We start from the raw sequence: 110,663 nt of genomic DNA, 5'->3' as shown, positions 1-110,663 counted from the left end.
GCAAGGCTCGACGCGCAAGGCCAGCAGACCAGCGGCGACCGCGCCAGCAAGACCATCGCACTGCACACGCGCATTTACGCCGCGACGCGCAAGTTCGATGCGAACACCGCCTGCGTGATCCACACACACAGCACGCATTGCGTCGCGCTCACGCTGAACGAGCCGGGAGACGAACTGCTGCCCGCGCTTACACCGTATTTCGTGATGAAGGTCGGCCATGTACCCGTCATTGCGTACCACCGGCCTGGTGCTCCAGAAGCAGCCGAGCAGGTGGCACAAACCATCGAGCGCTTCGGCACCGCCGGCACGCCGATTCGCGCCGTGATGCTCACGCGCCTCGGCCCCAACGTCTGGCACGACACGCCGGCCGCCGCCATGGCAGTGCTCGAGGAACTCGAAGAAACCGCACGGCTTCAGCAGCTCACGCAGGCCGCACGGCCCGAACCGCTGAACGCCGATCAGATCGATGAACTGCGCCGTACCTTCGGTGCGCGCTGGTAGTACAAACACCCCATGCCCCAATTCGCCGCCAACCTCTCGATGCTCTACCCGGAGCTCGCTTTTCTCGACCGCTTCGACGCCGCCGCGAAAGACGGCTTCAAGGCCGTGGAATATCTCTTCCCCTACGACTTCGCGAAAGACGAAATCCTGGCGCGGCTCAAGCACAACGGCTTGCAGCAGGTGCTGTTCAACGGCCCGCCCGGCGACTGGAACGGCGGCGAGCGCGGCCTGGCCTGCCTCCCTGGGCGCGACGCCGAGTTTCGCGAAGGCATTGCCAAGGCTATCGACTACGCCGTGGCGCTCGACTGCCCCCGCATCCACGTCATGGCCGGCCTCGTGCCCGAAGGCCTGGAGCGCGACGCGCTGCAGCCCGTGTACCTCGACAACCTGCGCTGGGCCGCGGCCGAAGCCGCCAAGGCCGGCCGCGACGTGTTGATCGAGCCGATCAACACGCGCGACATTCCGCGCTTCTTTCTCAACCGGCAAGACCACGCGCACGAGATCGTCGAAACGGTGGGCGCACCCAACCTCAAGGTGCAGATGGACCTGTACCACTGCCAGATCGTCGAAGGCGACGTGGCAATGAAGATCCGCAAATACCTGCCCACCGGCCGCGTCGGCCACATCCAGATCGCCGGCGTGCCCGAGCGCCACGAGCCGGACATCGGCGAACAGAACTACCCGTACCTGTTCGACGTGATCGACGAGGTGTCGGCGCAGTGCGGCTGGCAGGGCTGGGTCGGCTGTGAATACCGGCCGAAGCGCGGTTCGGAGCCGGGCGGCACCTCGGCCGGCCTCGGCTGGCTGCGGGCCTGGGAGCAGCGGCACGCATGAAGCTCGAGGCGCTGCGCATTCCGGCGCCGCTGCGTGCATTCGCGGCGGGCGATGCGCAGTTGTTTGATGTCACGTTGACTGGCGACAGCGTTGCATCCATCGTGCCGAGCGCCCAACAGACGCACGCAAGCGGCACGCTGCTGAGCGCACTGGTCGAGGCGCACGCGCACATCGACAAGAACTACACCGTGCAGGACGTCGGCGCGGCGCAGGGCAACTTGTTCGCCGCCATCGACCGCATGAACAGGCATCGCGACAGCTGGACCGGCGAATCGCTGCGGCTTCGCATGGAGCGTGCGCTGCACGACGCGTGGCAATCGGGCACGCGCGCACTGCGCACGCACCTCGACTGGGTGCAGGCCGAACCGCCGGCCGCGCTGGCTGTGTTCGAGTCGCTGCGCGAGGAGTGGCGCGGCCGCGTCGAACTGCAGTTCGTCTCGCTCACGCCGCTCGACCTGTTCGCCGATCAGGCTGCGGGCGAGCGCATCGCGCGCGAGGTGAAGCGCGCGGGCGGTGTGCTCGGCGCATTCGTCTATCGCAACGAAGGCATCGTCCACAAGCTCGGACGTGTGTTCGACCTCGCGCAGCAACACGGGCTGGGCCTCGACTTCCATGTCGACGAAGGGCTCGACCCCGAGGCCAGCGGCCTGCGCAGCATCGCGCAGCTGGTGCGGGCGCGCGACTTCAGGCACGGCGTGGTCTGCGGCCACGCCTGCTCGCTCTCGGCGCAGGACGACGCGGTTGCCGGAGAAACGCTGGCACTGTGCGTCGGCGCGGGCATTCACCTTGTCGCGCTGCCCACCACCAACCTCTACCTGCAGGGCGCCTGGGACCGCACACCGGTGCAACGCGGCATCACGCGCATCCGCGAGGCGGCGGCACGGGGCTTGCGTGCGAGCCTTGCAACCGACAACGTGCAGGACGCCTTCTATCCCTACGGCAGCTATGACTTGCTGGAGACCTTCGGCCTCGGCGTGCAGATGGCGCACCTGGCGCCGGCCTCCGACTGGCTCGACACCGTCACCGTGAGCCCCGCGAAAGCGCTGGGGCTCGCATGGGACGGGCGCATCGCGCCGGGCTGCCCGGCGGACCTGCTGCTGCTGTCGGCCACAGACGAACACGAACTCATCGGCCCGCGCGGGCGGCAACGCACCGTCATCCGCGCTGGCCAGGTACTGGAGAAAACACAATGAGCACGATGGGCAAGCCAATGGCCAACTACGCCGCCGCCAAGCGCGTCGGCGATTTCGTCTTCATGAGCGGCGTGGTCGCGGTCGACCCGGCCACGCGCCGCGCCGTCGCCGGCTACGACGCGATTCCCGAAGCGGCGCGCACCGCGCTGCAGGGCGTGGGCTATGCCACCGGCCAGATGTCGGTCGACGTGTTCGAGGCGCCCATCGTCGCGCAGAGCTGGTTCGTGCTGGAGCGCATCCGCCAGATCGCCGCCGAGCATGGCGGCACCATGGAAGACGTGGTGAAGCTGGTGCAGTACTTCCGCCACCTGCCGCACTACGCCTTCTACAACCGCGTGCGCGGCTTGTTCTATCCGGGCGAGCCGCCGGTGAGCACGGTGGTGGAGGTGTCGCGCTTCCTGCCGGGGGACGAAGTGCTGGTGGAAGTCGAAGCCACCATGTACCTGCCCCAGCGCTCTTCTACTTGACCCCCGCGCCCTTCAGCAGGAACTCCGTCACCTGCTCGATCAGGTAGCGCCGGTCTTTGCCGTCCTTGTCCTGGCCCTGCTGGGCTGCGTTGCGGTAGTAGGCCGCCTGCGTGGCGTGGTCGGCATAGAACTGCGTCACCGCCCAGATGTGGAACAGCACCAGCATCGGGTCTGCCTTGTCCATCAGGCCCTGGTTCATCCAGTTCTGAATCACGGCTGCAGCCTGGTCGGTGCGCTGCTTGCTCGTGTCCATCATGTTGTTGATGACGGGCGCGCCGCGCATCATCTCGGCCGTGAAGATCCGCGAGCGCAGCGGGTGCTCGAACGAGAACATCATCTTGCGCTGGATCAGGTCGCCCAGCACCTTGCGCGGGCCGAAGGCCTCGTCGCTGAAGCCGAACACCACGATCCAGTCGGTGAGGATGTCCTGCAGCACCTGGCGGTACAACGCTTCCTTGCTCTCGATGTAGTAATGCAGCTGCGCCTTCGAAAGCCCCGCCTTGTCGGCGATGGCCTGCGTGGACGCGCCGGCCAGCCCTTCGCTTGCGAACACCTCGATGGCGGCCTGGTTGATGAGGCCGAGCACCTGCGTGTACTTGCGCGAGCGGCCGCGCGTGGCGGGCGCCTCGGCGTCGCTCTCTTCGTTGACGGAAGCAGGACGCGCGCTCACAGCTGGAGTTCCAGTTCCTGGCCCCTGGCGCGCGAGCAGCACAGCGCAATCTTGTGGCGGCGCTCGCTGCCCGTGAGGCAGAAGTCGCGGTGCTCGGCGTCTTCGCCGTCGCCCTCGACCACGCAGGTGCCGCACAGGCCCTGCTGGCACGACACGGGAATGTCGATGCCGACTTCGTGCAGCGCGTCGACGGCTGTCTGGTCGGCAGCCACCGGCACGGTGATGCCACGCCGGGCGAGCTTCAGCGTGAAGGGCAGGCCGGTGGTGGCGTTGGCGTCGGTCGGTGCGGCGAAGTATTCGGCGTGCAGCGCGTCTTCGGGCCAGTGCGCGGCTGCGTCGCGCACCGCCTTCATGAAGCCGCCGGGGCCGCAGACGTAAAGGTGCGTGCCGGGCGCGCGGTCGGCCAGCAACCCATGCAGGTCGATACGCTGCAAGGCGTCACCCTGGTCGAGGTGCAGCCGCAGGTGCGGCGCCAGCGCGGGTGCGTGCAGCGCATCGGCGAAGGCCAGATGCTCTTCGCTGCGCGCGAACACGCACAGCGTGAACTGCGCGCCGCGCGCCGCAAGCGCCTGCGCCATCGCCAGCAGCGGCGTCATGCCGATGCCACCGGCCAGCAGCAGGTGGTGGGTGGCTTCCTCGCGCAGCGGAAAGGTGTTGCGCGGCGCGCTGATCGGCAGCAGGTCGCCCTCGCGCACGCGCTCGTGCATCGAGGCCGAACCGCCGCGGCTGGCGAGCTCGCGCTTCACGCCGATCACGTAGGAGTTGGCGTCGGAGGGCGCGCGCGCCAGCGAGTACTGCCGCGAGAAGCCGCCGGGCATGTGCACGTCGATGTGCGCGCCCGCCTCGTAGGAAGGCAGCGGCCGGCCCCACGGGTGGGCCAGTTCGAAGGCCAGGATTTCCGGCGTCTGCCGCGAGATGCGTTCGACGCGGACGGTGAGCGTGCGTTCGAGGCTCATGGAGTTGTCTCCCTGTGTCGATGTTTTCTAGATGCTGCCCAGCTTGCGCGACACGCGCTCGATGAAATGGGTCCGGTCGCGTGCGGTCGCTGCGTTCATGTCGTGCAGCTGCAGCCACGTCACCTTGCAGCGCCACGCGAACAGCGCACGCAGCGCGCGCGTGAACAGCCGCCGGCCCGGGTCGCCGATCATCAGCACGAACCAGCGCGGCGAGCCGCCGGTGGTCACCACCGTCAGCCGCCGGATGTGCCGCATGCCCGACTTCGCGAGCTGCCCCTTGCGTTCCGCCGGCAGGAAGGCCACGCCCGGCAGCCACACCCGTTCGAGCCAGCCCTTGAGCATCGACGGCGGCCCGTGGAACCAGGTGGGAAACACGAACACAAGATGCTCGGCCCACAGCAGCGCTTCGACGTGGGGTTTCACGCGTTCGCGGATCAGGTCGGGGTTGTCGAGGTAGGCGATGCGCTCTTCGCGTGTCAGCGTCGGGTCGAAGCCCTCGGCGTACAGGTCGATGGCCTTGACGGGGTGTCGCGGTTCGAGCGCCTCGAGGGCGGTGCGATAGAGCGCGTGGTTGAAGCTGTCAGGGTTCGGATGGCAGTGGACGACTAGCGTTTTCATGGTTGAGGGCCGGTTCGCCCAGGACTTGCGTCGCTGGCGAGACGGGGTCAGAGCCCAAGGAGTGAAAGGCCGCGCGGTGCCTTATGGCAACCCAGGCGCCGGCATCTGACCCCGGCGCAAGCCCCGCGCGACCCACGGGAAAAAATCGGTGTGCTTACTTGCCTGTGAGCTTCTTGCGGACGTCGACGCCGACGCCCTTGTTGACGAACTGCGTGGTCACGACTTTCGAGAGATCGACCTCGCCGGTCTTGTACAGGCCGGCCTTGACCATCTTGTCGTAGAAGTCCTTCACGCGGGCCTCGTCCATCGCGCCGATGCCCTTGGTGAGCGATTCGCCGCTGTCGACGATGCCCATCTTCTTCATCAGCTCGATGGAGCCCTGCGAGGCGGCCACGGGCGAGTCGGGGTTGATCTTGGCGATCATCTCGTTAGCGGCCTTGTTGTCGCCGTAGAGGTAGTTGTTCCAGCCGATGATCGAGGCCTCGACGAACTTGCGCACCGTCTCGGGCTTGGTCTTGATCAGGTCGGCGCGCGTCTCGATGGTGGTCGAGTAGGTCGAGAAGCCGTTGTCTGCCAGCAGCTGCACCACCGGGTCGAAGCCGGCCTGCGCCTTGATCGACAGCGGCTCCGAAATCGCATAGCCCTGTTGAATGGACTTCTTGTCGGCCAGGAAGGGGCCCACGTTGAAGGTGTAGGGCTTGAGCTGCGAATCCTTGAAGCCGTGCTCGGACTTCATCCACTGCCAGAAGCTGAACTGGCCGTCCTTGCCGATGAAGGCCACGGGTGCCTTGGTCATGTCCTTGAAGGTGTCGAAGCCCTGGCCCGGGTGGGCGAACATGGCCTGCGGGTCCTTCTGGAAGAAGGCCGCCACCACCACCGTGGGCACGCCGTTCTTCACGTTGTCGAAGGACTGCAGCAGGTTGCCCGTCATCAGGAAGTCGACCTTGCCGGCCGGCAGCATCGGCCGGTTGTTGACCATCGGGCCGCCCTGCTGGATGTCGACGTCGAGGCCGTACTTCTTGTAGGTGCCGTCCACCAGCGCCTGGTAGAAGCCGCCGTGGCCGGCCTGCGCCTTCCAGTTGGTGGCGAACACCACTTTTTCCTGCGCCTGCGCGGCGAAGGCGGCGGCCGCGAGGGCCAGGCCGAAAGCAAGCGGTCGGAGATTGAAAGCGGGGATGCGCATGGGGACGGACTCCTGTGGAGGTTTTGGAAGGTACGGGATGCGGAGACTAAATCTTTTCAGCGTTCGGTAGCCATCTCTGGCGACCAGCCACGCGTCTTGCCGGGATTCATCAGCCCCATCGGATCGCTGCGCTTCTTGAATTCGATCTGCTGCGTGTCGATGGTCTTCATGCCGCCGTCCTCGATGGTGACGACGTGCGGGTTGAAGATCTGGCAGCCGCCCTGCGACTCGATCTCGCGGATCACTTCGTACTGGTGGGCCTCGCCCTTCCAGCGCACGAGCAGGATGCCGAAGGTGCCGCACTCGCCGTTGGCGCGCGCGAAGTCCTGGTGCTGCAGCACGTCGTCGCCGAAGATCTGCAGATGGCGCTCGACCACGGCCGGGTCGAAGGGCTGGGCGTAGGCCACCTGCAGATAGGTCCAGCCGCGGTCTGCCTTCAGCGCCTGCAGCGTCGTGTGGTTGAACGCGCACTCGTAGGCCGGGGGCAGGCCGTCGGCGAGCAGTTCGGCTTCGGTGCCGGCGACAGAGATCGTGCCGCCCTGCGCGTCGGCGAGCGCACGGAAGTCCGCCATCGAATCCGGCGAGACCATGGCGAACACGGCGTGCCGGTCGACAGGAAATCGGTCGCGCATGGCCGTGTAGTAGGGCGAGAAGCGTGCCTCCACTGTCGAGAGCAGGAAGATGTCGAGCGAAGGCGCCTGCGCCGCAATGCCGAAGTCGAGCGCGCCGCGATACGTCTCGAACAGCACCGTGCAGTGCACCCATTCGACGGCGGGGCTCAGCGCGACTTCCACGTCGAGGATCACGCCGTTGGTGCCATAGGCGTGGTGCACCTGCTGGATCTCGTCGCCGTGCAGTTCGATGATGCGCGGCTCGCGCTCCACCGTCATCACGCGTGCGCGCAGCAGGTTGCCGGGGTCGCGCAGGATGCCGTGGCGGAACGAGCCGATGCCGCCGAAGCCGCCCGCGATGAAGCCGCCGATGGACGCCACGTGCCAGGTCGAGGGCCACATGCGCAGCGCCTGGCCGGTCTCCCGCGCGGCGAGGTCGATGTCGTGCATGCGCGCGCCGGCCTCGACGCGGATGCGTCCGGGCTGGATGTCGAGCACGCGGCACATCTGCGTCACGTCGAGCACGATGCCGCCTTCGAGTGGCACGCACTGGCCGTAGTTGCCGGTGCCGCCGGCACGCACGGTGAGCGGCAGCTTCCATTTTGCGGCCACGGCGGCGGCCTGCCGCACGTCGTCTTCGGTGCTGACCTTGACGACGAGGTCGGCCACGCAGCCCGCGAGCTGCGCGGTGAGGATGGGGCTGTACCAGTAGAAGTCTTTCGACAGCTGCTTGCGCTGGGCCGGCGCGGTGATCAGGTTGAGGCCGCGCAGGTCGGCGCGCACGGCATCCCAGTCGACGGCAGGCACGATGGTCCTAGCGTTCACGGCGCATTTCGCTTTCGTGCCAATGCCCGAGCACCAGCCGCGACAAGGCCGCGAACACGATGAAGATCACGATGCCCAGCAACGACACCAGCAGCAGCGCCGCGAACATCATCGGAATCTCGGTGCGGAAACTCGATTCGAGAATGCGCGATGCAAGACCCGTTTCCTTGCCCGCCGTGCCGGCCGTGAACTCGGCCACCACCGCGCCGATCAGGCTCAGCCCGCCCGCGATTTTCAGGCCCGCCATGAAGTACGGCAGCGCGCTGGGCGCGAGCAGGTAGCGGAAGGTCTGCCACGGCGAGGCCTTGTAGAGCTGGAACAGGTCGCGAAGGTTGCTGTCCGCGCTTTTCAGGCCGATGACGGTGTTCGACAGGATCGGGAAGAAGGCCACGATCCACGCGCACAGCAGCAGCGCCGCCGTGGTGCTCGACACATAGATCAGGATCAGCGGCGCGATCGCGATGATCGGCGTCACCTGCAGGATCACCGCGATCGGGAACAGGCCGATCTCCACCCACTTGAACAGCGCGAATGCAATGGCCAGCAGCACGCCGCCGACGATGGCCGCGGCGAGCGCGAGCAGCGTGAGCTTCACCGTGAACCACAGCGCACTCGACAGCGAATCCCAGTTGTCGAACAGCGTGCGAAGAATGAGCGAGGGCGCGGGCAGGATGTAGTGCGGGATGTTGTTGGCGCGAACCGTCCATTCCCAGATGAGCAGCAGCAGCACGACGATGCCCGCGGGCACGACGATGCGCAGCAGCGACTCGCGCCGGCGCAGCCGGTCTTCGTGCGCGCGCAGCGATGCCTCGGAGGGCGCCGCATCCGCATTGGCATCCACGAGGGCGACGGGCTCAGTGATCGATGTCGAGGCCATGCAGGGCTCCGTGCAGGGATTGCGACACGGCAGTGCAGTGCGCGTTGTAGCGGCTCGATGTGCGGAATTCTTCGCCGCGCGGATAGGGTTCGTCGATGCGGATCTCGTCGATCACGCGGCCCGGGCGCGCCGCCATCACCACGATGCGGTTCGACAGGTACACCGACTCGTACACGCTGTGCGTGACGAACACGACCGAGAAGCGGTGTTCGCGCCAGATGGCCAGCAGGTCGTTGTTGAGCTTGATGCGCGTCATCTCGTCGAGCGCGGCAAAGGGCTCGTCCATCAGCAGCAGCCGCGGGTGCGTGACCAGTGCGCGCGCAATCGACACGCGCATCTTCATGCCGCCCGAGAGCTCGCGCGGGTACACGTCGGCAAAGCGCGAGAGGCCGACCATTTCAAGCACCTGCTGCACCACCGGCGCAGCCGCGTCACGGCTCATGCCCGCGAGCTTGAGTGGCAGCCAGACGTTGTCGAACACCTTGGCCCAGGGCATGAGCGTGGGCTCCTGGAACACGAAGCCCAGGTCGCGGTCGCTCTGCGTCTTTCCGGTGTTGGCACCCGACCAGTGCATGTCGCCCGAACTGAGGCGCGTGAGCCCCGCGATGAGGCGCAGCGCGGTGCTCTTGCCGCAGCCCGAGGGGCCCAGGAAGCTGATGAAGTCGTGCTCGCCGATGTCGAGCGTCATGCCCTGCAGCGCGAGCGTGCCGTTGGCGAAACGCTTGCTGACGTTGCGCAGGGTGACCAGCGGCGGGGTGGATGGCGTGGTGCTTTCCATGATGGCTGCGAGCCTAGCGCCAGGCGGGTTGGTTGGCGAGGCGCGACAGGGGGAAGCGGTCGACCTCGTGCAGCAGCTCGACGAAGCGGCGGCCCACGTGGTCGAGCACCGCCGCGCCCTTTTCGGCGGTGGCGCGCGTGGCGTCGCCGGCTGCGCCCGCGGGGTTGATGTCGTGCATCTGCCAGCCGAGCTTGCCGCTGGGGGTGATCGACAGGAACTTGTTCTCGGCGGCCAGCTGCTCCGTCATGGAGCTGAAGTTCTGGAACTGGTCCTTGCGGACGTAGTCGGGCGTGAGGTGCAGCATGACCGAGCTTTCGAGGTCGCCGGCGTGGATGCCGTGCCTGCCTTCGTGCGCGGTGAACAGGCCTTCGGGCAGGCCCAGCGTGTACCAGTTGGCGGCCACGACCATCATGTCGTGGGCTTCGCGCAGGTCGCGCGCCACGATGTCCATCACGCTCATCTGGCCGCCGTGGCTGTTGTAGAGCACCAGCTTGCGCACGCCTGCCTTGGCAACGCAGGCGCCGATGTCGGTCCACAGCGAGATCAGCGTGTTCGCCGACACGGTGAGCGTGCCCGGGTAGCGCGAGTGCTCGTTGCTCTTGCCATAGGGCACGGTGGGCAGGAACAGCACCGGCAGGTCGTCGGGCAGGTGCGGCAGCGTGGCGCGCACCATGCCGTCGATGGTGGCGGTGTCGGTCGACATCGGCAGGTGGGGGCCGTGCTGCTCGGTCGCGCCCACGGGCAACACGGCGATCAGCCGTTCACGGTCGAGGCGGGAGAACTCTTCACTGGTCAGGTCAGACCAGAAACGGCTGCGCAGTGGGGGCGGATTCATCGTGGTGTACCTCGTGGCGACGAACGGGATGATGGTCTAAATTATCCATGCGGTCAAAAAAGATCGGCTATCCGTGGATACCCGTTGATCTCTCATGACCGAGCTCATGCAAGCTGCATGCCATCAAATTTGCTCGAATGGTCAAAAATTGACCCCGAGCGCCCGCCGCCCGGGGTTCACCAGCGCAGGCGCAGCCCCACTTGCCCCTGCACGCCGGTCTGCTCGGTGATGCCGATGGCGCTGGTGTACGCCAGCCCGCCGTAAACCGCCAGCGTCTTGTTCACTTGGCCGACAACGCCGCCGCCGACTTCGAGCGCGCTCGAGTTACGGCGGTTGACGACCTGATCGGTCGGCCCGAAGTAGATCGCGTTGCTGCCGCTGAAGGTGTGCCACAGGTTGACCTTCAGGTAGGGCTTCCAGACGCCGCCGCCCGCGTCGAAGCGGCCTTCGAGCCGCGCGCCCAGCCGGCCGGTGACGGCGTTGTCGCGCTGGAAGCGCACGGTGGAAAGGCCGTCGTCGAAATCGTCGATCGAGCTGCGCTGCCAGATCAGCTGCGCCTGTGGCTGCAGCGTCACGGTGTCGCTCAGGGCAAACGGATAGCCCGCTTCCAGCGATGCGGTGATCGTCTTGCCGTGCGGCCTGCCGCCGCGGTCGAGCGTGGAAATCGCGTCGGTCTTGAAGCGGGTGGCCATGAGCACGGCGTCGCTGTACCAGCCGCTGTTCGCGATACGGGTCCAGTACGCGCCGAGGCTGTAGCCCTCCACGCTCAGCCGGCCGGCCGCCTCGTTGGTGGCCCCGTCGGCGACGCCGCTCGCGCTGCCGCTGGCGCGCGTGTAGCCACCCAGCACGCCGACGCGGTTGCGTCCGCCGGCGGCGTCGGTGCCCACCAGGAAGTCGTGGCCGAGCTGCAGGCCGTGGACGTTGCCGTCGAACTGCGGATTCGCATCGCCGCGCAGGCGCTGCCGCGTGCTCTCGCCGAACACGCGGCCCCACGAGGCCTGCCGGCCTTCGCTGTCCCCGTCGCCGGCCAGCAATTGCTGGTCACCCTGCCGGTCGTGGAAGCTGCCCAGCTGCGCGAGCCCGAGGCGGCGCACCGCGATCGGCAGGGCGCTGTAGAGCGGGACCTCGGGCCGGTAGAGCTTGACCGGCTCCACCGACATGGCGGCTGGCGGCGCGCCGGGCACCGGCGGCGTTTCGTTGAGGACCGCGAGCGCTTCTGTCAGCGAGCCCACCACGGTGCCGCCGACCAGGTAGCCGTTGTTGCGCAGGTACCAGTTGTCGGGGTTGTTGCCGGCCGCGCCGCCTCGGAACAGCCGGTAGTTGTAGGCGCCGGCCTCGACCGCCTGGGTCAGCGAGAACGCGGTGGGGGCCGTGGTGGCGCCGTTGAGTGCCTGCACCACCAGGATGCCGTCGGCCAGCGTGGGCGCGCCCAGGCCGCCGCGGTTGACCACGCGGATGCCGGTGCTGCCCGATGCCGCGCCGCCGTCGATCACCAGCTTGTCCGAGGGCGAGTTGTCGCCCGCCAGCACGGTGTTGACCTGCATCAGCGCGCCGCTGCCGCCGAAGTAGTTGCCGCGCACGGTGAAGGCCCCGAAGTTCACGCCGTCGTTAGGCCCGGGCAGCAGCGTGCCCTGGTTGGTCACGTTGCCCGCGAAGGTGCCGGTGCCGGCCACCGTTGTGCCGGGGAGCACCGTGATGACGGGGCTCGTCAGTGTCGCGGGGAGGTTGAAGCGGCCGGACTCCACCCGTATCGAGTCGGAGAAATTCGCGTCGGTCAGCCACGACCATTCGGTGCCGCGCATCGTCAGGTTCTGGAAATTGCGGAACGTGTTGTCCACCGTGCCGCTGCCTTCGAGGAAGGTGCTGGCAGTTTTTCCGACGCCGCCGTCGGCGCCGCCACGGATGACCGAGCCGGTCTGCAATATCAGCGTGCCGTTGCCCAGCGCGCCCATGTAGATCGCGTCGGTGTTGGCGGCGCCGCCGTGTCCTTCGATGGTGCCGGCGTTGACCAGCACGTCGTTGCCGTTCTGGCCGCGATAGCCGTAGCCGTTGGCGCTGGACAGCGTGCCACCGGCCCGGTTTTCCACGCGCGAGAAGAAGCTGGAGCCGAGCGTGTTCGCATGCACCGCGTCGGCGCCGCCCGCGGGCGAGTTGGCACCGGTGGTGGTGATGGTGCCGGTGTTCACCAGCAGGTTGGCGACGAGGTTGCCGCCCTGCAGGTAGACGCCCTTGGCCGAGGTGCCGCTGGTATTGATGGTGCCGTTGTTGATCACCGTGTTGCCCGGGCCCAGCATGGAGACGCCGTGCGAGCTGCCGCCCGTGGTGCTGATGCTGCCGTTGTTGGTAATGACCGTGCGCGTGCTGCTGTTCGACGTCACCAGGATGCCGGAGGTGCTGCTGCTCGTCGTGCGGATGGCGCCGTTGTTGGTCAGGGTGTTGTCATTGCCCGTGGCGACCATCGCCGCGCGGGCAGAACCCGAGCCGCCCGAGACGGTGATGGTGCCGTTGTTCGTGATGGTGCTGGCATCGCGCACCAGCAGGACCTGCGTGGCATTGGTGCTGAGCGTGGCGCCGTTGTTCACGGTGATGCCGACGCCGGTGCTGCCCGGCGTGGCGATCACGCTGGCCGAGCCGGTCGTTGCGCCGTCGCAGACCACGGAGGTGTTCGAGCCCGGCGTGGCGGTTGGCGCGCAGGCGGCATAGGCGCCATCGGCGGCCAGCGTGGCGAGCGTTGCCGCAAGGCAGCGAGCAAGAGGGGAAGGGGAAGGAAGGTGACGCGGAATCCGATGCGATCGCGCGATGCTCATGCTTGCTCCTTTGTTCTTGGTTGTCTCTCGTGCACGACCCTGGGCTGGGCGGTCGTTTGGCCATTTGCCAAGACATTTGGCACGATTAACAATCAAGAAACAATCGAGCGAATGTTTGCATGTTGCTGTAGTGAGACGGCGCGGGCGCCGGTGTCTTTCAGGCCGCCACGGTCTGCGTCTTGCGGCGCGGCCACGGAATGAGCAGGCATGCGCCGAGCAGCGTGACAACGCCCACCAGGCCGCAAAACAGGGTCACGGAAAAGCGCGGGACGACGGTGCCCAGCGCGAACGAGACCGAGAAGATGCCCAGGTTGAGCAGGCTCGCGTGGTACGAGTTGATGGTGCCCCGGCAGCGCTCAGCCAAGCATGGCGCCCATCATCGGGCCGGCGAGCACCTCCGCCGAACCGATGAGGAAGAGGCAGCCGAAGAGCGTTGCGATCTGCGAGGTTTTCATGCTCATCGCCGCACCACATAGCGCGTGACCACGGGCGGCGATTCGCCGAGGTGAAAGGCCAGCCGCCGCTCGCGCAATGCCATGTCGCTGGCCGTCGCGCGGTTGAAGCGGCGCAGGTGGTCGGTCCACGACTCGTCGACGATCTGCTCCACGTAGCGCTCCGGCTGCGCGATGTCGTGCAGCAGCTCCCAGCCGATGGCGCCTTGGCTCAAGCGCGCGCGGCGGGTCTGCTGCATCACGAGGTGGAAGGCCGCGGCGCGGGCCGGGTCGATCATGAATTCGACGGTGATGACCACGCGGCCGTCTTCCTGCGGCGCCTCGGTCGGCGGGCCGGCGGCCCAGCCGGCCTGCGCGGGGCTGGTGTCGTCCTCGCCGCTGACGTCGGTCACCCAGCGCAGGGCCATGAGCATCAGCAGCGTGCCGCTGATGGCGGCGACGGAAAGGCTGGCGACCAGCGAGGTGACCGTGGCCACCTGCCCCCAGATTGCCGCGCCGATCGCGCTCGCGCCCATGATCGCCATCTGGTACATCGACATGCCGCGCGCGCGCACCCAGTCGGGCAGTGCGAGCTGGGCCGACACCGACAGCGAATTGGCCACCGTGATCCACGCCATGCCGCCGAAGAACATCGCCGGCACCGCGACCCAAGCGTTGGGCGCGAAAGCCATCACGGCCGTGGCGCCCGACTGCAGCAGCGTGCCGCGCAGCACCAGCTGGTCGCGCCCCAGCGCCTGGCGCAGCCGCGGCAGGAACAGCACCGCGATGATCGCGCCCGCGCCCATGGCGGCCAGCAGCAGCGTGAAGGTGCCCGCGCCGCCGCCCTGGAGGTTGCGCGCCAGCAGCGGCAGCAGCGCCAGCAGTGCGGTCGAGTGAAAGAAGAAGATAGAGATGCGCGTGAGCACCGCGCGCATGCGCTGCGACTGCCGCACGAACTGCACGCCCACGCGCATCGCGCTGATGAGCTTCTCGCGGCCCAGCGGGTTGGGCGTGTGCTCGCGCCGCCAGCGCAGCACCACGAAGCCCGAGGCCACCGACAACACCGCGTTCAGCGCAAAGACCCAGATGCTGCCCGCGCTCGCGATCAGCATGCCGGCTGTGAGCGGGCCGACGATGCGCGAGGCGTTCATCGCGATGCCGTTCAGGCCGAGCGCGGCCGGCAGCTGCGGCCGCGGCACCAGCTCGGGCACGATGGCCGCGAACACCGGCCAGCGCAGCGCCAGGCCGATGCCGTTGGCAAACGTGAGCGCCAGCAGCAGCGGCGCGGTCATGAGGTCGAGCGCCAGCGCGGCGCACAGCACGATGGCGGTGCCGGCCAGCCAGAACTGCGTGGCCACCAGCCAGCGCCGGCGGTCGAGGATGTCGGCCAGCGCGCCGCTGGGCAGGCCCAGCAGGAAAACCGGCAGCGTGGAGGCCGACTGCACCAGCGCCACCCAGATGGGCGAGGTGGTCAGCGAGGTCATCATCCACGCGGCGGCCACGTCGTTCATCCACATGCAGATGTTGGCGACGAGCCATGTGCTCCACAGCATGCGGAACACGGGGAGCTTGAGGGGCTCGAGGGCCGCGAGCTTCGTTGGCTGCGGCCGCGCGGGCGGGATCGGTGTCTCTTCGGGGGATATGGGCGGCATGTGCCGCTATTGTGGCGCGGCCTCTTCTCTCAACCCCTGTCGCTGCGTGCCAGGCGGTGTTCGAGGCGGCGCAGCATCGTCGTGAGCACCAGCGTCATCACCCAGTAGATGACCGAGATCGCGAGGTACGGCTCCCAGTAGCGCGCATAGGCGCCGGCCACGGTGCGCGCGGCATAGGCCAGCTCGGCCAGGCCGATGGCGGAGACCAGCGAGGTGTCCTTCAGCAGCGCGATGGCGTTGTTCCCCAGCGGCGGCAGCATGCGGCGGAAGGCCTGCGGCAGCACCACGTAGCGCATCACCTGCGCGGGCGAAAAGCCGATCGAGCGGCCGGCATCGAACTGCCCGCGCGAGATCGACTGGATGCCCGCGCGGAACACTTCGGAGATGTAGGCGGCCGAGTTGAGCGTGAGCGCCACCACGCCCGAGATGAGCGCGCCGTGCTCCTGCTTGAGCGTGCGCGCGAGTTCGCCGTCGATCAGGATGCCCGAGGTCGGGTGGATGAACACCGGCATCACCGCGAAGTGGATCAGCAGGATCTGCACGAACAGCGGCGTGCCGCGAAAGAAGCTCACGTACACCGTGGCCGGCCAGCGCAGGAAGAAACGCGCCACCCAGGTCCACGGCGCATGGCGCGGGTGCGCCAGGCGTGCGAGCGCAAGGCACAGTCCCCAGCTGGAGCCCAGCAGCACGCAGACCACCGTCATGCGCAGCGTCATCCAGGCGCCCTGCCAGAACAGGTCTTTGTATTCCACCAGGATGTCCCAGCGGAACCATCCGAAAAGCAGCACTGGTTGTTCCATGCTTGCGTCCTCAACTCTCAGTCAACGAAAAACGAAACGGCCGCGTGAGGGCGGCCGTGTTCAGGGAAATGCCGTGCGGCTCAGCGCACGTTCGGGTCCTTGTTGAACCACTTCTTGTAGATCGTCACGTAGCTGCCGTCGGCGCGAATGGCCGCGAGGCCGGCCGTGAGCTTGTCGAGCAGGGGCTTGTCGCCCTTCTTCACGACGATGCCGAAGCCTTCTTCGGGGAAGGACTTGTCGTCCAGCGTCTTCAGCTCGGGGTTCTGCGCCACGCGGTAGGCAATCACGCCGTTGTCGCCCATGGCTGCATCGACGCCGCCGCCGGCCAGCTCGGAAATGATGAGCGGCGTGCTCTCGAAGCGGCGGATGTCGGGGTTGGTCTTGCCGAATTCGCGCGAGGCGATGTCGTCGGCGGTGGAGGCGCTGACCACGGCGATCTTCTTGCCGGCCAGGTCCTTCAGCGAGGCGACCTTGCTGTTCTTCGGCAGCGCGATCAGCTGGCGGGCCGCGAAGTAGGGAGGCGTGAAGTCGTAGCTCTGCTTGCGCTTCTCGTTGATGGTGACGCCCGAGATCACGAGGTCGACGTCGCCGTTGTTCAGCGCGCCGAAGATGCCGGTGAAGGGCGTGTTGACGATCTTGATCTTCAGGCCCTGCTGCTTGGCGATGGCGTTGATGATGTCGATGTCGAAGCCGACGATCTGCTTGTCCTTGTTCTCGAAGGCGAAGGGCGCGTAGGTGGCGCTGGAGGCCACCGTCAGTTCGCGGTTCTGGGCCTGGGCGCCAAGGGCGAGCGTGGCGGCAGCGAGGCCGAGGGCCAGGGCGCGGCGGAGTGGATTCATTCGGGGTCCTTGCTTTTTCGCCGTCCGGCGGGAGGTGGTGGGCGGGGATTTTAGGCTGTCGCTATCGGCCGCCCCCGGGGCGCTCCCCGCAGTGCGGGGCTAACTAAGGTTCTCCGGGAGAGATGAAGGGCATCGGGGAGCGAACGTGGCCTGCTGACTAGTATCCGGAGCTTTCCGGTTCAGGAGCCTTGCATGACGACCTCGCGGCTTGCTTTTCTTCTCTGTGGCATCGGCCTCACATGCAGCGCTGCGAGCGCGCTGGCGGCTGATCCTCCGGCGCCGCGCTTCGATCCGCAGCGCCTGTCGCAGATCGTGAAGACGGTTTCCGGCGACGACTTCGAAGGCCGCGCGCCGGCTACGCCAGCGGAGGCCAAGACGGTCGACTATCTCGTGGCCCAGTTCAAGGCCGCGGGCCTCGCACCCGGCGGCGATCTCGAAGGCGGCCGGCGCGGCTGGACGCAGTCGGTGCCGCTGGTGAAGACCGAGTTCCGCGGTACGCCGCAGATCACGCTGCAGGTGGGCACGCAGCGAGACGCGCTGGCGCAGGGCGAGCAGATCGCGGTGCGCGCGGCGCTCGACGGCTCGACCGCGGTGTCGATCCAGCAGGCGCCGCTGGTCTTCGTGGGCTATGGCGTGAGTGCGCCCGAGCGGCGCTGGGACGACTACAAGGGCGTCGACCTGAAGGGCAAGATCGCCGTGGTGCTGGTGAACGACCCCGACTTCGAGACCGGCAGCGGCGACTTCGGCGGCAAGGCCATGACCTACTACGGCCGCTGGACCTACAAGTTCGAGGAGGCCGCGCGCCGCGGCGCGCTGGGCGTGCTGATCGTCCACGAGACAGCGCCTGCCGCCTACGGCTGGGCCACGGTCAAGAACTCCAACACCGCGACCATGCTCGACATCGAGCGCGAGCAACCCGCGTCGGTGCACCCGAAGCTGGAGGGCTGGATACAGCGCGACGTGGCGGTCGACCTGCTGCGCCGCGCGGGGCTGGACTTCGAGGTGCAGAAGAAGCTCGCGCAGACGCGCGAGTTCCAGCCGCAGCCGCTGAAGGACGCGAGCCTGTCGGCCGAGTACGCGATCGACCGGCAGGTGATCGTCTCGAAGAACGTGGTGGGCCGCGTCGAGGGCCGCAAGCGGCCGGGCGAGACGGTGATCTACAGCGCCCACTGGGACCACCTGGGCGTGGGCGCGCCCGATGCCAGGGGCGACAAGATCTACAACGGCGCGGTCGACAACGGCACGGGGCTGGCCGCGCTGATCGAGATGGGCCGCGCCTTCGCGAGCGCCCCCAGGAAGCCCGAGCGCTCCGTCGTCTTCCTGGCCGTGACGGCCGAGGAGCGCGGCCTGCTCGGCTCCGAGTACTACGGCGCCAAACCGCTGTATCCGCTGGCGCGGACCGTGGCTGTCATCAACATGGATGCGCTCGGCCCGGAAGGCCCGGCGCGCAATTTCAGCACCTCGGGCAGCGCGGCCTCGCAATTGCAGGATCTGCTGGTCGAGCAGGCCAAGGGCTTCGGCCTGGCCTATGCGCCGGACCCGCACCCCGAAGCCGGCTATTTCTTCCGCTCGGACCATTTCTCGTTTGCCAAGCGCGGTGTGCCGGCCTTGTCCTTCGCCTCCGGCAACGACCTGGTGGAAGGCGGCCTCGCGGCCGGCGAAGCGGCCAGCAAGGCCTACACCGCCGAGCGCTACCACCAGCCGGCCGACGAATGGCGCGCCGACTGGTCCTTCACCGGCATGGCGCACGACCTGCCGCTGCTCTATCGCGTGGGCGAGACGCTGGCCAACAGCCGCCGCTGGCCGGAGTGGGGGCAGGGGTCGGAATTCCGCGCGATCCGCGAGGCCAGCCGAGGGGAGCGGCGCTGACCTAGGACGCGCGCGTCCGAGCGGAACCGCCGAGATGGCCCAGCGGCAGCGCGCTGCTGGCCTTCACCTCGCCCAGCGAGAAGCTGGTGTGCAGGTCCTTCACGTTCGGCAGGTTCATCAGGTGCTGGCGCGCGAAGGCCGAGAAGCTGTCGAGGTCCTGCGCCACCACCTGCAGCTCGAAGGTGCCGGTGCCGCTGATGTAGTGGCAGGCGATCACGTCGGGCAGCTTGCGGATCGCGTCTTCCAGCCGGCGGGTGGCCTCGTGGGTGACGCGCTCGGTATCGACCCGCACGAAGGCGAGCACGCCCAGGCCGATCTTGTGGCGGTCGATTTCGGCGTGATAGCCCTTGATGAAGCCGGCCTCTTCCAGCGCGCGCACCCGGCGCCAGCAGGGCGCGGCCGAGAGGCCCACGCGCTGCGCAAGCTCGGCATTCGTGAGGCGGCCGTCGGCCTGCAGTTCTTGCAGGATTGCGAGGTCGAACTTGTCAATGCTTTCCATGGATGGCAATCTTAAGCAAGATTCTTTCTGGAAGCGGGTTTTTCAGGGCAAAGAACGCAAACACCTGTCGCGGACCCCGGCATACACTTTGCACGATCATGGGCTCGTGCCCTACCCGGGCACAGACCCACAGTAATCAGCCAGGCTCACAAGGCCCTGCCATACGGAGACAAAGAACATGAATGCACCGCTACCTGCGCACATTCGCAAGGCCCTGGAGACCGTCACGCTCGACGACAAATACTCTCTGGACTACGGCCGTGCCTTCATGAGCGGCGTCCAGGCCCTCGTCAAGCTGCCCATGCTGCAGCGCCTGCGCGACCAGCAGGCCGGCAAGAACACCGCCGGCTTCATCAGCGGCTATCGCGGCTCCCCGCTCGGCGGCTACGACCAGGCGCTGTGGAAGGCCAGCAAGTTCCTCAAGGAACAGAACATCGTCTTCCAGCCCGGCGTGAACGAAGAGCTGGCCGCCACCGCGCTGTGGGGCACCCAGCAGCTGGGCTTCTCCCCGCAGGGCACCAACAAGTTCGACGGCGTCTTCGGCATCTGGTACGGCAAGGGCCCGGGCGTGGACCGCTGCTCCGACGTGTTCAAGCACGCCAACATGGCCGGCACCACCGAGTTCGGCGGCGTGATCGCTGTGGCGGGCGACGACCACATCTCCAAGAGCAGCACGGCCGCGCATCAGAGCGACCACATCTTCAAGGCCTGCGGCACGCCGGTGTTCTTCCCGGCGAACGTGCAGGAAATTCTCGACCTGGGCATCCACGCCTTCGCGCTGAGCCGCTTCTCGGGCGTGTGGTCGGGCATGAAGACGATCCAGGAAATCGTCGAGTCCAGCGCCACGGCCATGATCGACCCCGAGCGCGTCGAGATCGTCATTCCCACCGACTTCGAAATGCCGCCCGGCGGCCTGCACATCCGCTGGCCCGACCATGCGCTGGAGCAGGAAGCCCGGCTCATGCACTACAAGTGGTACGCCGCGCTGGCCTACATCCGCGCCAACCGGCTGAACCACAACGTCATTCAGGGCCCGAACGACCGCTTCGGCATCATGGCCAGCGGCAAGGCCTACAACGACACCCGCCAGGCGCTGATCGACCTGGGCCTGGACGACGCGGCCTGCCGCCAGCTCGGCATTCGCCTGCACAAGGTGGGCGTGGTGTGGCCGCTGGAAGCGCAGCTCACGCGCGAATTCGCCACCGGCCTGCAAGAGATCCTGGTGGTCGAGGAGAAGCGCCAGGTCATCGAATACCAGCTCAAGGAAGAGCTCTACAACTGGCGCCCCGACGTGCGGCCCAACGTGGTCGGCAAGTTCGACGAGGGCGAGGTGCATGCGGCCGAGGGCTACTCGGGCGGTGAATGGTCGATGCCCAACCCGACCTCCCACACGCTGCTGCGCGCCAACGCCGACCTGAACCCCGCGCTCATCGCCAAGGCCATCGCCACGCGCCTCAGGAAGACCGGCCTGCTGGCCGCCGCCGGTGCGGACATGGCCGCGCGCATCGACGCGCAGCTCGCCATCCTCGAAGCCAAGGAGCGTTCGATGGTGGTGCAGCAGGCTTCCACCAGCGTGGTCGACGCCACGCGCCAGCCCTGGTTCTGCTCGGGCTGCCCGCACAACACCAGCACCGTGGTGCCCGAAGGCTCGCGCGCGATGGGCGGCATCGGCTGCCACTTCATGGCGACCTGGATGGACCGCTCCACCATCGGCTTCACGCAGATGGGCGGCGAGGGCGTGCCATGGGTGGGCCAGCAGCCCTTCACGACCGACCAGCACATCTTCGCGAACCTGGGCGACGGCACGTACTTCCATAGCGGCCTGCTCGCCATTCGCCAGAGCATCGCGGCGGGCGTGAACATCACCTACAAGATCCTCTACAACGACGCGGTCGCCATGACGGGCGGCCAGCAGGTCGGCGAACGGCCCGAAGGCCACTCGGTGCTGCAGATTGCCGAGAGCCTGCATGCCGAGGGCGCCAAGAAGGTCGTCATCGTCACCGACGAGCCCGAGAAGTACGAGGGCGTGAACATCCCCGGCGACCACGTGCAGGTCAAGCACCGCGACCTGCTCGACGACGTGCAGCGCGAGTTCCGCAAGATCCCCGGCACCACGGCCATCATCTACGACCAGACCTGCGCCACCGAGAAGCGCCGCCGCCGCAAGCGGGGCACAGCCGTCGACCCGGCCAAGCGCGTGGTCATCAACGAGCTGGTCTGCGAAGGCTGCGGCGACTGCAGCGTGCAGAGCAACTGCCTGAGCGTGGAGCCGCTGGAGACCGAATTCGGCCGCAAGCGCACCATCAACCAGAGCAGCTGCAACAAGGACATGAGCTGCCTGAAGGGCTTCTGCCCGAGCTTCGTGACGGTCGAAGGCGGCCAGCTCATGAAGAAGGGCAAGAACAAGGCGGCCACGCCGGCCGAGTTCGGCCTGCTGCCCGAGCCCGCGATTCCGTCGCTGGTGGGCGGCAAGGTCTGGGGCGTGGTGGTGGCGGGCGTTGGTGGCACCGGCGTGATCACCATCGGCCAGCTGCTGGGCATGGCCGCGCACATCGAGGCCAAGGGCATCGTCACGCAGGACGCGGCCGGCCTTGCGCAAAAGGGCGGCGCCACCTGGAGCCACGTGCTCATCGGCGACACGCAGGACGACATCCGCACCACGCGCGTGGGCACCGCGGCGGCCGACCTGATCCTGGCCTGCGATCCGCTGGTCACGGTGAATGCCGAAACCATGGCGCGCATGCGCGAAGGGCGCACGCACGTGGCGCTCAACAGCCACAGCGCACCGACGGCCGCCTTCGTGCGCAACGCCAACTGGCAGAACCCCGAAGACGCCTGCGCAGCCGAGATCGCGCGCGCCGTGGGCATCGACGGCATGGGCACCTTCGACGCCGACGCCGCCGCGACCACGCTGATGGGCGACACCATCTACGTCAACCCGATGATCCTGGGCTACGCCTGGCAGAAGGGCTGGATCCCGCTGGAGCACGAGTCGCTGATGCGCGCCATCGAGCTGAACGCCGTGGCGGTCGAGAACAACAAGACGGCGTTCGAATGGGGCCGCCAGGCAGCGGTGCGCCCCGAAGAACTGCAAAAGCGCGTGCGCCCTGGCCAGGTCATCGAGTTCAAGAAGCGCGAGTCGGTCGAGGCCATCGTGGCGCGCCGCGTGGAGTTCTTGACCGGTTACCAGAACGCGGCCTATGCCGACGAATACAGGCAGTTCGTGGGCAAGGTGCAGCAGGCCGAGTCGGCCACCGGCAAGAGCACGGCGCTGACCGAGGCGGTCGCGCGCTACCTGTTCAAGCTGATGGCATACAAGGACGAGTACGAAGTCGCCCGCCTGCACACCGACCGCACTTTCCTCGACCGCGTCGAGGGCATGTTCGAAGGTGACTACAAGCTCAACTACCACCTGGCTCCGCCGATCATCGCGAAGAAGAACTCCAAGGGGCAGCTGCAGAAGCAGAAGTTCGGCCCCTGGATGCTCACTGGCTTCAGGTTCCTCGCGAAGCTCAAGGGCCTGCGCGGCACGGCGCTCGACATCTTCGGCCGCACCGAAGAGCGCAAGACCGAGCGCGCGCTGATCGGCGAATACCGCGCCAGCATCGAGGAAGTGATCGGCGCCCTGCGCGCCGACAACCACGCGCTGGCGCTGGAGATCGCCAGCCTGCCCGAGCAGATCCGCGGCTACGGCCACGTGAAGGATCGCAACCTGGCAGCGGCCCGCACCCGCTGGAGCGAACTGATGGCCAAGTGGCGCAACCCGCAGGCGCAGCGCGTGGCGGCCTGATTTTCAGGGCTGATTGATCATGCAAAGGGCGCCCATGGGCGCCCTTTGCTATTGAAAACGTAGCAAAACACGATCAGCCCGAATAGCAGGAAAGCCCTCCCCACCGCGCCGGATAAGCGCCCGGAGCGGCTATCCGCCCCGAATACAATGCCCGGTGCTGTGCGCGGCCAAGCCCCGCCAAGCTTTGATTTGCGGCCCGTTTCCCTTGTGGCCGCGAAGCCGCGAAAGAGGCGGAATGACGGACCCCGGTCCGCGCTCCTCTCGTTTTCTCTTCCCTCTGCTGGAGACTCTCTTGTTCATTTCCTCTGCTTTCGCCCAGACCGCGCCCGCTGCAGCCGGCGGCGGTGACATGTTGTCTTCCCTCGGCAGCATGCTGCCCCTGGTGCTGATGTTCGTGGTGCTGTATTTCGTCATGATCCGGCCCCAGATGAAGCGCCAGAAGGAAGCCCGCGCCATGATCGAAGCCCTGGCCAAGGGCGACGAAGTCGCCACCGCCGGCGGCGTGCTCGGCAAGATCACCTCGCTGGGCGACCAGTACCTCGGCCTCGAGATCGCCAACGGCATCGAGATCAAGATCCAGCGCAGCGCCGTCGTGCAGGTCCTGCCCAAGGGCGCCGTCAAATAAAAGCGTGAGCCGAGCCTTGCGCTTTGCGGCGCAGGGCCCCATTTCACGCCGTGTTCCATTTCTGAAAAGCTTGTAAAAAGCGCCCTCTCATGAACCGTTACCCGGTCTGGAAGTACGCGATCATCGTGATCGTGTTGCTCGTGGGACTCGTCTACGCCCTGCCCAATTTCTTCGGTGAGGCGCCTGCAGTGCAGGTGTCGGCGGCCAAGTCCACCGTCAAGATCGACGCGGCTACCCAGGCCAGGGTCGAAGGCCTGCTCAAGACGGCCGGCCTCACGCCCGATCTGCTGAGCCTCGAACCCACCGCGGTGCGTGCGCGCTTTGCCACCACCGACGACCAGATCAAGGCACGCGACACGCTGCAGCAGGCGCTGGTGCCCGATGCGGACGACCCCTCCTACGTGGTGGCGCTGAACCTGGTATCGCGCTCGCCCTCGTGGCTGACCGCGCTGCACGCCTTCCCGATGTACCTGGGCCTCGACCTGCGCGGCGGCGTCGACTTCCTGCTGCAGGTCGACATGCGCGGCGTGCTCGACAAGAAGGCCGAGTCCTTCGCCGGCGACATCCGCATGGGCCTGCGCGAAAAGAAGGTTCGCGGCAGCGCCGTGAACCGCAACGGCCAGACCGTCGAGATCACGCTGCGCGACGCCGACAGCGTGGAAACCGCCCGGCGCCTGATCCAGGACCAGATGCCCGACCTCACCACGGTCGAGAGCCAGCAGGGCTCCGAATGGCGCATCGTGGCCAGCATCAAGCCCGAAGCCGCGCGCCGCATCCAGGACGCGGCACTCAAGCAGAACGTGACGACGCTGCACAACCGGATCAACGAACTCGGCGTGGCCGAGCCGGTGATCCAGCAGCAGGGCATCGACCGCATCGTCGTGCAGCTGCCCGGCATGCAGGACCCGGCCCAGGCCAAGCGGATCATCGGCCGCACCGCCACGCTCGAAATGCGCCTGGTGGACGAAAGCGCCGAAGGCCGCTCGGCCGAACTGAACGGCGGTCCGGTGCCCTTCGGTTCCGAGAAATTCCTCGACCGCTCGGGCCGTCCGGTGATCGTGAAGAAGCAGGTGCTGGTCACCGGCGAGAACCTCACCGACGCGCAGCCCGGCTTCGACCAGCAGAGCAACCAGCCCAAGGTCGACCTGACCATGGACTCCAAGGGCGGCACCATCATGCGTGACGTCAGCCGCGAGAACTACAAGAAGCGCATGGCCATGCTGATCTTCGAGAAGGGCAAGGGCGAAGTGCTCACGGCCCCGTCGATCAACGGCGAGCTGGGCAACCGCTTCCAGGTGTCGGGTTCGATGACCGTGGCCGAAGCCAACGACCTCGCGCTGCTGCTGCGCGCCGGCTCGCTGGCCGCGCCGATGGAAATCATCCAGGAACGCACCATCGGCCCGACGCAGGGCGCGGAGAACATCAAGAAGGGCTTCGACAGCGTGATGTACGGCTTCGCCGCGATCATGGTGTTCATGTGCATCTACTACGCGCTGTTCGGCCTGTTCTCGTCGATCGCGCTGGCCGTCAACCTGATGCTGCTGGTGGCCATTCTCTCGATCCTGCAGGCCACGCTCACGCTGCCGGGCATCGCGGCCATGGCGCTTGCCATCGGCGTGGCCATCGACTCCAACGTGCTGATCAACGAGCGCGTGCGCGAAGAACTTCGCAACGGGGCGTCGCCGCAGGCGGCCATTCATGCGGGCTACGAGCGTGCCTGGGGCACCATCCTCGACTCCAACGTGACCACGCTGATCGCGGGCATCGCGCTGCTGGCCTTCGGCTCGGGCCCGGTGCGCGGCTTCGCGGTGGTGCACTGCATCGGCATCGTCACCTCGATGTTCTCGGCGGTGTTCTTCTCGCGCGGCCTCGTGAACTTCTGGTACGGCCAGAAGAAGAAGCTCAAGACGGTGTCCATCGGCACGGTCTGGCGCCCCAAGACCGACGGCGCTGCCGTGGCCGAAACGAAGTAAGAGGCAGAAGAGACAGTCATGGAATTCTTCCGCATCCACAAGACCATCCCGTTCATGCGCCACGCGCTGGTGCTGAACATCGTTTCCTTCGTCACCTTCGCGCTGGCGGTGTTCTTCCTGCTCCACCGCGGGCTGCACCTGTCGGTGGAGTTCACCGGCGGCACGGTGATGGAAGTCGCCTACACGCAGTCGGCCGATGTCGGCAAGGTCCGCGAAATCGTCGGCACGCTGGGCTACACCGAAGTGCAGGTGCAGAGCTTCGGCAAGTCGGTGCAGATCCGCCTGCCCGTGAAGAAGGGGGCAACTTCCGCCCAGCAGAGCGCCGAGGTGATGACCGCGCTGAAGGCGGCCGAGCCGACGGTGGAACTGCGCAGCAACGAATTCGTCGGCCCGCAGGTCGGCGACGAGCTCACCACCAACGGCCTGAAGGCCCTGGCCATGGTGGTCGTCGGCATCATGATCTACCTGGCGTTCCGCTTCGAATGGAAGTTTGCGCTGGCTACCGTGCTGGCCAACCTGCACGACGTGGTGATCATCCTGGGCTTCTTCGCCTTCTTCCAGTGGGAGTTCTCGCTGGCGGTGCTGGCGGCGGTGCTGGCGGTGCTGGGGTATTCGGTGAACGAGTCGGTCGTGATCTTCGACCGGATCCGCGAGAACTTCCGCCGCTACCGGAAGATGTCGACCACCGAGATCATCGACAACGCGATCACCTCGACCATCAGCCGGACCATCATCACCCACGGCTCCACCCAGCTGGTGGTGCTGTCGATGTTCTTCTTCGGCGGCCCGACCCTGCACTACTTTGCGCTGGCGCTGACCATCGGCATCTGCTTCGGCATCTACTCGTCGGCCTTCGTGGCGGCGGCAATCGCCATGTGGCTCGGCGTGAAGCGCGAAGACCTGATCAAGGGCGGCCCGGCCAAGCGCGACGGCGAGTCCGAAGACGACCCGAACGCCGGCGCCGTGGTCTGACGGATACTTCGGGGTTCAACAAAGCGGTGGCGGCAATGCTGCTACCGCGGTCCGCAGGCAACGCCGGGTACTCTTCGCACTTGTGCGGTAGCGCTTCCCGATGCAAGCTCGCGGTTGTTGCCGATGAATCGATCACCCAGGCCTTTCCGACTTTTCAATGAGCATTGCGCGGTCCGCCTCTTCCCTGCAGCTCGCACGCGAGACGCGTGAGCGTTTCGTATTGGCCACGGAAGGCGCCATTGCGCCGCTGGCCCGCGCGATCCGGGACCGGCTGACGTCGCTGTCCTCCGAGGCCGGCACCGCCCGCGCCATGCAGGAAAACCGCGACGACTTCGTCGCCTTCCAGGGACAGGCCACGCAGTGGGTGACGCTCTCGCAGACCGGCTGGCGCAAGGCGCTGGGCGCCGGCTCCGGCAGTCCGTCGACGCTGCCTTCGGCGCTGCGGCTCGAGCTGATCGGCGACGAAGTGGTGGAAAGCAACATCCTCTCCTCGCGCCTCGCGCAGCTGATCCACGACAAGGCCAGCTTCGAACTCAGCGATCTGCGCCTGCGCATCCAGCACCTCGAAGGCACCACCGAACTCGACGCCAAGGACGTGCTCAAGCCCGAGACGCTGGCCAAGCTGCTGGTCGAGCAATGGCTGGCGGTCGGCCTGAGCCGCGGGCTCTGGACCCGGGTGCAGGACACGGTGCAGCAGGGTCTGGTCGAAGTGGTCGTCAAGGCCTACGAGAGCGCCAATGCCTACCTGATCGCCAATGGCGTGATGCAGGAGATCGACCTCAAGAGCTTCGTCCGTCGCACTGGCAGTGCGGGGGGCGGCGGTGGCAGCGGTGGTGGATCGGGCGCCGCGCCGGTGGACAGCGGCATGTCCTCTGGCGGACCCCACAGCGCGCAGCGGCCTGGTTATGGATTCGGAGGACAGCAGGCATCCGTGCCGTCGACCGTGGCCGCGGCGCCCGCGTCGACCACCGGCGGCTCGCCGCTCTCAATTGCGCGGCAGCGAGCGCAGACCGCGCTGCTGAGCCTCAAGCGCTTCGTGACGGCGCGCATCGGCGGCGAGGCGGGCGGCTCCGCCGCACAGTTCCAGACTGCGGGCGCGGAAGGGCGCGCCACGGGTGGCAGCGGCCAACCGGGCCAGGGCGGCGGCATTGCGGCGCCCCGCGTGTTCTCCAGGACCTTCGCCGGTGCCATCGCCGACGCCGAGGTCGCCTACCGGATGGCTGCCACGCAGTACATGGACGGCGCGGCCGAACAGGCCACGCTGATCCAGCAGACGGCGGTCGACCTGCGCCGGCGCAGCACCGAGCTCAAGAAACGCGCGCCCACCACGGCCGACAAGGCCACGGTCGAGATCGTGGCGCTGATGTTCCAGGCCATCCTTGCCGAGGAGCGAATTCCGTTTTCGGCCCGCGTGTGGTTCGCGCGCCTGCAGATGCCCGTGCTGCGCGTGGCCATTGCCGAGCCCGAGTTCTTCGGCACCCTGCAGCACCCCGCACGCATGCTGATCGACCGCATGGGCTCGTGCGTCATGGGCTTCGACGCGGCAGCCATCACCGGCAGCGCGCTCGAAGGCGAGATCCGCCGCGTGGTGCAGGTGATCGAGCAATACCCCGAAACCGGCCAGCGCGTGTTCAAGCTGGTGTTCGACGAATTCGTTGCCTTCCTCAACCGCTACCTGACGCAGAGCGACACCACGCAGCGCGTGATGAGCGTGGCGCAGCAGGTCGAGCAGAAGGAAACGATGGCGATCCAGTACACCATCGAGTTGCGCAAGATGCTCAACGACATGCCGGTGCGCGACGAGATCCGCGAGTTCCTTTTCAAGATCTGGGCTGAGGTGCTGGCCATTGCCGCGCTGCGCTACGGCGCGCAGGGCGAGCAGACCGTCATGCTCAAGCGCGTGGCCTCCGAGCTGGTGTGGGCCGCGAGCGCCAAGCCCAACCGCACCGACCGCGCCCGCGTCATCCAGGACCTGCCGCAGTTGCTGCAGCGCCTGCGCCAGGGCATGGCGCTGCTGGGCATCGTCGACGAGCCGCAGGAGGCCCATATCAAGACCATCGGCGCCACGCTGTCCGACGCCTTCCTGTCGAAGACCGAAGCCATTCCGCAGGCCAAGATCGAGGCGATGGCCGAGCGGCTGGCGCACCTGGAAGACTTCGTGAGCGACGTGGGCGGCACCGCCGACCTGCCGCTCGATGCCCACAGCATCGAACTGCTGCTGGGCGTGGATGCAGCGTCGATCGAAGTCATACCGGACGCCGCCGGCGCCAGGGTGCCCGAGGACATGATTGCCTGGGCGCACGAGCTGCAGGTGGGCAACTGGTTCATGCTCGACCACAACGACCGCGTGAGCCAGGTGCAGTTCGTCTGGCGCAGCGAGCGCAAGCAACTGCATCTGTTCGCGACGTCGGACGGGCGCAGCTTCCTCATTCAAGCCGGCCGGCTCGCAACCTACCTGCAGGCGGGCCTGCTGGTGCCGGCGGAAGAAGAAACGCTCACGGTGCGCGCCACGCGCGAGGCGCTGGCGAAGCTGGATGCCAACCCGGAACGGCTGCTGAACTAGCGGCGAGCCTGGGTCAGTGTGCCGTGCGGCCTTCGCGGCTCTCGCACAGTTCGTCGAGCACCAGCGCATCGGGCTCGATGCCGGTGCTCCAGTGCACCATCAACACGATGATCTTCAGCTCGTCGAGCGCCACCGGGTCGCCAGGCGCGGCCATTGCGCGCTCAACGACGATCTCGCGCAAGCCGCAGGGCAGCACGTTCGATGATTCGAGAAAGCGGATGAAGCCGAGGCACTCGGCGCCAAGGTGTTCCTGCTCGGCCTGCGAATAGACGCGCATCGCGTCGTCAGATTGGGGCATTGCCGCTTCGGGTGTGCCCCGAAGAATGACCGTGGCGCTGGCCTCGTCGTTGGCGCTGCGTTCGATCTGCATGCCTTGCGTTGCAAGGCTGAGGCCGTCGAGCCAGTGAAGGGCCTCGCGGATTTCTTCTGCCTCGAAGCCGTGTGCACTGAGCTTGCGGCCCAGTTGCTCCGGCTCTGGGCAGGCATCGCCGCGCCAATAGTTTTCGTACACAAAAACAAGCACTTCGAACATGAGCCCAATATAGCCGACGTTCGTGCAATCCAGACTAGGTGGAAGCCGCTCGCTGGAAGAGTCCGCCCGGCAGGCGTGAGATATGGCCTTCCAGCTCGAGTTCGAGCATCTTCGCCTGCAGCGCGGCCGCACTCCATCCGGTGCGCGCGCTCAGTGCGTCGAGGCTGACGGGGTCGAAGCCGAGGGCCTCCAGCAGCGGGTCTTCGGTGGTGGCGGCCGGGTGCCCGTTGCCGGCAGAGGGCGCGGCCGCAGCTGGTGCCCCGAGGGGCGGAAGTTCTTCGAGGATGTCGCTCACCGACTCCACCAGCTTCGCGCCCTGGCGGATCAGCGCATGGCAGCCGCGCGATTGCGGCGAATGGATCGAGCCCGGAATGGCGAACACTTCCTTGCCCTGCTCCGACGTGAGCCGCGCGGTGATCAGCGAGCCCGACTGCAGCGCCGCCTCGACCACCAGCGTGCCGCGTGCAAGCCCGGCGATGAGCCGGTTGCGCTTCGGAAAATTCTGCGTGAGGGGCGGCGTGCCCAGCGGCAGCTCGCTCACGATCAGCCCCTGCAGCGTGATGCGGTGCGCCAGGTCGCGGTGCCGCGCGGGGTAGACGCGGTCGAGCCCGGTGCCCACCACGGCCACAGTCGCGAGCCGCGAGGCGTCGCCGGCCGCATCGAGCGCGCCCTGGTGCGCCGCACCGTCCACGCCCAGCGCGAGTCCTGAGACCACGGGCAAGCCCGCCTCGCCCAGCGCCCGCGCGAAGCTGCGCGCATTGGTCGCGCCCTGCGGCGTTGGATTGCGGCTGCCCACCACGGCAATGCTGTGGCCGAGCTGCGTGAGGTCGAAGCCGGCGGCGCCGACCACGTAGAGCATCAACGGCGGGTCGGCCATTTCGAGCAGCGAGGCCGGGTAGCTGGCATCGCCCAGCGTCACGACACGGCGCGAGACACCGTTGTCGGTCGTGTGGAGCCACTGCCAGGTCTGGTCGATCTGTGTCTGCAAGCCCACGGGCGGTTGCAGCAGCGCCTCGGCCTGCGCAGAGGAGACGACCTCGCGCAGCGCGGCATGCGGCTGCGCGAAGACGCCCTCGGGCAGGCCAAAGGCCGCGAGCAAACGGCGCGCGGCACCGTCACCGATGCCGGGCGTCAGTGAAAGTCGCAGCCAGCCTGCGAGTTCTGCGCGTTCCAAACGAGTGTCGAGAAGGAAAGCCGGAGTCGCAGGTCAGGGATTGACGAGGAAGTCGCCGGCGCGCGGAGTGTCGTTGATTTCGAGCACCAGTGCGTACGAAACCTTCTCGAAGGTGCGGAACACCATCAGCAGGCCGATGCGTTCGTTCGGCAGCTTGATGGTTTCCTTGCGGGTGCCGGTGCGGTCGAGGATGGTCTCGCCGTTCTTCAGGATGGCCAGCACGTGGCCGTTGTCGATGCCGTCGCGCGTGCCCTTGTTGATGGCCACCACCTGGTTCTGCGCCGCGAACTGCACCGCGTTGCCGTAGACCGAGATGATGCGGCCGTCGACCTGTGTCGACGGTGCGCGCGGCACGTAGCTCAGCAGTTGGCGCGGCGGCTCGGGCAGCAGGCGGTCGCCGGCGCGCATTTCCTCGCGCGACGCGATGATGTCGATGCTGGCGGGCACCACGGTGATGACGTCCTTGTCTTCCACCGTTTCGACGGTGGTCGATTCGCCGCGCTGCAGCCGGGCCTTGCCCAGGTACTGAGCCTCGTAGCCGAGGATTTCGCCCGTGCCCGGGTCCTTCAGCGGCGTGGCGTTGCGGAAGATGCGGAAGTTCTGCACCGGGCCCGGCACCTCGACCAGCGGCGATTCGGCGTTGCCGCGGGCATAGGCCCGGTCGCCGCGCGACAGCAGCACGCGGCTGTCGTTGCCCGCGACGATCCGCGGGGCGCTTTCCAGCGTGCCGGCGTCCACCACGATGGGTTCGCTGAGGAAGGGCTCGATGATGCTCGGGTTGAGCGTGGGCAGTGCCATGCCGGCCAGCGAGTCGAAACGGGTGCGAGGTGACAGCTTGATGGTTCCGCCGTCGCCGCTGAAGCCGCCGCGGCGGGTGGTCAGGCGGGCGCGGCCACCGCTCTTGTCCAGGTAGAGCACCTGGCCCGGATAGATCCGGTGCGGGTTGGCGATTTCATTGATGTTCATGCCCCACAGCTCCGGCCAGCGCCAGGGGTGCAGCAGGTAGAGGCGGGAGATGGCCCAGAGCGTGTCGCCTGACTTGACGGTGTATTCGTCGGGCGCCTTGGGCGACAGTTCGTTCAGCGGCACACCGGCCTGGGCGGTCTGCTGGGCGGTGGCGCGCTGCTGCGGCGTGACGGGGTAGTTTTGAGCCCAGGCTGTCGTGGCGCCGCAACTGCCGATCACCGCCAGGGCTGTCAGCGTGGCAAGGAGGGAGGGGCGCTGGCGGTCGGTGAGTCTGAGCTTTTTCATGTCTGGATGGGTGAGCGCGCGACGTATCGCTGCGCATACGAATCTCACAATTTGCTACGAATTCTGCGCTGAACCCCTTGGGAGGGCAACGTTTTCGGGGCCAGATGGCGCGTCACGTCGCGGAATTGGCGAAAATAGCCACAACTTTCCCCCGATTTCATGGCCAAACGAATCATTCTGAGTTACCCGGACAAACGCCTGCACACCGTGGCCAAGCCGGTGCAGGGCGTCGACGCGCGCATCAAGACCCTGGTCGCCGACATGCTGGAAACCATGTACGACGCCAACGGCATCGGCCTGGCAGCGACCCAGGTCGACGTGCACGAGCGCCTCGTCGTCATCGACGTGTCCGAGGAGCGTAACCAGCCGATCGTGCTGATCAACCCCGAAATCACATGGGCCAGCGACGAAAAGGTGCTGAATGAAGAAGGCTGCCTGTCGGTGCCCGGCATCTACGACGGTGTGATGCGCTCGACCTCGGTCAAGGTGCAGGCGCTCGACGAGAACGGCGAATCGCGCAGCATCGAGGCCGACGGCTTGCTGGCCGTGTGCATCCAGCACGAACTCGACCACCTGCTGGGCAAGGTGTTCGTCGAATACCTCTCCCCCCTGAAGCGCAACCGCATCAAGAGCAAGCTGCTGAAGCAACAGCGCGAAGACATGCGGGAAAGGGCTTGAACGCCATGGCGGCACGGCGCTTCGGCTCCCTTGCGGCACTGGGGGTCTTCGCGGTCGCCGGGCTGGGACTCATTGCCGGCTGCGCCAACGAACCCACGCGCGTGCAACCCGGTGCCACCGCCGCCGACACCCTGCAGCGCCTGGGCGCCCCCACCGGTCGCTACCCGCTCACTGGTGGTGGCGAGCGGCTGCAGTACTCGCGCATGCCGGCCGGCTTCGAGGTCACCGACATCGACGTCGACGCCTCGGGCAAGGTCGTCTCGGTGACGCAGGTGCTCAGCGAAGCGCGCTTCGGCTACGACATCAAGGTCAACCAGTGGCGCCAGAACGACGTGATGGCCTTCTATGGCCGTCCCTATGAAATCACCCGTGTCAGCTCCTTTGACGGCGCGGTCTGGACTTGGCGCTACAAGGCCGTGAACGAGCGCCGCATGCTGTACATCTACATCGATCCGACCGGCGTGGCCCGTCGCTATCACACGGGGGACGATCTCGATTTCGATCGGATCCGGGATTGAGCCGCCTCAGAGTCATTTTTGCGGGCACGCCCGAGTTCGCGCGCGTCGCCCTCGAAGCCATTGCCGCCGCCGGCCATGACATCGTGCTGGTGATGAGCCAGCCCGACCGCCCCGCCGGCCGTGGCATGAAGCTGCAGGCCTCCCCCGTCAAGCAGTGTGCTGTTGCCAACAACTGGCCCGTGGCCCAGCCGCGCAGCCTGCGACTGGATGGCAAGTACCCCGACGAGGCCTCGGCCGCGCGCGACACCCTGCTGGCCGCCAGGCCCGACGTGATGGTGGTCGCGGCCTATGGCCTGATCCTGCCCCAGTGGGTGCTCGACCTGCCGGCGCACGGCTGCCTCAACATCCACGCCAGCCTGCTGCCGCGCTGGCGCGGCGCTGCGCCCATCCACCGCGCCATCGAGGCGGGCGACGCCCAGACCGGCATCACCATCATGCAGATGGACGCCGGCCTCGACACCGGCGACATGCTGCTGCGCGAGGCCGTCGACATCGGCAGCGACGACAACACCGCACGCCTGCACGACCGCCTGGCCGATCTGGGCGGAAAGATGATCGTCGAGGCGCTGGCGCGCATCGGCACGCTCACTCGCACGCCGCAGCCCGCCGAAGGCGTCACCTACGCCAACAAGGTCGAGAAGCACGAAGCGCTGATCGACTGGGCCCAGCCGGCCGACGCCATCGTGCGCCGCATTCGTGCCTTCGACCCGTTCCCGGGGGCCAACAGCCCGCTCGACGGCGAGACCGTCAAGCTCTGGGCCGCCCACTCTGCAGGCTCGCCCGAGGCGTCCGCCGCGCCGGGCACGATCCTGGCCGTCAGCGATGCCGGCGTGGCCGTCGCGGCCGCCGGCTCGGTCGTCAACGTCACCGAACTCCAGCGTCCGGGCGGCAAGCGCCTGCCCGTGGCCGATTTCCTGCGCGGCTTCGACCTGAAGCCCGGGCAGGTGTTCGGCTGATGTTTCTCTCGAAAAGCATCCGCAGCCGCCCTGAATTCCGCGTCGGCATGCGCGACATGTCCCCGGTGGCGATGGGCATCGGCGCCTGGGGCCTCATGACCGGCGTGGCCATGGTCAAGTCGAACATGAGCACGGTCGAGGCGCTCGCGATGACGCTGCTGGTCTACGCGGGCAGCTCGCAACTCGCAGCCATTCCGCTGCTGTTTGCCGGCGCCCCCGCCTGGGTGATCCTGGCCACGGGCTTCTGCGTCAACCTGCGCTTCGTGGTGTTCAGCCTGCACCTGCGGCCCTACCTCATGCACATGCCGCGCTGGCGCCGCATGACGCACGGCTACCTCACGGCGGACATGAGCTACGCGCTCTTCACGAAGAAGTACCCGAAGCCGCCGCTGACCATCGCCGAGCAGGAGTCGCAAGAGGCCTACCTCACCGGCAATTACTTCGTGACCTGGGGCGCCTGGATGGGCATGAGCCTGCTGGGCGTGGCGCTGGCCAACTTCATTCCGCAGACCTGGGGCCTGAGCTTTGCTGGCGTGCTGAGCCTGGTGGCCATCGTCTGCTCGATGGCAACGACGCGCCTGCGCGTGCTGGCCGCGCTGATTGCCGGCGCCACTGCCGTCGCGGCTTACTCGCTGCCGCTGAAGCTCAACATCGTGGTCGCCATCGGCGTGGCCGTGCTGCTGTGCTTCTGGCTCGAAAAGCAGTTCGGCCTCGACCCCACCGCGGAGGACGACAAGTGAGCGGCGCGAGCGCGACCACCGACTGGTGGACCATGGGCGTGATCGTCGGGCTGGCGCTCGTCACCGTGCTCACGCGCTGCTTCTTCTTCATCCTCGACCGGCCCTGGGGCCTGCCCGAGTGGGCGCACCGCGCGCTGCACTACGCGCCGGCCGCCGCGCTCGCGGGCGTGATCGCGCCCGAGATCGTCATGACGCAGGGCCATCTCATCACCACGCTGCACGACGCCCGCCTGTATGCGGCGGTCGTCGGCGCGGCGTATTTCTACTGGCGGCGTGGCGTGCTCGGCACCATGCTCGCCGGCATGGCGGTGTACCTGCCGCTGCACCTCGGCCTGGGCTGGTAACGGGCGGCCGCCGCCGGGCCGCCCCAAGGCGGGCCGCGCCTCCCCCTTGGGGGGTGGAGTTACACGCAGCGAAGCGAAGTGAAAAGCCCGGGGGGCTCGTGGCTCGTCAATCCAGCTTCACGCCGGCGGCCGCAATGATCTTGCCCCAGCGCTCGCTCTCGGCGCGAGACAGCTTGTAGAAATCCTGCGGTGTTCCGGGCAGCGCCTCGAAGCCGAAGTCCGCGAACAGCTTCACCACCTTCGGCGCCTTCATCGCCTTGTGCAGTTCGCCGTTGAGCCGCGCCACCGTTTCGGGCGGCATGCCGGCCGGGCCGATCAGGCCGTGGAAGGCGTAGGCGTTGACGTCGCTGAAACCAGCCTCGACGAAGGTCGGCACCTCGGGCAGGGCGCTCGCCCGCTGCGGCAGCGCAATGGCCAGCACCCGCACCTTGCCCGACCTGATGATCGGCAGGCCCGAGGCCAGGTCCAGCATCATCGTCGGCACCTGGCCGCCCATCACGTCGGTCATGGCGGGCGCGGCGCCCTTGTACGGCACGTGCGTGATCGTCAGGCCGGCCTTCTGCTTGAAGAGCTCCATCGCCATGTGGTGCGGCGAGCCGTTGCCGGGCGAGGCGTAGCTCACCTTGTCGGGGTTGGCCTTCACGTAGCGCACGAACTCGGCCACGTTCTTCGCGGGAAAGTCGGGGTGCACCACCAGCGCCACCGGAAAGCGGCCGATGGTGCCGATGTAGGTGAAGTCGCTCGCGGGCTTGTACGGCAGCTTGGCGAACATGTGCTCGTTGAAGAGCAGCGCCGCGTTCTCGGCCTGCATGATCGTGTAGCCGTCAGGCTTGGCCTGCATCATCACGGACACGCCGATGTTGGTGGACGCGCCGGGCCGGTTGTCGATGATGAGCGGCTGCCCGAGCGAAGGCTGCATCGCCTCGGCGAGCGTGCGAGCCAGGTTGTCGGTGCCGCCGCCGGCCACGTAGGGCACGATCCATTTGACGGGCTGGCTGGGGTAGGCGGCCGGCTGCGCCGATGCAAGGCTGCTGGCCAGCGTGAGGGCTGCACTCAGCAGGGGCAGAAGGAATCGCTTCATCGTCTCTTGTCTCCGTTGCTTGTTTTGAAATCGGTTCAGGTCATTCGCCGCGCAGCGTCTGCCACAGCTCGCGGTCGCGCTCGGCGGTCCACACCACGGGGTGCTCGATGCCGCGCAGTTCGTCGTACGCGCGCGAGACGTCGAAGGGCAGCACGTGCTGGAACACGGGCCAGTTGCCGAAGCGCGGCGTCATCGCCGCTTCGGCGCGCGCAAAGCAGCCCTTGAGCGTGTCGCCCGCGGCGATGCCGGCCTTCACGCCGTCGAGCAGTGTCGAGAGAAATGCCTTGGTCAGGCCGATGGCCTCGGCGCATGCGGCTTCGTCCTGCAGCACCGCGCCGCGCCCGGGCACCAGCATGCGCGGCTTCAGCGCCGCCACCGCGTCGAGCGTGCCGGCCCAGTCGCCGATGTAGGCGTCGCCCGCGTACACGCCGCAGCGGTTCTCCACCACGTCGCCCGAGAACAGCACGCCGCAGTCGGGCAGCCATGCGACCGTGTCGCCGCCCGAGTGACCGCGGCCCAGCGCCTTCAGATGCAATTCGCGGCCACCGCCGAGCTGCAGCGTCATCTCGCGCTCGAAGACCTTCGTCGGAAGGGTCAGGCCCGGAATCTCCTCGACGCCGGCGAACAGGCGCGGAAAGCGGCCGACCTCCGAATCGAAATCGGCCTGGCCACGCGTGCGGATCCAGTAGAGCGTGCCGTTGCTCGCGATGATGTCCTTCACTTCGTCGAAGGCGCTTGCGCCCATCACGCGCACTGCGTGGTAGTGCGTGAGCACGATCGTGCGGATGGGCTTGTCGGTCACCGTGCGGATGGCCGCGAGAAAGTCGCGCGCCATGCGCGGCGTGGGGCGCGTGTCGATCAGCACCACCTGCTCGTCGCCGACGACGAAGCCGCAGTTGGGATCGAAGTCGCTGATGTAGCCGTAGGCACCGGGCGCGAGCTCGCGCAGTTGCGGCTTCTGCTCGCGGGTGTCGGACGCAGAGGCGAAAGAGACGGAAGTGGTCATGGGGCGGTTGTTGTCGTGGTGTCTTCGGCGGCTGCGCGGATGCAGGCGAGCAGCAGGTCTTGGTCGGCACACTGGTTGGCCAGCAGCAGCACGAGGCGGGCGTTGAGGTCGGCGCTCTGCGCGTCGGTGCGGCCTTCGTGCGCGGCGAGCAGGGCCGCGTAGAAGCCATCGGGGTCCGGAATGCGGGGCTCGGTGATCATGGGTTGCTGTCGTGGCCCAGCGCGGTGCGCAAGGCGGAGGCGATGATTTCCGGCGTGGCATTCGCCAGCACGGCGGCGCGATAGGCGTCGGGCCGCACGAGAGCAAAGCTGCCCGCATCGCCGATGCCGAGATGGCTCGCGAGCCTGTCGTCGGCCTGCAGCGTGGGCAGGCCGCTGTCTCCTCCCACGGCCAGCAGGCGCAGCGGCAGCGACGCCGTGGCATCGAGGGCCGCCTTCGCCTGCTCGCGGGTCGGCGCGAACCAGAGGCCGATGCAGTGCGTTCCCTCGGACAGCAGTTGCATCAGCGTCGTCTCGCGGCCATCGGCCCAGCGCAGTGGCAGGTTCTGCACCGAGCGCGCGCCTTCGGGCAGCAGCGGCGCGGCCGGGTAGTCGTTGGCGACCGACATGCGCCCGGTGTTCACCAGCGCCCGCGCAAAGGGATGGCGCGCCGCCAGCGCCACCACGGCGCGGCGCAGCGTGTGCTCGGCCGGCGAGCGCGGCGCCAGGAAGCGTGCCGATCGGCTCGTCACCTGCAGGTTCTGCTGCGCGGCGGGTTGGCGTTCCGCGTCGTAGCTGTCGAGCAGGGTGTCGCCGGCCTTGACCTGCGCGACCAGCGCGAGCTTCCAGCCCAGGTTCGCCGCATCCTGGATGCCGCTGTTGCCCCCGCGCGCGCCGAACGGACTCACCACATGCGCCGCATCGCCGATGAAGAACACGCGGCCATGCCGGAAGCTGTCGAGCAGATGGTCGCGGTAGCCGTACGGCCCGATCCACACGAACTCGAACTCCACGTCCGGCCCGAGTTGCTCGCGCAGCCGCGCGCCCGCCACTTCGGGCTGGCTGATGTAGGCCGTGTCGCAGTCTTCGGGCATCTGGTAGTCGATGCGCCACACGCCGTCGGCCATCAGGTGCTGCCACACGCCGCGGCCTTCGTTGAAGGGCGCATCGACCCAGGTCCAGCGCTCGGTCGGCAGAGGCTTCCTGAAGCGCACGTCGCTGATGCACCAGCGGTCGGTGCTGCGCGACGCGTGCGCCTCGATGCCGAGCTGCGTGCGGATCGGGCTGTTGGCGCCCGTCGCGTCGATCAGCCGGTCCGCCTCGATGGTGTAGCTGCCGGCGGGCGTTTCGATGTCCAGGCGCACGCCATCGGCCAGTTGCTCGACGCGCGTCACGCGGCTCTTCCAGCGCAGGTCGGTCAGCCTGAGTTCGAGGATGCGCTCGACCAGAAACCACTCGACGTAGAACTGCTGCAGGTTGATGAAGGGCGGCTGCTTCGAGACGCTGTTGGCCTGCAGGTTGAAGTTGTAGACCTCCTGCTCTCCCGAGAAGGTGCGCCCGAACGACCAGGTGATGCCCTTGGCCGCGATGCGTTCGTAGATGCCCAGGCGTTCGAAGATCTCCAGGCTCTTCTGCGCATAGCAGATGCCGCGCGACGAGGCGCCGCGCACGCCGACGGTGTCGTCTTCGTCGAGCAGCACGGCGCGCACGCCGCGTTGCGCGAGGTCGCAGGCCAGCGTGAGGCCCGAGGGGCCGGCACCGACGATCACGATGGGGTGGCGCACGACCTTCGCGCTGCCCAGTTCGGGCGGTGGCGTGAAGGGCCAGACCGGCAGTTCGTAGGCCGGCGCGAAAGCAAAGTTTTCCATGTCTCTTCTACAGCGCGTGCGCGAACTCGGCGATGGCGTCCGCCGCCTTGGGGATCAGCTCCGGCTGCCCCGCGAGGTAGTGGTTGCCGCCGACGATGTCGACGTTTCGGATGCGCGACTCGTCCGCTGCCATCCACGCATCGCGCGTGCTCGGAAAGGTCGACTGGTCGCCCGTGTAGGTCAGCAGCAGCTTCGGCACCGTGGTGCGCGCAAGGTTTGTCGGCCCGTCGGCCTGCGAGCGCGACGACCATTGCGAGAGAAACGCCGTCAGCGAGGTGGTACGCCCCATCGCATTGGCCGAGTAGTTCACCTGCCGGGCGTCGCCCCACACGCTGCCCGGAAGGCGGTCGTTGGGGTCGAGCGACAGGTCCACGCAGCGCGGATCGGCATGCGTGCGATAGACGATGAAGGTCTGGTCGCGCGGCGCGCCCGGCGTGTTGCGCAACAAGGCAAGCCGGTCGATGGCCCATTGCTCGATGCGGTCCAGCCGCGCCTTCTGCGCAGCGCTGAAGCGCGCGAGAAAGTCGCTGTCGTAGGGCACGCGGTGGCGCGGGTCGTACATGTCGAGTTCGGGGTTCACCGAGAGCGGGTCGTGCTCGTCGGTGACGGACGGGTCGATCCAGTCGCGCATCAGCCGCGTGCGGCCCAGGTGCGCGGCGCACAGCGCGATGCCGTCCACGGGCGGAAGGTCGCTCGGGTGCAGGTGCGTGGGGTCACCGTCGGGCAGGTGCGTGGCCGTGAGCTTCTCGGCCTGCGCCTGGTAGAAGCTCGCGAGCGCCGCGCCGCCCGAGTTGCCGACGAGAAACACCTTTTCGTAGCCGGCAGCGCGCAGGTACTGCACGCCGGCGCCCAGGTCTTGAATGGCACGCTCCATCAGCAGCACCGTGTCGTTGCCCACGAAGCGCGAGTTGAGCCCCATGCAGCAGATGCCGCGCTCGGCCAGCGGGCCGATCAGGTAGTGGCCCATGAAGTTGCTGGTCGGGTGCATCACGATGGCGGCGACCTTTTTCGGGCCTTGCGGCGCGCGGAAGGCGCCGTAGATGCGCGGGCGCAGCATCTGCAGGCCCGACTGGCTTTCCATCGCCGCGCCGGGCTTCACGTCGATGACGGCGAGTTGCAGCTCAGACATTCGGCGCACCCTTTGCTGCTGTCGCACGAAGTTCGGCCTTGCGCGCGGTCCACGCATCGAGGTCGGCGCGAGCGCGCAGCGCGTGCGCGTCCATCTCCGCTTGCGGCACGGTCGGCGTGGTCAGCTCCACGCGAATGCCGTTGGGGTCGAAGAAGTAGATCGATTCGATGATGTGGTGGTCGGTCACGCCCAGTACCTCGACGCCCGCGCCTTCGAGCCGCGCCTTGGCCGCCAGCAGGTCGGCCACCGAATCGACGCGCAGCGCGATGTGGTTCACCCACGAGGGCGTGTTGGGCGAGGGCAGTGCGGCGATGTCGTCGCCCAGGTCGAAGAAGGCGATGTACGAGCCGTCGCGCATCTGGAAAAAGATGTGCACGTAGGGGCAGTACTCGCCCGTGCTCGGCACGTGGTCGCTCTTGATGACGTGGGCCAGCGGCAGGCCCAGCAGGTCTTCGTAGAAGCGGCGGGTTTCCTCGCTGTCGCGGCAGCGCCAGGCGAAGTGGTGCAGCCCGCGCACGGGTGGGGGGATCGGCATGGCTCGTGTCTCCAGTGAGCCGTTATTGGGCGATGCCGCGTCTTATGATGCAATCGAAATTAATTCATCGATTGATGAAATAACCGTATATATGAATCTCACCCTGCGCCAGTTGCGCGCCTTCGCCGCCGTGGCCGAAACCGGCAGCTTCACCGCGGCGGCGCAGCAGCTGCACCTCACGCAGTCGGCGCTCAGCGTGCTGGTGCGTGAGTTGGAGCGAGAGATGGGTGTGCAGCTGCTCGACCGCAACACCCGCAGCGTGCAGCTGTCGGAGGCGGGGCGCGAGTTCTTGCCGTCGGTGCATCGCCTGCTTGGCGACCTGACGAGCGCGGTGGCCGGCGTCACGGATTTGCGTGACAAGAAGAAAGGCTTGCTACGGCTTGCGGCGCCGCAGCTCATGGCCTGCACGTTGATGCCGCGCGTGATCGCGCTCTACCGCGAGCAGTACCCCGACGTGGATGTGCGCCTGACCGACACGCTGCCCGAGAACCTGCTCGCAGGGGTGACGGCCGGCGACGTGGAGTTGGCCGTGGGGCAGGATGTGGCCGTCGACAGCGCCATCGAGCGCCGCACGCTGCTGCGCGACCGGCACTGGCTGATCTGCCCGCCCGGCCATGCCTTTGCCAACCGCCGCAAGGTTCGCTGGCACGAGCTCGAGCCGTACACCTTCATCGCCCCCACGCGCGATTTTCGCCAGCGCGTGCTGCCCGAGCTGGCCGCGGCAGAGCGCGACTACATGTTGCGCCCCGCCACGCAGGAGGTGTCGTACATGACCACCGCCCTCGGCATGGTGGCCTCGGGGCTGGGGCTCACGGTGTGCCCGACCTATTCGGCGCCGCTGGTGCGCGCCCATGGCCTGCAGATGGTGAGGCTCGAATCGCCCGACTTTCACCGCGAGGTGTGCGTCTACAGCGCGGCGCGGCGCTCGCTGTCGCCGGCCGCCGCGAGCTTTGTCGGCGTTCTCGAAAGCTTCGCCAAGGCGCAGCAAAAGGGCTGAAAAGCATCGGAGCGCTGCAACAGGCGCGTAGAGCGGCAGTGGGGCCAAACCTACAATGCAGGCCGACCCGTCTTCCACCTCCTCCAGATCCATGAACGTCATTCGATTCACCGACCTCTGCGCACAGGGCAAAGCCGCCGGCCAGCGCGTCTTCATCCGTGCCGACCTCAACGTGCCGCAGGACGACGCAGGCAACATCACCGAAGACACGCGCGTGCGCGCCTCGGTGCCTTGCATCCAGCTGGCGCTCGACGCTGGTGCAGCAGTGATGGTCACGTCGCACCTGGGCCGCCCGACCGAAGGCGAGTTCAAACCCGAAGACTCGCTTGCCCCCGTCGCCAAGCGCCTGGGCGAACTGCTCGGTCGCGAAGTGCCGCTGGTCGCCAACTGGGTCGACGGCGTCGACGTCAAGCCCGGCCAGATCGTGCTGCTCGAGAACTGCCGCGTCAACAAGGGCGAGAAGAAGAACGACGAGGCACTGGCCAAGAAGCTGGCCGCCCTCACTGACATCTACGTGAACGACGCCTTCGGCACCGCCCACCGCGCCGAGGCCACCACCTACGGCATCGCGCAGTTCGCGAAGATCGCCGCGGCCGGCCCGTTGCTGGCGGCCGAGATCGACGCCATCACCAAGGCGCTGGCGCAACCCAAGCGGCCGCTGGTGGCCATCGTGGCCGGCTCCAAGGTCAGCACCAAGCTCACCATCCTCAAGAGCCTGTCGGCCAACGTCGACCAGCTGATCGTGGGTGGCGGCATCGCCAACACCTTCATGTTGGCGGCCGGCCTGAAGATCGGCAAGTCGCTGGCCGAGCCCGACCTGGTCGACCAGGCCAAGGCGGTGATCGACGCCATGCGCGCGCGCGGCGCCGACGTGCCGATTCCGGTGGACGTGGTCACGGCCAAGACCTTCGCGGCCGATGCGGCCGCCACCGTCAAGGACGCAAGCGATGTGGCCGACGACGACCTGATCCTCGACATCGGCCCGAAGACGGCCGCGATCCTGGCCGCGCAGCTGCGCGAAGCCGGCACCATCGTCTGGAACGGCCCGGTGGGCGTGTTCGAGTTCGACGCCTTCGCCAATGGCACCAAGGCCATCGCGCAAGCTATTGCCGACAGCAGCGCCTTCTCTATCGCCGGCGGCGGCGACACGCTGGCGGCCATCGCCAAGTACGGCATCGAAAAGCGGGTCGGCTACATCTCGACCGGCGGCGGCGCCTTCCTGGAAGTGCTGGAAGGCAAGACCCTGCCGGCCTTCGAGATCCTGTCGAAGCGCGCGGCCGGTTGAGCAAGGCCCTGCGCGGGAAAACCCATGGGTGACTTCCGTCCGACACACAAAGTGTATACAGTAGCGAATACAAAACGGAGACTACCCTCATGAGCACGGACCGCATCCCCCGCCACGCCACCAAGATCGTTGCCACGCTCGGTCCGGCGTCCAGCACCCCCGAATTGCTGGAAAAGATGATCCAGGCCAAGGTCAGCGTGGTGCGGCTGAACTTCAGCCACGGCACCGCGCAAGACCATATCGACCGCGCCGCCATGGTGCGCGAAGCCGCCCGCAAGGCCGGCCGCGAAGTGGCCATCATGGCCGACCTGCAGGGCCCCAAGATCCGCGTCGGCAAGTTCGCGCAGGGCAAGGTCTGGCTGGAGCCGGGCGCCAAGTTCGTGCTCGACGCCTCGCGCACCGAACTCGGCGACGCCGATGCCGTGGGCCTCGACTACAAAGACCTCCCGCGCGATGTGAAGCCTGGCGACAGGCTGCTGCTGAACGACGGCCTCATCGTGCTGACCGTCGACGCCGTCAAGGGCGAGGCCGTGCACACCACCGTCAAGCTGGGCGGCGAGCTGTCGAACAACAAGGGCATCAACAAGCAGGGTGGTGGCCTCACGGCGCCCGCGTTGACTGCCAAGGACATGGAAGACATCAAGACCGCGATGAGCTTCCAGGCCGACTACGTGGCCGTGAGCTTCCCGAAGAACGCCACCGACATGGAAATGGCGCGCCAGCTGTGCAACGTGGCCGCGGCCGAGTACGGCCACAAGCCCGGCATGATCGCCAAGATCGAACGCGCTGAAGCCATCCCGAAGCTGGAAGAAATCCTGCGCGCCAGCGACGGCATCATGGTTGCGCGCGGCGATCTCGCGGTCGAGGTGGGCAATGCGGCCGTGCCGGCGCTGCAGAAAAAAATGATCCGCATGGCGCGCGACATGGACAAGGTGGTGATCACCGCGACCCAGATGATGGAGTCGATGATCACCAACCCCGTGCCCACGCGCGCCGAAGTGAGCGACGTGGCCAACGCCGTGCTCGACGGCACCGACGCCGTGATGCTCTCGGCCGAGACCGCCTCGGGCCGCTACCCGCTCGAGACCGTGCAGGAGATGAGCCGCATCTGCGAAGCCGCCGAAGCTGCCGAAGACAAGACGCTCGACGCCGATTTCAGCGGCAAGACCTACAGCCGCATCGACCAGTCGATCGCCATGGGCGCGCTGTTCACTGCCCACCACCTGGGCGCCAAGGCCATCGTGGCGCTGACCGAGTCGGGCTCCACCATCCTGTGGATGAGCCGCCACCGCGCGCACATTCCCATGTACGCGCTGACCTCGCGGCTGGCCACGCAGCGCAAGCTGGCGCTGTATCGCAACGTGCGTCCGCTGCTGATGGATTCGGAAAGCGACCGCGACACCGCGCTGCAGCAGGCCGAAAACCACCTGAAGAAGCGCGGCATCGTGCAGAGCGGCGACGTCTACGCCATTACCTGCGGCGAGCCGATGGGTGCCCCTGGCGGCACCAACATGCTCAAGATCTGCCGCGCGAGCTGAGTCGGCTCAACCGTTGCGGAACAGGAAGCTGTAGGCGTTCAGCGCGGGCACCCCGCCCAGGTGCGCATACAGCACCTTCGAGCCGGCCGGGAATTCCCCCAGCCGCACCTTCTCGATCATCCCGTGCATCGACTTGCCCTCGTACACGGGGTCGGTCAGCATGCCCTCGAAGCGCGCGCACAGGCGAATGGCTTCCAGCGTGCCGTCGTTCGGCAGCCCGTACTCGGGGCCGCCGAAGCGGCGGTCGAGCACCACGTCTTTCTCGGTGATGTCGCGGCCCAGCTCCACCAGCTCGGCCGTGTTCTTCGCGATGCGCAGGATCTGGTCGAAGGTCTGCTGCGGCTTGGCCGAGGCGTCGATGCCGATCACGCGGTCGGCCCGGCCGTCGGCCGCGAAGCCCACCACCATGCCGGCCTGCGTGCTGCCGGTGACCGCGCAGACCACGATGTAGTCGAACTTGAAGCCCAGCTCGGCCTCCTGCTGGCGCACTTCTTCGGCAAAGGCGACGAAGCCGAGCCCGCCGCGCGGATGCTCCGAGCAGCCCGCCGGAATCGGAAACGGCTTGCCGCCTGCCTTGCGCACGCTCTCCATCGCGTCTTCCCAGCTCTTGCGGATGCCGATGTCGAAGCCTGCCGCGTCCAGCCGCACGTCGGCGCCCATGATGCGTGACATCTCGATGTTGCCGACCCGGTCGTACACCGCGTCGGAGTAGTTGACCCAGTTCTCCTGCACCAGCACGCACTTCAGCCCGAGGTGCGCGGCCACCGCGGCCACCTGCCGCGTCTGGTTCGACTGGATGCCGCCGATGGACACCAGCGTGTCGTAGCCGCCCTCGAGCGCCTCGGGGATCAGGTATTCGAGCTTGCGCGTCTTGTTGCCGCCGAAGGCCAGGCCGCTGTTGCAGTCCTCGCGCTTGGCATAAAGGTCGACCTTGCCGCCGAGGTGCGCGCTCAGCCGCTTCAGCGGGTGAATCGGCGTGGGGCCGAAGGTCAGGGCGTAGCGGGGAAACTTCTTCAGATTCATGGGAGCGGCTCCAGGGAGTTGAAGCCTTAGATCGTAGAAAGAAGCGAACGCAACGTGCTTGCGAAGTTTTGTGGATTCTCTAGAGAAAAAAAGGCACTATGGCCAGATCGAAAACTTTCAAGACGAAAAATAAGGCATGAGCACAACAAAATTGCGTATCGCGCCGGAGCTCGATCGCACCGACCGCGCCATCCTCCGCGCCCTTCAGCGCGACGCCTCGCTGTCGAACGTGGCGCTGGCCGCCAAGGTCAATCTCAGTGCGGCCGCCTGCCTGCGCCGCGTCGAGCGGCTCAAGGCGGAGGGGTTCATCAAGGGCATCGTCGCCCTGCTCGATGCCGACGCGCTCGACGTCGGCATGCTCGTGATGATCGGCGTGGTGCTTGACCGCTCCACGCCTGACTCGTTCGCCGATTTCGAGAAGGCCGCGCAGAAGGTGTCGGGCTGCCTCGAGTGCCATGTGGTCACGGGCGAGTTCGACTACTTCATGCTCGTGCGCACGCGCGACAACGACAGCTTCAACCACCTGCATGCCGAGCAGCTGCTGTACCTGCCGGGGGTGCGGCAGGTCCGGACTTTCGTTGTGCTCAAGCAGGTGCTGTCGACCACGCAGTTGCCGATCTGACGAAACCGGCGCCCGCCCGCGTGCGTACTGTTGCGATGAGTCTTCCCACCTTCGCGTCACTCCACCGGCGTCGCGGCGCTTTCTTCATCGCCCTCTGCGTCATCGCCGCCGCGGTGCTCCCGGCCTGCTCGCCGGTCAAGGTGCTCAACGGCCTGGTGCCAACCGACACCTACCGGTTCCAGGGCGGCATCGCCTACGGCCAGGCGCCCCGCCAGTTGCTCGACGTGTACCAGCCGTTGCCGGCCACCCAGCCGGCCCAGGGTGCGCGGCCGCTGGTCGTGTTCTTCTATGGCGGCACCTGGACGACCGGCGACCGCGCCAGCTACAGGTTCGTCGGCGAGGCGCTGGCCGCGCGCGGCGCGGTGGTTGTGGTGCCCGACTACGGGCTGTCGCCGGCCTTCACCTACCCGGCATTCGCGCGCGACAGCGCGCTGGCCGTCAAATGGGCGCTCGACAACGCGGCCCGGCTGGGTGCCGATCCGAAGCAGGTGTTCGTGATGGGGCACAGCTCGGGTGGCTACAACACCGCGATGGTGGCACTCGACGAGCGCTGGCTCGGCGAGGTGGGCGCCAGCCCGAAGCAACTCGCGGGCTGGATCGGCCTGGCCGGCCCCTACGACTTCCTGCCCATCGGCGACCCGCAGGCGCAGGTTGCCTTCAACTGGCCGGACACGCCGCCCGACTCGCAGCCGCTGGCGCATGTCACGCCAGCCTCGCCGCGCGTGCTGCTCATGGCGGCATCGAAAGACGACCTGGTCTACCCCGACCGCAACACCGGGCAGATGGCCACGGCGCTGCGCGCGGCGGGCGTGCCGGTGCAGGTCAGGCTGTTCGACAACCTGAGCCACGTGACGCTGATCGGCGCTTTCGCCAGGCCCATCCAGTGGCTGGGTGGGCCGGTGCTGCCGCCGGTGATGGAGTTCCTCGGGTTGGCGTCAGTCCTGTCCCACAAGGGGGCTCGGTAGAATTGCGGCAGTTTTCTCTCGTCTTTCCGCCTTCTTCTTTCCCTAATTTCCGCGAGGTATTTCCATGGCACTCGTCTCGATGCGCGAACTGCTCGACCATGCCGCAGCCAATGGCTACGGCATTCCGGCCTTCAACGTCAACAACCTCGAACAGGTCCAGGCCGTCATGGAGGCCGCCAAGGAAACCGGCGCGCCCGTCATCCTGCAAGCCAGCGCAGGCGCCCGCAAGTACGCCGGCGAAGCCTTCATCAAGCACCTGATCCAGGCCGCCATCGAGCAGTACCCGAACATCCCGCTGGTCATGCACCAGGATCACGGCCAGAACCCCGACGTCTGCAAGGGCGCCATCGACCTGGGCTTCAGCTCGGTCATGATGGACGGCTCGCTCGAGGCCGACGGCAAGACCATCGCCAGCTACGACTACAACGTCGACGTCACCAAGAAGGTGTCCGACATGGCCCACCGCCTGGGCGTTACCGTCGAAGGCGAGCTCGGCTGCCTCGGTTCGCTCGAGACCATGAAGGGCGACAAGGAAGACGGCCACGGCACCGACGACACCATGACGCGCGAACAGCTGCTCACCGACCCCGAGCAGGCAGCCGACTTCGTCAAGCGCACCCAGATCGACGCGCTGGCCATCGCCATCGGCACCAGCCACGGCGCCTACAAGTTCACGCGCGAGCCCACCGGCGACATCCTGGCGATCGACCGCATCAAGGAAATCCACCGCCGCATTCCCAACACCCACCTGGTGATGCACGGCTCGTCGAGCGTGCCGCAGGAACTGCTGGCCATCATTCGCCAGTACGGCGGCAACATGAAGGAAACCTACGGCGTGCCCGTCAAGGAAATCCAGGAAGCCATCAAGCACGGCGTGCGCAAGATCAACATCGACACCGACATCCGCCTGGCCATGACCGGCGCGGTGCGCAAGTTCCTGGCCGAGAACCCCGAGAAGTTCGACGCCCGCGAGTGGCTCAAGCCCGCGCGCGAGGCCGCAAAGCTGATCTGCAAGCAGCGCTACATCGAGTTCGGCTGCGAAGGCCAGGGCGCCAAGATCAAGGGCGACACGCTGCAAGTGGTCGCCGCCAAGTACGCCAAGGGCGAACTGGCTCAGGAAGTCGTCTAAAAACTTCCTTGCGATTCGAAGGCCACCGTTCGCGGTGGCTTTTTTCTGCGCGCACAATCCGCTTTCCCGTCATCAGTTTCCCCACAGCATCTGTTCCCATGACCACCGTCCACACCTCCTCCATCCAGAGCCTGCCCCTGCTTGCGCGCGGCAAGGTGCGCGACAACTACGCCGTCGGCGAAGACCGCATCCTGATGGTCGCGAGCGACCGGCTCAGCGCCTTCGACGTGATCATGGGCGAGCCCATTCCCGGCAAGGGCGAGATCCTCACGCAGATGGCGCTGTGGTGGTTCGAGCGGCTGGGCCAGATCTGCCCCAACCACCTGACCGGCGACGCGCCCGAAAGCGCGGTCACGCCCGACGAAGTGCCGCAGGTCACGGGTCGCTCGATGCTGGTCAAGCGCCTGAAGCCGATTCCGGTCGAGGCCGTGGTGCGCGGCTACCTGGCCGGCAGCGGCTGGAAGGAATACCAGGAAAGCCGATCGGTCTGCGGCGTGCCGCTGCCCGAGGGCCTGACCAACGCCAGCAAGCTGCCGCGCCCCATCTTCACGCCCGCCGCCAAGGCGGCAGCCGGCGAGCACGACGAGAACATCAGCTACGACCGCGTGGTCGAGATCGTCGGCCCCAAGCTGGCCCAGCAGATCCGCGAGACCAGCATCGCCATCTACGAAACCGCCGCCCAGATCGCCCTGACCAAGGGAATGATCATTGCCGACACCAAGTTCGAGTTCGGCCTGGACGAGGCCGGCACTCTCGTGCTGATGGACGAAGTGCTCACGCCAGACAGCTCGCGCTATTGGCCGGTCGAGGGCTACCAGGCCGCGCTGGCCACCGGCGCCAACCCGCCGAGCTACGACAAGCAGTTCGTGCGCGACTGGCTCGAAGCCACCAAGATCAACGGCAAGCCGTGGGACAAGACGCCCCCGGCGCCGCGCCTGCCGGCTGAGGTCATCGAGAAGACGGCGGCCAAGTACCGTGAGGCGCTGGAGCGCTTGACGGGCTGATCCTTCAGCGCGACGTTCCCGAGTTCAACAGCGCCACCGTCCGCCCGCCGCCGTCCAGCAGCGCCAGCCGGCTCGGCCCCGCCAGCCGGTAGCTCGCAGTACTCTGCAGCGCGGAAATGAACTGCGCTTCATTGGCCCCACGCACCGGGTCCGCGCAGGCCATGCGGGTAGAGGCCAGTTGGCCGATCCTCAGCGTGATGCCGCTGCGCGTGAAGGTGCCCGAGATGCGGTTGCAGCCGCCCGAGCCGCTGACGCGGCCGCTGCTGCGGTCGAACTGAACTTGCGCTTCGCTCTGCCCGACCGGCTCGTCACCCAACTGAGCAAGGCGCCAGACCGGCCCTTCGATCGGCTCGTCGAGGCTGATGCCGCTGCCGCAACCGGTCAGGGCGGTCAGCAGCGCCGTCGTGGCAAGAAGGGGAAACACGATACGGCGGGCGAAGGAGCGCATGGCCAGTCTTCCTTTTCAATCTGCAACAAGTTGAATCGGGCGTGATCGTATTCGAGGCGGCCACGAAAAAGCGACCCCAAGGGTCGCTTTGTGGATCCGCTTTCCGGATCAGCTCAGCACGATGCTGCTGAGGCGGCGGCGATAGGTGGCCACCACCGGATCGTCCGGCGGGATCTGCCCGTCGGCCACCTTCACCTTCGGCGGCTCGATCAGGTCGAGGATGGCGATGTAGGTCTTGCGGGCCAGGTCTTCGCTCCAGGTCTTGTCGCGCATCAGGATGTCGAGCAGCTCGTCCATCGCGTCGGTCCAGCGCTGTGCGGCCATCAGCAGGCGGGCACGGCCGAAGCGGGCGTCGAAGTCGCGCTTGTTGGCGGCGATCTTCGCCTCGAACTCGGCGATCGCAGGCGCGGCGCCTGCCACCGGTGCTGCGAAATCGATAGCATCCATCCAGCGCTGCAATGCATCGAAGCGGCGTACCAGCGTGGTCTTGGCGATCACCGGGGCGAAGGCGACCTTGGCGTCGTCGACGCGGCCTTCCTGCAGCAGCAGCTTGATGTAATCGAAGCGGGCGTCGTCGTTGGCCGGGTCGGTGGCCACGGCGTGCTGCAGCCGTTCGAGCGCGCCCTGGGTGTCGCCCTCGGCCAGCGCTTCCTGCGCGGCGGCTTCTTCCGAGGCGGCCTCGGCTTCGTCGGCGCCCGGCACGTGCTTGTCGAGGAATTCACGGATCTTCTCGGCCGGGATGGCGCCGACAAAGCCGTCCACCGGCTGGCCGTCCTTGAACATCACGCAGAACGGGATGCTGCGCACGCCGAACATTTCGGACAGCTGCGACGAAATCTGCGGCACCTTGTCGGCGTCGAGCTTGGCCAGCGTGAAGCGGCCGGCGTACTCGACTTCGAGCTTTTCGAGCACCGGGCCCAGCTGTTTGCAGGGGCCGCACCATTCGGCCCAGATGTCCAGCAGCACCGGCGTGGCCACTGAGCCTTCGATCAGTTCGGCCTGGAAATTTTCGAGAGTGATGTCGATCATCGGAACCAGCTGAGGGTGAAACGTAAAATTGAAACCATGAACGAAACCATTCAGGTCGGTGTAGTGATGGGCTCGAACTCCGATTGGGAGACGATGCGCAACGCGGTCGAGATTCTCCAGCAATTCGGAATCAGTCACGAAGCAAAGGTGGTCTCGGCCCACCGGATGCCCGATGCGCTCTTCGCGTACGCCGAAAGCGCCGCCGGGCGCGGGCTCACCGCGATCATCGCGGGCGCGGGCGGCGCGGCCCATCTGCCGGGCATGCTGGCCTCCAAGACCACGGTGCCGGTGCTGGGCGTGCCGGTGGCCAGCCGCCACCTGCAGGGCGTCGATTCGCTCTACAGCATCGTGCAGATGCCCAAGGGCGTGCCGGTTGCCACTTTTGCCATCGGCAACGCGGGCGCGGCCAATGCGGCGCTGTTCGCGGTGGCGATGCTGGCGGTGAACGATCCGGCGCTGCGCGCGAAGCTCGATGCCTTCCGCACGGCGCAGACCGCCGCCGCCGAGGCCATGACGCTGCCGCCGGCTCCTGCCGGCGGTGTCGGAGAAGTGCCCCCCGTGTCCCCTTTCTCGCCGCAAGGCGGAGGTGCCCTGTGAGCAACAGCAAGAATGGTGACCTGCCCATCCTCCCGGGCGCCACGCTCGGCGTGCTCGGCGGCGGCCAGCTGGGGCGCATGTTCGCCCACGCGGCCCAGCGCATGGGCTACTTCACGGCGGTGCTCGATCCCGACACCGACAGCCCCGCCGGCCGCGTGAGCCACCACCACATCCACACCGACTACGACGACGTCGACGGCCTCGCCCGCCTCGCCGGCCTGGCCGATGCCGTGACGACCGAGTTCGAGAACGTGCCAGCGCCCTCGCTGGAGCACCTTGCGGTCGCGCGGCCGGTGTCGCCCGGCGCCTCGGCCATCGCCATCGCGCAGGACCGCATCGCCGAGAAAGCGCATTTCACCCGCTGCGGCGTGCCCTGCGCGCCCTACGCGGTCATCGAGACCGCGGCGCAGCTCGCCGCCGTTGAAGACAGCCTGCTGCCCGGCATCCTGAAGACCGCGCGGCTGGGCTACGACGGCAAGGGCCAGCAGCGCGTGAAGACGCGCGCCGAGCTGGTCGACGCCTGGCAGGCCACGGGCTGCGTGCCTTGCGTGCTCGAGAAGATGCTGCCGCTGGAGTTCGAATGCTCGGTCATCCTCGCGCGCAGCCGCGACGGGCAGATCGTGCACTTTCCGCCGCAGCGCAACCTGCACCGCGACGGCATCCTGGCTGTCACCGAGGTGCATCCGCAGAACATGCCGAAGACGGTGGCGCAGGGCGCGGTCAATTCGGCGAAGAGCATCGCCAACGGCCTGGGCTATGTGGGCGTGCTGTGCGTCGAGTTCTTCGCGCTGGCCGACGGCTCGCTGGTCGTCAACGAGATGGCGCCGCGCCCGCACAACAGCGGCCACTACACGATGGAAGCCTGCGACGTGTCGCAGTTCGAGCTGCAGGTGCGCACGCTCGCCGGCCTGCCGCTGGCCGCGCCGCGCCAGCACAGCCCCGCGATCATGCTCAACCTGCTGGGCGACCTGTGGTTCACCGAGGGCGGCGACAAGCCGGTTTCGCCGCGCTGGAGCGAGGTGCTCGCGCTGCCGGGCGTGCATCTGCATCTCTACGGAAAGATCGACCCTCGGCGCGGCCGCAAGATGGGCCACCTCACGCTCACCGGCGCCACGCTCGAAGCCGTGCGTGCCACCGCCTCGCAGGCCGCGCTGCTGCTGGGCCTGCCGGCGGTGACCACCGCCGATCTCGCATGATCCTCGACGGCCGCTCCCCCGAGTCCATTGCCGAAGCCGCGCGCGTGCTTCGCGCGGGCGGGCTGGTGGCCTTTCCGACCGAGACTGTCTACGGCCTGGGGGCCGACGCGAGCAGCGACATGGCCGTGGCCGGCATCTTCAAGGCCAAGGGGCGGCCCGCCGATCACCCGCTGATCGTCCACGTGGCGGCCGGCATCAAGGGCACCGAGTCGCTGTCGCGCTTCGCGCAGCCGCTGCCGCTCTTCGCGCAGAAACTCGTGCAGGCCTTCTGGCCCGGGCCGCTCACGCTGATCGTCACGCGCCAGCCCGGCGTGGGCGCGGCGGCGGCCGGCGGGCAGGACACCATCGGCCTGCGCTGCCCCTCGCATCCTGTGGCGCAGGCGCTGCTCGAAGCCTGCGCCCAGCAGGGTGTGCCCGGCCTTGCGGGGCCCAGCGCCAACCGCTTCGGCCGCGTCAGCCCGACCACGGCGCAGCACGTGCACGACGAGTTCGGCGACGCGCTGCTGGTGGTCGACGGCGGAGCCTGCGAGGTCGGTATCGAGTCGACCATCGTCGACTGCAGCCGTGGCGCCCCCGTGCTGCTGCGGCCCGGCCTGATCACGCGTGCGCAGATCGAGGCCGCCTGCGGCGAGAAGCTCAGCGACCGCGAAGTGCTCGAAACGCCCGACCCGCGCGCCTCGGGCACGCTGGAGGCGCACTACGCCCCGGACGCCAAGGTGCGGCTGATGGACGCCAAGGCGATCCAGACCGGCCTCGACGTGCTGGGCGCGAATGCCGCGCACATCGCCGTGTGGTCGCGCACCGTGGTGCGCAGCCGCTCGCAGCGCGTGCTGCAGCGGCGCATGCCCGACGACGCGGCGGCCAGTGCGCAGCAGCTGTTCGCGGTGCTGCGCGAGTTCGATGCGCAGGGCGTCAAGCTGATCTGGGTCGAGATGCCACCCGACACGCCCGATTGGGAAGGCGTGCGGGATCGGCTGCAGCGCGCGTCAGCGGCCTGATCCTCGATCAGCCCCCAGCGGCGAGCACGCCCTGGAAGAAGCCGCGGGCGGAGGCCAGGCAGAACGGCGGCGCCAGCGTGCCGTGGTACGCCAGCGTGACCGCCTGCGCCTTGTCAGATGCGCTGCCTGACGTGTTCTGCGCCAGCAGGGCCTTGGCCTGCGCGAAGCCGGCACGGGCCGTCGAGTAGGCGTCGATCGCGGCCGAATCTTCCAGGTCCACCACTGCCAGCGCGGTGGCCGGCACGCCCTTGGCGCGGAAGTAGCCTGACGTGGCGCGGGTGCTCACGAAGTTCACCGTCGGGTCGTTGGCGCCGCCGCACATCAGCATCGGGCGGGTCGGCGTCCAGTTGCGCAGGTCGTTGGCGAGCGCCGCCTTGCGGAAGCCCGTGGACGGCTTGCAGTCCAGCGGCGATGCCGTGCTCAGCGACGCCGACGTGGCCGGCAGCGCGTTGCCGGGGCAGGGCGTGGCCTGGATGTCGCCGGCGGCCTGCGTCAGGAAGCTCTGCTTGATGAGGTTGTTGGCGCCGTAGAAGATCGACAGCGAGGGGCTCACCGGCCCCGGCGTGGCATTGGCCGGGAACAGCGCCAGCTGCGGCAGCTTGCCGCTGGAGAACAGCGTGCCGGGCGAGGTGCTCGGCAGCAGGGTGTCGATGCCGTTGGCGTACTGCGCTTCATACACGTCGCTGGTGGAGCTGTAGACGTTGCCGAACTGCTGCTGCCAGCTGGTCGACAGCAGCGGCACGAACAGCGTGGCGCCCAGCGCCGGCCAGCCCTGGTAGGTGTAGTCCGTCAGCAGGCTGATGGCCGAGGGTGCCGACAGTGGCGCCGACGCCGTCACCGTCTTGCCCGTGGCCTGCATCTCGCGGTGCGCCGCCATTGCCACGTAGCCGCCCTGCGAGTAGCCGGTGATGAACAGCGAGCCGGCGTCGTTCGCGCCGATGCCCGAGAAGGTCTTGCGCGCGGCGGTGAGCGCGTCGACCATGTCCTTGCCCTGCTGGTCGCCGTTGAGATACGGGTGGTAGGGCAGGGTCGACTTGTCGTAGCCCGCGTAATTGGGCGCCACCACGATGTAGCCCTGCGCCGCGAACATGGCGGCAACCATCAGGCCCTCGCCGGCAGCCGCCTGCGTGCTGTCGGTCCACTTGGCCAGGTTGTAGGCCTTGGCGGCGGTGGTGCCGTGGGCATAGAGCACCACCGGACGCTGGCCGCCGCAGGCCACGTCGGAGCCGGTGGGCACCATGATCGCGGCGGTGGCGTTGGTGGCCTCGCTCTTCGCGCCGATGGTGCGGTATTCGAGGTAGCGCAGGTCGATGCCGCACTTGGGCGTGCCCGCCACCTGCAGCAGCGCCTTGCCCTGGTCGCTGGCCTGCAGGCTGGCGGTGAACTGGTCGGCGGTCAGCTTCGCCGTCTGCTCGGGCGGGTTGGTGACCACCGAGCCCCGGCCGTCGTCGGTGGCGGGCGGCGGAACGCCCACCCCGATGCCGATACCCCCGCCGCCACCACCGCCTCCGCAGGCGGCGAGCAGCAACAAGGTTGCGCCTGCGAGCGCCGTCAGGGCTGCTGTCTTGCGCATCGGGACGGACGAATGGGGGTGGGGCTTTGTCAAGGCATGTCTCCTGCGTTGGTTTTGTACGGAAAAGAACGACCGTCCGATTCTGTGCAGGGGCATGCCCGCGCGCAAGCGGGCGTTTGCCCTCAGAAGATTTCAGTACACGGCCGCTGGCCGTGCGCCTTGTCGAGCCGTCGGCCTCAGTTGTCCTGCGAGGCCCAGTCGACCAGCGCGTCGAACGCCGCGCGCGCCGCGCCCGCGTTCTCGCCGTTGGCAATGGCCACCAGCACGTAGCGGCGCCCGCTTGCGCCGTCCACGTAACCGGCCACGCCGGAGGCGTCGCGCAACGTGCCCGTCTTCAGGTGGGCCGAGCCGCCGGAGCGCAGCGTGCGCTTTTTCAGCGTGCCGTCCACGCCCATGGCCGGCAGCGAGGACATCAGCTCCGGCATCACCGGCGAGCGCCACGCCACCTGCAGCATCTTGCCGAGCGCGGCCGCGCTGATGCGCTCGTCGCGCGACAGGCCAGAGCCGTTCTCGAACACCGGCTGCGCCTCGCCCGTGCCGATGCGCTCGCGCCACCACTGGCCCAACGCGGCGCGCGAGGCCTCGAAGGTGCCGCGGTTCTTCTGCGTGAGCCCGATCGTGAGGAACAGCTGCTGCGCCATCACGTTGTTGCTGTACTTGTTGATGTCGCGGATCACCTCGGCCAGCGGCGGCGACTCGAACTCGAAGGCCGGCTTCAGCCCCGCCGGCACGCGCCCCTCGCGCATCTGCCCGCCGACGCGCCCGCCCATCTCGGCCCACATGCCGCCGATGGCGCGCATGGCGTATGTGCGCGGATCGCCGTAGGCCACGGCCCAGCTCTTCTCGCCGCAGCCGGCCGGGAAGCCGCCGTTGAAGCGAATGCGGTTCACGTCGCTGAAGTCGGTGCGCAGCGCGGCGCGCCAGTCGCCGCATTCGCCGGGCACGATCGCCACGGTTGGCGGCATGGCCACGCTCGCCAGCGGGGGCTCGTAGCTCACCCGCGCGATCTGGCCGGCGCGGTCGGGCGCGAAAGTCATGTTGACCGACTTGAAGTTCACCAGCAGCGCGTCGGGCGAGGCGTTGTAGGGGCGCAGCGGCTCGCCGTCGAAGGCGCCCGGGTCGCCCTCTACCGTGGTCTCGAAGGCGCTGCGGTCGATGACGATGTCGCCGCTCACCGTGGTGATGCCCAGCCCCTGCACGTGGCGCAGCAGCAGCCACACGCGCTCCAGCACCAGCTTGGGGTCGCCCTGGCCCTTGATGTAGAGATTGCCGTTGAGCACGCCGTTGTTCACCGTGCCTTCGACGTAGACCGGCGTGGTCCAGCTGTAGGCCGCGCCGAGCAGGTCGAGCGCGGCGTAGGTGGTGACCAGCTTCATGATCGACGCCGGGTTCACCGGCGCCTGCGTGCGCCAGGCCAGGCGCGGCTGGCGCGTGCCGTCGGCCTCGGCCACCAGCACGGTCACGGACTCGCGCGGCACCTTGGCGCGGGCGAGGGCGGCATCGACCTGGGGCGGGAGTGCTTGCTGGGCGAAGGCGCCAGCCGGGGCCAGCAAGGAGAGAGTCAGTGCGCAGGCCGCGCGGCGGAAGGCAAGAGGCATCCGGCGATTATCCCGGCGCAAACACATGCAGCTTCGCGTGATACAGCAGCATCACCGTCTTGGCATCGGCGATGCGGCCGTCGGCCACCATAGCCAGCGCCTCGTCGATGGCCAGCTCCAGCACCTCGATGTCCTCGCCCTCCTCGGCCAGCCCGCCGCCCGCGCCGATGCGCATCGAGGGCTCGTAGGGCGCGACGAAGAAATGCAGCTTCTCGGTGACGGAGCCCGGGCTCATGAAGCTCTCGAAGATCTTCTGCACCGTGCCGAGCCGGTAGCCCAGTTCTTCCTCGACCTCGGCGCGGATGCGCTCCTCGGGCTCCGCGTCGTCGAGCAGGCCGGCCGCGGCCTCGATCAGCAGGTCGTCGTGGCCGTTGACGAAGGCCGGATAGCGGAACTGGCGCGTCAGCAGCACGGTGCGCTGCGCGAGGTTGTAGGGCAGCAGGGTGGCGCCGTTGCCGCGGTCGTAGGTTTCGCGGTGCATGCGCTGCCATTGGCCGTCGTTGCGCCGCCAGTCGAAGGCGGTGGTGCGCAGCGTGTACCAGTTGTCGGAAAGCAGGGTGACTTCGTGCACCCGGACGCGGTCGTGGATGGTCATGGCGGCGAGCATATGTGCGAATTCGTGCAAAAACAAGAAAAAACGTGCAATAAACGGCGCGCACCGATACCATCGGCCGATGCTCACCAGCCAGCGCAAGCAACACATCCTCTCGGTCCTGCGACGTGACGGCAACGTCGTCGCGAAGTCGCTCAGCGAAGAACTCGGCCTGTCGGAAGACACCATCCGCCGCGACCTGCGCGAGCTGGCCGCCGAAGGCCTGTTGCAGCGCGTGCACGGTGGCGCGCTGCCGGTCGCGGCGGCCGAGGCCGACTTCGCGGGGCGCCAGCAACTGGCTCCTGATGAAAAGGTGGCCATCGGCCGCGCCGCTGCGCGCCTCGTGAAGCCGGGACAGGTGGTATTCATCGATGGCGGCACCACGGCCGTGCAGCTTGCGCGCCACCTGCCGGCGAATCTGCAGGCCACCGTGGTCACGCACAGTCCGTCGGTGGCCATCGAGCTGGTGGCGCATGCCGGCATCGAGGTGGTGCTGATCGGCGGGCGCCTCTTCAAGCACTCGGTGGTGGCGGTCGGCTCGGCGGCGATGGCGGCCATTGCGCGCATCCATGCCGACACGTATTTCATGGGCGTCACCGGTGTGCACGCCGAAGCAGGGCTGACCACGGGCGACCTGGAAGAGGCCGAGATCAAGCGTGCGCTGATGGCGTCGGCGGCCGAGACGGTCGTGCTGGCCTCGTCGGAAAAGCTCGGTGCGGCGTCGGCCTGGGTGGTGAACCCGGTGACCTCGGCCACCAGCCTGCTGGTATCGCCGGACGCTCCTGCCAAGGCGCTGGCGCCGCTGCGCAAGGCGGGGCTGGCCATTTTGCGCAGCGATAACGGCGCGTGACCCTGGGGATTGGCCGCCCCTCGATAATCGGCGGATGCCCCTCGCCCTGCCCAAGCTGCTCGCCTTCGACACCAGCACCGAGCACCTGTCCGTGGCCGTGCTTCACGGCGACAGGTTGCTCGCGCACAACGGTGTGGGCGGCGCGCAAGCCTCGACCACCCTGCTCCCGCTGATCCAGCAACTGCTGGGCGACGCCGGGCTGGCGCTGTCCGAGCTCGACGCCATCGTCTTCGGCCGCGGTCCCGGTTCGTTCACCGGGCTGCGCACCGCCTGCTCGGTGGCACAGGGACTGGCCTTCGGCGCCAAGGTGCCGCTGCTGCCGGTCGACACGCTGCTCGCCGTGGCCGAGGAAGCGCGCCATGCCTTCGGTGCCCAACAGGTGGTGGCCGTGCTGGACGCCCGCATGGACCAGATCTATGCCGCGCGCTACGACTTCGCGGCCAACGGCCCGCTGGGTGGCGACGACGAGCCCCTGCTGCTGTCGCCCGAAGACCTCGAAGTGCCCGCCGGCTGGGCGCTCGCCGGCAATGCCTTCGCCGCCTACGGCTTTCGCCTGGCCCCGCCCGCCATCCGTCACGAGGCGCTGCCGACCGCCGCCGCCATGCTGCGGCTGGCCCCCGCGCTGCTCGCGGCCGGGCGCACAGTGCCGGCCGCGCAGGCCTGGCCGCTCTATGTTCGGGATAAAGTGGCGCAAACCACCGAAGAGCGCGCCGCCATCAAGGCGGCCGCAGCCGCCGCCAACTGACCCGCATGAGCGCCGTCCTCCAGCCTGTCGAAGCCCGCCTCGAACCGCTCACCGTCGAGCGGATCGATGCCGTCTGCGCGGTCGAGCAGACGGCCTACAGCCATCCCTGGACGCGCGCCAACTTCACCGATTCCATGGCCGTGGGCTACCACTGCCAGTGCCTGCTGGCGCCCGGCGTGGCACCGGGTGTGAGCTCGCCGGTCACCGAGCTGGGCGAAACGCTGATCGGCTACTTCGTCGCCATGAAGGGCGTCGACGAGGTGCACCTGCTGAACATCACCGTCGCGCCGGCCTTCCAGCGCCAGGGCTGGGCGCCGCTCATGCTCGAGGCGCTGGGCGGCTGGTCGCGCGGCGAGGGCGCGCAGTGGCTGTGGCTCGAAGTGCGCCAGAGCAACCAGCGCGCGCTCGACATCTACATGCGCCAGGGCTTTCGCAGCGTCGGCGTGCGCAAGGGCTACTACCCGGCGCATGACGGCAAGCGCGAGGACGCCGTCGTCATGAGCCTGCGTTTGAACGAATCAGGCTCCGCCTGGGGAGCCTTGCGATGAGTGCGGTACAGACATTAAAGCTCGACGCCCGCCAGCGCGCGATGCTCGACGAGATGGGCGTGAAGGTCTGGTGGCCCGTGCCCGAGGCGGTAGAAGTGGCGGTGCCTGAGACGGCTGCTGTTGCCGAAGAAGAGGTGGCCGTGGCCGAGGAACGCGTGCAGGTCGAAGCACCCGTTGCCGCGCCAGCACCAGCCGCCCGGCCTGCTGCGGCACCAGCACCGGCTGCCCGGCCGGCAACTGCGCCGATGTCCCAGGGCGCTGCCGTGCTGGTCGAGGCGCCTTGCCGTCTCTATGCCGACGCCGGCGCAGCGGAATCCACGCAGGGCGGCTGGCTGGTCGTGGCCGACATGCCGCCCGAAGCCGACGGCCGCCACGGCGAGCCCTTCGAGGGCGACGCCGGCCGCCTGCTCGACAACATGCTGCGCGCCCTGAAGCTGCACGATGGCCATACGCCAGTGCACCTCATGCGCACCCACCGCGGCGTGGCAGCCGGCCAGCCCGGCAGCCCGCGCGCAATCGATGAGGCCTTCGACGAGCACGCCGCCGCGCTTGCACCCCGCGTCGTGCTGGCGATGGGCCCGCTGGCGGCGCAGAGCCTGATGCGCAGCGGCGACCCGCTGGGCAAGCTGCGCGGCCGCGTCGTGCCGCTGGATTCCGTCGGTGGCGCGGCGGTGGTGGCGACCTACCACCCCGCGTATTTGCTGCGCAACCCCGCCGACAAGGCACGCGCCTGGGCCGACCTCTGCCTGGCCGCCGAACAGCACACGCCCGCGCCCAACTGAGGGCCGAAAACGGGCCGCCTAAAATCAGGCCCCATGACTTTCCTCGACAAGCTGGCCGCCGCACAGCAAAAAAACGGTTCCTTGCTCTGCGTGGGGCTCGATCCGGAGCCAGCCAGATTCCCGGGGCAATTCAAGGGCGACGCCAGCCGCATCTATGACTTCTGCGCGCGCATCGTCGACGCGACGGCCGACCTGGTCATCGCCTTCAAGCCGCAGATCGCCTACTTCGCGGCCCACCGTGCCGAAGCCCAGCTCGAACAGCTGATGGAGCACATGCGCCGCAACGCGCCCCACGTGCCCACGATCCTCGACGCCAAGCGCGGCGACATCGGCTCCACCGCCGAGCAATACGCCCTGGAAGCCTTCGAGCGCTACGGTGCCGACGCGGTGACGCTGTCGCCCTTCATGGGCTTCGACTCGGTCGCGCCGTACCTCAAGCACGAGGGCAAGGGCGCCTTCCTGCTGTGCCGCACCAGCAACCCTGGCGGGTCCGACCTGCAGGGGCAGCGGCTGGCGGATGTAGCGGGGCAGCCCTTTTTGTACGAACACGTCGCCAGGCTGGCGCAGGGGCCGTGGAACCTGAACGGCCAGCTCGGCCTGGTGGTGGGAGCGACCTACCCCGCCGAAATCGAGCGCGTGCGCGAGCTCGCGCCGACGGTGCCGCTGCTGATTCCGGGTGTCGGCGCACAGGGCGGCGATGCTGTAGCCACGGTACGCGCCGGCTGGCGTGCCGACGCGCCGATCGTCGTGAACTCTTCGCGCGCGATCATTTATGCGTCGTCGGGCGACGACTTTGCCGAAGCGGCAAAAATCGCCGCGCGCACCATGCGCGACACCCTGGAAGCCGCCAAGCCCTGATCGGCCCCGGGTTCAGCCCCGGCGCAGGCGGGTGAAGAGCTCGAATTCCCAGTTGCGCATGCCCAGCAGCAGCGTGTAGCCCTCGCGGTCCTTGGCCGACAACTTCTGGTCCGTCTGGTGTTGCTGCGCGAAGTCCTGCGCCACGCGCTGCAGGCGCTCCAGGAAGGCTGGCGCCAGTGAGCGGCTGATCGAGCCGTGCACCAGCAGCAGGCCCTCGGCCGGGCCGTCGAAGCCGCCGCGGTAGTAGTCGAGCACCACGTTCTCGCGAAAGAACTCCATCACCGGGCCGTGCGGCCGCCAGCGGAAGGTCTTGGCGAGCTTCAGGCGATACCGGTTGAGCGGGCGCAGTTCGATGATGCCGATGCGGTCCAGCTGCGCCAGGCAGCCGATGCACTCGGCCTCGCTCACGCGGTAGGCCGCCACGATCTGCTCCAGCGTCCACTGGCTCAGCACGCTGATGGCCACCAGCAGCAGCTTCTTGTCCTTGACCACGGCCTTTTCCTGCTCGTGCGTCAGCTCCTTCAGCAGCGGCTGGGCGTCGGCCACGCGGCGCGCCAGCTCGGCGAAATCGATCTTCAGCGCCCGGCAGATGGCATCCACCCGCGACAGCGGCATGTCGCTCTTGGCCAGCATCCGCTTGACGCTGGATTCGGCCATGTCGAGCGACCGCGCCAGGTCGGCGTAGGTCATGCGGGCGCTCTTGAGTTCGTTCTTGAGGGCTTGGACGAGATCGACGGTGGTGCTCATGGGGCGGAAGCGTACACGGGCGCCGGTAAGTATCGATTGAAGATACCGTCAGGTGTGAATTAGTGCCACGTATCGATTCTCGATGCCTGTGGAGCGGCCCGCCACTAAATTCCGCGGCTCGTACAGACCACCCACCGAGGACCGCCATGCTCTTGCCCTCTCTCAGCCGCCGCGAACGCGGGTTGCTTTTCACCTTCGTGCTGCTCGCGCTGATCGCCTTCTTCGGGCCCGAGCTGCCGGCCGCCGAAGTCGCCATCGCCTCGGTGTTTGCCGACGACCGCGCCTGGCACGGCCTGCCCAACGCCATGGACGTGCTGAGCAACATCCCCTTCGTGGTGATCGGCCTGTGGGGCCTGTACCGGCTCAACCGCATCGACCGCTCGCACCAGGAGGCGCTGTCGCAGTTCCCGCTGGCCCCGCCCGCCAGCGACCCGCCCGACAACACGCTGGACTGCGCCTGGCTCTTCTTCGCCGGCCTGATCGCCACCGCCGCGGGCTCGGCCTTCTTCCACCTCGTGCCCGACGCCCCCCGGCTCGCGGCGGACCGCGCCGGCATGGCGGTGGCCTTCGCAGGGCTGATCGGGGTGGCGGTCTGCGAGCGGGTGAGCCAGCGCGCCGGCTGGCCCGCCGCCTGGTTCGTGCTGACGGCCGGCCTGCTCTCGGCCGAGGTGTTCCAGGAAACCGGCAACGTCATGCCCTGGGCGCTGGTGCAGTTCGGCGGCATGGCGCTGGTGGTGACGCTGGCGCTGGCCACGCCGATGCGCAAGTCGGTCGGGTTGAAGCTGGGCTGGGTCATCTTCTTCTACGTGCTGGCCAAGGCTTTCGAGCTGGCCGACCACCAGATCTACGAATTCACGCGGCACACGGTTTCGGGCCATACGCTGAAGCACCTGACGGCCTCGCTCGCCGGGCTGCCCGTGGTGCTTGCGCTCCACAAGCTCGAAATGCGCTGGGAAGCCGCACTACGGCACAATCCGGGCGCCGCCGCCGTGGCCGCCTGAGGAGCACTCTTCGAATGACAAATCCCGCCGCTGCCGCAGCCACACCCGTGGCCCATGAAGCGAACGCCCACGCCAACCAGTTCGCCCTCCTCAAGCAGCGGCGCTTCGCGCCTTTCTTCTGGACCCAGTTCGCCGGCGCGGCGAACGACAACCTCTTCAAGTTCGCCTTCACCGTCATGGTGACCTACCAGCTCCAGCTGAGCTGGATGCCGCCGGCCATGGCGGGGCTGGTGATCGGTGCGCTGTTCATCCTGCCGTTTTTGCTGTTCTCGGCCACGTCCGGCCAGCTCACCGACAAGTTCGACAAGACGAAGATGATCCGCTTCGTCAAGAACCTCGAGATCGTCATCATGCTGATCGCCGCCTGGGGCTTCGTCACGGCCAATGCCGTGGTGCTGCTGGGCTGCGTGTTCCTCATGGGGCTGCATTCCACGCTGTTCGGGCCGGTCAAGTTCGCCTACCTGCCGCAGGTGCTCGACGCGCGCGAACTCACGGGCGGCAACGGCATGGTCGAGATGGGCACCTTCGTCGCCATCCTGCTCGGGCAGGTGGCAGGCGGGCTGCTGGTGGCGATACCGCAGATCGGCCACATGAGCGTGGCCGTGGGCTGCGTGCTGCTGGCGCTGGTCGGGCGGGGCGTGGCGCAGGCCATTCCGAAGGCGCCGGCCACCGACCCGGGGCTGGTCATCAACTGGAACCCCATCAGCGAGACCTGGCGCAACCTCAAGCTCGCGAACGAGAACGTGGTGGTGTTCCGCTCGCTGCTGGGCATTTCGTGGATGTGGTTCTTCGGCGCGGTGTTCCTGAGCCAGTTTCCGAGCTTCGCCAAGGAAGTGCTGCACGGCGACGAGCAGGTGGCCTCCCTGCTGCTGGTGGTGTTCTCGGTGGGCATCGGCGTCGGCTCGCTGCTGTGCGAGACGCTGAGCCGCCGGCAGGTTGAAATCGGCCTGGTGCCGCTGGGCGCCATCGGCATGAGCGTGTTCGCGATCGACCTGTACTTTGCCTCGCGCGGCCTGCTCAAGGTGCCCGAGATGGGCATCGGCGCCTTCGTGCACCATGGCGCGCACTGGCGCGTGATGGCCGACCTGGCGCTGCTGTCGCTGTTCGCGGGGCTCTACAGCGTGCCGATGTATGCGCTGATCCAGCTGCGCAGCCAGCCCACGCACCGCGCGCGCATCATCGCGGCCAACAACATCCTCAATGCGCTGTTCATGATCGGCAGCTCGGTCATCGCCGGCGCCCTGCTGGGCGCGGGCTTCACCATTCCGCAGATCTTTTTGTTCACCGGCATCGCCAACGCGGTGGTGGCGTTCTACATCTTCATGCTGGTGCCCGAGTACCTGCTGCGCTTCGTGGCCTGGGTGCTGTCGCGCTTCGTCTACCGCTTCGATATCAAGGGCGAGTCGCACATTCCCACCGAGGGCGCGGCCGTGCTGGTGTGCAACCACGTGAGCTTCATCGATGCGGTGCTGCTGATGGCGGCGAGCCCGCGGCCGATCCGCTTCATCATGGACCACCGCATCTTCAAGGTGCCGGTGCTGGGCTGGCTGTTCAAGCTGGCCAAGGCGATCCCCATCGCGCCGCAGAAGGAAGACCCGGCAGCGTACGAAGCGGCCTTTGCCAAGGCGCTGGGCGTGCTGCGCGAGGGTGACCTGCTCGCGATCTTCCCGGAGGGTGCGATCACGCGCGACGGCACGCTGCAGCCCTTCAAGGGCGGCGTGATGAAGATAGTCGAGAGCGCACGCGCCGAAGGCCTGGAGCCGCCGGTGATCCCGATGGCGCTGATCAATCTCTGGGGCTCGTACTTCAGCCGCATCGAGCTGCGCGGCGGCGAGCAGGTGGCCATGGCCAAGCCTTTCCGCCGCGGTTTCTTCAGCCGCGTGGGCCTGAACGTCGGCGGCCCCGTGCCGCCGGCCGAGGTGCAGCCCGAGTCGCTGCGCCAGCGCGTGAGCGCCCTGCTGGGCGCCTGAAACACCTCAAAAGTATCGACTGCAGATACCGGTGGCGCTGAAAGCCGCCACTGGTGCAAGCATTCAAGCCTCGCGGTGCGGGGGCGAACCATCATTCGCTCACCTTCACTACGCCGCGAGGCACACATGCAACCCCTCTCATCCACCTCGACCGTTTTCATCCAGCGCGACACGCGGGCCTGGCAGTTCCAGGCCTGGGCTTCGTTCGCGATCGCCGTCTTCCTGTGCGCCACCGGGCTGAGCTGGCTGCCAGGGGAGGCGCTGGACCGGGCGTTCATGGTGATGGGCTACGTGTTCTGCCTGAGCACCGCCTTCATGCTGGCCAAGTTCGTGCGCGACAGCCAGCAGGCCGCCGAGCGCGGCGCCGATGCGGGCCGTGACGTGCCGATGTGGAAGCTGGTCGTCTGGGGCAGCTTCTTCACCGCGATGGGCCTGACCGGCTGGGGCCTCGTGCGCATGGAGATCAACGAGGCCTACAAGGCCTTCCTGGGCGTGAGCTGGCTGTTCCTCATCAGCTCGGCCTTCACGCTGGCCAAGACGCTGCGCGACCGCCATGAGGCCGACATGGCCGAAGCCCGCATGCAGGGCCGCCGCATGGCCCGCGCCGAAGCCGCTGCTTCCTCTGCCGAATAACCCGTGTCCGATCAACGAAAGCCCATCATGAAAAAGTCGATTGCCGCTGCCCTCGTCGCTGCCTGCACCGCCTTCGCCGGCGTCACGGTTCCCCTGCTTGCCCAGGCGCAGAGCGAAGCCTCGGTTGCTCTCTCTTTGATGCCTGTGGCATCGGTGGTGGTTACCGCCTCGGCCGTTGGGGCTTCTGCCACCACGGCGGTTGCGTTGCCTGCCGCGCTGTCGGTTGCCGGCTCTACGCTCACCGTGGTCGCGGTTGAAGCCTCTGCCGACGGCACGGTGTATGTACTCGAACGCGCCTCGGACGGCGCGCGTGCCAGCATCAAGGTGGCAGGGCGCGCGGCCAACGGCCTGTCGAATGCGGTGGGCACCAGCGTCGTCGTCAGCGTGATCGGCACGGGCGTCGTGCTGTCGGCCGCCGGCGAGGTGCTGGCCTTCGTGCCCAACGCCATCGGCCGCGCGCTGCTCTACAACGAGAGGCTGTCATGAAGCGCGGCGCGCTGCCCGTGCTCTGTGGGCTCGCCACCATCGTCGTCTTCGCCGCGATGGCCTTGCTGCCGATGCAGGCCCAGGCCGGCCGCTCGTGCGAGCAGGTCAAGCCGACGCCCGACGTGATCGTCAAGGGCATGCAGATGGCCGAGCGCACCTCGCAGGCGCTCGACGCCAGCGGCGCGCGCGTCGTGATCCTCGCGCGTGCCGGGCAGGACCTGAGCAAGTACGGCCTGCGCTATTCGCACCTGGGCTTCGCCTACAAGACCGATGCCGGCCCGTGGCGCGTGGTGCACAAGCTCAACCAGTGCGGCACCGCAGTGGCCGCCGTCTACCGCCAGGGGCTGGGCGAGTTCTTCCTCGACGACCCGTGGCGCTACGAGGCGGCCTGGGTCGTACCCACGCCCGACGTGCAGACGCATCTGCTGGCTGCGCTGAACGAATCGCCCGCGCGCATCGTGCGGCTGCACACCGCGCCCTACAGCATCGTGAGCTACGTCTGGGGCCAGAAGTACCAGCAGTCGAACCAGTGGGCAGTGGAGACGCTGGCCGCCGCCATGGAGCCCGCCACCATCGGCAACCGAGCGCAGGCGCAGGCCTGGATGCAGTTCAAGGGCTACGAGCCGACCACGCTGAAGCTCGGGCCGCTCACCCGGCTGGGCGGGCGCGTAGGCTCGGCCAACGTGGCCTTCGACGATCATCCGAACGACAAGCGGTTCTCGGACCGCATCGAGACGGTGACGGTCGATTCGGTGTTCGCGTGGCTGCCGCGTGCGGGGCTGGGTGCGGCGCCGGTGACACTCAGGCTTCAATGAAGAAAGACAAGAAGGAGAAAACAACATGAGCAAATCCCTGCGCCTTTCCGAAAAATGGTTCCGCCGCGGCCTCTGGCTGGTGGCGCTGGTGTTCGCGAGCTTCCTCATCGGGCTCGGCAGCACCGTCGTGAGCGACCTGCCGCAAGTCGAGCGCGTGCGCCAGCTCGACGACTTCATCGACAAGCCCAGGGCCGAGCCGCTGCGCGCCACCATCAAGGCCTCGGAAACCGCGGAGCTGCAGGCCGCGCGCGACCTCGACCAGATCCGCCTGCAGCTCAGCGCCGCGCAGCAGGCCAGCGCCAATGCACGCGAAACCTTCGGCAACTGGATCGCCACGCGCCGCGCCACCGCGCAGCCCGACCAGGACACCGAGCTCATCGCGCGCACCAAGACGCTCGACGCCTTCAAGCAGAAGGAAGACGAGCTGCAGCGCAAGGTCAACGCGCAGCAGCAGATCACGCTCGATGCGCGCCAGGCCGAGCAGCGCGCCCGCACGGCGCTTTCCGACCTGGAGCGCGACGCGCAGATCAAGCTCGACGCCGAATACCGCCGCATCGAGCTGCGCGTGTTCGCCTACCGGCTGGCGCTCACGCTGCCGTTGCTGCTGGTGGCCGGCTGGCTGTTCGTGAAGAAGCGCAAGAGCACCTACTGGCCGTTCGTGTGGGGCTTCATCTTCTTCGCGCTTTTCGCTTTCTTCGTCGAGCTGGTGCCCTACCTGCCGAGCTATGGCGGCTATGTGCGCTACGTGGTGGGCATCGTGCTCACGGTGCTGGTGGGGCGCTATGCCATCATCGCGCTCAACCGCTACCTGGCGCGGCAGAAGCTGGCCGAGCAGCAGCCCGACCAGGTGCGGCGCGAAGAGCTCAGCTACGACACCGCACTTGCGCGCCTGGGCAAGAGCGTGTGCCCCGGCTGTGAGCGGCCGGTGGACCTGAAGAACAACGAGATCGACTTCTGCCCGCACTGCGGCATCGGCCTGTTCGACCACTGCGGCAATTGCGAGACGCGCAAGAGCGCGTTCTCGAAGTTCTGCCATGCCTGCGGCACCTCGGCCGCGCCGCGCGTTCTGCTGCCCATTGCGTCACCTGCCGCGTAGTCTGCGAATTCGGTCACAGGAGGCGGCCCGATCGACACACCGTGTAGCTGGCATGCCGCACGGTCGTGCTACAACCGCCGACTGCGACACAAACGTTGCCGCAGACTTCCAGCCAACCCCTTCGACGGAGCACCAGCATGAGCATTTTCGGCAGCATCCTTTCCAAGATTTTCCCGTCCGCAAACGCCGCGCCCGCACCTGCTGCGCCGGCCCCCGACGCACCCGCAGGCGCCCCCGCCGCAGCGGCGCCGCCGCCCGCCATCACCGTGGTGGACGTCGAGGCCCTGCTCGACGGCATGCCCGGCGCGAGCAGCCTGAACTGGCGCACCTCCATCGTCGACCTGATGAAGCTCCTGGGCCTGGACAGCAGCCTCGACGCACGCAAGCAACTGGCCGCCGAACTGAGCTACGGCTCGGACACCAGCGACAGCGCCAAGATGAACATCTGGCTGCATCGCCAGGTGATGACCAAGCTGGCCGCGAACGGTGGCAAGGTCCCTGCCGAACTGCGCGACTGATCCGCTCGCAGTGCAAACAAAAAAGCCCGGCATGCCGGGCTTTTTGCTTGGGGGAGAAGGCGAAGAAAGGCTTCAGGTCCAGCCTGCGTCCACCACATAGTCCTGCGCCGTGCACATGCGCGAGTCGTCCGCCGCCAGGAACAGCGCCATCGCCGCAATGTCCTCAGCCATCACGCGGCCCGGCAGGCATTGCGCCGCATCGATCTCCGCGCCCGATTCGGGCTTGACCCACAGCTTGATCTGCCGCTCGGTCATCACCCAGCCCGGCACGATCGAATTCACGCGAATGCTCTGCTTGCCCAGGTCGCGCGCCAGCGAGCGCGTGAGGCCGCGCGCCGCCGCCTTGCAGGCCTGGTACACCGGGTAGCCCTTGCCCTTGATCATCCAGCTGATGGAGCCGAAGTTGACGATCGAGCCGCCGCCCAGCGCGCGCATGTCGTCGGCCACAGCCTGCGCCGCGAAGAACTGGTGCTTGAAGTTGACGGCCACGAGGCGGTCGAAGTCTTCGCTGGTCACGTCGGCCATCTCGTGGCGGCGGTCGTTGGCCGCGTTGTTCAGCAGCACGGCGATCGGTCCGAAGCGCTGGCGCACCGCGTCGATGGCGGCGGCGAGCGCGACTGTATCGGTCACGTCGCACGGTACGAACAGCGCCGGGTGCTCGCCTTGCAGCTGGGCTGCGAGCGCGTTGCCGGCAGCCGCATCGAGGTCGCAGAAACCGACCTTCGCGTCCTGCGCGTGAAAGGCCCGCACCAGCGATTCGCCGATGCCGCTGGCGCCGCCGGAGATGAACACGGTGCGCCCGGCCAGCGAGGGATAGCGGGCGGTGTAGGGCGAAAGTTGTGATGCGTTGGTCATGTGAATGCAGCAACAGCGGTAAGGAGAGGCGGCAAGCGTACCGGATGCATGTGCCCCTGCCGGGCGCGGGGCCGCCGGCCGGCGTATGGCTTACGGCGAATGGGCAGCGCGGGCCTGTGTGACTACGCTTGCCCGCATGACGAAGACCTTTCCCCGCCGCGCCCTCCTTGCGCTCTCGCTTCTCCCTGCCGCCCTGGCGGTGCGCTCAGTTCGCGCCCAGGCGCCGGCAGCGCCCGTGCAGCTCTTCAAGGTGGTGTCACCGCGTGACGAGGTCGTCGTGGGCGTCGATGCGGCGCAACTCGGCGCGGGTTCCAACCCCGCCGTCGAGCGGCTGGCCGCGCAGCTCGCGGCGAAGGGTCAGCTCACGCTCTGGCAATACGCCTCGCACAAGGATGTGAGCGGTGCGCTGGTGCAGGCGCCGCTCAAGCAGATCGTCGTCTTCAAGAACGAGCTGCTGCGCATCGAGCCCTATGCGACGCCGCTGCCGATCCAGCCCTTGAAGTAGCGGCCGGCAGCCCTGGGCGTCAGACGCCGCGTGCGCGCTCCGACTTGAAGCGCGCGCGAAACTCCGTGAACGTGCCCGCGTCCAGCGCCTCGCGAATCTCGCTCATCAGGTTCAGGTAATAGTGCAGGTTGTGGATGGTCGTGAGCATCGGCCCCAGCATCTCGCCGCAGCGGTCCAGGTGATGCAGGTAGGCGCGGCTGAAGCCCTCGCGTCCGCCGTCGTTCCAGCTCACGCCCGAGGTGCCCGCGCAGGCGTGGCATGTGCAGCTCGGGTCGATCGGCTGCGGGTCGCTCTTGTGGCGCGCGTTGCGCATCTTCAGGTCGCCGAAGCGCGTGAAGAGCGTGCCGTTGCGCGCATTGCGGGTGGGCATCACGCAGTCGAACATGTCGACGCCGTCGGCCACGCCCTGCACCAGGTCTTCGGGCGTGCCCACGCCCATCAGGTAGCGCGGCTTGTTCGCGGGCAGCCGGTGCGGCGTGTGGCCCATGATGTGCAGCATCTCTTCCTTGGGCTCGCCCACGCTCACGCCGCCGATGGCATAGCCAGGAAAGTCCATGTCGACCAGCGCGGCCAGCGACTCTTCGCGCAGGTTCTCGAACATGCCGCCCTGCACGATGCCGAACAGCGCGTTCGGGTTCTCGAGCCGCGCGAACTCGCTCTGGCAGCGCCTGGCCCAGCGCAGGCTCAGCTCCATCGAGATGCGCGCCTCGGCCTCGGTCGTGATGTGGCCCTTGGTGTCGTAGGGCGTGCACTCGTCGAACTGCATCACGATGTCGCTGTTGAGGATGGTCTGGATCTGCATCGAGACCTCGGGCGTGAGGAACAGCTTGTCGCCGTTGACGGGCGACGCGAACTTCACGCCCTCTTCGCTGATCTTGCGCATCGCGCCCAGCGACCACACCTGGAAGCCGCCCGAGTCGGTGAGGATGGGCTTGTCCCACTTCTCGAACTGATGCAGCCCGCCGAAGCTCGCCATCACGTCGAGGCCGGGGCGCATCCACAGGTGGAAGGTGTTGCCCAGGATGATCTGTGCGCCCATCTCTTCCAGGCTGCGCGGCATCACGCCCTTGACGGTGCCATACGTGCCCACGGGCATGAAGATCGGTGTTTGCACCTTGCCGTGGTTGAGCGTGAGCGTGGCGCGGCGCGCGTGGCTGTCGGGGTCGGTCTTGAGGAGTTCGAAGTTCAGCATGTCATTCAGTCCTTGGTCCGTGCGAGCAGCATGGCGTCGCCGTAGCTGAAGAAGCGGTATTGATGGGCGATGGCGTGGGCATAAAGCGCCATCACGCGCTCGTAGCCCGCGAAGGCCGAGACCAGCATCATCAGCGTGCTCTTGGGCAAATGGAAGTTCGTCACCAGCAGGTCGACGTGCTCGAAGGCGAAGCCCGGCGTGATGAAGATGCGTGTGTCGCCCGTGGCCTCGCCGCTCTTGGCCCACGACTCGAGCGTGCGCACGGTGGTCGTGCCGACCGCGACGATGCGACCGCCCCGCGCCTTGCACTCGGCAATGGCGCGTTGCGTGGCCTCGGGCACCTCGTAGCGCTCGGCGTGCATCGTGTGTTCGGCGATGTTCTCGGTCTTCACCGGCTGGAAGGTGCCGGCGCCCACGTGCAGCGTGACGTTGGCGCGCTGCACGCCGCGCGCTTCGAGCTCGGCCAGCAGGCCTTCGTCGAAATGCAGCGCGGCCGTGGGTGCCGCCACCGCGCCGGGCACGCGCGCGAACACGGTCTGGTAGCGGCTTTCGTCGTCGGCCGAATCTGTATGCGTGATGTAGGGCGGCAGCGGCACGTGGCCGCAGCGGGCCATCAGTGCGTACGGGTCTTCGCCCGCGTCGCTCTCGAAGCCGAAGCGGAACAGCGCACCCTGCTCATCGGGCCAGCGGCCGAGCAGCGTGGCGCGAAAGCCGCCGACCATCTCCAGCGTGGTGCCAACAGGCGGCTTCTTGCTGACCTTCATGTGCGCCACGACCTCGTGGCCCTGCAGCACGCGCTCGACCAGCAGTTCGAGCTTGCCGCCGGTGGGCTTCTCGCCGAACAGGCGCGCCTTGACCACACGCGTGTCGTTGAAGACCAGCAGGTCGCCCGCGCGCAGCAGCGAAGGCAGGTGCTTGAAGATACGGTCGACCGGTGCGGGCCCTGTGCCGTCGAGCAGACGGGAGGATGTACGTTCGGTGGCCGGGTGTTGCGCCACCAGATCGGGTGGCAATGCAAAATCGAAATCGGAGAGCGTGAAGGCGCGCATGGTGCTTGAGGGCCGGACGGGCCCGTGCCAAGGAGGCATGGGGAAAAGAAAAAACAGGGCGGGAGCCGGGCAGAATTGTCCCATGCCCGCCGCGTCCAAGCCCGAACCGCCCGAAAAGACCGCAGCCGCGCCTGCGGCACCGGCGGCACCAGGTTCGGGCCTGAGCCTCGTGCAGCGCGCGCTGCGCAAGCTCGGCCTCGTGCGCGACATCGACTTCGCGCTCTACCTGCCGATGCGCTACGAGGACGAGACGCGCATCGTGCGGCTCGCCGACACGCGTGACGGCGACATGGCGCAGGTCGAGGGCGTCGTCACCGAATGCGAGGTGGTGTACCGCCCGCGCCGCCAGTTGCTGGCGACCATCGACGACGGCAGCGACACGTGCCAGCTGCGCTTCTTCAACTTCTATCCCTCGCAGCAAAAGCAGCTGGCGATCGGCGCGCGGGTGCGCGTGCGGGGCGAGATGCGTGGCGGTTTCGTGGGGCGGCAGATGATGCATCCGACCGTGAAGGCGGCCGGCACCGCGCTGCCGAATGCGCTCACGCCGGTGTATTCGACCGTGGCCGGGCTCGCGCAGCCTGTGTTGCGGCGCGAGGTGCGTTCGGGTCTTGCCCGCGCGGTGCTCGACGAGACGATTCCCGTGCAGATCGGCCTGCGCGGTGCGTGGGACCTGCGCGCCTCGCTGAGCTTTCTGCACTACCCGACGCCCGACGTGGCGATGGCCACGCTCGAAGACCACAGCCATCCGGCCTGGCAGCGCATCAAGGCCGAAGAACTGCTCGCGCAGCAGCTGTCGCAATTGCAGGCCCGGCTGGAGCGCGCGGCGCAGCGTGCGCCGGTGCTGCCCGCGCCTGCCGAGCCGGTCGCGACCTCGCTGCACGCGCAACTGCTCGCGGTGCTGCCCTTCGGCCTTACCGGCGCACAGCAACGCGTGGGCGAAGAGATCACGCGCGACCTGGGCCGCGAGATACCGATGCACCGGCTGCTGCAGGGCGACGTGGGTTCGGGCAAGACCGTGGTGGCGGCGCTCGCGGCGGCGCGCTGCATCGACGCGGGTTTCCAGTGCGCGCTGATGGCCCCCACCGAAATCCTCGCGGCGCAGCATTTCGGCAAGCTCGTCGGCTGGCTCGATCCGTTGCTGGCCGAGCGCGGCCTGCGCGTGGCGTGGCTCACGGGCAGCCAGAAGAAAAAGGAGCGCGATGGGATGTCCGCCGCCGTCGAAAGCGGCGAGGCGGCGCTGGTCATCGGCACCCACGCGGTCATCTCGGAGAAGGTGCGTTTCAAGAATCTCGCGCTGGCCATCATCGACGAGCAGCATCGCTTCGGCGTGGCGCAGCGCCTGGCCTTGCGCGGCAAGGCCGGCGGGCATCTGGAGCCGCATCTGCTGATGATGAGCGCCACGCCCATCCCCCGCACGCTCGCGATGAGCTACTACGCCGACCTCGACGTGTCGACGCTGGACGAGCTTCCGCCGGGCCGCACGCCCATCGTCACCAAGCTGGTGGCCGACCACCGGCGCGATGAAGTCATCGACCGCATCCATGCGCAGATCGCGCAGGGCCGGCAGGTGTACTGGGTGTGTCCGCTGATCGAGGAGAGCGAAGCGGTTGACCTGCGCAACGCGACCGAGACGCGCGACGAACTGGCCGAGACGCTGGGCGAGCCCACCCAGGTCGGCCTGCTGCATTCGCGCATGCCCACGGCCGAGAAGCAGGCGGTGATGGCCGCATTCACCGCCAATGAAATCCAGGTGCTGGTGAGCACGACCGTGATCGAAGTGGGCGTCGACGTGCCGAATGCCTCGCTGATGGTGATCGAGCATGCAGAGCGCTTCGGCCTCTCGCAGCTGCACCAGCTGCGCGGTCGCGTGGGGCGCGGTGCGGCGGCCTCGGCCTGCGTGCTGCTCTATGCGCCGGGCGACAGCGGCCGCGTCGGCGAGGCGGCGCGTGCGCGGCTCAAGGCGATGGCCGAGACCAGCGACGGCTTCGAGATCGCCCGGCGCGACCTGGAGATTCGAGGGCCCGGCGAATTCCTTGGCGCGCGGCAGTCGGGCGCACCGCTGCTGCGCTTCGCCGACCTCACGACCGACACGCTGCTGCTCGACTGGGCCCGTGAACTTGCGCCGGTCATGCTCCGCAAGCATCCCGACCTGGCCCAGCGCCACATCGACCGCTGGCTCGGCACCAAGGCCGAGTACCTGAAGGCCTGAGGAAGATCAGGCTGCAGGACGGCGCGTGAAGGCCAGGATGAGGCCGAAGCCGACCATCATGCTGCCGCTCACCCGGTTGAACCAGCGCATCGCGCGGCTGCCATCGGCCAGCCGGCGCATGCGCGCACCGAGCATCGCGTAGAGCGCGATCGCGACCAGCTCGAACACCAGGAAGGTCACGCCCAGCAGCACATAGCTGGAAGCGTAGGCGCCCGGCACCACGAACTGCGGAAAGAAAGCGGTGAACACCAGGATGGCCTTCGGGTTGCCCGCCGCCACGGTGAACTCCTGCCGCGCCAGCGCGCGCATGGAGGGCGGCGCGGATGCGTCGCGCGCCTGCACCTCGGCCGTCGGCGCCGGGGCGCGCAGCAGGCGGATGCCGATCCACACGAGATACGCCGCGCCGATGTACTTGATGACATCGAAGGCCAGCTCCGACGCCACCAGCACTGCGCCCATGCCCAGCCCCGCGATGGCGATCATGATCGCGAAGGCCACCAGCCGGCCGCTGGCCGCGATCACTGCCGGCGACACGCCGTGCTTCGCGCCGTTGGTCACCGACAGCAGGTTGTTGGGGCCGAAAGCCATGTTGATGGCGAAGCAGGCCGGCAGGAAGAGCAGGTAGGCAGACAGGGTCATGGCGGGTCCGTCGGCGGGGCGTTGCAGGGGCTGCCATTATTTCAGCTCATCCCGAGAAAGCCGCGGCGAACGCCATGACAACGAATTCCCCTCTGAAGATACGCAAGGCCGTGCAGGTCGATCTCCCCGCCATCACTGCCATGCTGGCCGACGACGTGCTCGGCGCAGCGCGCGAGCGCCCGGGCGATGCCGCTCTCTACGAAACCGCCTGGCGGCAGAACAAGCGCCGCACCGACGCGTACCGCTTCTACGAGCGCCTGGGGTTCGAGGCCACGCACGAAGGCATGAAGCTCGAACTGGCGGCTGCCTAGTTGTCGATGCCGCTTTCCGGCATCTGCCGCGCGTAGACCGCGAGCACGATGCGCTCGGAGTGAATGAGGTAGTCGTTGAGGGACGCCGAGCCCTCGGCGAACTTGCCGGCCTCGATGAGTTCGAGCAGCTTCGTGTTCATGTCCACATAAGGCGCGTGCAGGAACTCCGGGTCCTTGAGCAGGCCGAAGGCCAGCCGAAGCTCGACCAGGATGTGCGCGAACAGCACGTTCAGCCGCTCGCTGTCGGCCAGCTCCACGATGCCCTTGTGGAACTCCATGTTGGCCGTGCCCACGCCCAGCCAGTCGCCTGCGTCGCGGCATTTCAGGGCCATTTCCACCGCCTCGCGCATGTGCTTCTTGGCCGGGTGGCGCGGGTAGGCCTGCGCCAGCGCCTGGCATTCGATGAGGCGGCGCACCCGGTAGATGTCGATGATCGACGCGATGCTCGGCACCGCCACGAACACGCCGCGGTTCGGCGCGTGCTTGAGCAGCCCTTCCTTGGTCAGCGTGCGGAACACCTCGCGCAGGGTGTTGCGTGAAATCTCGAAGCTGTCGGCCAGCGCGGCCTCCGACAGCCGCTGCCCCGGCGAGAACTCGCCCTTCACGATCTTCTGGCGGATGAGCTCCGCCACCCTGTCGTTGAGCGTCTGCGCGCCGGCGGCTGGCGAGGCGGGTGAAGTCGGGGAGGCCAGTGGGGTCATGCCGGAAGGGGGTGGAAGGAGCGGGGAGTCCGGGCGTTTGTAGCAGGTTTTCCCCGCCGGACGGCACCCGCGCGGCCGCCGCCCGATGCACCAAGTGTTGACACGCTCAGGGTTTTCATGGGGTCAGTCAAGCACTGTTATTGGGCACACTCGAGCAAATTGTTCAACAATTTATGAGAAATGAGTGATTCAGATGATTTGAATTGCTCATTCATTGGCACGCAGTTTGCAAGAAGCGGCTTGCCGGCGCCCCCGCGCAAGGTGTCTCCGAATCCAGAAACGAAAGACCAACATGACTCCTGACATCCCTCATCTGTGGCCGCTGATCGGCGTCGCCGTGATCATTGCGGGCTTCATCCTGCGCTTCAATCCGATGCTGGTGGTGATCGTCACGGCCATCGCCACGGCGATCGCCGCGGGCTTCGGCCCGATGGCGATCCTCACGGCCATCGGCACCGGGTTCATCAAGACCCGCAACCTGCCGCTGATCATTCTTCTGCCGCTGGCGGTGATCGGACTGCTCGAGCGGCACGGCCTGCGCCAGCACGCGCAGAACTGGATCAGCCGCATCAAGTCGGCCACCGCCGGGCGCCTGCTGATCGTCTACCTCGCGGCGCGCGAACTCACGGCGGCAGTTGGCCTGACCAGCCTGGGCGGCCACCCGCAGATGGTTCGCCCGCTGCTCGCGCCCATGGCCGAAGGCGCCACCGAAACCCGCTACGGCAAGCTGCCCGACCGCATCCGCCACAAGCTGCGCGCCTATGCGGCGGCCACCGACAACGTGGGCCTGTTCTTCGGCGAAGACATCTTCGTGGCCTTCGGCGCCATCGTGCTGATGAGCACCTTCCTGCACGAGGCCGGCATCGACGTCGAGCCGCTGCACATCGCGCTGTGGGGCATCCCGACGGCGATTGCCGCCTTCATCATCCACGCCTGGCGCCTGCGCCGGCTCGACCAGTCGCTGGCACGTGAACTGGGCGGCGCACCGGCGTCCGATGCGCCCGCCGTTCCGGCCACGCAGGAAGGCCGCTGATCATGATTCTCTCGATCCAGCACCTCTACATCCTGGTCGGCCTGATCCTCGCGATCACGGCGGTCATGACGCTGGCCGACCGCCAGCACCCCAAGCGCTACACCAGCGCGCTGTTCTGGGGGCTCTATTCGCTGGTCTTTCTGGTCGGCGACAAGCTGCCGCCCGCCTGGGTCGGCGTGGGCGCCATCGGCATGGCCGTCATTGCCGGCCTGCGTGGCGTCGGCGCGGGCAAGCACAGGGAGCCCACGCCGGCCGAGTACGAAACCAGCGCCAGGCGCCTGGGCAACAAGCTCTTCATGCCGGCGCTGGCGATTCCGCTGGTCACGGTGATCGGCACCGTGCTGATGAGCAAGGTGAAGATCGGCGACGCCTTCCTGCTCGACCCCAAGAACACCACGCTGGTGAGCCTGGGCGTGGGCTGCGTGGTGGCGCTGGCGCTGGCCTGCTGGCTGACGCGCGAGACGCCGGTGCAGGGCATGCGCGAGTCGCGCCGCCTGACCGACGCGCTGGGCTGGGCCGTGGTGCTGCCGCAGATGCTGGGCATGCTGGGCCTGGTGTTCTCCGACGCGGGCGTGGGCAAGGCCGTGGCGTACATCACCACGAGCTACATCAACATGGACATCCGCTTCGTCGCCGTTGCGGTGTATGTGCTGGGCATGGCGCTGTTCACCATCATCATGGGCAACGGCTTCGCGGCCTTCCCGGTGATGACGGGCGGCGTCGGCGTGCCGGTGCTGGTGGGCGTGTACCACGGCGACCCGGCGGTGATGGCGGCCATCGGCATGTTCTCGGGCTACTGCGGGACGCTGATGACGCCGATGGCGGCCAACTTCAACATCGTGCCGGCGGCGCTGCTGGAGCTGCCCGACAAGAACGCGGTGATCAAGGTGCAGATACCGACCGCGGCCGCGCTGCTGGTGGTCAACATCTTCCTGATGTACTTCCTGATGTTCCGCTGAGGCGCCGAGCATGACGAAGACCACCGATGGCGCGGCGCCCCGCGTGCTGCTCGCGGGCTTCGAGCCTTTCGAGAACGATCCCGTCAACCCCGCGTGGGAAATCGCTCGCTCGCTCGACGGCTGGACCTGCGAAGGCACCGTGGTGCAAGCGGTGCAGCTGCCCTGCGTGTTCGGCCGCGCCATCGACACGCTCGACGAGGCGCTGGTGGGGCCGGCGCCACGGCTGGTGCTGTGCATCGGCGCGGCAGGCGGGCGCACCGAGATCTCGCTGGAGCGCGCGGCGCTGAACGTCGACGACGCGCGCATTCCCGACAACGCCGGCTACCAGCCCATCGACACCGAGGTGGTCGCGGGTGGGCCGGCGGCCTATTTCTCGACGCTGCCGATCAAGGCCATGGTGCGCGACATGCGCGCAGCGGGGTTGCCTGCGGCGGTGTCGAACAGCGCCGGCACCTTCGTGTGCAACCACATCTTCTATGCGCTGATGCACCGCATCGCGACGAGCCCGGCGCTCGCGCACACGCGCGGCGGATTCATCCACGTGCCCTACCTGCCCGAGCAGGCGGCCTCCAAGCCGGGCGTGGCCAGCATGGCGCTGGCGACGCAGGTCGAAGCCTTCCGCGTGGCGATACGCACCGCGCTCACCGTGCGCGACGACGTGCGCGAGACCGCCGGCCGCTTGCATTGATGACCCTGGGACCAACGATGAACATCGACTTGAACAGCGACCTCGGCGAGAGCCTTGGCGTTTGGCGCATGGGCGACGACGCCGCCATGCTTTCCCTCGTGAGCAGCGCCAATGTGGCCTGCGGCTTCCATGCGGGCGACCCGGCCGGCATTCTGCGCACGCTGCGCCAGGCGAGGGAGCGCGGCGTTGCCGTCGGCGCTCACGTGGCCTACCGCGACCTGATGGGCTTCGGGCGCCGCAACATGGACGTCGACAGCGCCGACTTGCGCGCTGACGTCATCTACCAGATCGGCGCACTCAAAGGCCTTGCCGCCGCCGCCGGCACCACCGTGCGCTACGTGAAGCCGCATGGCGCGCTCTACAACACCATCGCCCACGACGAGCGCCAGGCGCGCGACGTGATCGCTGCCATCCGCGAGATCGACCCCGGCCTGTGCCTGGTGGCGCTGGCGGGTTCGCCGCTGCTGGGCTGGGCGCGGGGCGAGGGCCTGCGCGCCGTGGCCGAAGCCTTTGCCGACCGCGCCTACACGCCGCAGGGCACGCTGGTGTCGCGCCGCGAACCCGGCGCCGTGCTGCACGACGCCGACGAGGTGGCCGCGCGCATGCTGCGGCTGGCCACCGACGGCGTGGTCACGGCCATCGACGGCAGCACGGTGCGCATCGAAGCCGAATCGGTCTGCGTGCACGGCGACAGCCCGGGCGCGGTCGAGATGGCGCGGCAGGTGCGCGCGCGGCTCGAACAGGCAGGCGTGACGATCCGCTCCTTCGTGGAGTCAGCCGCATGACGATGCGCTTCCTGCCGGTCAATTTGAACGCCGTGCTGGTCGAACTCGACGACCTGCCGCAAACCCTCGCGCTGCTGGCCTCGCTGCGCGCCGAACCCATCGCGGGCATCGAAGAACTGGTGCCTGCGGCGCGCACGCTACTGATCACTTTCCGCCCGGCCGCCATCACGGCCGATGAACTGGTGCGGCAGGTCGGCGGGCGCAGCCTCGACGCGCGCGAGACGCGCATCGACAAGCGCATCGAGATTCCCGTGCGCTACGACGGTGAAGACCTGGCCGAGGTGGCCGGTCTGCTGGGCATCACGCCCGAGGAGGTGGTTCGCCGCCACACCGGCAGCGACTACACCGTCGCCTTCACCGGCTTCGCGCCGGGCTTTGCTTATCTCTCGGGCGGACACCCGAGCCTGAACGTGCCGCGCCGCACGGTACCGCGCACGCGCATTCCGGCGGGCGCGGTCGGCCTTGCGGGCAGCTTCAGCGGCGTCTACCCGCAGGCCAGCCCTGGCGGCTGGCAGATCATCGGCATCACCGATGCGCCGATGTGGGACCTGGCGCGCGAGACGCCGGCGCTGCTGCAGCCGGGCGACACGGTGCGCTTCGTGGATGTCACCGGATTGCCACAGGCTGTGCCTGTGACCGTGGCGCCTGTGCCTTCGCAACCGGCTGCTGTGGAAGGCGGCTGCGCCTTCGAGATTCGCGCTGCGGGCCTGCAGGCACTGCTGCAGGACGGCGGCCGGCATGGCCAGGCCGGGCAGGGCGTGTCGGCCTCCGGCGCGATGGACCAGCGATCGCTGCAGGCGGCCAACCGGCTGGTCGGCAACGCATCGGACACGGCCTGCGTGGAGATCGCCTATGGCGGCTTCCAGCTGGTGTGCCGTGGCGACGCGGTGGTCGCCATCACCGGCGCTGACGGCCCCGTCATGCTGACCCGTGCCGATGGCGCGACGTGGACGCTGCCGCGCTACCAGCCCATCGCGCTGGCCGACGGCGACGTGCTTGCGCTCGGCGAGCCGCAGGCCGGCATCCGCAGCTACATCGCCGTGCGCGGAGGCTTCGACATCTCGCCCGTGCTGGGCAGTCTCTCGACCGACACGCTGGCCCGCGTCGGCCCGCCAGCCATCGCCACGGGCGACGTGCTGCCCGTGCGCGCGGTGGCAACCGGCGCCGTGGTCGGTGCGCCCGAAACGCCGCCGGCGGACCTGCCCACCGTGCAGGAAGAAGTCGTGCTCGACATCGTGTTCGGCCCGCGTACCGACTGGTTCACGCCCGATGCGGTCGAGCTTCTGTGCAGCCAGCCGTGGGTGGTCACGCCGCAATCGAACCGCGTCGGCATCCGGCTCGCGGGCGAGGTGCCGCTGGCACGCGCCAATCACGCGGAGCTGCCCAGCGAGGGCACGGCGCGCGGCTCGATCCAGGTGCCGCCCAGCGGCCAGCCCGTGCTGTTCCTGGCCGACCATCCGCTGACCGGCGGCTATCCCGTGATCGCCTCCGTCGCCACCCACCACCTCGACCGCGCGGGGCAGATTCCCGTGAATGCGCGCGTCCGCTTCAAGCCGATGGCCGACGCCGGCTTCGTCGAAACCCTTGCACCGTGAGAGCCTCCCGATGAAAAAACTCCTGATCGCCAACCGCGGCGAAATTGCCGTGCGCATCGCACGCGCCTGTGCCGACCACGGCGTGCAATCGGTCGCGGTGTACGCCGACGCCGACCTGAATGCGCTGCACGTTCGCATGGCCGACGAGGCCTACGGGCTCGATGGCAACAAGCCCGCCGACACCTACCTGAACATCGGCAAGCTGCTGGCGGTGGCCGCGCGCAGCGGCGCCGATGCGGTGCACCCGGGCTACGGCTTTCTCTCGGAGAGTGCGGCGTTCGCGCAGGCCGTCATCGACGCCGGCCTCACCTGGGTCGGCCCGTCGCCGGCCGCGATCGCGATGCTGGGCGACAAGGTGCAGGCCCGCAAGCTCGCGATGAAGGTCGGCGCGCCACTGGTCGCGGGCACGGCCGATCCGGTGAAGAACGCTGGCGAGGTGCTTGCCTTCGCCGAGAAGCACGGATTGCCGGTCGCGATCAAGGCCGCGTTCGGCGGTGGTGGCCGTGGCATCAAGGTGGCGTGGCGGCTCGACGAGGTTGAAGGCCTCTACGAATCGGCGGTGCGCGAGGCGGTAACGGCCTTTGGTCGCGGCGAGTGCTATGTCGAGCAGTTCCTCGACCGCCCGCGCCACGTCGAGGCGCAGGTGCTGGCCGACACGCACGGCAACGTTGTGGTGCTCGGCACGCGCGACTGCTCGCTGCAGCGGCGCAACCAGAAGCTGGTCGAAGAGGCGCCCGCGCCCTTCCTGAGTGACGAGCAGCGCGAACGCATTCACCAGTCGGCGCGCGACATCTGCGCGGAAGCCGGCTACACGGGCGCCGGCACGGTCGAGTTCATGCTGAGCGCGAGCGGTGCGATCTCTTTTCTCGAAGTGAACACGCGGCTGCAGGTGGAGCACCCTGTGACCGAGGAAACCACGGGCATCGATCTCGTGATCGAGCAGCTGCGCATTGCCGAGGGGCTGCCCTTGTCGGTCAGGCAGACGCCGGTGCCGCGCGGCCATGCCTTCGAGTTCCGCATCAACGCCGAGGACGTGGGGCGCGGCTTCATGCCTTCGCCCGGGCCGGTCAAGGTGTTCGATGCGCCTTCGGGCCCCGGCGTGCGTGTCGATGCTGGCGTGGATGCCGGCTCGCAGGTGCCGGGCACCTTCGATTCGCTGATGGCCAAGCTCATCGTCACTGGCGCGACGCGCGAGCAGGCCATTGCGCGGGCGCGCCGTGCGCTGAAGGAGTTCCGCATCGAGGGCCTGCCCACGGTGCTGCCGTTTCATCGTGCCGTGATGGCGCACCCGGACTTCGTGTCCGGCGATGCATTCAAGGTGCACACGCGCTGGATCGAGACCGACTTTGCGAATGGCGATGCGGCAGCGATGCGGCCGGACCCGTTGCCCGATGCGGCCCTGCTGCGCACGTCGATCGAGGTGGATGGGCGGCGAATGTCGCTGGGCCTGCCTGCCGTGCTGCTGAGCGGGTTGTCGGCGGCCGCTGGCGGCGCGGGCGCTGCACCGGTTGAAGCGGCAGCAGTGGTGGACGCCGCTGCCGTGGCCGCGCCGGTCTCCGGCACGGTGCAGGGCTGGAAGGTCGCTGACGGCGACGAGGTCGCAGCGGGCAGTGTCATTGCCGTGATGGAGGCGATGAAGATGGAAATGCAGGTGCTCGCGCATCGCGCGGGGCGCATCGCGTTCTCGGTCGCAGCGGGCGGCTACGTGGCGGCCGGCGCCGCCATTGCGACCATCGGCTGAGGCCATGAGCCAGCCCCTCATCACCCGCCGGACCTTCGCACTGCTGGTGGGCGGTGCGGGCGCCTTGTCTTCCGCCGCATCTGCCGCTCCCGGGGCGACGGTGTGGCGGCTGGCCACCGGCTATCCGTCGGAAAACTTCCACACAGCCAACCTGCTGGCCATGGCGAAGGAGGTCGGGCTCGCGACCGCAGGGCAACTGCGCATCGAGATCCACGCCGGCAATTCGCTGTTCGCGCTGAACGCGATCCGTGCGGCGGTGCAGGACGGCAAGATCGAGGCAGGTGAAGCCATCATGAGCAGCCTTGCTGCCGACGTGCCGCTGGCCGGCGCCGATTCCGTCCCGTTCATCACCAGCAGCTATGCCGACGCGCAACGGCTCTGGCGCATCCAGCGCCCGCTGATCGAACAGGCCTTCGCCGAGCGCGGGCTGCGCGTGCTCTACGCCGTGGCGTGGCCGCCGCAGGGCCTGTATTCGACCAAGCCGCTCGGCGCGATGAGCGACCTGCGCGGCATGCGGATGCGTGCCTACAACGCCACCACCGCGCGCATCGCGACGCTGATGGGGGCGGTGCCCGTCGACGTGCCGGCCACCGAACTCGACAAGGCGCTGGCGGATGGCCGTATCGACTGCATGATGACCTCCGCCGTCACGGGCGTGGAGAGCCGGGTGTGGCAATCCATGCGCTTCTTCTACGAGATCAATGCCTGGTTTCCCAAGAACCTCGTGTTCGTCAACGACAAGGCCTGGAGCGCCCTCGAGGCGCCTTCGCGCGATGCGCTGAAGGCCGCCGCTGCAGCCGCCGAACTGCGCGGTTGGGCGAACAGCGCTGCCGCAGCAGCACGCTCCATGGACGAATTGCGGCGCAACGGCATGAAGATCGAGCAGGTGCCCTTCCTGTTCAGCCGTGACCTGCAGCGCCTTGGCGAGCACTTCTCGCTGGACTGGGTCAAGCAGGTGGGCGTAGCCGCCAACGGCGTTTTCATTCCGTATTTCGACAAGCGGTGAGGCGGCGAACAGAGGGAAGACCCTACTCGTCGCTGAAGAAGTTGCTGCACCGCAACATGCTTTTGTAGCGGTTTTTTTCCGCAATACGACCAAAGATTCCCAATTCCGGAAACCGCGAATTGGGTGATCGCTTTGCGATGAAATCTTTCGCGCTCAAAGCTCCACGTGAAATGTTTTCACTCGGAAAGCTGTCTCTGAAATTGTTGAAACAGCTTGTACATTGATTCGGAGTTTGCGATTGTTTCCTGAGGGATTCGATCGCTGCCGATTCAATTCAAGACGTGGAGAAGTTCATGAGCACGGTCGATCCCCAGGGCGCCGCATCTGCCCTTACCTCGGGTCAGATGGCGATGTGGCTCGGCGCGAAATTCGCCTCGCCCGACACCAACTTCAATCTCGCCGAAGCCATAGAAATCGACGGCTGGATCGACCCCGCCGTCTTCATGGCCGCCATGCGGCAGGTGACCGAAGAGGCCGAGGCCACGCGCCTGAGCTTTGCCGACACCCCGCAGGGGCCGCGCCAGATCGTCGCACCGGCTTTCATGCGCGAAATGCCTTACCTGGATTTCAGCGGCGCAGAGGATCCGGCCGCCGCCGCGCAGTCGTGGATGCACGCCGACTTCAGCCGCAAGGATGACCTGGCGCGGGACCAGCTCTGGATGTCCGCGCTGATCCGCATCGCGCCCGAGCGCCACATCTGGTACCACCGCAGCCATCACATCGTGCTCGACGGTTTCGGCGGTGGCCTGGTTGCGCGCCGCTTCGCCGATGTCTACACCGCACGCATCAACGGCACCGAGGTGCCCGAGGCTTCGCGCATCGCGCCCATCTCGCAACTGGCCGAGGAAGAGAAGGCCTACCGCGAGTCCGGCCGCTTTCCGCGCGACCGCCAGTACTGGACGGAGCGCTTCGGCGACGCGCCCGATCCGCTGAGCCTTGCTTCGCATCGCTCGGTCAACGTCGGCGGCCTGCTGCGCCAGACGGCGCACCTGCCGGCCGCCAGCGTGCGGGCCCTGGCGGACATCGCGCAGCAACTGGGCACCACGCTGCCGCAGATCCTGATTGCCACCACCGCGGCCTACCTGTACCGCGCCACCGGCATCGAGGACATGGTGATCGGCATTCCCGTCACCGCGCGCCACAACGACCGCATGCGGCGCGTGCCCGCGATGGTGGCGAACGCACTGCCGCTGCGGCTCGCGATGCGCCCGGACCTGCCGGTGCCTGAGCTCATCAACGAAGTGGGCCGGCAGATGCGGCAGATATTGCGGCACCAGTCGTACCGCTACGAGCACCTGCGCAGCGACCTGAACATGCTGGTCAACAACCGGCAGCTGTTCACCACCGTGGTCAACGTCGAGCCCTTCGACTACGACTTCCGCTTTGCCGGGCATGCCGCCAAGCCGCGTAACCTGTCCAACGGCACGGCCGAGGACCTGGGCATCTTCCTGTACGAGCGCGGCAACGGGCAGGACCTGCAGATCGACTTCGACGCCAATCCGGCGGTCTACACCGCGCAGGAGCTGGCCGATCACCAGCGCCGGCTGCTTGCCTTCATGACGGCAGTGATCCGCCAGCCCGACCAGGCCATCGGCCACATCGACCTGCTGCAAGCCAGCGAGCGCGAGCAACTGCTGGTGACGTGGAACGACACGGCCCATGCGGTGCCCGACACCCATCTCACCGCGTTGATCGAGGCACAGCTTGCCGCCAACCCGCAGGTCATCGCATTGCGCTTCGCCGGCGAGGACATGCGCAACGACGAGCTCAACCGGCGCGCCAACCGTCTCGCGCACCTGCTGCGCGCACGCGGCGCGGGCCCGGAGCGCACCGTGGCGCTGGCCATTCCGCGTTCGCTGGACCTGATGGTGGCCTTGCTTGCCACGCTGAAGACCGGCGCCGCCTACCTGCCCGTCGACCCAGACTTTCCGCAGGACCGCATCGCCTTCATGCTCGGCGACGCGCAGCCGGTGTGCCTGGTCACCACCGCAGCGCTCGCGGAGTCGCTGCCGGCAGACGCCCCGAAACTTCTGCTCGATGTAGCGCAAACGTTTGCGGATCTGGCGAATTGCGCCGAAACCGATCCCGCCGTCGCGATCGATCCCTCGCACCCGGCCTACGTGATCTACACCTCGGGCTCGACCGGGAAGCCGAAGGGCGCGGTCGTGTCGCACCGCGCCATCGTCAACCGCCTGCGCTGGATGCAGGCCCGCTACGGCCTGCAGGCCGGTGACCGCGTGCTGCAGAAGACGCCGTCGAGCTTCGACGTGTCGGTGTGGGAATTCTTCTGGCCGCTGATCGACGGCGCCACGCTGGTGCTGGCAAAGCCGGGCGGCCACAAGGACGCGGCGTACCTCGCGGGGCTGATCGCAGACGAAGGCATCACCACGATCCACTTCGTGCCGTCGATGCTGGAGGTTTTCCTGCTCGAACCCATGGCCCCCAATTGCACCTCGCTGCGGCGCGTGATCTGCAGCGGCGAGGCCTTGTCGCCCGCGCTGCAATCGCAGTTCCAGCAGATCCTGCCGTGCGAGTTGCACAACCTCTATGGGCCAACCGAGGCCGCTGTCGACGTCACTTCGTGGGAGTGCCCGCGCACGCCCGAAGACGAGCCGTCGTCGAAGAGCGTGCCTACCGTTCCTACCGTTCCGATTGGCCGCCCGATCTGGAACACACAGATGCACGTGCTCGACAGCGGCCTGCAGCCGGTGCCGCCCGGCACGACCGGCGAGCTGTACATCGCGGGCATCGGCCTGGCGCGCGGCTATCTGAACCGCCCGCTGCTGAGCGCCGAGCGCTTCATTGCCAACCCGTACGGCGAACCCGGCAGCCGCATGTACCGCACCGGCGACCTCGCGCGTTGGCGCGCCGACGGCAGCCTGGACTTTCTCGGCCGTGCCGACCAGCAGGTGAAGATCCGCGGCCTGCGCATCGAGCCGGGCGAGATCGAATCGGCGCTGCTGCAGCATCCGCAAGTCGCACAGGCCGCGGTGATCGCGCGTGAAGACGTGCCGGGCGAGAAGCGCCTTGTGGCCTACGTCGTGGCGGCCGATGCGGCCGACCCGCAGGCAGCCGAGCTGCGCACCCACCTCGCGCAAACGCTGCCCGAGTACATGGTGCCCTCGACCTTCGTCGGCATGCCGGCCTTGCCGCTGGGCCCGAGCGGCAAGCTCGACCGCAAGGCGCTGCCGCCGCCCGAACTGCAGGCGGCCACGCCTTATGCCGCGCCTCGCACGCCCACCGAACGCATCCTCGCGGGGCTCTGGGCCGAGACGCTGCACCTGCCGCGCGTCGGCATCAACGACAACTTCTTCGAGCTCGGCGGGCACTCGCTGATGATCGTGCAGCTGATCTCGATGATCCGCCAGCAGTTCATGATCGACCTGCCGCTGGACACGCTGTTCCAGGTCTCCACCATCGCCGGCCTCGCGGAGCTGCTCGACCAGGCCTCGCAGGCGCGGCCCAGCCTCAAGCCGATGCCGCGCCCGGCGCGCATTCCGCTGTCGTTCGCGCAGCGCCGCCTGTGGCTGATGAACCAGCTCGAGAACTCGAACCCGGCCTACAACATGCCGCTGGCCCTGCGCCTTTCGGGCGTGCTCGACCGCGATGCGCTGCAGGCCGCGCTGGACGACCTGGTGCAGCGCCACGAAAGCCTGCGCACCATCTACCCGAACGAAGACGGGCTGCCGTACCAGCAGATCCTCGATGGCGCACAAGCGCGCGCGCTGCTGATCGAAGCCGACAGCAGCGAAGACGAGATCGCTGCCCAGTTGCACGCCGCGGCACGCCTCGGTTTCGACCTCGGCAACACGGCCCCCTTGCGCCCCCATCTGTTCAGGCTGGCCGCCGACGAGCACGTGCTGCTGCTGCTGACGCACCACATCGTCGGCGATGGCGCCTCGCTGCTGCCGCTGGCGCGTGACCTGAGCATCGGCTACGCCGCACGCAGCGAAGGCAAGGCGCCCGGCTGGTCGCCGCTGCCGCTGCAATATGCCGACTACGCGCTGTGGCAGCAGGAACTGCTCGGCAGCGAAGACGACGCCGAGAGCATGGCCGGCCGCCAGCGCGAGTTCTGGCGCGAGACCCTGCGCGACCTGCCGGAGCGGCTGAGCCTGCCGGTCGACCGTCCGCACCCGGCCGTTCCCAGCTACCACGGTGACGTGGTGCCGGTGCAGATACCGGCGCATGTGCACGAGCGCATGCTGCAGCTGGCGCGCGACGGCCAGGCCAGCGTCTTCATGGTGCTGCAGGCCGCGCTCGCGGGCTTGCTGAACCGGCTGGGCGCGGGAGACGACATCGTCATCGGCACGCCGGTTGCCGGCCGCAGCGATCACGCGCTGGACGACCTGATCGGCTGCTTCGTCAACCCGCTGGTGCTGCGCACCGACACCTCGGGGCAGCCGGGCCTGCGTGACCTCGTCGCGCGGGTGCGGGCCACCAACCTTGCCGCGTACGCGAACCAGGAGTTCCCGTACGACCGGATCGTGGAACTGCTGCGGCCGCAGCGCTCGGGCGCCAACCTGCCGCTGTTCCAGGTCATGCTGGGATTCCAGCAGGGCGGCAACCGGCTGTCGTTCAGCCTGCCCGGCCTGTCGATCACGCCGCAGCCGGTGGCCGTGGACACCGCCAAGTTCGACCTGTCCTTCATCCTCGACGAACTGCGCGGCGCCGATGGTCTGCCGGGCGGCATTGCCGGCGGCATCCAGTACAGCACCGACCTGTTCGACCGCAGCACCGTCGAAGCCATCGCGGCGCGACTGGTGCGCCTGCTGGAGCAGGCCTGCGACGCGCCCGACGCCGCGCTGGGCAGCCTGGACATCCTGAGCGAAGAGGAAGACCAACGCCTGCTTGCCGACTGGAGCGGCAGCACGCTCGACATCGCGCCGCTCTCGCTGGCCGCCATGGTGGAGTCGCACGCCGCCGAGCGTCCGAATGCACCGGCGGTGGTGCTCGACGGCGCGACGGTCAGCTACGCCGCGCTCGACGTGCGGGCCAACCGGCTTGCGCACCTGCTGCGGGGCCGGGGCATCGGCGCCGGCGCCATCGTCGCGACGGTGTTGCCGCGTTCGCTCGACCTCGTCGTGGCGCACCTTGCCATCGTGAAAGCAGGCGCGGCCTACCTGCCCATCGACCCGAATCACATGGCCGGGCGCAGCGCCTTCGTGTTCGGCGAGGCGGCACCCGCGGGCGTGTTGACCCATGCATCGCTGCTGCCGGAGTTGGCCGGCATTCCGCATTGCCTGGCGCTCGACAGCGACGAGACGGTCGCCGCACTGGCGATCCAGTCTGACGACCCCGTGGCGCAGTCGCGAGCGGTCGATGCGCGCGATGCCGCCTACGTCATCTACACCTCCGGCTCCACCGGCCTGCCCAAGGGTGTGGTGGTGCCGCATGCCGGCCTGAGCAGCCTTGGCGCATCGATGGCGCAGCGCTTTGCCATCGGCCACGACTCGCGCGTGCTGCAGTTCTCTTCCAGCGGCTTCGACGCTTCGGTGATGGACCTGCTGATGGCCTTCCACGCCGGCGCCGCGCTGGTGGTGCCGTCGCCGCAGCAACTGCTGGGCACGGAACTGGCCGAGCTGCTCGAGCGCCAGGCCGTGAGCCATGCGCTGATTCCGCCCGCCGCGCTGGCAACCCTGCCGCACGGCGAATTCCCGCATCTGCAGACGCTGGTGGTGGGCGGCGATGCCTGCCCCGCCGCGCTGGCCGCGCGCTGGTCGCAAGGTCGCCGCATGATCAATGCGTACGGCCCGACGGAGATCACCATCTGCGCGAGCACGAGCGCGCCGATGAATGCCGAAGAGCAGCCCTCCATCGGCCAGCCGGTCTGGAACACGCGGGTGTACGTGCTCGACGACAGCCTGCAGCCGGTGCCGCCCGGTGTCGCGGGCGAGCTCTACATCGCCGGCAGCGGGGTGGCGCGCGGCTACCTGAACCGCCCGCTGCTCAGCGCCGAACGCTTCATCGCCAACCCCTTCGGCGAACCCGGCAGCCGCATGTACCGCAGCGGCGACCTGGTGCGCTGGCGCGGCGACGGCAGCCTCGACTTCCTGGGCCGCGCCGACCAGCAGGTGAAGATCCGCGGCTTCCGCATCGAGCTGGGCGAAATCGAATCGGTGCTGCTGCAGCACCCGCTGGTGACGCAGGCGGCAGTGATCGTCCGCGAGGACGTGCCGGGCGAGAAGCGCCTCGTGGCCTACGTGGTCGCTGCGGCCGATCCGCAGCCGATCGAGTTGCGCGCCCACATGGCGAAGGCGCTGCCCGACTACATGGTGCCCTCGGCCTTCGTCCACCTGCCGTTCCTGCCGCTGACCCAGAGCGGCAAGCTCGACCGCAAGACATTGCCGGCGCCCGAGCAGCAGGCCGCTGCGCCATACGCTGAACCCCGCACGCCCACAGAAAGGCAACTGGCCGTGCTCTGGGCCGAGACGCTGCACCTGGAACGCGTCGGCATCCACGACAACTTCTTCGAGCTCGGCGGGCATTCGCTGATGGCCATCCAGCTCGGCATGCGCATCCGCCAGCAGGTGGGTGCGGACTTCCCGCACGCCGAGGTCTACAACCGACCGACCGTCGCCGAACTCGCCGCGTGGCTCGACGACTCTGCCGGCACGGCCGAGGCGCTGGACCTGTCGCGCGAACTCGATCTGCCCGCGCACATCCGCAGCCAGGATGCCTCGCCGCCGCTGGCTGCAAAGCGCGTGTTCCTGACCGGCGCCAGCGGCTTCGTCGGCAGCCACCTGCTGGCTGCGCTGCTGCGCGACACATCGGCCTGCGTGGTCTGCCACGTGCGCGCCGCCGACGAAGAGGCGGGCAAGCGCCGCCTGAAGCTCACGCTGGCCCAGCGCCAGCTCGGCGCGATCTGGGACGACACGCGCATCAAGGTCGTCACCGGCGACCTCGGCAAGCCGCTGCTCGGCCTCGACGACAGCGCCGTGCAACTGGTGCGCGACGGCTGCGACGCCATCTACCACTGCGCCGCGCAGGTCGACTTCCTGCATCCCTATGCCAGCCTGAAGCCCGCCAATGTCGACAGCGTGGTCACGCTGCTCGAGTGGACCTCGCAGGGCCGGCCCAAGAGCATGCATTACGTCTCGACGCTGGCGGTGATCGACCAGAACAACAAGGACGGCACGGTCACCGAGCAGTCGGCTCTCGCTTCGTGGAGCGGGCTGGTCGACGGCTACAGCCAGAGCAAATGGGTCGGCGATGCGCTGGCCCGCGTGGCGCAGGCGCGCGGCATGCCGGTCGCGATCTACCGGCTGGGCGCGGTCACCGGCGACCACACCCACGCGATCTGCAACGCCGACGACCTGATCTGGCGCGTGGCGCATCTCTATGCCGACCTGGAAGCGATTCCCGACATGGACCTGCCGCTCAACCTGACGCCGGTGGACGACGTGGCGCGCGCCATCCTCGGCCTTGCGGGCCAGCAGGCGTCGTGGGGCCAGGTGTTCCACCTGATGAGCCAGGAGGCGCTGCGGGTGCGCGACATTCCCCCGGTGTTCGAGCGGCTCGGCATGCGGCTCGAACCGGTGGGGCTCGAGCCCTGGCTGGAGCGGGCGCATGCACGGCTCGCCGTGGGGCAGGACCGCGACCTTGCGGCGGTGCTGGCGATTCTCGACCGCTACGACACCTCGGCCACGCCGCCGCAGGTCAGCGGCGCGGCCACGCATGCACAGCTCGAAGCCATCGGCGCGGCGATCCGCCCGGTGGACCGCGAGCTGCTGCAGCGCTACTTCGTCGACCTCGGCATCGACACCAAGGCACGCCGTGCCCTGGAAACCAGCGCTTCATAGGAGACTCGACATGGCACGCTATCTCATCGCGGCAACCGCATTGCCGGGACACGTGTTGCCGATGCTGGCCATCGCCCAGCATCTGGTGAACCTCGGGCACGAGGTGCGGGTGCACACCGCGAGCCGGTTCCGGGCGCAGGCCGAGGCCACCGGCGCGAGCTTCACCGCCTTCGACGCCGCGATCGACTTCGACTACCGCGAGCTCGACCAGCGCTTTCCACAGCGCCAGCGCCTGCCGTCTGCGCATGCGCAGCTGTGCTTCGGCCTGAAGCACTTCTTTGCCGACGCCATGGCCGCGCAGCGGGCCGGCCTGGGCGCGATCCTGCAAGACTTCGAGGCCGACGCCATCGTGGTCGACACGATGTTCTGCGGCACCTTTCCGCTGCTGCTGGGGCCGCGCGAGCATCGCCCGGCGATCGTTGCCATCGGCATCTCGGCGCTGCCGCTATCCAGCTGCGACACGGCCTTCTTCGGCACCGCGCTGCCGCCGTCGTCCACGCCGGAAGGGCGCGTACGCAACCGGGCGATGAACGCCAACCTCAAGCAGGCGATGTTCGGCGAGGTGCAGCGCTACTTCGATGCGTTGCTGACGTGCGCGGGCCTGCCCGCGCTGCCGGACTTCTTCATCGACGCCATGGTCAAGCTGCCGGACCTGTATCTGCAGCTGACGGCGGCGTCTTTCGAATACCCGCGCAGCGACCTGCCCGCCTCGGTGCGTTTTGTCGGCCCGCTGCTCGCGCCCGCCAGCCGCGACTTCACGCCGCCCGACTGGTGGCACGAGTTGGACGACGGCCGCTCGGTCGTGCTGGTCACGCAGGGCACGCTGGCCAACCAGAACCCGGCGCAGCTGATCGGCCCGACCCTGCAGGCCTTGGCCGGGGCGAAGGACATCCGGGTCATCGCCACCACCGGCGGCCCGCTGCCGGCCGCGCTGAACATGGCGGTTCCCGCCAACGCCCGTGTGCTGCCGTTCCTGCCCTACGACCGGCTGCTGCCCAAGGTGCATGCGATGGTGACCAACGGCGGCTACGGCTCGGTCAACCATGCGCTGAGCCTCGGCGTGCCGCTGGTCGTGGCCGGCGCCACCGAGGAAAAGCCCGAGATCGCCGCACGCGTGGCGTGGTCGGGCGCGGGCATCAACCTCGGCAACGGCCAGCCGAGCGCACGCCAGATCGGCGACGCCGTGCGCAGGCTGTTGAGCGAACCCAGCTACCGCCAGCGTGCGGGCGTGCTGCGCGAGGACTTCGCGCGCCATCACGCATTGACCGAAATCACCACGGCCCTCGTGGCGCTGCGCGAGGCAGCGCCCGAGTCCGTGGAAATGGCTTGAACGCCTGAACCCATTCAAGGAAATCGACCATGAGCAACCCGTTTGACGACAAGAACGCCACCTTCCTGGTGCTGGTGAATGAAGAAGGCCAGCACTCGCTGTGGCCGAGCTTCATCGAGGTGCCCGCCGGCTGGCAGGTCGCGCTGGCCGCGACCGACAGGGCGGCCTGCAGCGCCTTCATCGAGGCGAACTGGACCGACATGCGGCCGCGATCCCTTGCGGCCATGGACCTCGATGCCGCCAAGGCATGAGGGTGTTTGCCCTGCATCGGCGCGGCGCTGCCTGGGCGTATGCGTCCCGGTTCCGGTCGCCTGCTGCCGATGACGTGAACAAGGAACGCACCGAGCCAGTGGGGGGAGGGGCCAGCGTTCTTGCGAAGGCGCCTGGAGCAAGAAGGCAACAACAGGGCAGGCCGCGCCAGCGATGAGCGTCTTGTCCGTCTGGCCGTATTTCGTGCTCGTGCTGGTCGTGCTCGGTGCGCTGGCGCTGCCGGTTTTCCGCGCGGCCGACGAACCACCGCAGCGCGACCAGCGCACCGCCACGCTCGACGGGCTGCGCGGCTTTCTCGCGCTGAGCGTGTTCGTGCATCACCTGACGGTGATCCATGGCTACATCGAGCGCGGCGAATGGACGTTTCCACACTCGGGCTTCCACACCCTGCTCGGGCAGGTCGGCGTAACGGTCTTTTTCATGATCACCGGCTTCCTGTTCTGGGGGAAATTGCTCGACGCCAAGGGCAGGCCGGACTGGACGAGCCTCTACATCGGCCGGCTCTGGCGCATCGGGCCGATGTACCTGGTGGCGGTGGGCCTGATGTTTTTCATCGTCGCCTGGAGAACCGGGTTCGAGCTCAAGGAGCCGGCCTGGTCCGTGCTGGGCGAGATGCTGCAGTGGCTGGCCCTTGGCATCGTGCCGATGCAGCCCGACATCAACGGCTATGACGGGACAAGGTTCATCCTCGCGGGCGTGACCTGGACGGTTTTCGTGGAATGGCTGTTCTACGGATCGCTCCGGCTGATGGCGCCCCTCGCGCGCGGTGGGCGGACGCCGCGCTTCGTCGCCGGTGCCTTGCTGCTGTGCCTGCTGGTGCTGACGTTCTCCGCGCTTTCGCCGGACGGATCGCTTTGGCAGCCGACGCTTTTGCTTGTGGTCGGCGCCCTGGCGTGGGTGCTGGCGTCGTTCCTCATGGGCATGCTGTCGGCTTGGCTGATCCGTCGCGATGGCGCGAGCATGGCGAGGCTGCGACTGCCGGAATGGGCGGCTTCGTTGCTCGCACTGGCCTGCCTGGGCGCCGTGTTCCTCTGGTTCGAGCACATGGTCGGCCCCATTCAGGCCTTGCTGCTCTGGGTCTTCTTCCACCTGGTCTGCCGCGGCAGCACGCTGTTCGGCCTGCTGGCCACGCGTGCGACCCGGCGCATGAGCACGGTGAGCTACAGCATCTATCTGCTGCAGGGGCTCGTTCTGACCGTGGTCTTCGCGGCACCGCCGGTGCGCGATTTCGCGATGACCGGCGCGCTGCAGTACTGGCTGGTGGGCATCCTCTGCGCGCTGCTGCTCGTGGCGGCCTCGGTCGTCAGCTACCGCCTGGTCGAGAAGCCGGGTATCGCGCAAGGCAAGCGTGCGCGATCGGGCCTGCGCCGGCTGCCCGCCGCACAGGGCGCCCGGCCCTGAGGGGGGCGGATCTGCGCTCTCCAAGACCCCAGGCCTGCCGGGTCACGCACCCTTGCGCATAATTGACGCAAGCTATGACTCTCACCGAACTCAAATACATCGTCGCAGTAGCCCGCGAACGGCACTTCGGCAAGGCGGCCGAGGCCTGCTACGTTTCACAGCCGACCCTCTCGGTCGCGATCAAGAAGCTCGAGGACGAGCTCGAAGTCAAGCTCTTCGAGCGCAGCGCCGGCGAAGTGACCGTTACGCCGCTGGGCGAGCAGATCGTGCAGCAGGCGCAGAGCGTGCTCGACCAGGCGGCCAGCATCAAGGAAATTGCCAAGCGCGGCAAAGATCCGCTGGCAGGTCCGCTGAACCTGGGCGTGATCTACACCATCGGGCCGTACCTGCTGCCCGACCTCGTGCGCCAGGTGATCGCGCGCACGCCGCAGATGCCGCTGGTGCTGCAGGAGAACTTCACTGCCAAGCTGCTCGAGATGCTGCGCGCCGGCGAGATCGACTGCGCCATCATGGCCGAGCCCTTTCCCGACACCGGCCTCGCGATGGCGCCGCTGTACGACGAGCCCTTCATGGCGGCGCTGCCCAACAAGCACAAGTTTGCCGATCGCGAATCGATCACCTCCGAAGAGCTGCAGAGCGAAACCATGCTGCTGCTGGGCACCGGTCATTGCTTCCGCGACCACGTGCTGGAGGTGTGCCCGGAGTTCGCGCGCTTCTCCAGCAATGCCGAAGGCATCCGCAAGAGCTTCGAGGGCTCGTCGCTCGAAACCATCAAGCACATGGTGGCCTCGGGCATGGGCGTGACGCTCGTGCCCCGCCTGTCGGTGCCGGCCGAGGCGATCAAGCCCAAGGTCAAGGGCCGCAAGGAGCCCGAGCAGATGGTGCGCTATCTGCCGGTGCGCGATGCGCACGACCGCGACCCGCCCACGCGCCGCGTGGTGCTCGCATGGCGGCGCACCTTCACGCGCTATGAGGCGATTGCGGCGCTGCGCAACGCGATCTATGCGTGCGAGCTGCCGGGCGTCAAGCGCCTGTCGTAGATCGCTGGGATAGAGTCACGCTGTTGCGAAGCCGCGTGCCGGCTTTCAGAATTCAGGTGTTCTCCCCTCCAAATTGAAGAAAGACCTCCCGCCATGGCCAAAGACTCGAAAAAATCATCGTCCGCCTCCTCCGCCGGCAAGGTGCCCAAGAAGGGCGGTGCGGTGGTTGCGCAGGAGTCGGGCAGCCGCAATGCGCCGATCATCAACATCGGCATCGAGCGCCAGGACCGCGCCGCCATCGCCGAAGGCCTGAGCCGCGTGCTGGCCGACACCTACACGCTCTATCTCACCACGCACAACTTCCACTGGAACGTGACGGGCCCGCACTTCAATTCGCTGCATGCGATGTTCATGGGCCAGTACACCGAACTGTGGGGCGCCACCGACGTGCTGGCCGAGCGCATTCGCGCCCTGGGCCACTACGCGCCGGGTTCGTATGCCGAGTTCAGCAAGATCGCCACCGTGCCCGACGTGCCGCAGACCCCGCCCAAGGCGATGGAGATGGTGCGCATCCTGGTGAAGGGCCACGAAACCGTGTCGCGCATTGCGCGCGAATTCATTCCTGTCGCCGAAGAAGCCGGCGACGACCCGACGGCCGACATGCTGACCGCGCGTTGCACGGTGCACGATCAAACGGCCTGGATGCTGCGTTCGCTCCTTGAAGACTGAGTCCGCTCCCCCCGTCACTGCGCCCGCGCCTCCCCGCGGGCGTTTTGCGTTGTACCTCGACCTGATCCGCTGGAACCGCCCGGCGGGCTGGCTGCTGCTGCTGTGGCCCACTCTCGGCGCGCTCTGGTTCGCGGCGAGCGGCTGGCCCGGCTGGCACCTGCTGGTCGTGTTCACGCTCGGCACCTTCCTCATGCGCAGCGCGGGCTGCTGCGTCAACGACGTGGCCGACCGCGACTTCGATCGCCATGTGAAGCGCACGGCGCAGCGGCCCGTTACCAGCGGCGCGATGTCGGTCAAGGAAGCGCTTGGGCTGGGCATGGTGCTGGCGCTGGCGGCCTTCGGCCTGGTGCTCACGACCAACCGCACGACAGTGCTGTGGTCGTTCGCGGCGCTGGCCATCACGCTGATCTATCCGTTTGCGAAGCGCTTTGTCTCGGTGCCGCAGGCGGTGCTGGGCATCGCATTCAGCTTCGGCATTCCGATGGCCTTTGCCGCGGTGCAGTCGACCGTGCCGGTCTTTGCCGCATGGCTGCTCGCGGGCAACCTGTTCTGGGTGCTGGCCTACGACACCGAGTACGCGATGGTCGACCGCGACGACGACCTCAAGATCGGCATGAAGACCTCGGCCATCACCTTCGGCCGCTTCGACGTGGCGGCAGTGATGGCGAGCTACGCGATCTTCCTTGCGGTCTGGACCTGGGCCGGCGCGAGCCGTTCGCTGGGCGTGCTGTTCTACGTGGGCATTGCCGTGGCCGTGGCGCAGGCGCTGTGGCACTGGCGGCTGATTCGCGACCGCACGCGCGAAGGCTGCTTCAAGGCCTTTCGCCTGAACCACTGGCTGGGCTTCACGGTGTTCGCCGGCGTCGTGGCCGGCTACGCCGTTCGCTGAGAGCGCGCATGCTGGAGCGACTGAAGCAGAAGATCGGCCAGGAGGGCTTCTCTGAATGGCACCGCATCACGCAGGAGATGGTCGATCGCTATTCGGAACTGTCGGGCGACGGCGAAGGCGAGTGGATTCACCTCGACCCCGAGCGTGCGGCGCGTGAGGCGGACTACGGCGGCACCATCGTGCAGGGCTTCTTCCAGGTCTCGCACCTCATCCGGCTGACCGGCGAAGCCATGCGCACGCTGCTGCCCTTCGATTCGAACCATGCGCTCAACTACGGCTTCGACCGCCTGCGCTTCGTGCGGCCGATGCCGGTGGGCGCGCGCTTCAGGGCACGGGTGCGCATCGCGGAAGTGACGCCCAAGCCCGGCGACAGCTTTCTGCTGAAGGAAGAAGTCTGGCTCGAGCTGGAGGACGGCACCGTCACGCTGGCCGCCGAATGGCTGTTCTTCCTCGGGCCGCGCGCGCTGCCTGAGGCCTGAAATCAGTCGCGGCCGAATTCCTCGCCCAGCTCGGCGGCGCGCTTCTGTGCCGCGCGGATCGCGGTCTTGAACTGTGCCTTCACGTCGGCTTGCTGAAGCGAGGTGATGGCCGCGTAGGTCGTGCCGCCCTTGGAGGTCACACGCTCGCGCAGCACCGAGGGAGGCTCGGTCGCGCTGTGCGCCAGCGCCGAGGCGCCGGTGAAGGTGCCGATGGCCAGCCGCTGGGCTTGGTCGGGCGTGAGGCCCATCTCGACGCCGGCTTCGGTCATCGCCTCGATGAAATAGAACACGTACGCCGGGCCCGAGCCGGACATGGCGGTCACGGCGTCGAGTGCCGGTTCGGCGTCGACCCAGATCAGCTCGCCGGTGGGCGCCAGCAACTTCGCGACCGTCCAGCGGTCGGTGCTCTCGACGCCTGGCCGGGCGAACAGGCCGGTCATGCCCTTGCCCACCAGCGCGGGCGTATTGGGCATGGCGCGCACCACGCGTTCCGTGCCCAGCCAGCGGGCGATGCTGCCGGACGGAATGCCCGCGGCCACGCTCAGGTGCAGGGCGTCTTCGGCAAAGTCGCGCACCGCGCGGGCGGCTTCGGCAAAGGTCTGGGGTTTGACCGCCCACACCACCACGCCGCAGCGCGACAGGGCCTCGCCCGCCTCGGCCTTCGCGACGATGCCGAAGGACTGGGCCAGCTTCGTGCGGGCCTCCTCGAAGGGCTCGACCACCTCGAACGCATCCGCCGGGGTGCCTTGCTGGATCAGCCCGCCGATGATGGCGCTGGCCATGTTGCCGCCTCCGATGAAGGCGACGGGGGGCAGCGGCGCGGGGCCGGTGCGGGGCAGGAAGGTCACGGCGATGGTCATGGTCGGTCGGCGTATTCGAAGGCTGCGAACTGGGTGATTTGAAGCGGATTGAAATTGTCGTCGCTCACGACCACCAGCATGCGCTTGCCGTTCGGCAGGGGCGGCCCCCAGCACATGCCTTCGGTGTTGTCGAGGCGGGACAGTCCGAGTGCGGCGAAGTCGGCCACCAGCGTCCTGGCGGCCGGCCGGTGGTTGCCTGGTGCCAGCGTGTCGACCGCGAGCACGTCGCTGGCAGCGCGGGTGTCGATTTCGTAGAGGCGCAGCGAATTGCCGGCGCCGGTGGCGTAGGCGCGCTCCAGCACCAGCATGCGGTCGGCGTCGAGCATCAGGATCTCGCTCACGCCGTTATCGGCGTAGCTGCCGGGAATCAGCGGGCGCAGCGGGATGGCGTCGGGAATGTAGGCGATCTGGCGGTCGGCCTGGCCGGTTTGCAGGTCGATCCGGGTGAAGCGGCAGGGGCCGCCGGGCGCGCCGGTGGTGGGCTTGGGGCCGTCCTGGATCAGGGCGTTTTCCATTGCCAGCCAAGCGAAGCGGCTGTCGGGCGTGAGGGCGACGCCTTCGAAGGTCAGGTTGTCGCGCGGGCCGCGGCGCAGGGCCGGGTCGGGCCGGAACATCGCCGGCATCGGGAATTCGCGCAGGAAGCGGCCGTCGCGGGCCGATTCGTACAGCGCGGGGCCGAAACCGCGGGCGATGTCGCCCTCGCTGGTCCAGAGCAGGGTGTTGGTCGTGGGGCGCAGCCGCAGGGCTTCGGGGTCGGGCACGGGAAGCCCATCGACCGCGTGGCGACGATCCGGCCAGGGTCCGCCGCCGGGGCGTTGCAGCTGCACAACGCCCGTCGGTTCGGGCTGTTGCGCGGCCTGTGGGTGGGGCCAGCGGGCGATGTAGTAGCGCACGGGTGCCAGGTCTGACCGGTCATCGCTGATGAGCAGGTACTCACCTCGGATCGGGTCGTAGTCGATGCCGGAGAGGCCGCCGACCACGGTGCCTTCTATATGAAGGCGGTGCGGCCAGCGCGCCTCGCCAATGCGGCGCAGTCGGCCAGGGTCCGGATTCGGAGTCGCGCTCTTGCAGCCGGCCAGGCCCAGCGCTACCAGGCTGGCCCCGCCCGCCAGCAGGTGACGACGCTGGAGCAATGGGGGCGAAAAGGGTGGTTTCAGGGGCTGGCGCACGCCCCGGAGTCTAGTGGCAGCGCGAGATGGTGTAATGGGGTTGTTGACATCGGCATTAGTGCGTGCAACAATCGCGGGCTTCGCTTCTAAAAGGCGAAGCTTTCAGCCCAAAGCGGAAGTGCCTCGAGTGGTTCGAGGCATGGACGACGGGCCCAAGACTGACCGCGGTGCTTCCCTCCTGGATGCACATCGGTACAAGTTGGGAATATCAAGAAATGATCCAAACTGAATCCCGGCTCGAAGTGGCCGACAACACAGGCGCGAAATCCGTCCTGTGTATCAAGGTGCTCGGTGGCTCCAAGCGGCGTTATGCCAGCGTGGGCGACGTCATCAAGGTCAGCATCAAGGAAGCCGCTCCGCGTGGTCGCGTCAAGAAGGGCGAGATCTACAGCGCAGTGGTGGTCCGCACCGCCAAGGGCATCCGTCGCGCAGACGGCTCGCTCGTCAAGTTCGACGGCAACGCAGCAGTGTTGCTCAACGCCAAGCTGGAGCCTATCGGCACCCGCATCTTCGGACCGGTCACGCGCGAACTGCGCACCGAGAAGTTCATGAAGATCGTGTCGCTGGCACCTGAAGTTCTGTAAGGACAACAACGCCATGAACAAGATTCGCAAAGGCGACCAGGTCATCGTGTTGGCCGGTCGTGACAAGGGCAAGCGCGGCACCGTGTCGCTCCGCAAGGACGATTCGCACGTGCTCGTCGAAGGCATCAACGTCGTCAAGAAGCACACCAAGCCGAACCCGCTCAAGGGTACGACCGGTGGCATCGTCGAAAAGTCCATGCCCATTCACCAATCCAACGTGGCGATCTTCAATGCCGCGACCGGCAAGGCCGATCGCGTGGGCATCAAGATCACCCAGGGTGCTGACGGCAAGCGCGTGGCTGTTCGCGTCTTCAAGTCCAGCGGCGACGAAATCAAGATCGCCTAAGAGGTACTCACATGGCACGTCTCCAACAACACTATCGCGAAAAGATCGCGAAAGACCTGACGGAAAAGTTCGGCTACAAGTCGCCGATGCAGGTTCCGCGCCTCACCAAGATCACCCTGAACATGGGCGTGGGTGAAGCAGTCGCCGACAAGAAGGTTCTCGACAACGCTGTCGCCGACCTGACCAAGATCGCTGGCCAGAAGCCCGTGGTTACCAAGTCGAAGAAGGCTATCGCCGGTTTCAAGATCCGCGAAAACCAGCCGATCGGCTGCATGGTCACGCTGCGTGGCGTGCAGATGTATGAGTTCCTGGATCGTTTCGTGACCATCGCGCTGCCGCGTGTTCGCGACTTCCGCGGCATCTCCGGCCGTGCGTTCGACGGCCGTGGCAACTACAACATCGGCGTCAAGGAACAGATCATTTTCCCCGAGATCGAGTACGACAAGGTCGATGCCCTGCGCGGTCTCAATATCAGCATCACGACGACGGCCAAGACCGACGAAGAAGCCAAGGCGCTTCTCGCTGGTTTCCGTTTCCCGTTCAAGAACTGAGGTGATCTGTGGCTAAAGCATCTTTGATCCAGCGCGAACTCAAGCGCGACAAGCTGGTTGCCAAGTTCGCTGCGAAGCACGCGGAACTGAAGGCAATCTCCAACGACGTGAAGAAGAGCGACGAAGAGCGCGCTGCAGCCCGCCTGGGCCTGCAAAAGCTCCCGCGCAACGCGAACCCCACGCGTCAGCGCAACCGTTGCGAAATCACCGGTCGCCCGCGTGGCACCTTCCGTCAATTCGGTCTGGCCCGCGCCAAGATCCGCGAACTGGCTTTCAATGGCGACATCCCCGGTGTCACCAAGGCCAGCTGGTAAGCCAGGCAGGAGCAAACAACATGAGCATGAGTGATCCCATTGCCGACCTGCTGACGCGTATCCGTAACGCGCAGATGGTGGCGAAGCCCACCGTGTCGGTCCCGTCTTCCAAGGTGAAGATCGCGATCGCACAAGTCCTGAAGGACGAGGGCTACATCGACGGCTTCCAGGTCAAGACCGAAGCCGGCAAGAGCGAGCTTGAAATTTCGCTGAAGTACTACGCTGGCCGTCCGGTCATCGAGCGCATCGAGCGCGTGAGCCGCCCTGGCCTGCGCGTCTACAAGGCCAGTGCTTCCATTCCGCAGGTTCAGAACGGCCTCGGCGTTGCGATCGTCACGACCCCCAAGGGCGTGATGACCGACCGCAAGGCTCGCGCCACCGGTGTCGGCGGCGAAGTTCTGTGCTACGTCGCCTAACCGAGACATCGAGGAGTTACTGAAATGTCCCGAGTAGGAAAAATGCCGATCACCATCCCCGCAGGCGTGGATGTGTCGATCAAGGAAGACCAGATCAGCGTCAAGGGCACGGGCGGCACGCTCAGCCTGTCGCGCAATGCACTGGTGAAAATCGTCAGCAATGACGGCAAGCTGAGCTTCGAGCCCGCAAACGAGTCGCGTGAAGCGAACGCGATGAGCGGCACGATTCGCCAGCTGGTGAACAACATGGTCGTCGGCGTCACGAAGGGCTTCGAGAAGAAGCTCAGCCTGATCGGCGTCGGCTACAAGGCTGCAGCGTCCAACAACAAGCTGAACCTGCAAGTCGGTTACTCGCACCCGGTCAACATCGACATGCCGCAAGGCATCACGGTGGCCACCGCGACCCCGACCGAAATCGTGATCAAGGGTGCTGACCGTCAGCGCGTTGGTCAAATCGCCGCTGAGATCCGCGCTGTTCGTCCGCCAGAGCCCTACAAGGGCAAGGGCATCCGCTATGCGGACGAGAAGATCGTGATCAAAGAGACCAAGAAGAAGTAAGGGGCAGCAAAATGATGTTGACCAAAAAAGCACAGCGTCTTCGCCGCTCGCGCCAGACCCGCATTCGCATCGCGACGCAGGGCGTGGCCCGTCTGACGGTGAACCGCACCAACCTGCACATCTACGCGACCGTTATCTCCGACGACGGCACCAAGGTGATTGCAACCGCATCGACGGCAGAAGCCGAAGTGCGTACCTCGCTCGGCGGTTCGGGCAAGGGCGGCAACGCCGCTGCAGCCACCGCCGTCGGCAAGCGCATCGCTGAAAAAGCGAAGGCTGCCGGCGTCGAGAAGGTCGCCTTCGATCGCGCAGGTTTCGCATACCACGGCCGCGTCAAGGCGCTGGCCGAGGCCGCCCGCGAAGCCGGCCTGCAGTTCTAACCGGACACGAGATTCAAAATGGCAAAGATTCAGGCAAGAACGCAGAACGAAGGCCCCGAGGACGGTTTGCGCGAGAAGATGATCGCGATCAACCGTGTCACCAAGGTGGTGAAGGGTGGTCGTATCCTCGGTTTCGCAGCACTCACCGTGGTCGGTGATGGCGATGGTCGCGTCGGCATGGGCAAGGGCAAGTCGAAGGAAGTGCCCGCTGCAGTGCAGAAGGCCATGGAAGAAGCGCGTCGCAACCTGCTGAAGGTTTCGATCAAGAACGGCACGCTGCACCACCAGGTGCAAGGCCACCATGGCGCTGCGACGGTCGTGATGTATCCGGCTCCCAAGGGTACCGGCATCATCGCCGGCGGCCCGATGCGCGCCGTGTTCGAAGTGATGGGCATCACCGACATCGTGGCCAAGAGCCATGGTTCGTCGAACCCCTACAACATGGTTCGCGCCACGCTCGACGGGTTGAAGAACTCGACGACGGCGGGCCAGGTGGCTGCCAAGCGCGGCCTCACCGTCGAAGAAATCTTCGCTTAAGCGCAAGCCGAAAGAAGCATTCAAATGACGACGCAACAACAAACCCTCAAGGTCCAATTGGTCAAGAGCCCGATCGGTACCAAGGAATCGCATCGCGCGACCGTGCGTGGCCTCGGCCTGCGCAAGCTCAACAGCGTGAGCGAGCTGCAAGACACCCCTGCGGTGCGCGGCATGATCAACAAGATCAGTTATCTGGTCAAAGTTCTGTAAGAGAGACTGATATGGAACTCAATGGCATCAAGCCGGCGGATGGCGCCAAGCACGCCAAGCGCCGCGTCGGCCGCGGTATCGGCTCCGGCATCGGCAAGACCGCAGGTCGCGGTCACAAGGGCCAGAAGTCGCGCGCAGGCGGTTTCCACAAGGTCGGCTTCGAAGGCGGTCAAATGCCGCTGCAGCGTCGCCTGCCGAAGCGTGGCTTCAAGTCGCATCTGCTGAAGTTCAACGCCGAAGTCACGCTGACTGCCCTCGAGCAGCTCGGCCTGGCCGAAGTGGACGTCCTGGCGCTGAAGCAAGCCGGCCTCGTTGGCCAGCTCGCCAAGGTCGTCAAGATCGTCAAGACCGGTGAGCTCACCAAGGCCGTCAAGCTGACGGGCGTGGGCGCAACGGCTGGCGCCAAGGCTGCGATCGAAGCGGCCGGCGGCAGCATCGCCTGATCACCATCGGACTGAAAGAAGTTCTTCGTGGCAACTAACGCGGCAACGATCGCAAAAACAGGCAAGTTCGGCGACCTCCGCCGTCGGCTCGTCTTTTTGCTGCTCGCGCTCGTGGTCTACCGGATTGGCGCGCACATTCCTGTGCCGGGTATCAACCCGGACCAGCTGGCGGCGCTGTTCCAGGGCCAGCAGGGCGGCATTCTGAGCCTGTTCAACATGTTCTCGGGCGGGGCGCTGTCGCGCTTCACCGTGTTCGCGTTGGGGATCATGCCGTACATCTCGGCGTCGATCATCATGCAGCTGATGACCTACGTGCTTCCGACCTTCGAGCAATTGAAGAAGGAAGGCGAGGCCGGCCGCCGCAAGATCACGCAGTACACGCGCTACGGTGCGCTGGGCCTGGCTCTGTTTCAGTCGTTCAGCATCGCGGTGGCTCTCGAGTCGTCGGCCGGTCTGGTCATCTCGCCTGGTTTCGGCTTCCGCCTGACCGCCATGGTGAGCCTGACGGCAGGTTCGATGTTCCTGATGTGGCTCGGCGAGCAGATCACCGAACGCGGCCTGGGCAACGGCATCTCGATCCTGATCTTTGCAGGTATCGCGGCCGGTCTGCCCAACGCCATCGGCGGCCTGCTGGAGTTGGTGCGTACCGGTGCCATGAATGTCATCGTCGCGCTCTTCATCGTCGCGGTGGTGGTGCTGGTCACCTACTTCGTGGTGTTCGTCGAACGCGGTCAGCGCAAGATCCTCGTGAACTATGCGCGGCGCCAGGTCGGTAACAAGGTCTATGGCGGCCAGTCGTCGCACCTGCCCTTGAAGCTGAACATGGCCGGTGTGATCCCGCCGATCTTCGCTTCGTCGATCATTTTGCTGCCCGCAACGGTGGTTGGCTGGTTCAGCACCGGTGAAGGCGGCTTCCGCTGGATCAAGGATGTTGCCGGCGCTCTGCGTCCAGGCGAGCCGATCTACGTGCTGCTGTACGCTGCCGCGATCGTTTTCTTCTGCTTCTTCTACACGGCACTCGTGTTCAACAGCAAGGAAACGGCCGACAACCTGAAGAAGAGTGGTGCATTCATTCCTGGCATTCGCCCGGGTGACCAGACCGCTCGCTACATCGACAAGATTCTGGTTCGCCTGACGTTGGCTGGCGCGGTGTACATCACCTTCGTCTGCCTGCTGCCCGAGTTCCTGATCCTGAAGTACAACGTGCCGTTCTACTTCGGTGGTACCTCCCTGCTGATCATCGTGGTCGTCACGATGGACTTCATGGCCCAGGTGCAAAACTACATGATGTCCCAGCAGTACGAATCGCTGCTGAAGAAGGCGAACTTCAAGACGTCGTAGGGCTGTGTTTCAGTATTGAGTCCGGGCGGTAGACCGCCACGTTAAACAGTTTTAGGAGAATGAAATGAGAGTTTCGGCTTCGGTCAAAACCATCTGCCGTAATTGCAAGGTCATCCGCCGTAAAGGTGTGGTGCGTGTGATTTGCACCGACCCGCGCCACAAGCAGCGCCAGGGTTGATTGAAGAGTATTAGAGGACGCACATGGCACGTATTGCTGGCATCAACATTCCGCCGCACAAGCACGCTGAAATCGGCCTGACCGCCATCTTCGGCATCGGTCGCACTCGCGCCCGTCAGATCTGCGAAGCGAGCGGCATCGAATATTCGAAGAAGATCAAGGATCTGACCGACGCCGATCTCGAAAAGATCCGCGACCAGATCGCTCTGTTCACCATCGAAGGCGATCTGCGTCGCGAGACGACGATGAACATCAAGCGTTTGATGGACATCGGCTGCTATCGCGGCTTCCGTCACCGTCGCGGCCTGCCGATGCGCGGCCAGCGCACGCGCACCAACGCCCGCACCCGCAAGGGTCCGCGCAAGGCTGCGCAGTCCCTGAAGAAATAAGGATAGAACAGCATGGCTAAAGCACCTGCAAACAACGCCGCACAGCGCGTTCGCAAGAAGGTTCGCAAGAACGTCGCGGACGGTATCGCTCACGTGCACGCTTCGTTCAACAACACCATCATCACGATCACCGATCGCCAGGGCAACGCCCTGTCGTGGGCTTCGTCGGGTGGCCAGGGCTTCAAGGGCTCGCGCAAGTCGACGCCGTTCGCTGCGCAGGTGGCTTCCGAAGTGGCCGGCCGTGCTGCTGTCGAACAAGGTATCAAGAACCTCGACGTCGAGATCAAGGGCCCGGGCCCCGGTCGCGAATCGTCGGTGCGCGCACTGGCTGCGCTCGGCATCCGGATCAATTCCATTGCCGACGTGACGCCCGTTCCGCACAACGGCTGCCGTCCCCAGAAGCGTCGCCGCATCTGATCGTCAGTCCGCAAGGCGCAGCCAGCTTTGAATAGCGGCTGCGCATTTGTTTTTTAACTAAGCCCACCGCCATCCGCGTTTCGCCGATGGCTCCCGCAGGCAACTGCGGCAGATGACACAAAGGAAAAATCGTGGCACGTTACCTCGGCCCCAAGGCCAAACTTTCCCGCCGTGAAGGCACCGACCTGTTCCTGAAGAGCGCCCGCCGTTCGATCCAGGACAAGGCCAAGTTCGACTCCAAGCCCGGCCAGCACGGTCGCACCTCGGGTCAGCGCACTTCCGACTACGGCCTGCAACTGCGTGAAAAGCAGAAGGTCAAGCGCATGTACGGCGTGCTCGAAAAGCAATTCCGCCGCTACTTCGAAGAAGCTGATCGTCGCCGTGGCAACACCGGCGCCAACCTGCTGTTCATCCTCGAATCGCGCCTGGACAACGTCGTCTACCGCATGGGCTTCGGCTCGACCCGCGCCGAAGCGCGCCAGCTCGTGTCGCACAAGGCGATCACGGTGAATGGTCAGTCGGTCAACATCCCGTCGTACCTGGTCAAGACCGGTGACGTGATCGCCGTGCGCGACAAGTCGAAGAAGCAGAACCGCATTGTCGAAGCGCTGCAACTCGCCCAGCAAGTCGGTATTCCGGCTTGGGTCGACGTGAATGCCGACAAGGCCGAAGGCACGTTCAAGAAGGTGCCCGATCGCGACGAATTCGCCGCCGACATCAACGAATCGCTGATCGTCGAACTGTATTCGCGTTGATTTTTTCTACCCGCTTGCGCGTCTTTGCGCTGGCGGGAGATTGATATTGTTGTTCACGTTCCTGCTCCGCGCTTCGTCGCGGATCAGGTGCTTCACCAGCCTTACCGGTGTAACGAGCCGGGGGTATTGAGAGGAAGTCTGCATGCAAACCACCCTGCTGAAACCCAAGACCATCCAGGTCGAGCAACTTGCCCCCAACAAGGCCAAGGTCACGCTCGAACCTTTCGAGCGCGGCTACGGCCACACGCTCGGCAACGCGCTGCGTCGCGTTCTGCTGTCGTCCATGGTCGGCTACTCGGCCACCGAAGTCACGATCGCTGGCGTTCTGCATGAGTACTCGTCGATCGACGGCGTGCAGGAAGATGTCGTCAACATCCTGCTGAATCTCAAGGGCGTGGTGTTCAAGCTCCACAACCGCGACGAAGTCACGCTGAGCCTGCGCAAGGACGGCGAAGGCCCGGTCCTGGCGTCGGACATCCAGACCCCGCACGACGTCGAAATCATCAACCCTGACCACGTGATCGCGCACCTGTCGCAAGGCGGCAAGCTCGACATGCAGATCAAGGTCGAAAAGGGTCGTGGCTACGTGCCCGGCACGATGCGCCGCTACGCCGACGAGCCGACCAAGTCTATTGGCCGTATCGTTCTCGACGCGTCGTTCTCGCCCGTCAAGCGCGTGAGCTACACGGTCGAAAGCGCCCGTGTCGAACAGCGTACCGACCTCGACAAGCTGCTGGTTGAAATCGAAACCAACGGTGCGATCACCGCCGAAGACGCCGTGCGCGCATCGGCTAAAATCCTGGTCGAACAGCTCGCCGTGTTTGCGCAGCTCGAAGGCGGCGAACTCGCTGCATTCGATGCACCCGCACCGCGCAGCGCGCAGCAATTCGATCCGATCCTGCTGCGCCCTGTCGACGAGCTCGAGCTCACCGTGCGTTCGGCCAACTGCCTGAAGGCCGAAAACATCTACTACATCGGTGACCTGATTCAGCGCACCGAAAACGAGTTGCTCAAGACCCCGAATCTGGGTCGCAAGTCGCTCAACGAAATCAAGGAAGTCCTCGCTTCGCGCGGCCTGACCTTGGGTATGAAGCTCGAAAGCTGGCCGCCGGCTGGTCTCGACAAGCGTTGATTTGAATTTTTGAAATAGGCTCCCTTAAAAGGGCCAGTGCACCGGGCAGTACCTGATACGGCTGCCTGTTTTTATAAAGTAAAGGAAAGCACCATGCGTCACGGACACGGACTCCGCAAACTCAACCGCACCAGCTCGCACCGCCTTGCGATGCTGCAGAACATGATGAATTCGCTCATCGAGCACGAAGTCATCAAGACCACGGTCCCCAAGGCCAAGGAACTGCGCCGCGTCATCGAACCGATGATCACGCTCGCCAAGAAGCCCACGCTGGCCAACAAGCGCCTGGCTTTCGACCGCCTGCGCAGCCGCGACAGCGTCGTCAAGCTCTTCGGCGAACTCGGCCCGCGTTTCGCCGCGCGTCCGGGCGGCTACACCCGCATCCTGAAGATGGGTTTCCGCGTGGGCGACAACGCTCCGATGGCACTCGTCGAACTGGTCGACCGTCCTGAAATTAAAGAAGAAGCAGCCGAGCAAAACGCTGCTGAATAAGCTATAATTCCATCTTGCCGCGCGATGGAGCAGCCTGGTAGCTCGTTGGGCTCATAACCCAAAGGTCGCAAGTTCAAATCTTGCTCGCGCAACCAATTTAAAAGGCCCTTTGAATTTCAAAGGGCCTTTTTTCTTGGCCGGTAAATGAATTGAAAAAGCCCTCGCAAAGAGGGCTTTTTTGTTTCCGGAATTTGCGCGCTCGCCTAGTCTTAACCGTGCCAGGCCGAGCAGCGGATTACGCTGCAGAAGTTGCCCCGGTGGAAGTGCGGCTCTTTGTCCGCGATCACGTCCGCCTTGACGTTCCCGAACGTCGTCTCCGGCTTGTGCCGGATGCCGTCGTAGAAGGCCTTGATGATGTCTTCTTTGAAGTGTTCGGTGCGCGGATGCGCATGCACGACCTTCGTGCGCTCGACCTCGCTGTACTCCTTGTAGGTCAGGCCCAGCACGTCCATCTCGACGCCGGCCGTGACCAGTGCCACCACCGGATGCATGTGCTGCGGGATGCCCGGCGTCGTGTGCAGCGCGATCGAGGTCCACACCAGGTCGATGTCCTGCTGCGAGATCCCGTGCCCGTACAGGAAGTCGCGCGCCACGTTCGCGCCGTCGACTTCGAAGCGCTCGCGCGCGCTGCTGTGCTTCTTCACCAGCCCCATGTCGTGGAACATCGCGCCGGCGTACAGCAGCTCAGGGTCGAAGGTCAGCCCGCGGCGCTTGCCGGCGAGCGCTCCGAAGTAGTAAACCCGGCTCGAATGGTGAAAGAGCAGCGGCGGGGCCGTGTCTCGAACCAGTTCCGTGATCTCGTGTGCGAGCTTGCTGTCGGGGATGCGCACCCCTTCGATATCCGTCGTCGTCAAAGTCATTTGGATTTCTCCTGTGAAGTTGAGACAACTTTAGGAGTAGGCTGTGATGGCTTTAATCGACGTAATACGGCGAATTCAGACATTGTCCGTCCGAAAGCGCCGCAGATCCATGAAAGCTCCGAAGACCGTCGCCATCCTCGCCATGCCCGGCGTCCAGTTGTTGGACGTGTCCGGCCCGCTCGACGTGTTCGCCGAGGCCAACCTGCAAGCCCGCGCGCAAGCCTACAGGCTGCAGGTGATCGCAACCCGGCGAGGGCCCGTGCGCAGCTCCTCGGGTGTGCGGCTCATGCCCGATGCAGTGATCGGCGATGCAATGGACGAACCCATTCACACACTGCTCGTCGCGGGCTCTCCGCACGCGGCCGACGCGGTGTCCGATGCCAACGTGACCACGTGGCTGAGGAAACTCACACCCAAGATGCGCCGTTTCGGCTCGGTCTGCAGTGGCGCCTTCGTGCTGGCCCAGGCCGGGCTCCTGAACGGCCGGCGCGTCACCACGCACTGGGCCGTGGCCGATCAACTCGCGCAGGACTTCCCCTCTGTCACCGTCGACGCCGATGCCATCCACGTGCGCGATGGCCGCCTGCGCACAGCTGCAGGTATCACGGCGGGCCTGGACCTGTCGCTCGCACTGGTGGAGGAAGACCTCGGCCGCGACATCGCAATGAAGGTTGCCGCGCAGCTCGTGATGTTCTTCAAGCGCCCTGGCGGCCAGATGCAGTTCAGCCGCAAGGGCGAGGCCGCGCCCACCGGCCGTTCGGCCCTCCAGGAGGTCCAGCGCTGGATCTCGGCCAACCCTGCCGAGGATCACGGCGTTGCGAATCTCGCGGCGCGCATGGGCCTCAGCGAACGCCACTTTGCGCGGCTCTTCAGGCAGGAGGTCGGGGTTACACCCGCAGCGTGGGTGGAAGACGTTCGCGTGGCCGCCGCGCGCCGCCTGCTGGAGGCTGGAGACGCGGCACCCAAGCAGGTGGCATACGAATGC

The 110,663-nt window shown here is 67.3% G+C and carries 111 protein-coding genes and 1 tRNA gene (2 of these 112 only partly in view); 74 read left to right on the top strand and 38 right to left on the bottom strand.

What is annotated here, in order from left to right:
* The 4 genes in view from BMW87_RS10865 to BMW87_RS10850 are tightly spaced (at most 12 nt apart) and all read left to right on the top strand, a layout consistent with a single transcriptional unit that may run on beyond the window.
* Positions 1-501, top strand: partial view of a class II aldolase/adducin family protein gene (locus tag BMW87_RS10865; RefSeq protein ID WP_093076229.1) — the 3' portion only. The gene continues 165 nt to the left of window position 1, outside the view; 501 of the gene's 666 nt are visible here — the last part of the coding sequence; its start codon lies beyond the left edge, outside the window; its stop codon occupies positions 499-501.
* A gap of 12 nt (positions 502-513) precedes the next feature.
* Positions 514-1,335: a 2-oxo-tetronate isomerase gene (gene otnI, locus BMW87_RS10860; RefSeq protein ID WP_093076228.1), complete on the top strand. Its 822-nt coding sequence runs from the start codon at positions 514-516 to the stop codon at positions 1,333-1,335.
* Positions 1,332-2,528 carry an amidohydrolase family protein gene (locus BMW87_RS10855; protein WP_093076226.1) on the top strand — a complete coding sequence of 399 codons (1,197 nt, stop codon included), beginning with the start codon at positions 1,332-1,334 and terminating at the stop codon, positions 2,526-2,528. Before otnI ends, BMW87_RS10855 begins: the two co-directional genes overlap by 4 nt.
* Positions 2,525-2,995: a RidA family protein gene (locus tag BMW87_RS10850; protein ID WP_093076225.1), complete on the top strand. Its 471-nt coding sequence runs from the start codon at positions 2,525-2,527 to the stop codon at positions 2,993-2,995. Before BMW87_RS10855 ends, BMW87_RS10850 begins: the two co-directional genes overlap by 4 nt.
* On the opposite strand, the gene BMW87_RS10845 is transcribed toward BMW87_RS10850, so the two are convergent.
* From BMW87_RS10845 to BMW87_RS10785, 13 genes are all read right to left on the bottom strand, one after another.
* The gene (locus tag BMW87_RS10845; RefSeq protein WP_093055334.1) at positions 2,988-3,665 is read right to left on the bottom strand and encodes a TetR family transcriptional regulator C-terminal domain-containing protein; all 678 of its coding nucleotides are present in this window, start codon (positions 3,663-3,665) and stop codon (positions 2,988-2,990) included. The genes BMW87_RS10850 and BMW87_RS10845 overlap by 8 nt on opposite strands.
* Complete coding sequence (locus BMW87_RS10840) at positions 3,662-4,621, bottom strand: PDR/VanB family oxidoreductase (RefSeq protein ID WP_093076223.1); 960 nt, start codon at positions 4,619-4,621, stop codon at positions 3,662-3,664. Before BMW87_RS10840 ends, BMW87_RS10845 begins: the two co-directional genes overlap by 4 nt.
* A gap of 27 nt (positions 4,622-4,648) precedes the next feature.
* A complete protein-coding gene (locus tag BMW87_RS10835; protein WP_093055338.1) occupies positions 4,649-5,239 on the bottom strand; it encodes an NAD(P)H-dependent oxidoreductase in 591 nt (196 codons plus the stop codon).
* Between the two features lie 154 nt (positions 5,240-5,393).
* The gene (locus BMW87_RS10830) at positions 5,394-6,422 is read right to left on the bottom strand and encodes an ABC transporter substrate-binding protein (protein WP_093055340.1); all 1,029 of its coding nucleotides are present in this window, start codon (positions 6,420-6,422) and stop codon (positions 5,394-5,396) included.
* 56 nt (positions 6,423-6,478) lie between these two features.
* Positions 6,479-7,858, bottom strand: coding sequence for an FAD-binding oxidoreductase (locus tag BMW87_RS10825; RefSeq protein WP_093076222.1), 1,380 nt, complete (start codon positions 7,856-7,858; stop codon positions 6,479-6,481).
* Positions 7,848-8,735 (bottom strand): ABC transporter permease, encoded by an 888-nt coding sequence (locus BMW87_RS10820; RefSeq protein WP_177192756.1) that lies wholly within the window; start codon positions 8,733-8,735, stop codon positions 7,848-7,850. Before BMW87_RS10820 ends, BMW87_RS10825 begins: the two co-directional genes overlap by 11 nt.
* The gene (locus tag BMW87_RS10815) at positions 8,713-9,513 is read right to left on the bottom strand and encodes an ABC transporter ATP-binding protein (protein ID WP_093055344.1); all 801 of its coding nucleotides are present in this window, start codon (positions 9,511-9,513) and stop codon (positions 8,713-8,715) included. The genes BMW87_RS10820 and BMW87_RS10815 overlap by 23 nt, the downstream gene beginning before the upstream one ends.
* A gap of 13 nt (positions 9,514-9,526) precedes the next feature.
* Positions 9,527-10,348 (bottom strand): creatininase family protein, encoded by an 822-nt coding sequence (locus BMW87_RS10810; RefSeq protein WP_093076220.1) that lies wholly within the window; start codon positions 10,346-10,348, stop codon positions 9,527-9,529.
* A gap of 176 nt (positions 10,349-10,524) precedes the next feature.
* Positions 10,525-13,155, bottom strand: a complete 2,631-nt coding sequence (locus BMW87_RS10805) for an autotransporter family protein (RefSeq protein WP_093076219.1) — start codon at positions 13,153-13,155, stop codon at positions 10,525-10,527.
* A gap of 157 nt (positions 13,156-13,312) precedes the next feature.
* Positions 13,313-13,519: a hypothetical protein gene (locus tag BMW87_RS10800; RefSeq protein ID WP_218149749.1), complete on the bottom strand. Its 207-nt coding sequence runs from the start codon at positions 13,517-13,519 to the stop codon at positions 13,313-13,315.
* 93 nt (positions 13,520-13,612) lie between these two features.
* Positions 13,613-15,238 (bottom strand): MFS transporter, encoded by a 1,626-nt coding sequence (locus tag BMW87_RS10795; RefSeq protein WP_093055350.1) that lies wholly within the window; start codon positions 15,236-15,238, stop codon positions 13,613-13,615.
* 29 nt (positions 15,239-15,267) lie between these two features.
* A complete protein-coding gene (locus BMW87_RS10790; RefSeq protein ID WP_093076217.1) occupies positions 15,268-16,038 on the bottom strand; it encodes an amino acid ABC transporter permease in 771 nt (256 codons plus the stop codon).
* An 80-nt stretch (positions 16,039-16,118) separates the two neighbouring features.
* A complete protein-coding gene (locus tag BMW87_RS10785) occupies positions 16,119-16,877 on the bottom strand; it encodes a basic amino acid ABC transporter substrate-binding protein (protein WP_093055354.1) in 759 nt (252 codons plus the stop codon).
* A gap of 192 nt (positions 16,878-17,069) precedes the next feature.
* On the opposite strand from BMW87_RS10785, the gene BMW87_RS10780 reads away from it, so the two are divergent.
* Positions 17,070-18,746 (top strand): M28 family metallopeptidase, encoded by a 1,677-nt coding sequence (locus BMW87_RS10780; RefSeq protein ID WP_093076215.1) that lies wholly within the window; start codon positions 17,070-17,072, stop codon positions 18,744-18,746.
* Position 18,747: 1 nt separating this feature from the next.
* Here the strand turns inward: BMW87_RS10780 and BMW87_RS10775 are convergent, their stop codons facing one another.
* On the bottom strand, positions 18,748-19,245 hold the full coding sequence (locus BMW87_RS10775; protein ID WP_093076214.1) for an Lrp/AsnC family transcriptional regulator: 498 nt from the start codon (positions 19,243-19,245) through the stop codon (positions 18,748-18,750).
* 178 nt (positions 19,246-19,423) lie between these two features.
* Here BMW87_RS10775 and BMW87_RS10770 point away from each other — a divergent pair, with 178 nt between their 5' ends.
* The 5 genes from BMW87_RS10770 (at position 19,424) to BMW87_RS10750 (ending at position 29,168) form a co-directional block, all read left to right on the top strand.
* The gene (locus BMW87_RS10770; protein WP_093076212.1) at positions 19,424-23,035 is read left to right on the top strand and encodes an indolepyruvate ferredoxin oxidoreductase family protein; all 3,612 of its coding nucleotides are present in this window, start codon (positions 19,424-19,426) and stop codon (positions 23,033-23,035) included.
* A gap of 292 nt (positions 23,036-23,327) precedes the next feature.
* Positions 23,328-23,660 carry a preprotein translocase subunit YajC gene (gene yajC / locus BMW87_RS10765; RefSeq protein ID WP_013544185.1) on the top strand — a complete coding sequence of 111 codons (333 nt, stop codon included), beginning with the start codon at positions 23,328-23,330 and terminating at the stop codon, positions 23,658-23,660.
* 89 nt (positions 23,661-23,749) lie between these two features.
* Entirely contained in the window at positions 23,750-25,633 is a 1,884-nt protein-coding gene (gene secD, locus BMW87_RS10760) for a protein translocase subunit SecD (RefSeq protein WP_093055363.1), read from the top strand.
* Between the two features lie 18 nt (positions 25,634-25,651).
* Entirely contained in the window at positions 25,652-26,605 is a 954-nt protein-coding gene (gene secF / locus BMW87_RS10755) for a protein translocase subunit SecF (protein WP_093055365.1), read from the top strand.
* Positions 26,606-26,762: 157 nt separating this feature from the next.
* Entirely contained in the window at positions 26,763-29,168 is a 2,406-nt protein-coding gene (locus tag BMW87_RS10750; protein WP_093076210.1) for a DUF1631 family protein, read from the top strand.
* Between the two features lie 13 nt (positions 29,169-29,181).
* Here the strand turns inward: BMW87_RS10750 and BMW87_RS10745 are convergent, their stop codons facing one another.
* From BMW87_RS10745 to BMW87_RS10735, 3 genes are read right to left on the bottom strand one after another with little or no spacing between them, the layout of a single operon-like run.
* Positions 29,182-29,700: a Smg family protein gene (locus BMW87_RS10745; protein ID WP_093055369.1), complete on the bottom strand. Its 519-nt coding sequence runs from the start codon at positions 29,698-29,700 to the stop codon at positions 29,182-29,184.
* Positions 29,701-29,734: 34 nt separating this feature from the next.
* A complete protein-coding gene (gene dprA, locus BMW87_RS10740; RefSeq protein ID WP_093076209.1) occupies positions 29,735-30,874 on the bottom strand; it encodes a DNA-processing protein DprA in 1,140 nt (379 codons plus the stop codon).
* A 33-nt stretch (positions 30,875-30,907) separates the two neighbouring features.
* Complete coding sequence (locus tag BMW87_RS10735; RefSeq protein ID WP_093076207.1) at positions 30,908-32,125, bottom strand: LysM peptidoglycan-binding domain-containing protein; 1,218 nt, start codon at positions 32,123-32,125, stop codon at positions 30,908-30,910.
* 159 nt (positions 32,126-32,284) lie between these two features.
* Here BMW87_RS10735 and def point away from each other — a divergent pair, with 159 nt between their 5' ends.
* The 5 genes from def to BMW87_RS10710 are packed head-to-tail and all read left to right on the top strand — an operon-like array spanning position 32,285 to position 35,361.
* Positions 32,285-32,803 carry a peptide deformylase gene (gene def / locus BMW87_RS10730; protein WP_093055375.1) on the top strand — a complete coding sequence of 173 codons (519 nt, stop codon included), beginning with the start codon at positions 32,285-32,287 and terminating at the stop codon, positions 32,801-32,803.
* Positions 32,804-32,808: 5 nt separating this feature from the next.
* Positions 32,809-33,321 carry a hypothetical protein gene (locus BMW87_RS10725; protein ID WP_093076205.1) on the top strand — a complete coding sequence of 171 codons (513 nt, stop codon included), beginning with the start codon at positions 32,809-32,811 and terminating at the stop codon, positions 33,319-33,321.
* Complete coding sequence (gene fmt / locus BMW87_RS10720; RefSeq protein ID WP_093076204.1) at positions 33,318-34,277, top strand: methionyl-tRNA formyltransferase; 960 nt, start codon at positions 33,318-33,320, stop codon at positions 34,275-34,277. Before BMW87_RS10725 ends, fmt begins: the two co-directional genes overlap by 4 nt.
* On the top strand, positions 34,277-35,017 hold the full coding sequence (locus tag BMW87_RS10715; RefSeq protein ID WP_093055381.1) for an AzlC family ABC transporter permease: 741 nt from the start codon (positions 34,277-34,279) through the stop codon (positions 35,015-35,017). The genes fmt and BMW87_RS10715 overlap by 1 nt, the downstream gene beginning before the upstream one ends.
* Positions 35,018-35,049: 32 nt before the next feature.
* Positions 35,050-35,361 carry an AzlD domain-containing protein gene (locus BMW87_RS10710; protein ID WP_093055509.1) on the top strand — a complete coding sequence of 104 codons (312 nt, stop codon included), beginning with the start codon at positions 35,050-35,052 and terminating at the stop codon, positions 35,359-35,361.
* Between the two features lie 106 nt (positions 35,362-35,467).
* Here BMW87_RS10710 and BMW87_RS10705 read toward each other — a convergent pair whose 3' ends face one another.
* From BMW87_RS10705 to BMW87_RS10680, 6 genes are read right to left on the bottom strand one after another with little or no spacing between them, the layout of a single operon-like run.
* Entirely contained in the window at positions 35,468-36,442 is a 975-nt protein-coding gene (locus BMW87_RS10705; RefSeq protein ID WP_093076202.1) for a Bug family tripartite tricarboxylate transporter substrate binding protein, read from the bottom strand.
* A gap of 40 nt (positions 36,443-36,482) precedes the next feature.
* A complete protein-coding gene (locus BMW87_RS10700) occupies positions 36,483-37,448 on the bottom strand; it encodes an MBL fold metallo-hydrolase (protein WP_093076200.1) in 966 nt (321 codons plus the stop codon).
* Positions 37,445-37,648, bottom strand: a complete 204-nt coding sequence (locus tag BMW87_RS10695; protein ID WP_093076199.1) for a DUF2783 domain-containing protein — start codon at positions 37,646-37,648, stop codon at positions 37,445-37,447. The genes BMW87_RS10700 and BMW87_RS10695 overlap by 4 nt, the downstream gene beginning before the upstream one ends.
* Positions 37,645-39,294 (bottom strand): FAD-dependent oxidoreductase, encoded by a 1,650-nt coding sequence (locus tag BMW87_RS10690; RefSeq protein WP_093076197.1) that lies wholly within the window; start codon positions 39,292-39,294, stop codon positions 37,645-37,647. Before BMW87_RS10690 ends, BMW87_RS10695 begins: the two co-directional genes overlap by 4 nt.
* Positions 39,295-39,301: 7 nt before the next feature.
* Positions 39,302-40,423 (bottom strand): alpha/beta hydrolase family protein, encoded by a 1,122-nt coding sequence (locus BMW87_RS10685; RefSeq protein ID WP_093076196.1) that lies wholly within the window; start codon positions 40,421-40,423, stop codon positions 39,302-39,304.
* Entirely contained in the window at positions 40,416-40,958 is a 543-nt protein-coding gene (locus tag BMW87_RS10680) for a VOC family protein (protein WP_093055393.1), read from the bottom strand. Before BMW87_RS10680 ends, BMW87_RS10685 begins: the two co-directional genes overlap by 8 nt.
* 91 nt (positions 40,959-41,049) lie before the next feature.
* Here BMW87_RS10680 and BMW87_RS10675 point away from each other — a divergent pair, with 91 nt between their 5' ends.
* The 3 genes from BMW87_RS10675 to pyk all read left to right on the top strand — a co-directional run bounded on the left by BMW87_RS10675 (position 41,050) and on the right by pyk (position 44,778).
* Entirely contained in the window at positions 41,050-41,955 is a 906-nt protein-coding gene (locus BMW87_RS10675) for a LysR family transcriptional regulator (protein ID WP_093076194.1), read from the top strand.
* 91 nt (positions 41,956-42,046) lie between these two features.
* Entirely contained in the window at positions 42,047-43,240 is a 1,194-nt protein-coding gene (locus tag BMW87_RS10670; protein ID WP_093076192.1) for a phosphoglycerate kinase, read from the top strand.
* An 89-nt stretch (positions 43,241-43,329) separates the two neighbouring features.
* Positions 43,330-44,778, top strand: coding sequence for a pyruvate kinase (gene pyk / locus BMW87_RS10665; RefSeq protein WP_093055398.1), 1,449 nt, complete (start codon positions 43,330-43,332; stop codon positions 44,776-44,778).
* Between the two features lie 6 nt (positions 44,779-44,784).
* On the opposite strand, the gene BMW87_RS10660 is transcribed toward pyk, so the two are convergent.
* Positions 44,785-45,801 carry a 1-aminocyclopropane-1-carboxylate deaminase gene (locus BMW87_RS10660; protein WP_093055400.1) on the bottom strand — a complete coding sequence of 339 codons (1,017 nt, stop codon included), beginning with the start codon at positions 45,799-45,801 and terminating at the stop codon, positions 44,785-44,787.
* A gap of 136 nt (positions 45,802-45,937) precedes the next feature.
* Between BMW87_RS10660 and BMW87_RS10655 the strand changes: the two genes are divergently transcribed.
* The 4 genes from BMW87_RS10655 (at position 45,938) to BMW87_RS10640 (ending at position 49,521) form a co-directional block, all read left to right on the top strand.
* Positions 45,938-46,423 carry an Lrp/AsnC family transcriptional regulator gene (locus BMW87_RS10655; protein ID WP_093055402.1) on the top strand — a complete coding sequence of 162 codons (486 nt, stop codon included), beginning with the start codon at positions 45,938-45,940 and terminating at the stop codon, positions 46,421-46,423.
* Between the two features lie 35 nt (positions 46,424-46,458).
* On the top strand, positions 46,459-47,388 hold the full coding sequence (locus BMW87_RS10650; protein ID WP_093076190.1) for an alpha/beta hydrolase: 930 nt from the start codon (positions 46,459-46,461) through the stop codon (positions 47,386-47,388).
* Between the two features lie 64 nt (positions 47,389-47,452).
* Positions 47,453-48,517, top strand: a complete 1,065-nt coding sequence (fba, locus tag BMW87_RS10645) for a class II fructose-bisphosphate aldolase (RefSeq protein WP_013544161.1) — start codon at positions 47,453-47,455, stop codon at positions 48,515-48,517.
* Positions 48,518-48,615: 98 nt separating this feature from the next.
* Positions 48,616-49,521, top strand: coding sequence for a phosphoribosylaminoimidazolesuccinocarboxamide synthase (locus tag BMW87_RS10640; protein WP_093055406.1), 906 nt, complete (start codon positions 48,616-48,618; stop codon positions 49,519-49,521).
* Positions 49,522-49,525: 4 nt separating this feature from the next.
* Here the strand turns inward: BMW87_RS10640 and BMW87_RS10635 are convergent, their stop codons facing one another.
* Entirely contained in the window at positions 49,526-49,969 is a 444-nt protein-coding gene (locus BMW87_RS10635) for an META domain-containing protein (RefSeq protein WP_093076189.1), read from the bottom strand.
* A 108-nt stretch (positions 49,970-50,077) separates the two neighbouring features.
* Positions 50,078-50,998, bottom strand: coding sequence for a tetratricopeptide repeat protein (locus tag BMW87_RS10630; protein WP_093076187.1), 921 nt, complete (start codon positions 50,996-50,998; stop codon positions 50,078-50,080).
* 36 nt (positions 50,999-51,034) lie between these two features.
* Between BMW87_RS10630 and purE the strand changes: the two genes are divergently transcribed.
* The 3 genes from purE to BMW87_RS10615 are packed head-to-tail and all read left to right on the top strand — an operon-like array spanning position 51,035 to position 53,789.
* Positions 51,035-51,595: a 5-(carboxyamino)imidazole ribonucleotide mutase gene (gene purE / locus BMW87_RS10625; protein ID WP_093055414.1), complete on the top strand. Its 561-nt coding sequence runs from the start codon at positions 51,035-51,037 to the stop codon at positions 51,593-51,595.
* On the top strand, positions 51,592-52,791 hold the full coding sequence (locus tag BMW87_RS10620) for a 5-(carboxyamino)imidazole ribonucleotide synthase (RefSeq protein ID WP_093076186.1): 1,200 nt from the start codon (positions 51,592-51,594) through the stop codon (positions 52,789-52,791). Before purE ends, BMW87_RS10620 begins: the two co-directional genes overlap by 4 nt.
* Complete coding sequence (locus tag BMW87_RS10615) at positions 52,788-53,789, top strand: L-threonylcarbamoyladenylate synthase (protein ID WP_093076184.1); 1,002 nt, start codon at positions 52,788-52,790, stop codon at positions 53,787-53,789. The genes BMW87_RS10620 and BMW87_RS10615 overlap by 4 nt, the downstream gene beginning before the upstream one ends.
* 7 nt (positions 53,790-53,796) lie before the next feature.
* Here the strand turns inward: BMW87_RS10615 and BMW87_RS10610 are convergent, their stop codons facing one another.
* From BMW87_RS10610 to BMW87_RS10600, 3 genes are all read right to left on the bottom strand, one after another.
* On the bottom strand, positions 53,797-55,362 hold the full coding sequence (locus BMW87_RS10610) for an alpha/beta hydrolase family protein (protein ID WP_093076183.1): 1,566 nt from the start codon (positions 55,360-55,362) through the stop codon (positions 53,797-53,799).
* A 176-nt stretch (positions 55,363-55,538) separates the two neighbouring features.
* A complete protein-coding gene (gene dacB, locus BMW87_RS10605) occupies positions 55,539-56,960 on the bottom strand; it encodes a D-alanyl-D-alanine carboxypeptidase/D-alanyl-D-alanine endopeptidase (RefSeq protein ID WP_093076181.1) in 1,422 nt (473 codons plus the stop codon).
* A 7-nt stretch (positions 56,961-56,967) separates the two neighbouring features.
* A complete protein-coding gene (locus BMW87_RS10600; protein ID WP_093076638.1) occupies positions 56,968-57,555 on the bottom strand; it encodes an NUDIX hydrolase in 588 nt (195 codons plus the stop codon).
* 79 nt (positions 57,556-57,634) lie between these two features.
* On the opposite strand from BMW87_RS10600, the gene BMW87_RS10595 reads away from it, so the two are divergent.
* From BMW87_RS10595 to pyrF, 5 genes are read left to right on the top strand one after another with little or no spacing between them, the layout of a single operon-like run.
* Positions 57,635-58,402: a DeoR/GlpR family DNA-binding transcription regulator gene (locus BMW87_RS10595; protein WP_093076180.1), complete on the top strand. Its 768-nt coding sequence runs from the start codon at positions 57,635-57,637 to the stop codon at positions 58,400-58,402.
* Positions 58,403-58,436: 34 nt separating this feature from the next.
* The gene (tsaB, locus tag BMW87_RS10590; RefSeq protein ID WP_093076178.1) at positions 58,437-59,147 is read left to right on the top strand and encodes a tRNA (adenosine(37)-N6)-threonylcarbamoyltransferase complex dimerization subunit type 1 TsaB; all 711 of its coding nucleotides are present in this window, start codon (positions 58,437-58,439) and stop codon (positions 59,145-59,147) included.
* Between the two features lie 5 nt (positions 59,148-59,152).
* A complete protein-coding gene (gene rimI, locus BMW87_RS10585; protein WP_093055428.1) occupies positions 59,153-59,695 on the top strand; it encodes a ribosomal protein S18-alanine N-acetyltransferase in 543 nt (180 codons plus the stop codon).
* Positions 59,692-60,477, top strand: a complete 786-nt coding sequence (locus BMW87_RS10580; protein ID WP_093055430.1) for a uracil-DNA glycosylase family protein — start codon at positions 59,692-59,694, stop codon at positions 60,475-60,477. The genes rimI and BMW87_RS10580 overlap by 4 nt, the downstream gene beginning before the upstream one ends.
* Positions 60,478-60,510: 33 nt before the next feature.
* Positions 60,511-61,335 (top strand): orotidine-5'-phosphate decarboxylase, encoded by an 825-nt coding sequence (pyrF, locus tag BMW87_RS10575; protein WP_093076177.1) that lies wholly within the window; start codon positions 60,511-60,513, stop codon positions 61,333-61,335.
* A gap of 12 nt (positions 61,336-61,347) precedes the next feature.
* Here the strand turns inward: pyrF and BMW87_RS10570 are convergent, their stop codons facing one another.
* Positions 61,348-62,082, bottom strand: coding sequence for a helix-turn-helix domain-containing protein (locus BMW87_RS10570; RefSeq protein WP_093055434.1), 735 nt, complete (start codon positions 62,080-62,082; stop codon positions 61,348-61,350).
* Positions 62,083-62,228: 146 nt separating this feature from the next.
* Between BMW87_RS10570 and BMW87_RS10565 the strand changes: the two genes are divergently transcribed.
* The 7 genes from BMW87_RS10565 (at position 62,229) to BMW87_RS10535 (ending at position 68,601) form a co-directional block, all read left to right on the top strand.
* Complete coding sequence (locus BMW87_RS10565) at positions 62,229-63,083, top strand: hypothetical protein (protein ID WP_093055436.1); 855 nt, start codon at positions 62,229-62,231, stop codon at positions 63,081-63,083.
* A gap of 14 nt (positions 63,084-63,097) precedes the next feature.
* Positions 63,098-65,053, top strand: coding sequence for an MFS transporter (locus BMW87_RS10560; RefSeq protein WP_093076175.1), 1,956 nt, complete (start codon positions 63,098-63,100; stop codon positions 65,051-65,053).
* A 126-nt stretch (positions 65,054-65,179) separates the two neighbouring features.
* Positions 65,180-65,686 (top strand): YiaA/YiaB family inner membrane protein, encoded by a 507-nt coding sequence (locus BMW87_RS10555; protein WP_093076174.1) that lies wholly within the window; start codon positions 65,180-65,182, stop codon positions 65,684-65,686.
* A gap of 27 nt (positions 65,687-65,713) precedes the next feature.
* A complete protein-coding gene (locus BMW87_RS10550) occupies positions 65,714-66,172 on the top strand; it encodes a hypothetical protein (RefSeq protein WP_093076173.1) in 459 nt (152 codons plus the stop codon).
* Complete coding sequence (locus BMW87_RS10545) at positions 66,169-66,987, top strand: DUF2145 domain-containing protein (protein ID WP_371258805.1); 819 nt, start codon at positions 66,169-66,171, stop codon at positions 66,985-66,987. The genes BMW87_RS10550 and BMW87_RS10545 overlap by 4 nt, the downstream gene beginning before the upstream one ends.
* 25 nt (positions 66,988-67,012) lie before the next feature.
* Positions 67,013-68,083 (top strand): zinc ribbon domain-containing protein, encoded by a 1,071-nt coding sequence (locus BMW87_RS10540; RefSeq protein WP_093076172.1) that lies wholly within the window; start codon positions 67,013-67,015, stop codon positions 68,081-68,083.
* A 137-nt stretch (positions 68,084-68,220) separates the two neighbouring features.
* A complete protein-coding gene (locus tag BMW87_RS10535; protein WP_093055446.1) occupies positions 68,221-68,601 on the top strand; it encodes a DUF3597 domain-containing protein in 381 nt (126 codons plus the stop codon).
* Positions 68,602-68,673: 72 nt separating this feature from the next.
* On the opposite strand, the gene BMW87_RS10530 is transcribed toward BMW87_RS10535, so the two are convergent.
* Complete coding sequence (locus BMW87_RS10530; RefSeq protein ID WP_093076171.1) at positions 68,674-69,456, bottom strand: SDR family NAD(P)-dependent oxidoreductase; 783 nt, start codon at positions 69,454-69,456, stop codon at positions 68,674-68,676.
* Between the two features lie 136 nt (positions 69,457-69,592).
* Between BMW87_RS10530 and BMW87_RS10525 the strand changes: the two genes are divergently transcribed.
* Positions 69,593-69,961, top strand: a complete 369-nt coding sequence (locus BMW87_RS10525) for a hypothetical protein (protein WP_256216727.1) — start codon at positions 69,593-69,595, stop codon at positions 69,959-69,961.
* 19 nt (positions 69,962-69,980) lie between these two features.
* Here BMW87_RS10525 and tgt read toward each other — a convergent pair whose 3' ends face one another.
* Together tgt and queA are read right to left on the bottom strand one after the other, a co-directional pair.
* Entirely contained in the window at positions 69,981-71,153 is a 1,173-nt protein-coding gene (gene tgt / locus BMW87_RS10520) for a tRNA guanosine(34) transglycosylase Tgt (RefSeq protein ID WP_093076170.1), read from the bottom strand.
* A 5-nt stretch (positions 71,154-71,158) separates the two neighbouring features.
* Positions 71,159-72,202 (bottom strand): tRNA preQ1(34) S-adenosylmethionine ribosyltransferase-isomerase QueA, encoded by a 1,044-nt coding sequence (queA, locus tag BMW87_RS10515; RefSeq protein WP_093076169.1) that lies wholly within the window; start codon positions 72,200-72,202, stop codon positions 71,159-71,161.
* An 82-nt stretch (positions 72,203-72,284) separates the two neighbouring features.
* Between queA and recG the strand changes: the two genes are divergently transcribed.
* Positions 72,285-74,411, top strand: coding sequence for an ATP-dependent DNA helicase RecG (gene recG / locus BMW87_RS10510; RefSeq protein ID WP_093076168.1), 2,127 nt, complete (start codon positions 72,285-72,287; stop codon positions 74,409-74,411).
* A gap of 6 nt (positions 74,412-74,417) precedes the next feature.
* Here recG and BMW87_RS10505 read toward each other — a convergent pair whose 3' ends face one another.
* Positions 74,418-75,050, bottom strand: coding sequence for a LysE family translocator (locus tag BMW87_RS10505; RefSeq protein ID WP_093076167.1), 633 nt, complete (start codon positions 75,048-75,050; stop codon positions 74,418-74,420).
* A gap of 74 nt (positions 75,051-75,124) precedes the next feature.
* Between BMW87_RS10505 and BMW87_RS10500 the strand changes: the two genes are divergently transcribed.
* Positions 75,125-75,361, top strand: coding sequence for a hypothetical protein (locus tag BMW87_RS10500; protein WP_093076165.1), 237 nt, complete (start codon positions 75,125-75,127; stop codon positions 75,359-75,361).
* Here BMW87_RS10500 and BMW87_RS10495 read toward each other — a convergent pair.
* The gene (locus BMW87_RS10495; protein WP_093055458.1) at positions 75,358-76,062 is read right to left on the bottom strand and encodes a GntR family transcriptional regulator; all 705 of its coding nucleotides are present in this window, start codon (positions 76,060-76,062) and stop codon (positions 75,358-75,360) included. The two genes, BMW87_RS10500 and BMW87_RS10495, sit on opposite strands and share 4 nt — an antisense overlap.
* A 292-nt stretch (positions 76,063-76,354) precedes the next feature.
* Here BMW87_RS10495 and BMW87_RS10490 point away from each other — a divergent pair, with 292 nt between their 5' ends.
* The 15 genes from BMW87_RS10490 to BMW87_RS10420 all read left to right on the top strand — a co-directional run bounded on the left by BMW87_RS10490 (position 76,355) and on the right by BMW87_RS10420 (position 97,746).
* Entirely contained in the window at positions 76,355-77,095 is a 741-nt protein-coding gene (locus BMW87_RS10490; protein ID WP_093055460.1) for a DUF969 domain-containing protein, read from the top strand.
* Positions 77,096-77,097: 2 nt separating this feature from the next.
* Entirely contained in the window at positions 77,098-78,054 is a 957-nt protein-coding gene (locus BMW87_RS10485) for a DUF979 domain-containing protein (RefSeq protein WP_093076164.1), read from the top strand.
* Between the two features lie 10 nt (positions 78,055-78,064).
* Positions 78,065-78,742 (top strand): pyroglutamyl-peptidase I, encoded by a 678-nt coding sequence (gene pcp, locus BMW87_RS10480; RefSeq protein ID WP_093076162.1) that lies wholly within the window; start codon positions 78,065-78,067, stop codon positions 78,740-78,742.
* Between the two features lie 17 nt (positions 78,743-78,759).
* Positions 78,760-79,527, top strand: a complete 768-nt coding sequence (locus BMW87_RS10475; protein WP_093076161.1) for a LamB/YcsF family protein — start codon at positions 78,760-78,762, stop codon at positions 79,525-79,527.
* A gap of 2 nt (positions 79,528-79,529) precedes the next feature.
* Entirely contained in the window at positions 79,530-81,122 is a 1,593-nt protein-coding gene (locus tag BMW87_RS10470; protein ID WP_093076635.1) for a 5-oxoprolinase subunit B/C family protein, read from the top strand.
* A gap of 10 nt (positions 81,123-81,132) precedes the next feature.
* Positions 81,133-82,863: an acetyl/propionyl/methylcrotonyl-CoA carboxylase subunit alpha gene (locus BMW87_RS10465; protein WP_093076160.1), complete on the top strand. Its 1,731-nt coding sequence runs from the start codon at positions 81,133-81,135 to the stop codon at positions 82,861-82,863.
* 4 nt (positions 82,864-82,867) lie between these two features.
* Positions 82,868-83,869: a TRAP transporter substrate-binding protein gene (locus tag BMW87_RS10460; RefSeq protein ID WP_093076158.1), complete on the top strand. Its 1,002-nt coding sequence runs from the start codon at positions 82,868-82,870 to the stop codon at positions 83,867-83,869.
* A 293-nt stretch (positions 83,870-84,162) separates the two neighbouring features.
* Entirely contained in the window at positions 84,163-91,668 is a 7,506-nt protein-coding gene (locus tag BMW87_RS10455; RefSeq protein ID WP_093076633.1) for a non-ribosomal peptide synthetase, read from the top strand.
* Between the two features lie 10 nt (positions 91,669-91,678).
* Complete coding sequence (locus BMW87_RS10450; RefSeq protein WP_093076157.1) at positions 91,679-92,998, top strand: glycosyltransferase; 1,320 nt, start codon at positions 91,679-91,681, stop codon at positions 92,996-92,998.
* A 29-nt stretch (positions 92,999-93,027) separates the two neighbouring features.
* Positions 93,028-93,249 (top strand): MbtH family protein, encoded by a 222-nt coding sequence (locus BMW87_RS10445; protein ID WP_093055474.1) that lies wholly within the window; start codon positions 93,028-93,030, stop codon positions 93,247-93,249.
* A 172-nt stretch (positions 93,250-93,421) separates the two neighbouring features.
* Positions 93,422-94,669, top strand: a complete 1,248-nt coding sequence (locus tag BMW87_RS10440; protein WP_093076155.1) for an acyltransferase family protein — start codon at positions 93,422-93,424, stop codon at positions 94,667-94,669.
* Between the two features lie 74 nt (positions 94,670-94,743).
* Positions 94,744-95,709, top strand: coding sequence for a LysR substrate-binding domain-containing protein (locus tag BMW87_RS10435; RefSeq protein WP_093059408.1), 966 nt, complete (start codon positions 94,744-94,746; stop codon positions 95,707-95,709).
* A gap of 93 nt (positions 95,710-95,802) precedes the next feature.
* A complete protein-coding gene (locus BMW87_RS10430) occupies positions 95,803-96,378 on the top strand; it encodes a Dps family protein (protein WP_093059406.1) in 576 nt (191 codons plus the stop codon).
* Positions 96,368-97,267, top strand: coding sequence for a 4-hydroxybenzoate octaprenyltransferase (gene ubiA / locus BMW87_RS10425; protein WP_093059404.1), 900 nt, complete (start codon positions 96,368-96,370; stop codon positions 97,265-97,267). The genes BMW87_RS10430 and ubiA overlap by 11 nt, the downstream gene beginning before the upstream one ends.
* Positions 97,268-97,275: 8 nt before the next feature.
* Positions 97,276-97,746, top strand: coding sequence for a MaoC/PaaZ C-terminal domain-containing protein (locus BMW87_RS10420; RefSeq protein ID WP_093076154.1), 471 nt, complete (start codon positions 97,276-97,278; stop codon positions 97,744-97,746).
* A 2-nt stretch (positions 97,747-97,748) separates the two neighbouring features.
* Here the strand turns inward: BMW87_RS10420 and proC are convergent, their stop codons facing one another.
* Entirely contained in the window at positions 97,749-98,606 is an 858-nt protein-coding gene (gene proC, locus BMW87_RS10415) for a pyrroline-5-carboxylate reductase (protein WP_093076152.1), read from the bottom strand.
* Positions 98,603-99,739, bottom strand: coding sequence for an esterase-like activity of phytase family protein (locus tag BMW87_RS10410; RefSeq protein ID WP_256216726.1), 1,137 nt, complete (start codon positions 99,737-99,739; stop codon positions 98,603-98,605). Before BMW87_RS10410 ends, proC begins: the two co-directional genes overlap by 4 nt.
* Positions 99,740-99,990: 251 nt before the next feature.
* On the opposite strand from BMW87_RS10410, the gene rplN reads away from it, so the two are divergent.
* The 18 genes from rplN to BMW87_RS10320 all read left to right on the top strand — a co-directional run bounded on the left by rplN (position 99,991) and on the right by BMW87_RS10320 (position 108,913).
* Positions 99,991-100,359 carry a 50S ribosomal protein L14 gene (rplN, locus tag BMW87_RS10405; RefSeq protein WP_009124801.1) on the top strand — a complete coding sequence of 123 codons (369 nt, stop codon included), beginning with the start codon at positions 99,991-99,993 and terminating at the stop codon, positions 100,357-100,359.
* Positions 100,360-100,372: 13 nt separating this feature from the next.
* The gene (rplX, locus tag BMW87_RS10400; RefSeq protein ID WP_093059397.1) at positions 100,373-100,705 is read left to right on the top strand and encodes a 50S ribosomal protein L24; all 333 of its coding nucleotides are present in this window, start codon (positions 100,373-100,375) and stop codon (positions 100,703-100,705) included.
* An 11-nt stretch (positions 100,706-100,716) separates the two neighbouring features.
* Positions 100,717-101,256: a 50S ribosomal protein L5 gene (gene rplE / locus BMW87_RS10395; protein ID WP_013544114.1), complete on the top strand. Its 540-nt coding sequence runs from the start codon at positions 100,717-100,719 to the stop codon at positions 101,254-101,256.
* A gap of 8 nt (positions 101,257-101,264) precedes the next feature.
* Positions 101,265-101,570: a 30S ribosomal protein S14 gene (gene rpsN / locus BMW87_RS10390; RefSeq protein ID WP_042577476.1), complete on the top strand. Its 306-nt coding sequence runs from the start codon at positions 101,265-101,267 to the stop codon at positions 101,568-101,570.
* Between the two features lie 20 nt (positions 101,571-101,590).
* The gene (gene rpsH, locus BMW87_RS10385; protein ID WP_093059395.1) at positions 101,591-101,986 is read left to right on the top strand and encodes a 30S ribosomal protein S8; all 396 of its coding nucleotides are present in this window, start codon (positions 101,591-101,593) and stop codon (positions 101,984-101,986) included.
* Between the two features lie 24 nt (positions 101,987-102,010).
* Positions 102,011-102,544, top strand: a complete 534-nt coding sequence (gene rplF, locus BMW87_RS10380) for a 50S ribosomal protein L6 (protein WP_093059393.1) — start codon at positions 102,011-102,013, stop codon at positions 102,542-102,544.
* Between the two features lie 14 nt (positions 102,545-102,558).
* Positions 102,559-102,924: a 50S ribosomal protein L18 gene (rplR, locus tag BMW87_RS10375; RefSeq protein ID WP_042672913.1), complete on the top strand. Its 366-nt coding sequence runs from the start codon at positions 102,559-102,561 to the stop codon at positions 102,922-102,924.
* Between the two features lie 18 nt (positions 102,925-102,942).
* Positions 102,943-103,461, top strand: coding sequence for a 30S ribosomal protein S5 (gene rpsE / locus BMW87_RS10370; protein ID WP_093059391.1), 519 nt, complete (start codon positions 102,943-102,945; stop codon positions 103,459-103,461).
* Positions 103,462-103,485: 24 nt separating this feature from the next.
* Positions 103,486-103,671: a 50S ribosomal protein L30 gene (gene rpmD / locus BMW87_RS10365; protein ID WP_009124818.1), complete on the top strand. Its 186-nt coding sequence runs from the start codon at positions 103,486-103,488 to the stop codon at positions 103,669-103,671.
* A gap of 11 nt (positions 103,672-103,682) precedes the next feature.
* The gene (gene rplO / locus BMW87_RS10360) at positions 103,683-104,114 is read left to right on the top strand and encodes a 50S ribosomal protein L15 (protein WP_093059389.1); all 432 of its coding nucleotides are present in this window, start codon (positions 103,683-103,685) and stop codon (positions 104,112-104,114) included.
* A gap of 27 nt (positions 104,115-104,141) precedes the next feature.
* Positions 104,142-105,455 (top strand): preprotein translocase subunit SecY, encoded by a 1,314-nt coding sequence (gene secY / locus BMW87_RS10355; RefSeq protein ID WP_093059387.1) that lies wholly within the window; start codon positions 104,142-104,144, stop codon positions 105,453-105,455.
* Positions 105,456-105,519: 64 nt separating this feature from the next.
* Complete coding sequence (rpmJ, locus tag BMW87_RS10350; protein ID WP_013544106.1) at positions 105,520-105,633, top strand: 50S ribosomal protein L36; 114 nt, start codon at positions 105,520-105,522, stop codon at positions 105,631-105,633.
* 23 nt (positions 105,634-105,656) lie between these two features.
* Positions 105,657-106,022 carry a 30S ribosomal protein S13 gene (gene rpsM, locus BMW87_RS10345; protein WP_013544105.1) on the top strand — a complete coding sequence of 122 codons (366 nt, stop codon included), beginning with the start codon at positions 105,657-105,659 and terminating at the stop codon, positions 106,020-106,022.
* A 12-nt stretch (positions 106,023-106,034) separates the two neighbouring features.
* Positions 106,035-106,439: a 30S ribosomal protein S11 gene (gene rpsK, locus BMW87_RS10340; protein WP_009124825.1), complete on the top strand. Its 405-nt coding sequence runs from the start codon at positions 106,035-106,037 to the stop codon at positions 106,437-106,439.
* 131 nt (positions 106,440-106,570) lie between these two features.
* Positions 106,571-107,194 (top strand): 30S ribosomal protein S4, encoded by a 624-nt coding sequence (gene rpsD, locus BMW87_RS10335; protein ID WP_009124826.1) that lies wholly within the window; start codon positions 106,571-106,573, stop codon positions 107,192-107,194.
* A 142-nt stretch (positions 107,195-107,336) separates the two neighbouring features.
* A complete protein-coding gene (rpoA, locus tag BMW87_RS10330) occupies positions 107,337-108,326 on the top strand; it encodes a DNA-directed RNA polymerase subunit alpha (RefSeq protein ID WP_093059385.1) in 990 nt (329 codons plus the stop codon).
* Positions 108,327-108,419: 93 nt separating this feature from the next.
* A complete protein-coding gene (rplQ, locus tag BMW87_RS10325; RefSeq protein ID WP_093059382.1) occupies positions 108,420-108,818 on the top strand; it encodes a 50S ribosomal protein L17 in 399 nt (132 codons plus the stop codon).
* Between the two features lie 18 nt (positions 108,819-108,836).
* Positions 108,837-108,913 (top strand) — tRNA-Met (locus BMW87_RS10320).
* A gap of 114 nt (positions 108,914-109,027) precedes the next feature.
* Here BMW87_RS10320 and BMW87_RS10315 read toward each other — a convergent pair.
* Complete coding sequence (locus BMW87_RS10315; RefSeq protein ID WP_093076151.1) at positions 109,028-109,678, bottom strand: HD domain-containing protein; 651 nt, start codon at positions 109,676-109,678, stop codon at positions 109,028-109,030.
* A 109-nt stretch (positions 109,679-109,787) separates the two neighbouring features.
* On the opposite strand from BMW87_RS10315, the gene BMW87_RS10310 reads away from it, so the two are divergent.
* Positions 109,788-110,663, top strand: partial view of a GlxA family transcriptional regulator gene (locus BMW87_RS10310; RefSeq protein ID WP_093076149.1) — the 5' portion only. Its footprint extends 108 nt past the window's final position; only the first 876 of its 984 coding nucleotides appear in the window; its start codon is at positions 109,788-109,790; the stop codon falls past the right edge of the window.

The organism is Variovorax sp. OV084, assembly GCF_900111625.1.
GTDB lineage: Bacteria > Pseudomonadota > Gammaproteobacteria > Burkholderiales > Burkholderiaceae_C > Variovorax.
Note: the sequence above shows the minus strand (reverse complement) of the source record. Positions and strands in the feature narration are given on the sequence as shown.

Bases quoted from the DNA above. Each gene is read 5' to 3' on its own strand.
- BMW87_RS10440 (WP_093076155.1), top strand. From the start codon at position 93,422: ATGAGCGTCTTGTCCGTCTGGCCGTATTTCGTGCTCGTGCTGGTCGTG.
- BMW87_RS10525 (WP_256216727.1), top strand. From the start codon at position 69,593: ATGACGAAGACCTTTCCCCGCCGCGCCCTCCTTGCGCTCTCGCTTCTC.
- BMW87_RS10770 (WP_093076212.1), top strand. From the start codon at position 19,424: ATGAATGCACCGCTACCTGCGCACATTCGCAAGGCCCTGGAGACCGTC.
- BMW87_RS10660 (WP_093055400.1), bottom strand. From the start codon at position 45,801: ATGAATCTGAAGAAGTTTCCCCGCTACGCCCTGACCTTCGGCCCCACG.
- BMW87_RS10490 (WP_093055460.1), top strand. From the start codon at position 76,355: ATGACTCCTGACATCCCTCATCTGTGGCCGCTGATCGGCGTCGCCGTG.
- BMW87_RS10420 (WP_093076154.1), top strand. From the start codon at position 97,276: ATGCTGGAGCGACTGAAGCAGAAGATCGGCCAGGAGGGCTTCTCTGAA.
- pcp (WP_093076162.1), top strand. From the start codon at position 78,065: ATGACGAAGACCACCGATGGCGCGGCGCCCCGCGTGCTGCTCGCGGGC.
- BMW87_RS10700 (WP_093076200.1), bottom strand. From the start codon at position 37,448: ATGACCACTTCCGTCTCTTTCGCCTCTGCGTCCGACACCCGCGAGCAG.
- tgt (WP_093076170.1), bottom strand. From the start codon at position 71,153: ATGCTGAACTTCGAACTCCTCAAGACCGACCCCGACAGCCACGCGCGC.
- rpsK (WP_009124825.1), top strand. From the start codon at position 106,035: ATGGCTAAAGCACCTGCAAACAACGCCGCACAGCGCGTTCGCAAGAAG.
- BMW87_RS10715 (WP_093055381.1), top strand. From the start codon at position 34,277: ATGTTTCTCTCGAAAAGCATCCGCAGCCGCCCTGAATTCCGCGTCGGC.
- BMW87_RS10315 (WP_093076151.1), bottom strand. From the start codon at position 109,678: ATGACTTTGACGACGACGGATATCGAAGGGGTGCGCATCCCCGACAGC.
- BMW87_RS10855 (WP_093076226.1), top strand. From the start codon at position 1,332: ATGAAGCTCGAGGCGCTGCGCATTCCGGCGCCGCTGCGTGCATTCGCG.
- BMW87_RS10555 (WP_093076174.1), top strand. From the start codon at position 65,180: ATGCAACCCCTCTCATCCACCTCGACCGTTTTCATCCAGCGCGACACG.
- BMW87_RS10675 (WP_093076194.1), top strand. From the start codon at position 41,050: ATGAATCTCACCCTGCGCCAGTTGCGCGCCTTCGCCGCCGTGGCCGAA.
- BMW87_RS10450 (WP_093076157.1), top strand. From the start codon at position 91,679: ATGGCACGCTATCTCATCGCGGCAACCGCATTGCCGGGACACGTGTTG.
- BMW87_RS10745 (WP_093055369.1), bottom strand. From the start codon at position 29,700: ATGTTCGAAGTGCTTGTTTTTGTGTACGAAAACTATTGGCGCGGCGAT.
- BMW87_RS10570 (WP_093055434.1), bottom strand. From the start codon at position 62,082: ATGAGCACCACCGTCGATCTCGTCCAAGCCCTCAAGAACGAACTCAAG.
- BMW87_RS10750 (WP_093076210.1), top strand. From the start codon at position 26,763: ATGAGCATTGCGCGGTCCGCCTCTTCCCTGCAGCTCGCACGCGAGACG.
- def (WP_093055375.1), top strand. From the start codon at position 32,285: ATGGCCAAACGAATCATTCTGAGTTACCCGGACAAACGCCTGCACACC.
- BMW87_RS10775 (WP_093076214.1), bottom strand. From the start codon at position 19,245: ATGGAAAGCATTGACAAGTTCGACCTCGCAATCCTGCAAGAACTGCAG.
- BMW87_RS10685 (WP_093076196.1), bottom strand. From the start codon at position 40,423: ATGTCTGAGCTGCAACTCGCCGTCATCGACGTGAAGCCCGGCGCGGCG.
- otnI (WP_093076228.1), top strand. From the start codon at position 514: ATGCCCCAATTCGCCGCCAACCTCTCGATGCTCTACCCGGAGCTCGCT.
- proC (WP_093076152.1), bottom strand. From the start codon at position 98,606: ATGACCATCGCCGTGACCTTCCTGCCCCGCACCGGCCCCGCGCCGCTG.
- BMW87_RS10815 (WP_093055344.1), bottom strand. From the start codon at position 9,513: ATGGAAAGCACCACGCCATCCACCCCGCCGCTGGTCACCCTGCGCAAC.
- rplX (WP_093059397.1), top strand. From the start codon at position 100,373: ATGAACAAGATTCGCAAAGGCGACCAGGTCATCGTGTTGGCCGGTCGT.
- BMW87_RS10840 (WP_093076223.1), bottom strand. From the start codon at position 4,621: ATGAGCCTCGAACGCACGCTCACCGTCCGCGTCGAACGCATCTCGCGG.
- BMW87_RS10810 (WP_093076220.1), bottom strand. From the start codon at position 10,348: ATGAATCCGCCCCCACTGCGCAGCCGTTTCTGGTCTGACCTGACCAGT.
- pyrF (WP_093076177.1), top strand. From the start codon at position 60,511: ATGACTTTCCTCGACAAGCTGGCCGCCGCACAGCAAAAAAACGGTTCC.
- purE (WP_093055414.1), top strand. From the start codon at position 51,035: ATGAACGAAACCATTCAGGTCGGTGTAGTGATGGGCTCGAACTCCGAT.
- BMW87_RS10795 (WP_093055350.1), bottom strand. From the start codon at position 15,238: ATGCCGCCCATATCCCCCGAAGAGACACCGATCCCGCCCGCGCGGCCG.
- BMW87_RS10475 (WP_093076161.1), top strand. From the start codon at position 78,760: ATGAACATCGACTTGAACAGCGACCTCGGCGAGAGCCTTGGCGTTTGG.
- BMW87_RS10805 (WP_093076219.1), bottom strand. From the start codon at position 13,155: ATGAGCATCGCGCGATCGCATCGGATTCCGCGTCACCTTCCTTCCCCT.
- BMW87_RS10735 (WP_093076207.1), bottom strand. From the start codon at position 32,125: ATGAAAAAGCTCAGACTCACCGACCGCCAGCGCCCCTCCCTCCTTGCC.
- BMW87_RS10470 (WP_093076635.1), top strand. From the start codon at position 79,530: ATGCGCTTCCTGCCGGTCAATTTGAACGCCGTGCTGGTCGAACTCGAC.
- rpsH (WP_093059395.1), top strand. From the start codon at position 101,591: ATGAGCATGAGTGATCCCATTGCCGACCTGCTGACGCGTATCCGTAAC.
- BMW87_RS10465 (WP_093076160.1), top strand. From the start codon at position 81,133: ATGAAAAAACTCCTGATCGCCAACCGCGGCGAAATTGCCGTGCGCATC.
- BMW87_RS10820 (WP_177192756.1), bottom strand. From the start codon at position 8,735: ATGGCCTCGACATCGATCACTGAGCCCGTCGCCCTCGTGGATGCCAAT.
- rplF (WP_093059393.1), top strand. From the start codon at position 102,011: ATGTCCCGAGTAGGAAAAATGCCGATCACCATCCCCGCAGGCGTGGAT.
- BMW87_RS10785 (WP_093055354.1), bottom strand. From the start codon at position 16,877: ATGAATCCACTCCGCCGCGCCCTGGCCCTCGGCCTCGCTGCCGCCACG.
- BMW87_RS10455 (WP_093076633.1), top strand. From the start codon at position 84,163: ATGAGCACGGTCGATCCCCAGGGCGCCGCATCTGCCCTTACCTCGGGT.
- BMW87_RS10790 (WP_093076217.1), bottom strand. From the start codon at position 16,038: ATGGAACAACCAGTGCTGCTTTTCGGATGGTTCCGCTGGGACATCCTG.
- rpsM (WP_013544105.1), top strand. From the start codon at position 105,657: ATGGCACGTATTGCTGGCATCAACATTCCGCCGCACAAGCACGCTGAA.
- BMW87_RS10635 (WP_093076189.1), bottom strand. From the start codon at position 49,969: ATGCGCTCCTTCGCCCGCCGTATCGTGTTTCCCCTTCTTGCCACGACG.
- fba (WP_013544161.1), top strand. From the start codon at position 47,453: ATGGCACTCGTCTCGATGCGCGAACTGCTCGACCATGCCGCAGCCAAT.
- rplN (WP_009124801.1), top strand. From the start codon at position 99,991: ATGATCCAAACTGAATCCCGGCTCGAAGTGGCCGACAACACAGGCGCG.
- rpmD (WP_009124818.1), top strand. From the start codon at position 103,486: ATGACGACGCAACAACAAACCCTCAAGGTCCAATTGGTCAAGAGCCCG.
- BMW87_RS10435 (WP_093059408.1), top strand. From the start codon at position 94,744: ATGACTCTCACCGAACTCAAATACATCGTCGCAGTAGCCCGCGAACGG.
- BMW87_RS10610 (WP_093076183.1), bottom strand. From the start codon at position 55,362: ATGCGCAAGACAGCAGCCCTGACGGCGCTCGCAGGCGCAACCTTGTTG.
- BMW87_RS10690 (WP_093076197.1), bottom strand. From the start codon at position 39,294: ATGGAAAACTTTGCTTTCGCGCCGGCCTACGAACTGCCGGTCTGGCCC.
- pyk (WP_093055398.1), top strand. From the start codon at position 43,330: ATGAGCACGGACCGCATCCCCCGCCACGCCACCAAGATCGTTGCCACG.
- BMW87_RS10545 (WP_371258805.1), top strand. From the start codon at position 66,169: ATGAAGCGCGGCGCGCTGCCCGTGCTCTGTGGGCTCGCCACCATCGTC.
- BMW87_RS10830 (WP_093055340.1), bottom strand. From the start codon at position 6,422: ATGCGCATCCCCGCTTTCAATCTCCGACCGCTTGCTTTCGGCCTGGCC.
- BMW87_RS10655 (WP_093055402.1), top strand. From the start codon at position 45,938: ATGAGCACAACAAAATTGCGTATCGCGCCGGAGCTCGATCGCACCGAC.
- BMW87_RS10505 (WP_093076167.1), bottom strand. From the start codon at position 75,050: ATGACCCTGTCTGCCTACCTGCTCTTCCTGCCGGCCTGCTTCGCCATC.
- BMW87_RS10615 (WP_093076184.1), top strand. From the start codon at position 52,788: ATGATCCTCGACGGCCGCTCCCCCGAGTCCATTGCCGAAGCCGCGCGC.
- BMW87_RS10595 (WP_093076180.1), top strand. From the start codon at position 57,635: ATGCTCACCAGCCAGCGCAAGCAACACATCCTCTCGGTCCTGCGACGT.
- BMW87_RS10850 (WP_093076225.1), top strand. From the start codon at position 2,525: ATGAGCACGATGGGCAAGCCAATGGCCAACTACGCCGCCGCCAAGCGC.
- BMW87_RS10670 (WP_093076192.1), top strand. From the start codon at position 42,047: ATGAACGTCATTCGATTCACCGACCTCTGCGCACAGGGCAAAGCCGCC.
- queA (WP_093076169.1), bottom strand. From the start codon at position 72,202: ATGCGCGCCTTCACGCTCTCCGATTTCGATTTTGCATTGCCACCCGAT.
- BMW87_RS10500 (WP_093076165.1), top strand. From the start codon at position 75,125: ATGACAACGAATTCCCCTCTGAAGATACGCAAGGCCGTGCAGGTCGAT.
- rimI (WP_093055428.1), top strand. From the start codon at position 59,153: ATGAGCGCCGTCCTCCAGCCTGTCGAAGCCCGCCTCGAACCGCTCACC.
- BMW87_RS10565 (WP_093055436.1), top strand. From the start codon at position 62,229: ATGCTCTTGCCCTCTCTCAGCCGCCGCGAACGCGGGTTGCTTTTCACC.
- BMW87_RS10460 (WP_093076158.1), top strand. From the start codon at position 82,868: ATGAGCCAGCCCCTCATCACCCGCCGGACCTTCGCACTGCTGGTGGGC.
- rpsE (WP_093059391.1), top strand. From the start codon at position 102,943: ATGGCAAAGATTCAGGCAAGAACGCAGAACGAAGGCCCCGAGGACGGT.
- BMW87_RS10710 (WP_093055509.1), top strand. From the start codon at position 35,050: ATGGGCGTGATCGTCGGGCTGGCGCTCGTCACCGTGCTCACGCGCTGC.
- BMW87_RS10535 (WP_093055446.1), top strand. From the start codon at position 68,221: ATGAGCATTTTCGGCAGCATCCTTTCCAAGATTTTCCCGTCCGCAAAC.
- rplQ (WP_093059382.1), top strand. From the start codon at position 108,420: ATGCGTCACGGACACGGACTCCGCAAACTCAACCGCACCAGCTCGCAC.
- dacB (WP_093076181.1), bottom strand. From the start codon at position 56,960: ATGCCTCTTGCCTTCCGCCGCGCGGCCTGCGCACTGACTCTCTCCTTG.
- BMW87_RS10630 (WP_093076187.1), bottom strand. From the start codon at position 50,998: ATGATCGACATCACTCTCGAAAATTTCCAGGCCGAACTGATCGAAGGC.
- rpmJ (WP_013544106.1), top strand. From the start codon at position 105,520: ATGAGAGTTTCGGCTTCGGTCAAAACCATCTGCCGTAATTGCAAGGTC.
- BMW87_RS10650 (WP_093076190.1), top strand. From the start codon at position 46,459: ATGAGTCTTCCCACCTTCGCGTCACTCCACCGGCGTCGCGGCGCTTTC.
- BMW87_RS10560 (WP_093076175.1), top strand. From the start codon at position 63,098: ATGACAAATCCCGCCGCTGCCGCAGCCACACCCGTGGCCCATGAAGCG.
- BMW87_RS10725 (WP_093076205.1), top strand. From the start codon at position 32,809: ATGGCGGCACGGCGCTTCGGCTCCCTTGCGGCACTGGGGGTCTTCGCG.
- BMW87_RS10680 (WP_093055393.1), bottom strand. From the start codon at position 40,958: ATGCCGATCCCCCCACCCGTGCGCGGGCTGCACCACTTCGCCTGGCGC.
- BMW87_RS10640 (WP_093055406.1), top strand. From the start codon at position 48,616: ATGACCACCGTCCACACCTCCTCCATCCAGAGCCTGCCCCTGCTTGCG.
- BMW87_RS10705 (WP_093076202.1), bottom strand. From the start codon at position 36,442: ATGAAGCGATTCCTTCTGCCCCTGCTGAGTGCAGCCCTCACGCTGGCC.
- BMW87_RS10495 (WP_093055458.1), bottom strand. From the start codon at position 76,062: ATGACCCCACTGGCCTCCCCGACTTCACCCGCCTCGCCAGCCGCCGGC.
- tsaB (WP_093076178.1), top strand. From the start codon at position 58,437: ATGCCCCTCGCCCTGCCCAAGCTGCTCGCCTTCGACACCAGCACCGAG.
- secF (WP_093055365.1), top strand. From the start codon at position 25,652: ATGGAATTCTTCCGCATCCACAAGACCATCCCGTTCATGCGCCACGCG.
- BMW87_RS10445 (WP_093055474.1), top strand. From the start codon at position 93,028: ATGAGCAACCCGTTTGACGACAAGAACGCCACCTTCCTGGTGCTGGTG.
- BMW87_RS10695 (WP_093076199.1), bottom strand. From the start codon at position 37,648: ATGATCACCGAGCCCCGCATTCCGGACCCCGATGGCTTCTACGCGGCC.
- rplO (WP_093059389.1), top strand. From the start codon at position 103,683: ATGGAACTCAATGGCATCAAGCCGGCGGATGGCGCCAAGCACGCCAAG.
- recG (WP_093076168.1), top strand. From the start codon at position 72,285: ATGCCCGCCGCGTCCAAGCCCGAACCGCCCGAAAAGACCGCAGCCGCG.
- BMW87_RS10835 (WP_093055338.1), bottom strand. From the start codon at position 5,239: ATGAAAACGCTAGTCGTCCACTGCCATCCGAACCCTGACAGCTTCAAC.
- rplE (WP_013544114.1), top strand. From the start codon at position 100,717: ATGGCACGTCTCCAACAACACTATCGCGAAAAGATCGCGAAAGACCTG.
- BMW87_RS10580 (WP_093055430.1), top strand. From the start codon at position 59,692: ATGAGTGCGGTACAGACATTAAAGCTCGACGCCCGCCAGCGCGCGATG.
- secD (WP_093055363.1), top strand. From the start codon at position 23,750: ATGAACCGTTACCCGGTCTGGAAGTACGCGATCATCGTGATCGTGTTG.
- BMW87_RS10780 (WP_093076215.1), top strand. From the start codon at position 17,070: ATGACGACCTCGCGGCTTGCTTTTCTTCTCTGTGGCATCGGCCTCACA.
- BMW87_RS10600 (WP_093076638.1), bottom strand. From the start codon at position 57,555: ATGACCATCCACGACCGCGTCCGGGTGCACGAAGTCACCCTGCTTTCC.
- rpoA (WP_093059385.1), top strand. From the start codon at position 107,337: ATGCAAACCACCCTGCTGAAACCCAAGACCATCCAGGTCGAGCAACTT.
- BMW87_RS10430 (WP_093059406.1), top strand. From the start codon at position 95,803: ATGGCCAAAGACTCGAAAAAATCATCGTCCGCCTCCTCCGCCGGCAAG.
- rplR (WP_042672913.1), top strand. From the start codon at position 102,559: ATGTTGACCAAAAAAGCACAGCGTCTTCGCCGCTCGCGCCAGACCCGC.
- BMW87_RS10485 (WP_093076164.1), top strand. From the start codon at position 77,098: ATGATTCTCTCGATCCAGCACCTCTACATCCTGGTCGGCCTGATCCTC.
- BMW87_RS10540 (WP_093076172.1), top strand. From the start codon at position 67,013: ATGAGCAAATCCCTGCGCCTTTCCGAAAAATGGTTCCGCCGCGGCCTC.
- BMW87_RS10530 (WP_093076171.1), bottom strand. From the start codon at position 69,456: ATGACCAACGCATCACAACTTTCGCCCTACACCGCCCGCTATCCCTCG.
- BMW87_RS10550 (WP_093076173.1), top strand. From the start codon at position 65,714: ATGAAAAAGTCGATTGCCGCTGCCCTCGTCGCTGCCTGCACCGCCTTC.